This is a genomic window from Pseudomonas sp. R5(2019) (assembly GCF_009905435.1).
GTDB lineage: Bacteria > Pseudomonadota > Gammaproteobacteria > Pseudomonadales > Pseudomonadaceae > Aquipseudomonas.
On the sequence record NZ_JAAAMT010000019.1, the window covers coordinates 1 to 93531 of the forward strand.

101 protein-coding genes, 4 tRNA genes, 1 rRNA gene and 6 pseudogenes are annotated in these 93531 nt (G+C 59.5%); 32 read left to right on the top strand and 80 right to left on the bottom strand.

Annotated elements, in window-relative coordinates; all coding sequences use genetic code 11:
• Both GUY40_RS14205 and GUY40_RS28320 read left to right on the top strand, forming a co-directional pair.
• Nucleotides 1–260: pseudogene (locus GUY40_RS14205) on the top strand (IS630 family transposase); the annotation flags it as partial.
• Between the two features lie 56 nt (nt 261–316).
• A pseudogene (locus GUY40_RS28320) lies at nt 317–561 on the top strand (integrase); the annotation flags it as partial.
• A 13-nt stretch (nt 562–574) separates the two neighbouring features.
• Here GUY40_RS28320 and GUY40_RS14210 read toward each other — a convergent pair.
• Nucleotides 575–778, bottom strand: a pseudogene (locus tag GUY40_RS14210) (flavin reductase family protein); the annotation flags it as partial.
• Nucleotides 779–976: 198 nt separating this feature from the next.
• Here GUY40_RS14210 and GUY40_RS14215 point away from each other — a divergent pair.
• A pseudogene (locus GUY40_RS14215) lies at nt 977–1402 on the top strand (aldehyde dehydrogenase family protein); the annotation flags it as partial.
• Nucleotides 1403–1603: 201 nt separating this feature from the next.
• Nucleotides 1604–3181 carry an amidase gene (locus tag GUY40_RS14220; protein WP_256675749.1) on the top strand — a complete coding sequence of 526 codons (1578 nt, stop codon included), beginning with the start codon at nt 1604–1606 and terminating at the stop codon, nt 3179–3181.
• Nucleotides 3182–3484: 303 nt separating this feature from the next.
• On the opposite strand, the gene dmpG is transcribed toward GUY40_RS14220, so the two are convergent.
• From dmpG to GUY40_RS14235, 3 genes are read right to left on the bottom strand one after another with little or no spacing between them, the layout of a single operon-like run.
• On the bottom strand, nt 3485–4507 hold the full coding sequence (gene dmpG / locus GUY40_RS14225; RefSeq protein WP_166569577.1) for a 4-hydroxy-2-oxovalerate aldolase: 1023 nt from the start codon (nt 4505–4507) through the stop codon (nt 3485–3487).
• A gap of 11 nt (nt 4508–4518) precedes the next feature.
• Nucleotides 4519–5457: an acetaldehyde dehydrogenase (acetylating) gene (locus tag GUY40_RS14230; protein WP_166569578.1), complete on the bottom strand. Its 939-nt coding sequence runs from the start codon at nt 5455–5457 to the stop codon at nt 4519–4521.
• Between the two features lie 42 nt (nt 5458–5499).
• Nucleotides 5500–6807, bottom strand: a complete 1308-nt coding sequence (locus tag GUY40_RS14235; RefSeq protein ID WP_166569579.1) for an MFS transporter — start codon at nt 6805–6807, stop codon at nt 5500–5502.
• Nucleotides 6808–7006: 199 nt separating this feature from the next.
• On the opposite strand from GUY40_RS14235, the gene GUY40_RS14240 reads away from it, so the two are divergent.
• The 8 genes and pseudogenes from GUY40_RS14240 to GUY40_RS28325 all read left to right on the top strand — a co-directional run.
• Nucleotides 7007–8746 (top strand): IlvD/Edd family dehydratase, encoded by a 1740-nt coding sequence (locus tag GUY40_RS14240; protein ID WP_166569580.1) that lies wholly within the window; start codon nt 7007–7009, stop codon nt 8744–8746.
• Nucleotides 8747–8904: 158 nt separating this feature from the next.
• Nucleotides 8905–9627, top strand: a complete 723-nt coding sequence (locus GUY40_RS14245; RefSeq protein WP_166569581.1) for a FadR/GntR family transcriptional regulator — start codon at nt 8905–8907, stop codon at nt 9625–9627.
• 58 nt (nt 9628–9685) lie between these two features.
• Nucleotides 9686–11104 carry an FAD-binding oxidoreductase gene (locus GUY40_RS14250; protein ID WP_166569582.1) on the top strand — a complete coding sequence of 473 codons (1419 nt, stop codon included), beginning with the start codon at nt 9686–9688 and terminating at the stop codon, nt 11102–11104.
• Between the two features lie 72 nt (nt 11105–11176).
• Nucleotides 11177–11416: a type II toxin-antitoxin system RelB/DinJ family antitoxin gene (locus GUY40_RS14255; RefSeq protein WP_166569583.1), complete on the top strand. Its 240-nt coding sequence runs from the start codon at nt 11177–11179 to the stop codon at nt 11414–11416.
• On the top strand, nt 11406–11705 hold the full coding sequence (locus tag GUY40_RS14260; protein WP_166569584.1) for a type II toxin-antitoxin system RelE/ParE family toxin: 300 nt from the start codon (nt 11406–11408) through the stop codon (nt 11703–11705). Before GUY40_RS14255 ends, GUY40_RS14260 begins: the two co-directional genes overlap by 11 nt.
• Nucleotides 11706–11749: 44 nt before the next feature.
• Complete coding sequence (locus GUY40_RS14265; protein ID WP_166569585.1) at nt 11750–12685, top strand: LysR family transcriptional regulator; 936 nt, start codon at nt 11750–11752, stop codon at nt 12683–12685.
• Nucleotides 12686–12764: 79 nt separating this feature from the next.
• Nucleotides 12765–14003: a diaminopimelate decarboxylase gene (gene lysA, locus GUY40_RS14270; protein ID WP_166569586.1), complete on the top strand. Its 1239-nt coding sequence runs from the start codon at nt 12765–12767 to the stop codon at nt 14001–14003.
• 584 nt (nt 14004–14587) lie between these two features.
• A pseudogene (locus tag GUY40_RS28325) lies at nt 14588–14989 on the top strand (HPP family protein); the annotation flags it as partial.
• 193 nt (nt 14990–15182) lie between these two features.
• Here the strand turns inward: GUY40_RS28325 and GUY40_RS14275 are convergent.
• Nucleotides 15183–16046, bottom strand: coding sequence for a LysR family transcriptional regulator (locus GUY40_RS14275; protein WP_166569587.1), 864 nt, complete (start codon nt 16044–16046; stop codon nt 15183–15185).
• A gap of 131 nt (nt 16047–16177) precedes the next feature.
• On the opposite strand from GUY40_RS14275, the gene GUY40_RS14280 reads away from it, so the two are divergent.
• The 3 genes from GUY40_RS14280 (at nt 16178) to dxs (ending at nt 19305) form a co-directional block, all read left to right on the top strand.
• Nucleotides 16178–16420 (top strand): exodeoxyribonuclease VII small subunit, encoded by a 243-nt coding sequence (locus GUY40_RS14280; RefSeq protein ID WP_166569588.1) that lies wholly within the window; start codon nt 16178–16180, stop codon nt 16418–16420.
• The gene (ispA, locus tag GUY40_RS14285; RefSeq protein ID WP_166569589.1) at nt 16417–17304 is read left to right on the top strand and encodes a (2E,6E)-farnesyl diphosphate synthase; all 888 of its coding nucleotides are present in this window, start codon (nt 16417–16419) and stop codon (nt 17302–17304) included. The genes GUY40_RS14280 and ispA overlap by 4 nt, the downstream gene beginning before the upstream one ends.
• A 108-nt stretch (nt 17305–17412) precedes the next feature.
• Nucleotides 17413–19305 carry a 1-deoxy-D-xylulose-5-phosphate synthase gene (gene dxs / locus GUY40_RS14290; protein WP_166569590.1) on the top strand — a complete coding sequence of 631 codons (1893 nt, stop codon included), beginning with the start codon at nt 17413–17415 and terminating at the stop codon, nt 19303–19305.
• Between the two features lie 162 nt (nt 19306–19467).
• On the opposite strand, the gene GUY40_RS28330 is transcribed toward dxs, so the two are convergent.
• From GUY40_RS28330 to nrdR, 13 genes and pseudogenes are all read right to left on the bottom strand, one after another.
• A complete protein-coding gene (locus GUY40_RS28330) occupies nt 19468–19596 on the bottom strand; it encodes a hypothetical protein (RefSeq protein ID WP_256675750.1) in 129 nt (42 codons plus the stop codon).
• A gap of 62 nt (nt 19597–19658) precedes the next feature.
• Nucleotides 19659–19730 (bottom strand): annotated as a pseudogene (locus GUY40_RS28790) (hypothetical protein); the annotation flags it as partial.
• An 18-nt stretch (nt 19731–19748) separates the two neighbouring features.
• On the bottom strand, nt 19749–20168 hold the full coding sequence (locus GUY40_RS14295) for an MFS transporter (RefSeq protein WP_166569591.1): 420 nt from the start codon (nt 20166–20168) through the stop codon (nt 19749–19751).
• Nucleotides 20165–20782 carry a GTP cyclohydrolase II gene (ribA, locus tag GUY40_RS14300; protein ID WP_166569592.1) on the bottom strand — a complete coding sequence of 206 codons (618 nt, stop codon included), beginning with the start codon at nt 20780–20782 and terminating at the stop codon, nt 20165–20167. The genes GUY40_RS14295 and ribA overlap by 4 nt, the downstream gene beginning before the upstream one ends.
• A 105-nt stretch (nt 20783–20887) precedes the next feature.
• Nucleotides 20888–21607, bottom strand: a complete 720-nt coding sequence (locus tag GUY40_RS14305; protein ID WP_256675754.1) for an ABC transporter substrate-binding protein — start codon at nt 21605–21607, stop codon at nt 20888–20890.
• 43 nt (nt 21608–21650) lie between these two features.
• Entirely contained in the window at nt 21651–22154 is a 504-nt protein-coding gene (locus tag GUY40_RS14310; RefSeq protein WP_166569594.1) for a phosphatidylglycerophosphatase A, read from the bottom strand.
• A complete protein-coding gene (thiL, locus tag GUY40_RS14315; protein ID WP_166569595.1) occupies nt 22151–23116 on the bottom strand; it encodes a thiamine-phosphate kinase in 966 nt (321 codons plus the stop codon). Before thiL ends, GUY40_RS14310 begins: the two co-directional genes overlap by 4 nt.
• 18 nt (nt 23117–23134) lie before the next feature.
• Entirely contained in the window at nt 23135–23635 is a 501-nt protein-coding gene (nusB, locus tag GUY40_RS14320; protein ID WP_166569596.1) for a transcription antitermination factor NusB, read from the bottom strand.
• Complete coding sequence (ribE, locus tag GUY40_RS14325; RefSeq protein WP_065759168.1) at nt 23632–24108, bottom strand: 6,7-dimethyl-8-ribityllumazine synthase; 477 nt, start codon at nt 24106–24108, stop codon at nt 23632–23634. The genes nusB and ribE overlap by 4 nt, the downstream gene beginning before the upstream one ends.
• Nucleotides 24109–24197: 89 nt before the next feature.
• Nucleotides 24198–25289 carry a bifunctional 3,4-dihydroxy-2-butanone-4-phosphate synthase/GTP cyclohydrolase II gene (gene ribBA / locus GUY40_RS14330; protein ID WP_166569597.1) on the bottom strand — a complete coding sequence of 364 codons (1092 nt, stop codon included), beginning with the start codon at nt 25287–25289 and terminating at the stop codon, nt 24198–24200.
• Between the two features lie 16 nt (nt 25290–25305).
• The gene (locus tag GUY40_RS14335; protein WP_166569598.1) at nt 25306–25968 is read right to left on the bottom strand and encodes a riboflavin synthase; all 663 of its coding nucleotides are present in this window, start codon (nt 25966–25968) and stop codon (nt 25306–25308) included.
• 45 nt (nt 25969–26013) lie between these two features.
• Nucleotides 26014–27147 carry a bifunctional diaminohydroxyphosphoribosylaminopyrimidine deaminase/5-amino-6-(5-phosphoribosylamino)uracil reductase RibD gene (gene ribD / locus GUY40_RS14340; protein ID WP_166569599.1) on the bottom strand — a complete coding sequence of 378 codons (1134 nt, stop codon included), beginning with the start codon at nt 27145–27147 and terminating at the stop codon, nt 26014–26016.
• Nucleotides 27148–27149: 2 nt separating this feature from the next.
• A complete protein-coding gene (nrdR, locus tag GUY40_RS14345; protein ID WP_166569600.1) occupies nt 27150–27614 on the bottom strand; it encodes a transcriptional regulator NrdR in 465 nt (154 codons plus the stop codon).
• Nucleotides 27615–27722: 108 nt separating this feature from the next.
• Here nrdR and GUY40_RS14350 point away from each other — a divergent pair, with 108 nt between their 5' ends.
• The 3 genes from GUY40_RS14350 (at nt 27723) to trxA (ending at nt 29764) form a co-directional block, all read left to right on the top strand.
• The gene (locus GUY40_RS14350) at nt 27723–28169 is read left to right on the top strand and encodes a YbaY family lipoprotein (RefSeq protein WP_166569601.1); all 447 of its coding nucleotides are present in this window, start codon (nt 27723–27725) and stop codon (nt 28167–28169) included.
• Nucleotides 28169–28822, top strand: a complete 654-nt coding sequence (locus GUY40_RS14355) for a methyltransferase (protein ID WP_166569602.1) — start codon at nt 28169–28171, stop codon at nt 28820–28822. The genes GUY40_RS14350 and GUY40_RS14355 overlap by 1 nt, the downstream gene beginning before the upstream one ends.
• A gap of 69 nt (nt 28823–28891) precedes the next feature.
• Nucleotides 28892–29764, top strand: a complete 873-nt coding sequence (gene trxA / locus GUY40_RS14360; RefSeq protein ID WP_166569603.1) for a thioredoxin — start codon at nt 28892–28894, stop codon at nt 29762–29764.
• A 118-nt stretch (nt 29765–29882) separates the two neighbouring features.
• Here trxA and GUY40_RS14365 read toward each other — a convergent pair whose 3' ends face one another.
• Nucleotides 29883–30239 carry a hypothetical protein gene (locus tag GUY40_RS14365; RefSeq protein WP_166569604.1) on the bottom strand — a complete coding sequence of 119 codons (357 nt, stop codon included), beginning with the start codon at nt 30237–30239 and terminating at the stop codon, nt 29883–29885.
• A 128-nt stretch (nt 30240–30367) separates the two neighbouring features.
• Here GUY40_RS14365 and GUY40_RS14370 point away from each other — a divergent pair, with 128 nt between their 5' ends.
• The 5 genes from GUY40_RS14370 to GUY40_RS14390 all read left to right on the top strand — a co-directional run bounded on the left by GUY40_RS14370 (nt 30368) and on the right by GUY40_RS14390 (nt 34290).
• On the top strand, nt 30368–30919 hold the full coding sequence (locus GUY40_RS14370; protein WP_166569605.1) for a DUF2796 domain-containing protein: 552 nt from the start codon (nt 30368–30370) through the stop codon (nt 30917–30919).
• Nucleotides 30920–30936: 17 nt separating this feature from the next.
• Nucleotides 30937–31656: an ABC transporter ATP-binding protein gene (locus GUY40_RS14375; RefSeq protein WP_166569606.1), complete on the top strand. Its 720-nt coding sequence runs from the start codon at nt 30937–30939 to the stop codon at nt 31654–31656.
• A complete protein-coding gene (locus tag GUY40_RS14380) occupies nt 31656–32921 on the top strand; it encodes an ABC transporter permease (RefSeq protein ID WP_166569607.1) in 1266 nt (421 codons plus the stop codon). The genes GUY40_RS14375 and GUY40_RS14380 overlap by 1 nt, the downstream gene beginning before the upstream one ends.
• A gap of 11 nt (nt 32922–32932) precedes the next feature.
• A complete protein-coding gene (locus GUY40_RS14385; RefSeq protein ID WP_256675751.1) occupies nt 32933–33451 on the top strand; it encodes a DUF3299 domain-containing protein in 519 nt (172 codons plus the stop codon).
• Between the two features lie 140 nt (nt 33452–33591).
• The gene (locus GUY40_RS14390) at nt 33592–34290 is read left to right on the top strand and encodes an OmpW family protein (RefSeq protein WP_166569609.1); all 699 of its coding nucleotides are present in this window, start codon (nt 33592–33594) and stop codon (nt 34288–34290) included.
• Between the two features lie 50 nt (nt 34291–34340).
• Here GUY40_RS14390 and GUY40_RS14395 read toward each other — a convergent pair whose 3' ends face one another.
• The 8 genes from GUY40_RS14395 to glcC all read right to left on the bottom strand — a co-directional run bounded on the left by GUY40_RS14395 (nt 34341) and on the right by glcC (nt 42390).
• Entirely contained in the window at nt 34341–35270 is a 930-nt protein-coding gene (locus tag GUY40_RS14395) for an NAD-dependent epimerase/dehydratase family protein (protein ID WP_166569610.1), read from the bottom strand.
• Complete coding sequence (locus GUY40_RS14400; RefSeq protein WP_166569611.1) at nt 35263–36147, bottom strand: sugar nucleotide-binding protein; 885 nt, start codon at nt 36145–36147, stop codon at nt 35263–35265. The genes GUY40_RS14395 and GUY40_RS14400 overlap by 8 nt, the downstream gene beginning before the upstream one ends.
• Before the next feature lie 354 nt (nt 36148–36501).
• Nucleotides 36502–37824, bottom strand: a complete 1323-nt coding sequence (locus GUY40_RS14405) for an MFS transporter (protein WP_166569612.1) — start codon at nt 37822–37824, stop codon at nt 36502–36504.
• A 93-nt stretch (nt 37825–37917) separates the two neighbouring features.
• Nucleotides 37918–38442 (bottom strand): gamma carbonic anhydrase family protein, encoded by a 525-nt coding sequence (locus GUY40_RS14410; RefSeq protein WP_166569613.1) that lies wholly within the window; start codon nt 38440–38442, stop codon nt 37918–37920.
• Between the two features lie 29 nt (nt 38443–38471).
• Nucleotides 38472–39656 carry a CaiB/BaiF CoA-transferase family protein gene (locus tag GUY40_RS14415; protein ID WP_166569614.1) on the bottom strand — a complete coding sequence of 395 codons (1185 nt, stop codon included), beginning with the start codon at nt 39654–39656 and terminating at the stop codon, nt 38472–38474.
• A gap of 19 nt (nt 39657–39675) precedes the next feature.
• Nucleotides 39676–40596, bottom strand: a complete 921-nt coding sequence (locus GUY40_RS14420) for a hydroxymethylglutaryl-CoA lyase (RefSeq protein WP_166569615.1) — start codon at nt 40594–40596, stop codon at nt 39676–39678.
• 64 nt (nt 40597–40660) lie between these two features.
• Nucleotides 40661–41617 carry a LysR substrate-binding domain-containing protein gene (locus tag GUY40_RS14425; protein WP_166569616.1) on the bottom strand — a complete coding sequence of 319 codons (957 nt, stop codon included), beginning with the start codon at nt 41615–41617 and terminating at the stop codon, nt 40661–40663.
• Complete coding sequence (gene glcC / locus GUY40_RS14430) at nt 41617–42390, bottom strand: transcriptional regulator GlcC (protein ID WP_166569617.1); 774 nt, start codon at nt 42388–42390, stop codon at nt 41617–41619. The genes GUY40_RS14425 and glcC overlap by 1 nt, the downstream gene beginning before the upstream one ends.
• 238 nt (nt 42391–42628) lie before the next feature.
• On the opposite strand from glcC, the gene glcD reads away from it, so the two are divergent.
• From glcD to GUY40_RS14470, 8 genes are all read left to right on the top strand, one after another.
• Nucleotides 42629–44128 carry a glycolate oxidase subunit GlcD gene (glcD, locus tag GUY40_RS14435; RefSeq protein WP_166569650.1) on the top strand — a complete coding sequence of 500 codons (1500 nt, stop codon included), beginning with the start codon at nt 42629–42631 and terminating at the stop codon, nt 44126–44128.
• Nucleotides 44128–45183 (top strand): glycolate oxidase subunit GlcE, encoded by a 1056-nt coding sequence (glcE, locus tag GUY40_RS14440; protein WP_166569618.1) that lies wholly within the window; start codon nt 44128–44130, stop codon nt 45181–45183. Before glcD ends, glcE begins: the two co-directional genes overlap by 1 nt.
• Nucleotides 45184–45192: 9 nt before the next feature.
• Nucleotides 45193–46419: a glycolate oxidase subunit GlcF gene (gene glcF, locus GUY40_RS14445; protein ID WP_166569619.1), complete on the top strand. Its 1227-nt coding sequence runs from the start codon at nt 45193–45195 to the stop codon at nt 46417–46419.
• A 21-nt stretch (nt 46420–46440) separates the two neighbouring features.
• Nucleotides 46441–46845 carry a heme-binding protein gene (locus GUY40_RS14450; RefSeq protein WP_166569620.1) on the top strand — a complete coding sequence of 135 codons (405 nt, stop codon included), beginning with the start codon at nt 46441–46443 and terminating at the stop codon, nt 46843–46845.
• A gap of 31 nt (nt 46846–46876) precedes the next feature.
• Nucleotides 46877–49048, top strand: coding sequence for a malate synthase G (locus tag GUY40_RS14455; protein WP_166569621.1), 2172 nt, complete (start codon nt 46877–46879; stop codon nt 49046–49048).
• Nucleotides 49049–49510: 462 nt separating this feature from the next.
• Complete coding sequence (locus tag GUY40_RS14460) at nt 49511–49846, top strand: DUF6124 family protein (protein WP_166569622.1); 336 nt, start codon at nt 49511–49513, stop codon at nt 49844–49846.
• Nucleotides 49847–50032: 186 nt separating this feature from the next.
• Nucleotides 50033–50827, top strand: coding sequence for a TSUP family transporter (locus tag GUY40_RS14465; protein ID WP_166569623.1), 795 nt, complete (start codon nt 50033–50035; stop codon nt 50825–50827).
• 13 nt (nt 50828–50840) lie between these two features.
• On the top strand, nt 50841–51671 hold the full coding sequence (locus tag GUY40_RS14470) for an alpha/beta hydrolase (protein WP_178117825.1): 831 nt from the start codon (nt 50841–50843) through the stop codon (nt 51669–51671).
• Between the two features lie 70 nt (nt 51672–51741).
• On the opposite strand, the gene GUY40_RS14475 is transcribed toward GUY40_RS14470, so the two are convergent.
• Together GUY40_RS14475 and GUY40_RS14480 are read right to left on the bottom strand one after the other, a co-directional pair.
• Nucleotides 51742–52260 (bottom strand): single-stranded DNA-binding protein, encoded by a 519-nt coding sequence (locus GUY40_RS14475; protein ID WP_166569624.1) that lies wholly within the window; start codon nt 52258–52260, stop codon nt 51742–51744.
• A 9-nt stretch (nt 52261–52269) separates the two neighbouring features.
• Nucleotides 52270–53664 (bottom strand): MFS transporter, encoded by a 1395-nt coding sequence (locus tag GUY40_RS14480; RefSeq protein WP_166569625.1) that lies wholly within the window; start codon nt 53662–53664, stop codon nt 52270–52272.
• Nucleotides 53665–53793: 129 nt separating this feature from the next.
• Between GUY40_RS14480 and uvrA the strand changes: the two genes are divergently transcribed.
• Nucleotides 53794–56628: an excinuclease ABC subunit UvrA gene (uvrA, locus tag GUY40_RS14485; RefSeq protein WP_166569626.1), complete on the top strand. Its 2835-nt coding sequence runs from the start codon at nt 53794–53796 to the stop codon at nt 56626–56628.
• Between the two features lie 68 nt (nt 56629–56696).
• Here uvrA and bfr read toward each other — a convergent pair whose 3' ends face one another.
• The 51 genes from bfr to rrf form a co-directional block, all read right to left on the bottom strand.
• Nucleotides 56697–57161, bottom strand: coding sequence for a bacterioferritin (gene bfr, locus GUY40_RS14490; RefSeq protein ID WP_166569627.1), 465 nt, complete (start codon nt 57159–57161; stop codon nt 56697–56699).
• Nucleotides 57162–57327: 166 nt separating this feature from the next.
• Complete coding sequence (locus GUY40_RS14495; RefSeq protein ID WP_166569628.1) at nt 57328–58776, bottom strand: catalase; 1449 nt, start codon at nt 58774–58776, stop codon at nt 57328–57330.
• Nucleotides 58777–58951: 175 nt separating this feature from the next.
• Complete coding sequence (rplQ, locus tag GUY40_RS14500) at nt 58952–59338, bottom strand: 50S ribosomal protein L17 (RefSeq protein ID WP_166569629.1); 387 nt, start codon at nt 59336–59338, stop codon at nt 58952–58954.
• Between the two features lie 42 nt (nt 59339–59380).
• Complete coding sequence (gene rpoA / locus GUY40_RS14505) at nt 59381–60382, bottom strand: DNA-directed RNA polymerase subunit alpha (RefSeq protein ID WP_003176403.1); 1002 nt, start codon at nt 60380–60382, stop codon at nt 59381–59383.
• A gap of 22 nt (nt 60383–60404) precedes the next feature.
• Nucleotides 60405–61025, bottom strand: coding sequence for a 30S ribosomal protein S4 (gene rpsD, locus GUY40_RS14510; protein WP_166569630.1), 621 nt, complete (start codon nt 61023–61025; stop codon nt 60405–60407).
• 15 nt (nt 61026–61040) lie between these two features.
• Nucleotides 61041–61430: a 30S ribosomal protein S11 gene (gene rpsK, locus GUY40_RS14515; RefSeq protein WP_002555466.1), complete on the bottom strand. Its 390-nt coding sequence runs from the start codon at nt 61428–61430 to the stop codon at nt 61041–61043.
• Nucleotides 61431–61460: 30 nt separating this feature from the next.
• On the bottom strand, nt 61461–61817 hold the full coding sequence (rpsM, locus tag GUY40_RS14520) for a 30S ribosomal protein S13 (protein ID WP_095159996.1): 357 nt from the start codon (nt 61815–61817) through the stop codon (nt 61461–61463).
• A gap of 131 nt (nt 61818–61948) precedes the next feature.
• The gene (rpmJ, locus tag GUY40_RS14525) at nt 61949–62065 is read right to left on the bottom strand and encodes a 50S ribosomal protein L36 (RefSeq protein ID WP_002555468.1); all 117 of its coding nucleotides are present in this window, start codon (nt 62063–62065) and stop codon (nt 61949–61951) included.
• 28 nt (nt 62066–62093) lie between these two features.
• Nucleotides 62094–63425, bottom strand: a complete 1332-nt coding sequence (gene secY / locus GUY40_RS14530; protein ID WP_166569631.1) for a preprotein translocase subunit SecY — start codon at nt 63423–63425, stop codon at nt 62094–62096.
• Nucleotides 63426–63860 carry a 50S ribosomal protein L15 gene (gene rplO / locus GUY40_RS14535; protein ID WP_007924183.1) on the bottom strand — a complete coding sequence of 145 codons (435 nt, stop codon included), beginning with the start codon at nt 63858–63860 and terminating at the stop codon, nt 63426–63428.
• A gap of 3 nt (nt 63861–63863) precedes the next feature.
• A complete protein-coding gene (rpmD, locus tag GUY40_RS14540; RefSeq protein ID WP_010220317.1) occupies nt 63864–64040 on the bottom strand; it encodes a 50S ribosomal protein L30 in 177 nt (58 codons plus the stop codon).
• A gap of 2 nt (nt 64041–64042) precedes the next feature.
• Nucleotides 64043–64543, bottom strand: a complete 501-nt coding sequence (rpsE, locus tag GUY40_RS14545; RefSeq protein WP_166569632.1) for a 30S ribosomal protein S5 — start codon at nt 64541–64543, stop codon at nt 64043–64045.
• A gap of 3 nt (nt 64544–64546) precedes the next feature.
• Nucleotides 64547–64897, bottom strand: coding sequence for a 50S ribosomal protein L18 (gene rplR / locus GUY40_RS14550; protein ID WP_166569633.1), 351 nt, complete (start codon nt 64895–64897; stop codon nt 64547–64549).
• 10 nt (nt 64898–64907) lie between these two features.
• Entirely contained in the window at nt 64908–65441 is a 534-nt protein-coding gene (rplF, locus tag GUY40_RS14555; protein ID WP_043861928.1) for a 50S ribosomal protein L6, read from the bottom strand.
• A 12-nt stretch (nt 65442–65453) separates the two neighbouring features.
• Complete coding sequence (gene rpsH / locus GUY40_RS14560; RefSeq protein ID WP_166569634.1) at nt 65454–65846, bottom strand: 30S ribosomal protein S8; 393 nt, start codon at nt 65844–65846, stop codon at nt 65454–65456.
• 210 nt (nt 65847–66056) lie between these two features.
• Nucleotides 66057–66362 (bottom strand): 30S ribosomal protein S14, encoded by a 306-nt coding sequence (gene rpsN, locus GUY40_RS14565; RefSeq protein ID WP_166363239.1) that lies wholly within the window; start codon nt 66360–66362, stop codon nt 66057–66059.
• A gap of 13 nt (nt 66363–66375) precedes the next feature.
• On the bottom strand, nt 66376–66915 hold the full coding sequence (gene rplE / locus GUY40_RS14570; RefSeq protein ID WP_166569635.1) for a 50S ribosomal protein L5: 540 nt from the start codon (nt 66913–66915) through the stop codon (nt 66376–66378).
• A gap of 20 nt (nt 66916–66935) precedes the next feature.
• Nucleotides 66936–67250: a 50S ribosomal protein L24 gene (gene rplX / locus GUY40_RS14575; RefSeq protein WP_008374158.1), complete on the bottom strand. Its 315-nt coding sequence runs from the start codon at nt 67248–67250 to the stop codon at nt 66936–66938.
• 11 nt (nt 67251–67261) lie between these two features.
• Complete coding sequence (gene rplN / locus GUY40_RS14580; RefSeq protein ID WP_002555479.1) at nt 67262–67630, bottom strand: 50S ribosomal protein L14; 369 nt, start codon at nt 67628–67630, stop codon at nt 67262–67264.
• Nucleotides 67631–67653: 23 nt separating this feature from the next.
• A complete protein-coding gene (gene rpsQ, locus GUY40_RS14585) occupies nt 67654–67920 on the bottom strand; it encodes a 30S ribosomal protein S17 (RefSeq protein ID WP_008374160.1) in 267 nt (88 codons plus the stop codon).
• Nucleotides 67921–67922: 2 nt separating this feature from the next.
• Complete coding sequence (rpmC, locus tag GUY40_RS14590) at nt 67923–68114, bottom strand: 50S ribosomal protein L29 (RefSeq protein WP_002555481.1); 192 nt, start codon at nt 68112–68114, stop codon at nt 67923–67925.
• A complete protein-coding gene (rplP, locus tag GUY40_RS14595) occupies nt 68114–68527 on the bottom strand; it encodes a 50S ribosomal protein L16 (protein WP_003255479.1) in 414 nt (137 codons plus the stop codon). The genes rpmC and rplP overlap by 1 nt, the downstream gene beginning before the upstream one ends.
• 12 nt (nt 68528–68539) lie before the next feature.
• On the bottom strand, nt 68540–69226 hold the full coding sequence (rpsC, locus tag GUY40_RS14600) for a 30S ribosomal protein S3 (protein ID WP_010220308.1): 687 nt from the start codon (nt 69224–69226) through the stop codon (nt 68540–68542).
• 13 nt (nt 69227–69239) lie between these two features.
• Entirely contained in the window at nt 69240–69572 is a 333-nt protein-coding gene (gene rplV / locus GUY40_RS14605; protein WP_003103908.1) for a 50S ribosomal protein L22, read from the bottom strand.
• A gap of 11 nt (nt 69573–69583) precedes the next feature.
• Nucleotides 69584–69859 carry a 30S ribosomal protein S19 gene (rpsS, locus tag GUY40_RS14610; protein ID WP_002555486.1) on the bottom strand — a complete coding sequence of 92 codons (276 nt, stop codon included), beginning with the start codon at nt 69857–69859 and terminating at the stop codon, nt 69584–69586.
• Between the two features lie 16 nt (nt 69860–69875).
• A complete protein-coding gene (gene rplB / locus GUY40_RS14615; RefSeq protein WP_166569636.1) occupies nt 69876–70700 on the bottom strand; it encodes a 50S ribosomal protein L2 in 825 nt (274 codons plus the stop codon).
• Nucleotides 70701–70714: 14 nt separating this feature from the next.
• Nucleotides 70715–71014 carry a 50S ribosomal protein L23 gene (gene rplW, locus GUY40_RS14620; protein WP_002555488.1) on the bottom strand — a complete coding sequence of 100 codons (300 nt, stop codon included), beginning with the start codon at nt 71012–71014 and terminating at the stop codon, nt 70715–70717.
• Complete coding sequence (gene rplD, locus GUY40_RS14625; RefSeq protein ID WP_166569637.1) at nt 71011–71613, bottom strand: 50S ribosomal protein L4; 603 nt, start codon at nt 71611–71613, stop codon at nt 71011–71013. Before rplD ends, rplW begins: the two co-directional genes overlap by 4 nt.
• 12 nt (nt 71614–71625) lie before the next feature.
• Entirely contained in the window at nt 71626–72261 is a 636-nt protein-coding gene (rplC, locus tag GUY40_RS14630; protein ID WP_166569638.1) for a 50S ribosomal protein L3, read from the bottom strand.
• An 81-nt stretch (nt 72262–72342) separates the two neighbouring features.
• Nucleotides 72343–72654, bottom strand: coding sequence for a 30S ribosomal protein S10 (gene rpsJ, locus GUY40_RS14635; RefSeq protein WP_003186070.1), 312 nt, complete (start codon nt 72652–72654; stop codon nt 72343–72345).
• 141 nt (nt 72655–72795) lie between these two features.
• Nucleotides 72796–73989, bottom strand: a complete 1194-nt coding sequence (gene tuf, locus GUY40_RS14640; protein ID WP_166569639.1) for an elongation factor Tu — start codon at nt 73987–73989, stop codon at nt 72796–72798.
• A 30-nt stretch (nt 73990–74019) separates the two neighbouring features.
• Nucleotides 74020–76149 carry an elongation factor G gene (fusA, locus tag GUY40_RS14645; protein ID WP_166569640.1) on the bottom strand — a complete coding sequence of 710 codons (2130 nt, stop codon included), beginning with the start codon at nt 76147–76149 and terminating at the stop codon, nt 74020–74022.
• 30 nt (nt 76150–76179) lie between these two features.
• A complete protein-coding gene (gene rpsG / locus GUY40_RS14650) occupies nt 76180–76650 on the bottom strand; it encodes a 30S ribosomal protein S7 (RefSeq protein ID WP_003186074.1) in 471 nt (156 codons plus the stop codon).
• A gap of 121 nt (nt 76651–76771) precedes the next feature.
• On the bottom strand, nt 76772–77143 hold the full coding sequence (gene rpsL, locus GUY40_RS14655) for a 30S ribosomal protein S12 (RefSeq protein ID WP_003186084.1): 372 nt from the start codon (nt 77141–77143) through the stop codon (nt 76772–76774).
• 203 nt (nt 77144–77346) lie between these two features.
• Nucleotides 77347–81546: a DNA-directed RNA polymerase subunit beta' gene (gene rpoC, locus GUY40_RS14660; RefSeq protein WP_166569641.1), complete on the bottom strand. Its 4200-nt coding sequence runs from the start codon at nt 81544–81546 to the stop codon at nt 77347–77349.
• 65 nt (nt 81547–81611) lie between these two features.
• Nucleotides 81612–85685, bottom strand: a complete 4074-nt coding sequence (gene rpoB / locus GUY40_RS14665) for a DNA-directed RNA polymerase subunit beta (RefSeq protein WP_166569642.1) — start codon at nt 85683–85685, stop codon at nt 81612–81614.
• A gap of 221 nt (nt 85686–85906) precedes the next feature.
• Nucleotides 85907–86272 (bottom strand): 50S ribosomal protein L7/L12, encoded by a 366-nt coding sequence (gene rplL / locus GUY40_RS14670; RefSeq protein WP_018925654.1) that lies wholly within the window; start codon nt 86270–86272, stop codon nt 85907–85909.
• 79 nt (nt 86273–86351) lie between these two features.
• Nucleotides 86352–86852, bottom strand: a complete 501-nt coding sequence (rplJ, locus tag GUY40_RS14675; protein ID WP_166569643.1) for a 50S ribosomal protein L10 — start codon at nt 86850–86852, stop codon at nt 86352–86354.
• Between the two features lie 200 nt (nt 86853–87052).
• Complete coding sequence (gene rplA, locus GUY40_RS14680) at nt 87053–87748, bottom strand: 50S ribosomal protein L1 (protein WP_166569644.1); 696 nt, start codon at nt 87746–87748, stop codon at nt 87053–87055.
• Entirely contained in the window at nt 87749–88180 is a 432-nt protein-coding gene (gene rplK / locus GUY40_RS14685; protein WP_028944937.1) for a 50S ribosomal protein L11, read from the bottom strand.
• Nucleotides 88181–88294: 114 nt separating this feature from the next.
• Entirely contained in the window at nt 88295–88828 is a 534-nt protein-coding gene (nusG, locus tag GUY40_RS14690; RefSeq protein ID WP_010443972.1) for a transcription termination/antitermination protein NusG, read from the bottom strand.
• Between the two features lie 9 nt (nt 88829–88837).
• The gene (gene secE, locus GUY40_RS14695) at nt 88838–89206 is read right to left on the bottom strand and encodes a preprotein translocase subunit SecE (RefSeq protein ID WP_166569645.1); all 369 of its coding nucleotides are present in this window, start codon (nt 89204–89206) and stop codon (nt 88838–88840) included.
• A 45-nt stretch (nt 89207–89251) separates the two neighbouring features.
• Nucleotides 89252–89327 (bottom strand) — tRNA-Trp (locus tag GUY40_RS14700).
• Nucleotides 89328–89381: 54 nt separating this feature from the next.
• Complete coding sequence (gene tuf, locus GUY40_RS14705; protein WP_166569639.1) at nt 89382–90575, bottom strand: elongation factor Tu; 1194 nt, start codon at nt 90573–90575, stop codon at nt 89382–89384.
• Nucleotides 90576–90659: 84 nt separating this feature from the next.
• Nucleotides 90660–90735, bottom strand: a tRNA-Thr gene (locus GUY40_RS14710).
• A 27-nt stretch (nt 90736–90762) separates the two neighbouring features.
• Nucleotides 90763–90836 (bottom strand) — tRNA-Gly (locus GUY40_RS14715).
• Nucleotides 90837–90859: 23 nt separating this feature from the next.
• Nucleotides 90860–90944: transfer RNA gene (locus GUY40_RS14720), tRNA-Tyr, on the bottom strand.
• Between the two features lie 144 nt (nt 90945–91088).
• A complete protein-coding gene (locus GUY40_RS14725) occupies nt 91089–91532 on the bottom strand; it encodes a hypothetical protein (RefSeq protein WP_166569646.1) in 444 nt (147 codons plus the stop codon).
• Nucleotides 91533–91539: 7 nt separating this feature from the next.
• The gene (locus GUY40_RS14730; protein ID WP_166569647.1) at nt 91540–92289 is read right to left on the bottom strand and encodes a pantothenate kinase; all 750 of its coding nucleotides are present in this window, start codon (nt 92287–92289) and stop codon (nt 91540–91542) included.
• Nucleotides 92279–93235: a bifunctional biotin--[acetyl-CoA-carboxylase] ligase/biotin operon repressor BirA gene (gene birA / locus GUY40_RS14735; protein ID WP_166569648.1), complete on the bottom strand. Its 957-nt coding sequence runs from the start codon at nt 93233–93235 to the stop codon at nt 92279–92281. The genes GUY40_RS14730 and birA overlap by 11 nt, the downstream gene beginning before the upstream one ends.
• Nucleotides 93236–93413: 178 nt before the next feature.
• Nucleotides 93414–93529 (bottom strand): 5S ribosomal RNA (gene rrf, locus GUY40_RS14740).
• Nucleotides 93530–93531: the final 2 nt, after the last annotated feature.

A 93531-nucleotide genomic window follows, 5' to 3' on the forward strand; every position in this document is an offset into this window, starting at 1 on the left:
CGTTTCAAACTGCACTTCACGCCGACCAGTGCTTCGTGGCTGAACGCCGTGGAAGGCTGGTTCGCGCAGCTGGAAAGGCGAGCACTGTATCGGGGTGTATTCACCAGCGTGGCCGAACTGAAAGTGGCTATTCGTCAATTTATCGAGGCCCACAATGACCTTTCGGCTAAGCCCTTCAAGTGGAACAAGACGGCTGAATCCATCATCAGTTCTGTAAACAAAGCAAAGCTGGGGGCGATAAAAATAAGTTATTGAATTAACCGCTCAGGACACTAGATCAAGGGTTTCAGCCTGTTTTTTGTTCCTGTGACTTCTTTTAGGGAAACTTTCAGCAGATGAAATCGAGACCAAGCAGATCCTCAAAACTTTGCAACCTACCTGGTCGACGAAAGCACGTACGACGGATGAAGTTCGAGGTCAGATTGAGCAGATTATGGATGCCGCTAAATCGAGAGGGCTGCGGGTCGGTGAAAATCCGGCTCACTGGCGCGGTCATCTGGAAACTTACTCAGCCGCAATGAGAAGAAGAAAGCCCGCAAGCGTATTCACCACCCGGCCCTCGCTTGCCGGCCCTGGTAAAGACCGGCAAGCTGCGGGCGTTCTTGGCCAGGCTCCAGAGCACCATCGGCGGGTTGAGCGAATCCGAGTTGAAGCTGTTGACGGTGATGCCGATCGGCGAGCCGTCTTCAACCTGGGTGGTGATGACGGTCACCCCGGTGGTGAAGGTACCGAGCGCGGTACGGAAGGCCTGGGAATCGAAGCTGCAGTGTACCGCCATGATTTGGCCTCATGGACTGGATTTTCGTGATGCCCATATTCCCGCCCCGAATGCCGCCAACATCGTCTTAACGGACTGACGAAAATGCCCGGGCATCGTCCAATCGGATGAGGCGTCAAGGCCGCTTGGCGGGCTAGCCTTGCAAGCCATCAGGTGATGGCGTTGCCTGCCTGTCACGTACCTCAGGAGGGGTCAGCTATGCCTTCAGCAGCGTCAACCGTCGCGCAACTCTCGGCGTTACTGACGGACCAGAAAGCCGCGTTCATCGCCGCCGGCGCCGTCAGTGCCCAGGTGCATCGGGCCCGCATCCAGCGCGTGATCGAGCTGTTGGTCACCCACCACCGTGCCCTGGCGCAGGCCATGGACGACGATTTCGGCGGTCGGCCCCTGGGCTTTTCCCTGATGAACGACGTGCCTGGATCGCTGGCCTCGCTCAAGGACGCCCGCGACCATCTCGAAGGCTGGATGCAGGATGAGGCGCGTCAACCGTTCTCTCCCTACGACCAGCTCGGGGCCAAGGCCTGAGTCATGTATCCGCCCAAGGGCACCGTGGGTATTCTCGGCACCTGGAATGCGCCGCTGTACACCTTGCTCAGCCCTCTGGGTTATGCATCGCCCGCTGGCCTTGTATTACTTCGCGAGGACGCCGTCGAGCAGCGCCATGTGCTGGAAGCACAGTCTCTCCGGCGGCGTCGCCGGGAGTGGGGAGTATTGCCACCCTACGGCGAACACTTCCTGCCCGCTACGGAGGCGATGATCACGGCCGACTGAGCCGTACCGCTCGGATGTCTGTCCCCAATAACAATATTCACGAGAGAACAACCCTTGGAAAAGACCGTCCTGCCTCCCGTCACCACCCCTGAGCCCTCGACGGGCTGGGCCCGCCGCGACGTCCTCAAGGCCAGCGCACTGACCCTCGGCGTCGGCCTGCTCGGCCGTTTTGCCGATGCCAAGGCGGCCGGCATCAGCGCCAGCGACTATGCGGGCATGGACGCCTGGGACATGGCCCATGCCGTGCGCGCCGGCGAATTGAGCGGCGAAGATCTGCTGGCGGCGGCCATGGCCCGCTGCGATGCGCTGAACCCGAAAGTCAACGCCGTGGTCATGCGTCACGACGACTATGCGCGAGCGTTGCTGGCCGCTCGACGGGCGGCGGGCGACGCGGCCAAGGGGCCGCTGGCCGGGGTGCCAATCCTGCTCAAGGACCTCAACACCTTCCTGCAAGGCACCACCACCACCCAGGGCAGCCGACTGTTCAAGGATGCCCCGCCGGCCGCTCAAACCAGTACCCTGATCGCCCGTTACCAGGCGGCCGGTGCTGTGCCGTTTGGCAAGACCGCAGCGCCCGAGTTCGGCCTGACCACTACCACCGAATCCAAACTCTGGGGTCAGACGCGCAACCCGTGGAACCTGGCCATGAGTGCCGGCGGTTCTTCTGGCGGCGCCGCATCAGCCGTGGCCGCGGGTATCCTACCCGTGGCCCATGCCACCGACGGTGGCGGTTCGATTCGTATTCCGGCCTCCTATTGCGGGGTCATCGGCCTCAAGCCCAGCCGCTATCGCACGCCGAGCGGGCCGGGCCGTTTCGAGGGCTGGTTCGGTGCCAGCGTCGGCAACGTGGTGGCACGCAGTGTGCGCGACACGGCGCTGTTTCTCGATGCCGGTCAAGGGCATGAGCCGGGCAGCCCGTACTGGCTGCAACCACTGTCGCGGCCCTATATCGAAGAAATCGGTCGCGAGCCGGGCAAGTTGCGAGTGGCGCTGGTGCGCCAGTCGCTGACCGGCTCACCGCTGGACCCGGCCGTAGCCAAGGTGCTGGAAGACACCATCAAATTGCTTTCCGCCCAAGGCCATGAAATCGAAGAGCTGCGCCTGCCGATCGACCCGCAGCAACTGTTCGGTGCCCACGGCGCCGTGACCGGCACGGCGTTGCTGAGCATGGTTCATGAACGTGAACAGGCCTTTGGCCGGGTCGCCACCGCGGACGACCTGGAGAACATCACCCGTGAAGTTCTGACGCGCGCTTCCAAGGTGACGGGGGAGGGGCTGTTTCGCTCCCGGCACTCCTTCGAAACCATTAGCGCGGCCATGGAGCAGCAGTTCGAGCGTTTCGACGTGATCCTCTCGCCGGTCACCGCCAACCTTACGCCGGCCCTGGGCGAGTTGTCCCTCGACCAGCCCTGGGAAAGCTACGCCCACCGCGCCATGGGCAGCGCCGCGTTCACGGTGCTGGCCAACGTCAGCGGCCAGCCGGCGATTTCGCTGCCATTGGGCATGAGCGACAACGGTTTGCCAGTGGGCATGATGTTTACCGCCCGTATTGGTGGTGAAGATGTGCTGCTGCGTTTGGCTGCGCAGCTTGAGAAGGTCAAGCCTTGGGCGGGGCGACGCGCGCTGGTGTGAAAGGAGGGCGTCAGGGAGGGCACCGTTTTTTTGTGGGGGGTGGGCGTGCAAAGTTTGGAGAATCTGGAGGAGTTGAAACCTTGGCTTTATGAGTGACGCAGCTCACAAATGCTGAGCGGGGAATGTGGGAGTAGTGCTTGCCGGGACGCCAGACCGTCGGTCTCAAGCTATGTCGTCAATAGCCGCGTCTACCCGGCGAATTTTCTATCAATTTCGCCGGCCTCATCGCTAGCAAGCTCTGCTCCCACAGGCGTACGGCTCAGCTTCGGGGACCATTCAACATCTGCAGCCCTGTGCGAACCGTCACCCTTGCTTGAGCAAATCCAGCGCCACATCCACAATCATGTCTTCCTGCCCGCCGACCATCCTGCGCTTGCCCAGTTCGACCAGGATATCCACCGTCTTCAACCCGTACTTGGCCGCCGCCAGTTCCGAGTGACGCAGGAAGCTTGAGTAAACCCCCGCATACCCCAGCGCCAGCGATTCGCGATCGACCCGCACCGGGCGGTCTTGCAGCGGGCGGACGAGGTCATCGGCCGCGTCCATCAGGGTGTACAGGTCGGTGCCGTGGTTCCAGCCCAGCCGTTCAGCGGCCGCGATGAAGACTTCCAGCGGCGCGTTGCCGGCACCGGCGCCCATGCCGGCGAGGCTGGCGTCGATGCGGTCGCAGCCCTCTTCGACCGCGGTGATCGAGTTGGCCACACCCAGTGACAGGTTGTGGTGGGCGTGCATGCCGGTTTCGGTTTCGGGCTTGAGCACGGCCTTGAACGCGCGGAAGCGGTCACGCACGTCCTGCATGTTCATCGCGCCACCGGAGTCGGCCATGTAGACGCAGGTGGCGCCGTAGCTTTCCATCCGTTTTGCCTGTCGGGCCAGTTCGTCCGGCGCGATCATGTGGCTCATCATCAGGAAGCCGACCGTGTCCATGCCCAGCTCCCGGGCGAACTCGATGTGCTGTTTGGAGACGTCGGCTTCGGTGCAGTGGGTCGCCACCCGGACCACTCGGGCGCCAGCGTCGTATGCGGCCTTGAGGTCGTGGACGGTGCCAATGCCAGGCAACAGCAAGGTGGTGATTTTCGCGTGGCTGATCACGTCCGCCACGGCTTCGATCCACTCAAGGTCGGTGTGGGCGGCAAAGCCGTAGTTGAAGCTCGAGCCCTGCAGGCCGTCGCCGTGGGCCACTTCGATGCTGTCGACTTTGGCCTTGTCCAGCGCCCGGGCGATGTCCTGGACGTTCTTGATCGAATACTGGTGGCGCACCGCGTGGCTACCATCGCGCAGGGTCACGTCGGAGATGTAGAGCTTCTTGGCGGGATTGAAAGTCATGACGGGTTTCCTCAGGCGTTCAGCATCGACTGGGCCATGCGCTCGGCGGTGGCCAGCGCAGCCGAGGTCATGATGTCGAGGTTGCCGGCATAGGCCGGCAGGTAGTGGGCGGCGCCTTCGACTTCGAGAAAGATCGACGTCTTGAGCCCGGAAAATTGACCGAGCCCGGGAATCGTCAGCGGTGCGTCGGCGGGGATGACGTCGAACTGCACGGTTTGCTTGAGTCGGTAGCCCGGCACATAGGCCTGGACCGCCGCGGCCATTTCAACGACCGAGGCCTCCACCAACGCCTGGTCAGCCGCCTCCGACAGCACGAATACCGTGTCGCGCATCATCGGCGGTGGCTCGGCCGGGTTCATGACGATGATGGCTTTGCCCTTGCTCGCCCCACCGATCACTTCGATGGCTTTGGAGGTGGTTTCGGTGAATTCGTCGATGTTGGCCCGGGTGCCGGGGCCCGCGGATTTACTGGCGATCGAGGCGACGATTTCGGCGTAGTGGACCTTGGCCACGCGGGACACCGCCGCCACCATCGGGATGGTCGCCTGGCCGCCGCAGGTGACCATGTTGACGTTCAATTGGTCGAGGTTCTGCTCCAGGTTCACCACCGGCACGCAGTACGGGCCAATCGCAGCCGGGGTCAGGTCGATCAGGCGAATGCCCGGCTTCACCGAGCGCAGGTACGCATCATTGCGCACATGGGCACCGGCGCTGGTGGCGTCGAAGACAAAATCGATCTCGTCGAACACCGGCAGCCGGGTCAGCCCTTCGATCCCCTCATGAGTCACCGCGACGCCCAGGCGTGCAGCGCGGGCCAGGCCATCGGAGGCCGGGTCGATACCGACCATCGCGCCCATTTCCAGGTACTGGGCGTTGCGCAGCACTTTAATCATCAGGTCCGTGCCGATATTGCCCGGGCCGACGATGGCGACTTTCAGCTTTTTAGTCATGCAAATGCTCCAGAACGGCAGGCGTCCATGCCCGCCCGAGGGTCAGGACGCCTGGCGCAGCGCGGTGGCGCGGGCAGTCGAGGCTTTCTTTTCAAGCTGGGTGTAAACGATCCAGGTCAGCAGTACGCCGCTGAGCATGACAATGGAGAGGAAGTACAAGCCCGACGACAGGGTGCCGGTGTATTCCTTCAAGGCGCCGATGCCGAAGGGGCCGATGTAGCCACCCAGGTTGCCGAACGAGTTGATCAGCGCAATGCCCGCCGCCGCCGTGGCACCGGACAAGAACCGCCCCGGCAGTACCCAGAAAATGGCGGTGACCGAGAACAGGCTGAAGGCGGTCAGGCACAGCGCCGCCATCTGCAGGCTTGGCACGGTCAGCCAGGCACTGAGGAACAGGCCAACGGCGCCGAGGATGTACAACACGGTAAGGTGCCCGTAGCGATCATTGAGTCGGTCGGAGCTGCGCGGAATCAGCAACAGGCCGATGACGCCGAACACATACGGAATCGCCGAGATGAAACCGGTGGTCAGGTCGCTGCCACCGAACTGGTGAACCAGTGTCGGCAACCACAGGCCCAAGCCATAGGTGCTCAGGGTGCTGGGCAGGTACAGTAGCGCCAGAATCAGTACACGGCGATCGGTCAGCGCCCGCAGCGGGTTGGTGTGTTCAGTCTGGCCGTATTCCTTACGGTCTTTTTCCAGCTCGCCGAGCAGCCACTCGCGGTCGGCGACGGCCAGCCAACGGGCATCCTTGGGGGTATTCGGCAGGATCTTGAGGGTCGGCCAGGCCAGCAGAATCGCCGGCACACCGATGATCATGAACAGCCACTGCCAACCCGCCAGCCCCCACACGCCATTCATCCCCAACAGCCAGCCGGCCAAGGGCCCGGTGACCATCAGCGCGATGGGTTGGGAGAGGATGAAGAAGCCCAGCACCTTGCCGCGATTGCGAACCGGGAACCAGCGGGTGATGTAGTACAGCACCCCCGGGAAGAACCCGGCTTCCGCCGCACCCAGCAAAAAGCGCATGACATAGAAGCTGTAAGGCCCCTGGACAAAGGCCATGCCGACGGTGATCGCGCCCCAGGTGATGAGGATGCGCGCGAACCAGCGACGGGCGCCGAAGCGCTCCAGCATCAGGTTGCTCGGCACTTCGAAGATGAAATAGCCGATGAAGAACAGCCCGGCACCAAAGCCGTACGCCATGTCGCTGAGGCCGATATCGGCATTCATGTGCAATTTGGCGAAGCCCACCGCAGAGCGGTCGATGAAGGCAACCAGATACAGCAGGATCAGGAAGGGAATCAACCTGACCGTGAGCGTGCGAATGATCCGAGCTTCCGGATTCATAGTCTTCTCCAAATTGTTTTTGTTATGGAAAGTGTTGGCCCAGCCGCTTGGGGAAGGGCATGCATCCACCCGCCTCGACCAAGTGAGGCAAACGATATAGCAATACTATTTAGCAAGCAACTCTTTCAAAATGGCTTTCCATGGGATAGATTCACGCCACAAACCCGATATTAGTCATACAATAAGAGTTGACCGCGCCATGACTGAGAAAAAAACCACGCTTCGTTCCGCCCAATGGTTCGGTACGGCTGACAAGAACGGTTTCATGTACCGCAGCTGGATGAAGAACCAAGGTATTCCGGATCATGAATTCCAGGGCAAACCGATCATCGGCATCTGCAACACCTGGTCCGAATTGACGCCCTGCAACGCGCATTTCCGCAAAATTGCCGAGCACGTAAAGAAAGGCGTACTGGAAGCCGGCGGCTTTCCGGTCGAGTTCCCGGTGTTCTCCAGCGGCGAATCCAACCTGCGCCCAACCGCCATGCTGACCCGCAACCTGGCCAGCATGGACGTGGAAGAAGCCATTCGTGGCAACCCGGTGGATGCCGTAGTGCTGCTGACCGGCTGCGACAAAACCACGCCAGCCTTGTTGATGGGCGCCGCCAGCTGCGACGTGCCGGCCATTGTCGTGACCGGCGGGCCGATGCTCAATGGCAAGCACAAAGGCAAGGACATCGGCTCCGGCACGGTGGTCTGGCAAATGCACGAAGCCTATAAAGGCGGGCAGATCAGCCTCGACGAATTCCTCTCCGCCGAAGCTGGCATGTCGCGCTCGGCGGGCACTTGCAACACCATGGGCACCGCCTCGACCATGGCCTGCATGGCCGAAGCGCTGGGCACTTCGTTGCCGCACAACGCCGCGATCCCGGCGGTCGATTCGCGCCGCTATGTGCTCGCTCACCTGTCCGGCATGCGCATTGTCGACATGGTCCATGAAGACCTGCGGCTGTCGAAAATCCTCACCAAGCAAGCCTTCGAAAACGCCATCAAGATCAACGCCGCCATCGGTGGCTCGACCAACGCCGTGATCCACCTCAAGGCCATCGCCGGGCGCATTGGCGTCGAGCTCGATCTGGAAGACTGGACCCGCGTCGGCCGCGGTACGCCGACCATCGTCGACATGCAGCCGTCCGGGCGCTTTTTGATGGAGGAGTTCTACTATGCCGGCGGGCTGCCAGCGGTCATCCGCCGCCTCGGCGAAGCCGGTCTTCTGCCCAACCCCGACGCGCTGACCGCCAACGGCCAGAGCCTCTGGAAAAACTGCCAGGCCTCGCCGCAGTACAACGATGAAGTGATTCGCCAGATCGATAACCCGCTGGTGGCCGACGGCGGCCTGTGCATTCTGCGTGGCAACCTGTCGCCACGCGGCGCGGTGGTCAAACCGTCTGCCGCGACGCCTGAGCTGATGCAGCATCGTGGCCGCGCGGTGGTTTTCGAAAACTTCGACGACTACAAGGCGCGCATCGCCGACCCGGACCTGGACGTCGATGAAACCTGCGTGCTGGTCTTGAAAAACGCCGGGCCCAAGGGTTACCCGGGCATGGCCGAAGTGGGCAACATGGGCCTGCCGCCCAAAGTGCTGGCCAAGGGCGTCACCGACATGGTGCGCATTTCCGATGCCCGCATGAGCGGCACCGCGTACGGCACCGTGGTCCTGCACGTTGCACCGGAAGCTGCGGCTGGCGGCCCATTGGCAGCCGTGCGCAACGGCGACTTCATCGAGCTGGACTGTGCCGGCGGTCGCCTGCACCTGGATATCAGCGATGAAGAATTGCAAGCGCGCCTCAGCGACCTGAAGCCGGACACCAGCGCAAATATCTTCTCCAGCGGTTACAGCCGACTCTACGTCGACCACGTTCTGCAAGCGGACGAAGGCTGCGACTTTGACTTTTTGGTCGGTTGCCGTGGTTCAGAGGTGCCGCGTCACTCCCACTGATCCTTTGTGCCCGGTCCGACGAAAAACGTCGGATCCTGGCCTATACCCTGGCCTTCAAGTAATCGTAACCGAGGTGTTCGGGAGGTTTTCCATGACGCTGAATCAAGCACATAGCGATGCTATGATGCACGGCATTTCGCCAGAGCCACGCCGCCCCCATGGACTACCAGACTCCCAAGCCACGCAAGAGCATGCACGCCCAGATCGTTCAGGAACTGGGCATGCATATCGTCTCCGGGCGCTTCAAGCCGGAAGAGAAGCTGCCGCTGGAATCGACCCTGTGCGAGGAGTACAAGGTCAGTCGGCCGGTGCTGCGCGAGGCCACCCGAGTGTTGAGCGCCAAGGGCCTGGTGTATTCCAAGCCACGGGTCGGCACCGTGGTGCGGCCACGCGCGGAATGGCATTTGCTGGACCCGGATGTGCTGTTCTGGCTGATGCAGACCACGCCCCACAGCGAATTTTTCAACACCCTGGCGGGCGTGCGGCGGATCCTCGAACCGGAAATCGCCGCCATGGCCGCGACCACCGCCACCGATGCGGATGTCGCTGTGATCGAAGAGGCCTACCTGCGCATGGAGGCCGCTCGCACCAACAAGGAACGCGTGCAACCGGACCTGGACTTCCACCGGGCGATTGCCGACGCCACCCACAACGACCTGCTCGCGTACATGTGCAAGATGCTGTCGCTGCCGCTGCGCGAATCCATCACCGTCACCGACCAACGCCCCAACACCCCGCAGCTCAGCCTGCCGCGGCACAAGGCAATCCTTACCGCGATCAAAAACCGCGACGCCCTCGGCGCGCGGCATGCCTCGCTGGTGCAACTCGAAGACACCCGTGTCGCCCTCGATACCGTGATGAATGTCCTGACCCCGCTGTAACTGGCCGGGCCGGGGTCGCGGTCGCGCCGGGCGACTGGACTTTCCCATGGAGCCTGTCATGACCTCATCACGCCCTCTGCTGCACACCTTCCTCGACGCCATGAGCGACCTGCTCGGCGACCGCTTCAGCACCGCCCACGCGGTCCGCGAGCACCACGGCCGCGACGAATCGCTTTACGACCCGGTGCTGCCGGACGCAGTGGCCTACGCCCACAGTGTCGATGAAATCAGCGCCATCCTCGGCCTCTGCCACGCCCATCGCGTGCCGGTCATTCCCTACGGCAGCGGCTCCTCGCTGGAGGGCCATCTGCTCGCGGTGCATGGCGGCATCAGCCTGGACGTCAGCGCCATGGTCCAAGTGGTGTCCTTCCAGCCGGAAGACATGAGCATCACTGTCCAGCCGGGTATCACACGCAAAGCATTGAACGACTACCTTCGCGCCAGCGGGCTGTTTTTCCCCATCGACCCCGGCGCCGATGCCAGCATCGGCGGCATGTGCGCCACCCGCGCCTCCGGTACCAACGCCGTGCGCTACGGCACCATGCGGGAAAATGTCCTGGGCCTTACCGCCGTTCTCATCGACGGTCAGGTCCTGCACACCGGCTCACGGGCGAAGAAATCCTCGGCCGGCTACGACCTCACACGGCTCCTGATCGGCAGTGAAGGCACGCTGGGCGTCATCAGCGAGGTCACCCTCAAACTTCACCCTCAACCGGAAGCCATCAGCGCTGCCGTGTGCAGCTTCGGCTCGGTGCAAAGTGCCGTCCAGACAGTTATCGAAACCATTCAGATGGGTATCCCCGTTGCCCGCGCCGAACTGGTCGATGCCTTGGCCATCCAGGCCCTGAACCGCCATTTCAAACTGGCCCTGCACGAATCGCCGACCCTGTTCCTCGAATTTCACGGCAACGCCGCCAGCGTGGCCGAACAGGCCGAAACCGTTCAGGGCCTGGCTGATGGCAATGGCGGCACCGGCTTCCAGTGGGCCACCCAACAGGAAGAACGCAACCGCCTGTGGAGCGCTCGCCACAATGCGCTGTTCGCCTTTCTGCAACTCAAGCCCGGCTGCCGCGCACTTTCGACCGACGTCTGCGTGCCGCTGTCAAAACTCGCCGAATGCGTGGTCGGGGCCGAGGCCGACCTGCGCCAGTCCTACCTGCCCGCGCCGATCTTCGGCCACGTCGGCGACGGCAACTTCCACGTCTGCCTGCTGCTCGATCCCGACAACCCCGAAGAGCTGGTCGAAGCCGAACGCCTTAACCACGCCATCGTCCAGCGCGCACTGCAGGCCGGCGGCACCTGCACCGGCGAGCACGGCGTCGGCCTGCACAAAATCGACTTTCTGGTGCAAGAGCACGGCCAGGTCGCCATCGACACCATGCGCGCGATCAAGCAGGCGCTGGACCCGCATGGGTTGATGAATCCGGGGAAGATCTTTCGTCGACTCGACTCATCTCAGACATTCGGTAACGCATAAAGTCGGTCAGCGCTTGCTGAACAACTGCGCAAGCGCTACCGTGATTACAAACGTCATTACAGGTAACCGGCCATGGCCTCCATCAATATTCGAATTGACGATGAACTGAAGCAGCGTTCATTTGCCGAGCTGGAAAAGTTGGGGGTCACGCCGTCCGAGCTGTTGCGGCAGACGCTTCAATATGTCGCTGACCGGGGAAAGCTGCCTTTTAAACCGATGTTACTGAGCGATGAAGACCAGGAGCTTCTGGCCGTAGTTGCTGATCGACTTGCGTCGCCACAACGGGTCAAGGTTAGCCTGGATGACCTATAGCCTTGAGTTTGATCGACGGGCTTTAAAAGAATGGCAAAAACTGGGTGACACCTTACGCCAGCAGTTCAAAAAAAAACTGGCAGAGGTACTTGAGAATCCGCGAGTCGAAGCAAATCGAGTTCGTCATCTCCCTGACTGCTACAAACTCAAGTTACGCAGCGCTGGCTACCGCTTGATCTACCAGGTTCTGGACAAGGAAGTGATTGTATTTGTGGTCGCCATCGGCAAACGCGAACGGGAAGCTACCTATGAGGATGCTCACCTTCGTGTCGCACCTCGAAAAAGTTAACGCCTTGCGCCTATTTTCCAACGCATGAAACCAATCAAAACCCCATGATCAGCCTGCGCCACATCGAAGTCTTCCGCGCCGTCATGACCACCGGCAGCGTCACCGGCGCAGCGCAGTTCCTGCACACCAGCCAGCCGACCATCAGCCGCGAACTCGCCCGCCTTGAATACCTGATCGGCTTCGAGCTGTTCAAGCGCGAGCGCGGGCGGCTGCACCCGACGGCGCGGGCGGTGATGTTGTTTGAGGAGGTGGGGCGGGCGTATACCGGGCTGGATCGGCTGGTGGCGTTTGCCGGTAATCTGGGGGATTTCGCCGAGGGGCAGTTTTCCATTGCCTGCCTGCCGGCTTTTTCCCAGTCGTTGTTGCCGTCGGCCTGCCAGGCGTTTTCGCAGGTGAATCCGAATATCAGCATCGTGGTGGCCGCCTTCGACTCGCCGCACCTTGAAGAGCAGCTCAGTGCGCAGCGTCATGATATCGGCCTGACCGAGCAGGATGAGGCGCCTCGGGGCACGGAGTTGCAACCGCTGTTGAGTGTCGATGAGGTCTGCGTGTTGCCCGACGGGCATCCGCTATTGGCGCAGGAGCGGCTATCGGTGGAGGCATTTCAGGATCAGGCGTTTGTCAGCCTGGCCGCCGATGACAGCTATCGCCGACAGATCGATCAGATTTTTCGTGCAGCGGGTGTGAACCGGCGCATGCGCATCGAAACGCATAACGCAGTGTCGGTCTGTTCGATGGTGCAGGCGGGGCTGGGGATTGCGATCATCAACCCGGTCACGGCGCTGACCTTTCTCAATCAGGGCCTGCAGATTCGCCCTCTGGCGTTTTCGCTGCCGTTCAAGGTGAATCGGGTGCAGCCGTTGTATCGCCCTGCTACGCCTTTGCGTGAGGTGTTTCTTCAAGTACTGAACAGCGAGATCGCCGGCATCATCAAGCGGCTCTCGGCACTGGGCGTTCAAGCTCATATCAGAAATGAATGAGCCACCCAATTACAGGTATTTTTCTTGATCGAAAGCTTCTGTCACTGTGGCGACCTTGCTCAATTGCGGAGTTGCCCAGATGCATCAATTCACCGTCGCTCGCCTGCAACAGGTAGCCAAACAGCACCCGACCCCGTTCTGGGTGTATGACGCCGAGTGCATCCGCGCCCGTATCGCGCAATTGCGTTCATTCGACACCGTGCGTTTCGCCCAGAAAGCCTGTTCCAACCTGCACATCCTGCGCCTGATGCGCGAGCAAGGCGTGAAGATCGATGCGGTATCCCACGGTGAAATCGTCCGTGCACTGGCTGCCGGTTACAGCTGTGCGAACGATCCGTCGGACATCGTCTTCACCGCCGACCTGATCGATGCCACGACGCTGGCTGCTGTGCACGAGCATCAGATTCCGGTCAATGCCGGTTCCATCGACATGCTGCGTCAGTTGGGTCGTGCGTCCAAGGGCCACCCGGTCTGGCTGCGAATCAACCCGGGCTTTGGCCACGGCCACAGCAACAAGACCAACACCGGCGGCGAGCACAGCAAGCACGGCATCTGGCATGCCGACCTGCCTGAAGCCTTGGCCGTGATTCGGGAGCAAGGCCTGCGCCTGGTGGGCCTGCATATGCACATCGGCTCGGGCGTCGATTACGCGCACCTGGCCCAGGTGGGCGAGGCGATGCTTGCACAGGTGAAGATCGTCAAGGCGGCCGGCATGGACATGACCTCCGTTTCTGCCGGCGGCGGCCTGTCGATCCCTTACCGCGAGGGCGACAGCGAAGTCGACACTGCGCACTACTTTCAGCTGTGGGACGCAACCCGCAAGCAAGCCGAAGACATCATCGGCCACGCGCTGGAGCTGGAACTGGAACCCGGGCGTTTCCTGGTCGCCCAAGCCGGTTGCCTGGTCAGTGAAGTGCGCGCCACCAAACAGGCTGGCAAGAACCACTTTGTGTTGATCGATGCTGGCTTCAATGAGCTGATGCGCCCGTCGATGTACGGCAGTTACCACCGCATCAGCCTGCTGGCCGAGAATGCCGGCCAGCGCGATGTGGTCGACAGCGTGGTGGCTGGGCCGCTGTGCGAGTCGGGGGACGTGTTTACCCAGGGCGAAGGTGGCTTGGTACTGCCGCGCTCGTTGCCTCAGGTCGAGGTGGGGGAGTTGCTGGTGATTCATGACACTGGGGCTTATGGCGCATCGATGTCGTCCAACTACAACAGCCGGCCGTTGATTGCCGAGGTGCTGTTGGACGGTGACAAGGATGTGCTGATTCGCCGGGCGCAGCGGATTGAGGAGTTGTTGGCGCTGGAAGCGGTTTAAAGCCTGGCCTCCAACATTTGATTTGTGGGGGGCAGTGCTGGCCTCATCGCTAGCAAGCTCTGCCACACCCATCTCCAGTCCTGCCGAAATTGCGCGTGGTGCTTTTGATCTAGATGTAGGAGCCGGGCTTGCCCGCGATGGCATCACCCCGGTGTGCCAGAAATACCGTGGCGCCTGCATCGCGAGCAAGCTCGGCTCCTACATCAAAAAATTGCAGTCAACCATAGAATCTCCCACAGGGGTACGACTCGGCTTCTGGGAGTGCCACACGCTTTAACTGCACTATTTTTGCTGCAAAACTGCATTTTTTTGCATTTGCGCCAACATCGTCGCTTCTTCAGACTCTCAGCGCTTACCACGCCGCTTGCACCCAGCGGCACGGTTTCCTTTCCACGGACGGAACGCCTTGAGTGCCGCCCTATGGTGCGCAGCCCGGCTGACTTCAGCTGGCTTTCTTTATAGAGATGCGATTACCGACGATGATTCGCTCAATCACACAGTACCTCAAACAGTTCTCGCCCCCTGCCCTGCATATCCCCGCCCGCGAAAGCCTGCGCGCGTCCCTGGGCGCCCTGCTCGGGTTGATGCTCGCCAGCCTCCTGTGCACGGCTTATTTTGGCAGCTCGGTCACACTGCACCTGCTCGGCCCGCTGGCGGCTTCGGCAGTGCTGTTGTTCGCCGTGCACTCCGGTGCCTTGGCCCAGCCCTGGTCGATTGTCGGCAGTTACCTGGTCGCCACCGTGGTGGCATTGCTGATGGCTCATTTCTTTGGCCGATCGCTGCCGGTAGCCTGCGCAGCCGTCGGCCTTTCGCTCCTGATCATGTGCCCGCTGCGCTGCCTGCATCCGCCGGGAGGTGCCGTGGCGATGTGCCTGATGCTGAGCGATTCGACCCTGTCGGGCATGGGCGCCTGGGTGCTTGAGCCCGTGATGCTGAACGCGGGCAGCCTGTTGGCCGTGGCGCTGGTGTACAACAACATGACCGGCGTGCGTTACCCCAAGGCACATGGCCCGGCACCGGCCAGTGCTCCCGTGCCTGCCAGCGGCATCACCGATGAGGACATGGATCACGCCCTGGACGAGATCGGCGAATTTGTGGACATCACCCGCGAAGACCTGGAAGCGATCATCCTCGCCACCGAGAAACACGCCGCCCGCCGTCGCCTGGCCGAACTTGAGGTCAGATCAGCGGGCTCCAGCGCTGCGACCAGTCCCGGTCGCCCCGTACGACCTCGCGCAACACCGCGAAAGCCTGCTGCAAAATCGGAGTATCCCGTTCACGGGAATAAACGAGATAAATCGGGTAGCTGAATTCCGGCGTGCGCGGCACGCGCTCGAGCACGCCGCTGTCCAGGTAGCTTTGCACGACCCGGGTGCGGAAATAGCCCGAGCCGCCGTGCTCCAGGATGTATTGCAAGGCCAGCGGGCCAAGGTTGAAACCGACCGCGGCCTTGGCTCGGTCCGGCATTGCGGCGTCGTGGCGACGGCGAAAGTCGTCGCCCCAGTCGATATAAACGTAAGGCTCGGGCTGGGCAACCGAGCGGATCATCACCAGTTTCTCTTCCAGCACTTGCTCGACCTGCAGCCCCGGCCAGTACACCGGCTCGTAGACCAGCGCGGCGTCCAATCGGCCTTGTTCCAGCAGCCGCAATAAAATCTCACAATCGTGAATCTCGGTGCGCAAGCCATGGGACGGGATCTGTTCACGCAAGGCCTGCACCCAACTGAGCATCACCGGGTTGCACAGGCTGGCCTCGCCGCCGATATGCAACAAATTGCTATAACCTTCCGGCAGTGGCAGGTCGCGGCGCGCGGCCTCCCAGGTCTGCAGCAGTTGGTTGGCGTAAACGACGAACGCCTCGCCATCGGCCGTCAAGCGTGCGCCGGCGCGGTTGCGGACGAATAACTGGCAGCCCAGGTGGCCTTCGAGTTTCTGCACCCGGGCGCTGATGGCGGTCTGGGTGACGTGGAGTTTGTCCGCCGCCGCCACCAGGCTGCCGCAACGGACAATTTCCAGAAAAGTTCGAGCCAGGTCGAGGTCCATGGGAACACCCGCAACTAAAGGTGGCCTATTGTAGGGAAAATACCGCGCCCGGGGTGCTTCCTGCCGATTTGCCCCTGTGCCCTGGCTCTGCTAGTGTCGCGCCCGTTAAAAACCTCACCGAGATCGCCACCATGGCCCGAAAAAAAACCTCCGTTGATTTTGAGCAGTCCCTCGCGGAACTGCAGACGCTGGTCGAGCGCCTGGAAAACGGCGAACTGTCGCTGGAGGATTCGCTGACCGCGTTCGAGCAAGGCATCCGCCTGACCCGCGACTGCCAGGGCGCCCTGGCCCAGGCCGAACAGAAGGTCCAGCAACTGCTGGAGCGCGATGGCGAACTGACGCAAGAACCGTTCGACCCGGAACCCGCGCAATGATCACCAGCTACCAAGCCCAATGCCAGGCGCGCGTCGATGCCGCCCTGGAGCAGCTGTTCGTCGCCCCTTCGGCAGAACTCACCCGCCTGTACGAGGCCATGCGCTACAGCGTCATGAACGGCGGCAAGCGGGTACGCCCGCTGCTGGCCTATGCGGCCTGCGAAGCCTTGGGTGTGGACGCTGCACAAGCCAACGGCGCCGCCTGCGCGGTGGAATTGATCCACGCCTATTCGCTGGTCCATGACGACCTGCCGGCCATGGACGACGATGACCTGCGCCGCGGCCAGCCGACCACACACAAGGCCTTCGACGAAGCCTGCGCGATCCTGGCCGGCGACGGCCTGCAAAGCCTGGCCTTTACCGCCCTGCTCGACCCGCGCCTGAGCAGCCAGAGCGACAGCACGCGGCTGGCGATGGTGCAAACCCTGGCGCTGGCCGCGGGCCCGGCCGGGATGGTCGGCGGGCAAGCCATCGATCTGGGCTCGGTCGGCAAGAAGCTCGACCAGACCGCCCTGGCGTTCATGCACCGGCACAAGACCGGCGCACTGATCGAAGCCAGCGTCACCCTCGGCGCCCTGGCCAGCGAACGTGCCGAACCTGCGCAGCTGCAGGCCCTGCAGACCTACGCCAAGGCCATCGGCCTGGCTTTCCAGGTGCAGGACGATATTCTCGATGTCGAAAGCGATACTGCGACCCTGGGCAAACGCCAAGGCGCCGATATCGCTCGCGACAAGCCGACCTACCCCGCCCTGCTGGGTCTGGAGGCGGCCAAGGCTTACGCCCTTGAGCTGCGCGACCAGGCCTTGGATGCCCTGCGACCCTTTGACGCAGCCGCCGAACCACTGCGCGACCTGGCTCGCTATATCGTCGCTCGCCGCAGTTGATTCGCCGGTTCAGCGCCGGCGTCCTACGCCATGGTTACACCTGCGCGTGGGCAGTTGGCGCTGCTTAAGGTAAACTTCCGCCACTTCAAACCTATAACGATTCGCCTGATGCCCACGACGTTTCAAGAGATTCCCCGCGAACGCCCGATCACTCCGTTGCTCGACCGCGCCGACACTCCTGCCGGCCTGCGCCGTCTGGGTGAGGCGGAGCTGGACACCCTGGCCGACGAACTGCGCCAGGAGTTGCTCTATACGGTCGGCCAGACCGGCGGACACTTCGGTGCCGGCCTGGGTGTGATCGAGCTGACGATCGCGCTTCACTACGTCTTCGACACGCCGGATGACCGGCTGGTGTGGGACGTCGGTCATCAGGCCTATCCGCACAAGATCCTCACCGGTCGGCGCGAGGCCATGGGCAGCCTGCGCCAGAAGGACGGCATTGCCGCCTTCCCGCGCCGCTCCGAGAGCGAGTACGACACCTTTGGCGTCGGCCACTCCAGCACCTCGATCAGCGCTGCACTGGGCATGGCTATCGCCGCCCGCCTGCAGAACAGACCACGCAAGTCGATCGCCGTGATCGGCGACGGCGCGCTCACCGCCGGCATGGCCTTCGAGGCGCTGAACCACGCGCCGGAAGTCAACGCCGACATGCTGGTGATCCTGAACGACAACGACATGTCGATCTCGCGCAACGTCGGCGGACTGTCCAACTACCTGGCCAAGATCCTTTCCAGCCGCACCTACGCCAGCATGCGCGAGGGCAGCAAAAAGGTCCTCTCGCGCCTGCCCGGCGCCTGGGAAATCGCCCGCCGCACTGAAGAGTATGCCAAGGGCATGCTGGTGCCCGGCACCCTGTTCGAAGAGCTGGGCTGGAACTACATCGGCCCGATCGACGGCCACGACCTGCCAACCCTGATCGCCACCCTACGCAACATGCGCGACCTCAAGGGCCCGCAGTTTCTGCACGTGGTGACCAAAAAGGGCAAGGGCTTCGCCCCGGCTGAAGTCGACCCGATCGGCTACCACGCCATCACCAAGCTCGAACCTGTCGATGCCCCGGCTGCCGCGCCGAAGAAGTCCGGCGGGCCGAAGTATTCCGCGGTGTTCGGCCAATGGCTATGCGACATGGCCGCTGCCGATGAGCGCCTGGTCGGGATTACCCCGGCGATGAAAGAAGGCTCCGACCTGGTGGCGTTCAGCGAACGCTTCCCGTCACGCTACTTCGACGTTGCGATCGCCGAGCAGCACGCCGTGACCCTGGCAGCGGGCATGGCCTGCGAAGGCGCCAAGCCGGTCGTGGCGATCTACTCCACCTTCCTGCAGCGCGCCTACGATCAGTTGATCCATGACGTCGCCGTGCAAAACCTCGATGTGCTGTTCGCCATCGACCGCGCCGGCCTGGTCGGCGAAGACGGCCCGACCCATGCGGGTAGCTTCGACCTGTCGTTCCTGCGCTGCATTCCAGGCATGCTGGTCATGACCCCGAGTGACGAAAACGAACTGCGCATGATGCTCAGTACCGGTCACCTGTACGAAGGCCCGGCGGCTGTTCGCTACCCACGCGGCACCGGCCCGAACGCGCCGATCAGCAAAGACCTCGAACCACTGGAAATCGGCAAGGGTGTCATCCGCCGCCAAGGCCGGAAAACCGCCATTCTGGTCTTCGGCGTGCAACTGGCTGAAGCCTTGAAGGTGGGCGAGATCCTCGATGCGACAGTCGTCGACATGCGCTTCGTCAAGCCGCTGGACGAAGCCCTGGTGCGGGAACTGGCCGCCAGCCACGAGCTGCTGGTCACCGTCGAAGAGAACACCGTGATGGGGGGTGCCGGCGCTGCCGTCAGCGAATTCCTCGCCCAGGCCAACCTGCTCAAGCCGATCCTGCACCTGGGGCTGCCCGATATCTACGTCGAGCATGCCAAACCTGCGCAAATGCTCGCCGAATGCGGCCTGGATGCCGCTGGCATCGAAGCGGCGATTCGCCAGCGCCTGGCTGATCTCTAGGGCCGCCGCTCCCATAATCCACGCTCAGCATCTGTGTAAGGGCTGTTGTGGGAGCAAAGCTTGCTCGCGATGCAGACGACTCGGTGTATCTGGCTCACTGTGTTGAAGCTATCGCGAGCAAGCTTTGCTCACACAGATGTACGCCGCCGGACATGCCACAGGTCAGCGATCAGGCACCATCAGTGCACACAGCGTGGCCACCGCTGACAGCATCTGTGCGCCGGGCCTTTCCAGGCCTTTATCCGGCACCACCAGCAGCTGCTCATCTTGCACCGCTCGCAGCGCCAACACTCCCCCGGCGTCATCAGCAACAGGTCCGGGCGCAAGGCAATCAAGCGCTCCATGTCTACCTACCCGTAACGCCCCACCGAAGGCAGCGAAGCCAAGGCAGCCGGGCGCTCACCCGCATCCAGCACGCCCAGCAGCCAGCAGCCAGCAGCGCATCACCCGAGTTGACGCGGAATACGGTAGAGGTAAAGCAGCACGACGCTGGAGAACGCCAGCAGTATCAGCGGCACCGCTTCCAGGCCGACGAATACCGCCAGGGCAGCCACCCAGGCGGGCAGCGCAGCGTAAAGAAAGGCAAGGCGGCGAACCCGCGCCAGTTCGATCCAGGCGCCCGGTTCTTCAGGGGTATCGAGCGCCTTCTGGGTCGCGATCAACGCGCGCTTGTAGGCACCGAAACGTGGAAGGCTGAGAAACATCGAGGCGATGCCGGCAATAAAGAACGGCATCGCCAAAATGGGCAGGATGGGCTCGCCTTGGCCAAACGCCCAGTTGAATACCAGCAAAGGCGCCAGCGCGACCACCAGGTGTTGCCACCAGGAAACGGCCAGCCGCCGACGCACTTGCAGGCGGGTCACGCCGACCCGACCTCACCCTGGTGCTCATTGCCCATCATGTGGCCGAGCTTGCCGGCCTTGGTGGCCAGGTAGTGTTTGTTGTGCGGGTTGTGACCCGTGTGCAGCGGCACGCGCTCGGCAATGGTGATGCCCATGCTGGTCATGGCCTTGACCTTGCGCGGGTTGTTGGTCATCAGTCGCAGCGACTGCACGCCCAGGTGCTCGAGCATCGGCAGGCACATGGCGTAGTCACGCTGGTCGGCAGCAAAGCCCAGGCGCTCGTTGGCCTCGACAGTATCAGCGCCACCGTCTTGCAGCTCGTATGCGCGGATCTTGTTCAACAGGCCAATACCGCGGCCTTCCTGACGCAGGTACAGCAATACGCCACGACCTTCGCGGGCGATGGCCTGCAAGGCCGCCTCAAGCTGGGAACCGCAATCACAACGCTGGCTGAACAGCGCATCGCCGGTCAGGCACTCGGAATGCAGGCGGCCCAGTACGGGCTGGCCATCGGCCACGTCACCCAGGCTGAGCACGACGTGCTCGCGGCCAGTGGCTTCGTCGAGAAAACCATGCATGGTGAATCGGGCAAAGGGGGTGGGCAGCTGAGAAGCGGCAACGAAGACGACGGGCACCGTGTGCTCCTGATCTGAACTGAAAAATGACAGGTGGGCATTGTAACAGCAGCGTGGTGTACACGCTTAGGCTGAATTGTTGGCAATACCTATCGGAAAGTTGGATTACTTTTTCGCCGAAACCTCGACGTTATCGAAGGGATACGGCTGCTCCCAACGCGCGAATATCTTGCGCAGCTGCCCGCTTTGCACCAGCGATTCCATGCGCTTGTCGAAGATCGCCATCAGCTCGCGACCACGCGCGGTGTTGGCGAACGCCAGGTACAGGGGCAGCTCGGCGATATGGGTCATGCGAAATTTGCTCGGGTCGCTGGAATGCTCGACCACATATTCGACTTCAGTCTGGGCGTCGATATAAAAGTCAGTGCGATCATGCTCAAGCATCGAGGCGATGCCGGTGCGCCGCTGCACTTCGTCGAAACGGCTGACATTGGGCAGGTACTTCTCGTACCCGTAACCCCGCACCCAGGAGAGCCGATGGTTGCCCACTGTTTCGAGTGTTGGCACGACCTTGCTGGTCAAGCCCAGTGCGTAGATATGATCGACATCGAAATGCCAGCGAGGATAAAGATTATCGGCATTTTCATTCTGATAGGAGCCCACCCAGGCATCGGCCTCATCTTTCTTGACCAACCCGACTGCGCGGAAATACGGAGCGCTGCGGATCTTTACGGCAACACCGGCCGGCTGGAAGACTTCGCGCAATACGTCCCAGGCCAGGCCCGTGCCGTCAGCGTTGGTGTAGTCCAACCACTCCTCGCTCGCCAGCCTGACTTGCGTCGGCTGCCCACCGGGCTCTGCCGCCCACGCACCTGCACACAGCATCCAGAGCAGCGCTATCCATCGCCATCCACGCATTCCTTTCTCCTTAGGTGACACCCCACACCAGCAACTGCATGGTCAGCCAGGCAAAGACACCGGCCAGCACATCGTCGAGCATGATACCGACCCCACCGTGCACATGGCGATCGATCCAGCGGATCGGCCACGGCTTGAGAATATCGAAAAACCGGAAGGCAACGAAGCCCGCCAACAACCAATACCAGCCTTCAGGCACCAGCCACAAGGTGATCCACATGCCGACCATTTCGTCCCAGACGATGCCTTCATGGTCGTGAACGCGCAGATCATCGGCGACCTTGCCGCACAGCCAGAAGCCGAACAGCATGGTGATGCCCAGCATCAGCCAGTAGCCCCAGTCGGGGAGCATCTGCCAAAGCGGCACAAACGGCAAGGCAACCAGCGAGCCCCAAGTGCCCGGGGCCTTTGGCAGGGTTCCAGAACCGAAGCCAAAGGCCAGAAAATGCCAGGGATTGCGCCAGACCGTAGGCGGTACGTTCTCGGCCGGAACCTGGTTGGGGTGATCGGTCACGGTGACTCCCGAAAATGTTGATAACCCCGGGTAGCCGGGGTGATGTCCTGTCCTTGTGCGTCAACCAGCGTCACACCCTGCCCCTCAAGCACCTGGCCCACCACCGTGATCGGCCAGCCCGCGGCGAGCAGGCCCGGGAGCTGGGCCGGCGGCAAGGTGAAGGCCAACACATAGTCATCGCCACCGGCCAGGGCGGCTTGCTGCGCGCCGGCAACACCGAGGAAACCTCGCAAGGCGGATGACAGCGGGACCTTGTCGAGCTCGACCTGCAAGGCAACCTGAGACGCGCGGGAAATATGCCCGCAGTCGGCCAGCAAGCCATCGGAGATGTCCAGCGCCGCGCTGGCCTTGCCACGCAAGGCGATGCCGAGCGACAGCTGTGGCGAAGGCGACCAGTAATGCGCGAGCAGCGGCTCGGCCAGCTCAGGTTCGGCCGCGCGTTCACCGAGCACCAGCGGCAGCGCACCGGCGGCATTGCCCAGATCGCCGCCGACGCAAAGCAGATCACCCACTTTCGCGCCGGAACGGGTCAATGCCTGACCGCTCGGCACACGACCGAACACCGTTACGGTCAGGCTCAATGGGCCGCGCGTAGTGTCACCGCCGATCAGGCTCAGCCGGCAGTGTTGGGCCATGCGGTTCAAACCGCTGGCGTAGGCCTGCAGCCAATCGGCTTCAACCGTCGGCAAGGTCAGGGCAAGGGTAAAACCGACGGGCGTGGCGCCCATGGCGGCAAGGTCGCTGGCGGCAACGGCAAGGGAGCGCTGGCCCAGCAGAAAAGGGTCGCTGATGGCGGGAAAATGCACCCCGGCCACCAGGGTGTCGGTCGAAATGGCCAGCTGTTCGCCAGCCGCTACCGACAGCAAGGCGCAGTCATCGCCGATCCCCAGCGCCACGCCTTCGCCCGCTTGCGCACAAGGCGCCGCGGCGAAGTAGTGTCGGATCAGCTCAAACTCGCCCATGGGGTACAAGCGCCAGGATCAGCGCTTGAAAGCCTTCACTTCGGCGTCACGCAGACGCGGTGCCAGCTTGTCCAGAACCCCGTTGACGAACTTGTGGCCGTCGGTGGATCCGTAAACCTTGGCAAGCTCGATACCTTCGTTGATCACCACGCGGTACGGTACGTCCAGACGGGCCATCAACTCCCAGGTGGACAGACGCAACACGGCCAGTTCGACCGGGTCGAGTTCTTCGAGGGCAAGGTCCATGCAAGGCTTGAGTGCTTCGTCGATTTCGGCCTTTTTCGACGGAACCCCGTGGAGGATCTCGCGGAAATAAGCACCATCGACATCGCTGAAATCGTTATCGACCCGAAACTGCGCTTCGATCTCGTTCAGCGAGTGCTTGGCCATGTGCCATTGATACAGAGCCTGGGTCGCGAGCTGACGGGCTTCGCGACGCTTGGCGCTCTTCGAGGGCTTGCCAGCATCCGCAGGTTTTGGATCGCGCGGGTTGAAACGATCGCTTTCGTCGCTAATCACTTGGCCTCCAACTGCGCCAGCAGGCTGACCATTTCCAGAGCGGACAGGGCAGCTTCAGCACCTTTGTTGCCGGCCTTGGTGCCGGAACGCTCGATGGCCTGTTCGATCGAGTCGACAGTCAGGACGCCGAAGGAGACCGGTACACCGAACTCCATGGACACCTGGGCCAGGCCTTTGGTGCACTCACCTGCCACGTATTCGAAATGCGGCGTACCACCACGGATGACTGCACCCAGGGCGATGATCGCGGCGTATTCGCTTTGTTGAGCGACTTTCTGTGCAACCAGCGGAATCTCGAAGGCGCCAGGGGCACGGATGATGGTGATGTCGCTTTCGCTCACACCGTGGCGAACCAGGGCGTCAACGGCACCGCTCACCAGGCTTTCGACGACGAAGCTGTTGAAGCGGCCAACCACCAAAGCATAGCGACCTTTGGGGGCAATGAAGGTACCTTCGATGGTCTTCAGGGTCATTGGGGCAATCTCATCTTAAAGAGCCAGGCCGCTTCAAGGCGGCCTGTAAGGGTCTGGGTCACGAGTTCAGGTCAGTAAACTGCCTGCCTTCATTCAGAGGGCACGTATTCTACAACTTCCAGATCGAATCCGGATATCGCATTGAACTTCATTGGCGAACTCATCAGGCGCATTTTGCGTACGCCCAGGTCGCGAAGAATCTGCGAACCGGCACCGACGATGCTGTAGGTGGTCGGGGTTTTGCTGGTGACGGCCTCTGCGGTTTCGCGAATATGCGCCAGCAATACGTCGCCATCGAGCGGGTGGCCCAGCAACAGCACCACACCGCTGCCAGCCTCGGCCACGGCGCTCATGGCGGCGCGCAGGCTCCAGCGGCCGGGCTGCTTGACCATCAGCAGGTCGCGCAGCGGGTCCATATTGTGAACTCGGACCAGGGTCGGTTTATCGCCGCAAATGGTGCCCAGGGTCAGTGCCATGTGCACATCGCCTTCGACCGAATCGCGGTAGGTAACCAGGTTGAATTGGCCCAGCTCGCTGTCCAGCGGCTGCTCGGCAATCCGCTGAACGGTACGCTCATGAATCATCCGGTAGTGGATCAGGTCGGCGATGGTGCCGATCTTGATGTTGTGCTCGGCGGCGAAGGTTTCCAGTTCTGCGCGACGGGACATGGTGCCGTCGTCATTCATCACTTCGCAGATCACGCCGCTGGGCTCGAAACCGGCCATGCGTGCCAGGTCGCAAGCGGCTTCGGTGTGCCCGGCACGGGCCAGGGTACCGCCGGCCTGGGCCATCAGCGGGAAGATATGGCCCGGGCTGACAATGTCTTCAGCCTTGGCATCTCGGGCAGCGGCGGCCTGTACGGTGCGCGCGCGGTCAGCCGCCGAAATGCCGGTGGTGACGCCTTCGGCCGCTTCGATCGAGACGGTGAACTTGGTGCCAAAGCCCGAGCCGTTGCGTGGCGCCATCAACGGCAGCTTGAGCAGCTCGCAGCGCTCGCGGGTCATGGGCATGCAGATCAAGCCACGAGCGTGCTTGGCCATGAAGTTGATGTGTTCCGCCTTGCAGCATTCGGCGGCCATGATCAGGTCGCCTTCGTTCTCGCGGTCTTCGTCATCCATCAGGATGACCATCTTGCCTTGGCGAATGTCTTCGACCAGTTCTTCGATGCTGTTGAGCGCCACGCGGCACCCCCTTTCTTCAGGACTTCAGGTAGCCGTTGGCGGCCAGGAAACTTTCGGTAATGCCACCCTTGGCAGGCTCGGCGGCCTTGTCACCGAGCAGCAGGCGCTCCAGGTAACGGGCCAGCAGGTCGACTTCCAGGTTGACGCGACGACCCGGGCGGTAGTCAGCCATGATGGTTTCGGCCAGGGTGTGCGGAACGATGGTCAGTTCGAACTCGGCGCCATCGACGGCGTTCACGGTCAGGCTGGTGCCATCAACGGTGATCGAGCCTTTGTGCGCAATATACTTGGCCAACTCTTTCGGGGCCCGTACGCGGAACTGGATGGCGCGGGCGTTATCACTGCGCGACACGACTTCACCGACGCCGTCGACATGGCCGCTGACCAGATGGCCGCCCAGGCGGGTGGTCGGGGTCAGGGCTTTTTCCAGGTTGACCGGGCTGCCGCTCTTGAGGTCGTCGAAGGCGGTGCAGTCCAGGGTTTCGCGGCTGACGTCAGCCCAGAAGCCGTCGCCTGGCAGTTCAACGGCAGTCAGGCAGACCCCATTGACGGCGATGCTGTCGCCCAGTTTCACGTCGGCGAGGTCGAGCTTGCCGGTTTCGACATACACGCGTACGTCGCCGCCCTTGGGCGTCAGGGAGCGGATGCTGCCGATGGATTCGATGATGCCGGTAAACATGAGTCCTCCTCGAGAACAAGGCTGGCGCTGAGCGCAAGCCACCAATTATACGCTGACTGATGGCACCGGAATGGCAGTGACTCTCCAGTCATCGCCCACCGCGCGCATTTCTGTGATTTTCAACGCTGGCGCATCACGCATCTGCGCCAGCGGCCAGTCCAGCAAGGGCCGTGCGCTGGAGCCGAGAAACTTGCCAGCCACGAACAACTGGAATTCATCCACCAGCCCTTGCGCGGCAAAAGCCCCCGCCAGGCGCGGGCCGGCTTCCACCAGCAATTCGTTGACGCCGCGCCGCCCCAGTTCGGCCAGCAGGCCGGGCAGGTCTACCTGACCGTCCGCGCCGGGCATCGCCAGCACCTCAATGCCAGCGGCCTGGTAGCGGCTGGCGTGCTCGTTCGAGCAGGTCACCACCAGGGCCGGGCCGGCCTGATAGAACGCGCAATCGAGGGGAAGGCGCAAGCGGCCGTCAATCAGCACGCGCAGTGGCGGGCGAGCGACAGCCAAGGCCGTCGCTTCGCTGTCCAGGCCCAGCTCATCGGCGCGCACCGTCATCCGGGCGTTGTCGGCAATAACACTTTCAGCGCTGGTCAGGACCACGCTGGAGCGTGCGCGCAGGCGCTGTACGGCCGAACGGGCTGCGGGGCCAGTGATCCACTGGCTTTCTCCGCTGGCCATCGCCGTGCGGCCATCCAGGCTCATCGCCAGTTTGACCCGAACAAACGGCAGGCCCCGCTCCATGCGCTTGATGAAGCCGACATTCAGCGCCCGCGCCTCGCTCTCGAGCACCCCGCTGCTGACCTCGATGCCGGCCGCTGCCAGACGCGCCAGGCCACTGCCGGCCACTTGCGGGTTAGGGTCCTGCATGGCCGCGACCATGCGCCCTACACCAGCCTTGACCAGCGCATCGGCACAGGGCGGCGTGCGCCCGTGGTGGCTGCACGGTTCGAGCGTCACATACGCGGTGGCGCCCCGGGCGCGCTCACCGGCCTGGCGCAGGGCGTGCACTTCAGCGTGTGGCTCGCCGGCACGCACATGCCAGCCTTCGCCGACGATCTGGCCATTTTGAACAATCACGCAGCCCACCCGTGGGTTGGGGTGGGTCGAATACAGCCCCTTGCGCGCCAGTTCCAGCGCACGCGCCATGTAATGAGCGTCGAGCACCGCTTGCTCTGTGGACATGTTCACTCTTTAGCCGGCTCGCGGGCCAGTCGGTCAATTTCTTCGCGAAATTCATCAAGGTCCTGGAAGCGCCGGTAGACCGAGGCGAAGCGGATATACGCCACTTCGTCGAGCTTTTGCAGCTCCGTCATCACCAGCTCGCCGACGACCAGCGATTTGACTTCCCGCTCGCCGGTGGCGCGCAGCTTGTGCTTGATATGGGCCAGCGCCGCTTCCAGGCGCTCTACACTGACAGGGCGTTTTTCCAGCGCGCGCTGCATGCCGGCGCGCAGTTTTTCTTCGTCGAACGGCTGACGGCTGCCGTCTTGCTTGATCAGGCGCGGCAACACCAGCTCAGCGGTTTCGAACGTGGTAAAGCGCTCGCCGCAGGCGACGCATTCACGGCGACGGCGCACTTGCTCGCCCTCGGCGACCAGTCGCGAGTCGATGACCTTGGTGTCGTTGGCACCGCAGAAGGGACAGTGCATGGTGGCAGGCAACAAAAAAAGGGAGGGCCATGGTAGCGCATCCCACTGGCAAGACAAGTCAAAGGGGTTACCATCGGCGCAGGAATTATTCCCCCGCAGGAGACATCAATGTCATTTCGAGCACTCGTTTTGCTCGGGCTCGCCAGCCTGCTTGCTGCATGCAGCAGCGATGCGCCCAAACCGGATCAGAGCAAACCCGTGGTCCAGGCAACGGCCAAGGTCCCGACCTACGCCCCCCTGCCCGCCTATCAGCGGGAACTGAGTGGCACCCTGCTGGGTATACCGGCCGGTGCGCAAGTCGAGTTGGCGCTGCTGGTCATCGATGATCGCAGCCGCCCGCAAAAACTATTGGCCAGCAGCACCCTCGACGGCACCAATCAGCCGCTGCCGTTCCAGCTGCGCTTCAACCCGGAAGCCTTCCCGGCCGGGGCAAGGGTTGAGCTGCGCGGGCGCGCCAGCCAGTCGGGCCAGCTGATTCTGCACCTGCCGGCCGTGCGCATCGTCCAGGCCATTACCCAGGCCCTCGGCCCGTTGCGTCTGGAGAATGCACCTTAATGCCTTTGACGCGTTTGCAGTCGGCCTTGAGCACCTTGCTGGGCGATGCCCGGCTTGTGGTCAGCGAACTTCCTGATTGCCCTCTGAAGCTGTGGCTGATCGATGCGCAGAACATGGACCGCGCCTTCAGCCCGGAAGAAACCCGCCGGATTCTCGAAGAGCCACCTTATTGGAGCTTCTGCTGGGCCAGTGGCCTGGCGCTGGCGCGGTTTCTGGCCGAACAGCCGCACTGGGTCGCCGGCAAGCGTGTACTGGATTTCGGCAGTGGCTCCGGAATCGCCGCCATTGCCGCCGCCAAGGCCGGTGCTCTGGAAGTAGTGGCCTGCGACCTTGACCCGTTGGCCCTGGCTGCCTGCCGGGCCAATGCCGAACTCAATGGCGTTGAACTCACCTATTCGGCGGACTTCTTCGGCGAAGCGGATCGTTTCGACCTGATCCTGGTGGCGGACGTGCTCTATGATCGCGCCAATCTGCCATTGCTGGACCACTTCCTCAGTCGCGGCCGGCAGGCGCTGGTAGCCGATTCGCGGGTGCGCGACTTCCAGCACCCGCTCTACCAACGCCTGGGCAACCTTCAAGCCCTGACCCTGCCTGACCTGATGGAGCCAGAGGAGTTTCGCAGCGTCAGCCTGTACCACGCCGCCCGCGCCTGAGCCCAGCCCTTCCGGGCAGCCGCGCGAGCCTTTATAGTTGAACGCATTCACGCATTATCGAGAGTCGCGATGAGTCAAGACACGCCGTACATTTTCGACGCCACCACCGCCAACTTCGATCAGGCAGTGATCGCCAATTCCTTCCACAAGCCGGTGCTGGTGGATTTCTGGGCCGAATGGTGCGCGCCCTGCAAGGCGCTGATGCCACTGCTGCAGAAAATCGCCGAGGAATACCAGGGCGAGCTGCTGCTGGCCAAGGTCAACTGCGATATCGAGCAAGACATCGTCGGCCGCTTCGGCATCCGCAGCCTGCCGACCGTCGTGCTGTTCAAGGACGGCCAGCCGATCGACGGCTTTGCCGGTGCGCAACCGGAATCGGCCATTCGCACCCTGCTCGAGCCGCATGTACAGATGCCGCCACCGCCGGCCGCCGACCCGCTGGAGCAGGCTCAGGCCCTGTTCGAAGACGGCCGTATCGGCGACGCCGAAGCCACACTGAAAGTGCTGCTGGGCGAAGACAACACCAATGCCAAGGCGCTGATCCTCTATGCCCGCTGCCTGGCCGAGCGTGGCGAACTGACGGAAGCCAAGACCGTGCTGGACGCGGTCAAGGGCGACGACCACAAGGCCGCGCTGGCCGCTGCGAAGGCGCAACTGACTTTCCTGGGCCAGGCGGCGACCCTGCCGGATGCCGCCGACCTGAAGGCGCGCCTGGCGAAAGATCCGCAGGACGATGAGGCGGTGTATCAGCTTTCGATTCAGCAACTGGCTCGTCAGCAGTACGAAGCAGCGCTGGATGCCTTGTTGAAACTGTTTGTGCGCAATCGGGGTTACGAAGGCGGGTTGCCGCACAAGACCTTGCTGCAGGTGTTCGAGTTGCTGGGCAACGATCACCCGCTGGTGACCACTTACCGCCGCAAGCTCTTCGCCGCCCTCTATTAATCACCAAGCGCAGTTTGCTTTGATTTTGGGTAGGAGCCGAGCTTGCTCGCGATGAAATCACCGCGGTGACTCAGACAAACCGCGTCGACTTCATCGCCGGCAAGCCGTGCTCCTACAGTCAGTCGATCCACCGATACACCGGTGCATCCGCCCCGCTCTCAACCTTTACCTGCGCACTGTGACGCAAGCGCACCAGCAGGCGTTTGCCGGCTGCGGTATTGCCCGCCAACCCTTCCAGCTGTTCCAACAACTCCGGGCCACTGATCGCCCCGCTGCCGCGCAGAATCTGCTGCGCCGACTCCCACAGAGCGTCGGTCTGCCCCGACGGGGTCGGCACGGTTGTCGGGCTTGCCGCCGCCACCGGCGCCTGAACCTGCGCCCCCAGATGAGCGCTGAGCTGCGCCCAATCGGCCTGGTCCAGCTCCAGCGTCAGGTCTACCGGCAGGCTGCCCACGGTTCCACGAATTCGCAACATGCTCTGCATCCTCTCGATCGACTGCCTGCATGCTCCCATGCGCATGACTGCTCGCCAAGCACAGTGGCATTGGCGCAATAAAGTTGTTATAACATTGCGCTTTATTTTCCCCGCTCCGGAGACTCTCCATGCGCCGCCTGTTGCTCGCCCTGCCGTTTGCCTTGCTGCCCCTGGCCGTTGCTCATGCCCATGAAGACGACCATGGCCATGAACACGGCAGCCTGGGCGCCCACGAACACAGCGTTGCACGCATCAATGCAGCGCTGGACGGACAAACCCTGGAGCTGGAGCTGGAAAGCCCGGCAATGAACCTGGTGGGCTTCGAGCATGCCGCTTCCAGCCCGGCCGACAAGGCCAAGGTTGCCAAGGCGCGCAAACTGCTGGAACAACCGGTGGCCCTGTTCAACCTGCCCAAAGCCGCCAACTGCACCGTCGCCAGCCAGAAGCTGGAAAGCCCGCTGTTCGGCGACAAGCCAGCGGCCGATCATGACGACGATCACAGCGAAATCCATGCGCACTATCAATTCAGCTGCAGCACGCCTGCTGCCCTGAAGTCGCTGGACCTTGCGCAGCTGTTCAAGGCCTTTCCGGCCACCCAGAAAATCCAGGTACAGTTGATCGGCCCCAACGGCCAGAAAGGCGTGGATGCCACTCCCGCCGCCGCCACCCTGAATTTCTGAGCACACAGCCCCGCCCTATGAACCAAGCACTTATCGAACTCTGCGATCTCGGCTTCGCCTGGCCCGGCCAGGCGCCGCTGCTGGACATCCCGGCGTTTCGTCTGGAGCGTGGCGAAACCTTGTTTCTCAAGGGTCCCAGCGGCAGTGGCAAGACCACACTATTGGGCCTCTTGGGCGGCGTGCAGAAGGCCGACCGTGGCAGCGTGCGCCTGCTCGGCCAGGAACTGAGCGCGCTGTCACAAGCGGCGCGCGACCGCTTCCGGGTCGATCACACCGGCTATATCTTTCAGCAGTTCAACCTGCTGCCATTTCTCTCGGTGCGGGAAAACGTCGAGCTGCCGTGCCGCTTTTCCGGGCTGCGCGCCAGCCGCGCCGAACAGCGCCACGGCAGCATCGACCAGGCCGCGGCCACCCTGCTCGCGCACCTGGGCTTGAAGGACCCGGCCTTGCTTGCACGCCGCGCCGACACCCTGTCGATCGGCCAGCAGCAACGGGTCGCCGCTGCCCGGGCGCTGATCGGGCAACCGGAACTGGTGATCGCCGACGAACCCACCTCGGCGCTCGATGCCGACGCCCGCGAAGCCTTTATCCGCCTGCTGTTCAATGAATGCCGCGAAGCCGGCGCGAGCCTGCTGTTCGTCAGCCATGACCAGAGCCTCGCGCCGCTGTTCGATCGTCACCTGTCGTTGTCCGACGTCAACCGGGCCGCCCGACCTGCCTGCGATGTGGAGGCCTGATGTACCTGTTTCGCCTGGCCTTGGCCAGCCTCGCCAACCGCCGCTTTACCGCCTTTCTGACCGCCTTCGCGATTGCCTTGTCGGTGTGCCTGCTGCTGGCTGTCGAACGGGTTCGAACCGAGGCACGGGCCAGTTTTGCCAGCACCATCAGTGGTACCGACCTGATTGTCGGCGCTCGCTCCGGCTCGGTGAACCTGCTGCTGTATTCGGTGTTCCGGATCGGCAATGCCACCAATAATATCCGCTGGGACAGCTTCGAGCAGTTCGCTGCCAACCCGAAAGTGAAATGGGCCATCCCGATTTCCCTCGGTGACTCGCACCGGGGTTACCGAGTGATGGGCACCAATGCCAGCTATTTCGAGCATTACCAGTACGGTCGCCAGCAACACCTGGAACTGGCCCAGGGCCGTGAGTTCCAGAACGACCCGTTCGAAGTGGTGCTGGGCGCGGAAGTCGCGCAAGCCTTGCATTACAAGCTGGGCGACAAGCTGGTACTGGCCCACGGCGTCGCCGCGATCAGCCTGGTCAAACACGAAGACAAGCCGTTCACCGTCGTTGGCGTGCTCAAACGCACCGGCACGCCGGTAGACCGGACGCTGCACATCAGCCTGGGCGGCATGCAAGCCATTCACATCGACTGGCACAGCGGTGTACCAGCTCGCGGCGTCGGCCGGGTCAGCGCCGATCAGGCGCGCAACATGGACCTCGCGCCTCAGGCCATCACCGCCTTCATGCTTGGCCTGAACAGCAAGATCTCGACCTTTGCCCTGCAACGCGAGATCAATGAATTTCGCGGCGAGCCGCTGCTGGCGATCCTGCCAGGCGTAGCCTTGCAGGAGCTCTGGAGCTTGATGGGCACGGCCGAAAAAGCCTTGTTCGTGGTGTCTTTGTTCGTGGTGCTGACCGGTTTGATCGGCATGCTCACGGCCATTCTCACCAGCCTCAATGAACGCCGACGGGAAATGGCCATCCTGCGCTCGGTTGGCGCGCGCCCTTGGCATATTGCAAGCCTGCTGATCCTGGAAGCCTTCTCGCTGGCGCTGGCGGGCATCCTGGCGGGGCTTGCGCTGCTTTACCTTGGCATTGCCCTGGCGCAGGGCTATGTGCAGTCCAATTACGGCTTGTATCTGCCGCTGGATCTGCCCAGCCGCTATGAATGGACATTGCTGGGCATTATTCTGGCCGCTGCCGTGCTGATGGGCAGCGTGCCAGCATGGCGTGCCTATCGCCAGTCGCTGGCCGACGGTTTGTCGATTCACTTATGAAGGGTTCGGGAATGAAGGGTGTGTGGCTGGCAATGCTGTTTCTGGTCAACGCGCAAGCGTTCGCGGCCGAGCCGCGCGAGATCAAATGGGAACAGATGATCCCGCCCGATGCGCCGGCGATCAAACCGCAGCTGGCGCCGATTCATGATATGTCGCAGTTGAGCGACGCACTGGCTGCCGAATCCGCCCCCGCCGCCCGCCAGCAATCGCCGGCCGCCCCGGTAGTGAAGGCGCTCGATGGCCAGCAGATCAAGTTGCCGGGCTATATCGTGCCGTTGGAGGTCAGTGACGAAGGTCGTACCACCGAGTTTTTGCTGGTGCCTTACTACGGCGCCTGCATTCATGTGCCGCCACCACCCTCCAATCAGGTCGTCCACGTATTCAGCGAGATCGGCATCAAGATCGAGGAGTTGTATCAGCCCTACTGGATCGAGGGGCCGATGCAGGTCAAGGCATCGAGCAGCGAACTGGCGGATGCCGGTTATCAGATGGAAGCCGAGAAGATCTACGCCTACGAGTTGACGCAGTAATTCGCCTGTTTGTGCGCTTCATTGACTCGGATCAATGAAGCGCACTGCCCCCGACCCGCGTCCTTGAGCTGGGTCAAAAGCCGCGTGCCAGACGCTCCTTACCATTGGACCATGCTTTTTTAACGTCCTTTGGAGCCCCCATGAACACGTCCCTGCTCGGCGCCTCGCTGATTGCCTTGGCGCTCGCCTCCCCTATGGCCATTGCACACCAGGCCGGGGATTTCATCATCCGTGCCGGCGCAGCCACCACCGCCCCCAATGAAGACAGCGGTGAGCTGGAACTGGACGGGGCAAAGATCTCAGGCACCAAGGCGACCCTGGACAGCGACACACAACTGGGCCTGGCCTTCGCCTACATGGTCACTGACCATTTGGGTATCGAACTGCTGGCCGCCACGCCGTTCCAACACACGGTCGGTGTACGCGGTATCAGCAATGCCACGGGCATTGCCGGCCTGGATGGCGAGCTGGCCGACGTCAAGCAACTGCCGCCGACCCTGTCGCTGCAGTATTACCCGCTGGCGCCCACCTCAAAGTTCCAGCCCTACGCCGGCATCGGCGTCAACTACTCGCTGTTCTATGACGAAGAATTGAGCCGTGAGCGCAAGGACCAGGGCTTCAGCAACCTGAAGCTGAAGAATTCGCTGGGCGTTGCCGGACAACTGGGCTTTGACTACATGCTGACCGACAACATGCTGGTGAATGCTTCGGTCTGGTATGTGGATATCGATACCGAAGCGACGGTGGACGGCCCGACGGCGCTGGGTGTTGGCCGGACCAGGGTCGACGTGGATGTCGACCCGTGGGTGTATATGGTCGGTGTGGGTTACACGTTCTGAATTAGGCTAAAAATCATTCGCGGGCTTACCCGCGAATAGGCCTCCCAATCTCAGCGGCCCAGAAGCCGAGCCAAGCCTTCCACCATCGGCGTCGACTCAGGGAAGTCGAACCGATCCAGCAACCGGGTGTTATTGGCCCGCGAGTGGCGAATATCACCGGAACGCGCCGCCGCATGGGTAATCGCCGGCAGCCCGCCGAGCACTTTTTCCAATGCCTCCAGCAGCTGATTCAGCGACGTGGCCTGATTCAGGCCGACATTCACCGCGCCCTCCTCAACCTCTGGTTTTTCCAGCGCCTGCACCAGCACCTGCACCAGATCGCCCACGTACACAAAATCCCGCGTCTGCTCGCCATCGCCGAACACGGTGATTGGTTGCCCTTTCTGCGCGCGCTCACTGAAGATGCTGATCACGCCGGAGTATGGCGAGGAGGGATCCTGGCGCGGGCCGAAGATATTGAAGAAGCGAAAGATTGCCGGCTCCAGGCCATGCTGGCGACGGTAAAAGTCCAGGTACTGCTCACTGGCCAATTTGTCGACGGCATAAGGCGTCAGCGGCGCTTTCGGGACATTTTCATCAATGGACTGGCCTTCGCCATTGTTGCCATACACGGCAGCACTGGAGGCGAACACCACACGTTTGATACCCGCCAGGCGCATGGCCTCGCAAACATTCAAGGTGCCGATGAAATTGCTCTGGTGGGTCTTGACCGGATCTTCGACCGAAGCCTGCACCGAAGCCACCGCCGCCAGGTGGACCACCGCCCGGCATCCACTGGCCGCACGGGCCACCAGCGCCGCATCGGCCACATCGCCTTCGATCAACTCGATCCTGGGGTTATCCAGCGGCAGGTTGCGGGCTTTGCCGGTGGACAAGTCATCGAGCACACGCACGGCGTAGCCCTTGGCAAGCAGGGCATCGGTCAGGTGCGAGCCAATGAAGCCGGCACCGCCGGTAATCAGAACAGGAGAGTCAACCATGACGATAGAACCGGTCCAGTAGGGTCGGCAGGCCGGCGCGCCAGGCACGCGGCTTGATGCCGAACGTGTGCAGAATTTTCTTGCAGGCCAACACGGCATGCTGGGGCTCTTCGGCAGCATCGGGCCGGGCCGCATGGGCCTGAGCGGTAGGCGCCTCGACGGCCAGCTGGCGCAAATTGGCGGCCTCGCTAAGGATAGCCTGCCCCAGCGCCAGCGGTGTGGTCGCTTCATTACCGGCGTAGTGATAGGTACCCCAGAGTGGCGCGGCACAATCGAGTTGCTTGAGGACCGAGATGATCACCCGGGCGGCATCGTCCACCGGGGTCGGGTTGCCGCGCCGGTCGTCGGCCATCAGCAATTCCCCGGCCTGCTCGGCCTTGGCCAGAAAGCGCCCGAGCACACCGTCGACGCTGTCGTCGAGCAACCAGCCAAAGCGCAGTAATACGTGCTGAGGACAGGTCGCACGCACGCTCTGCTCCATGCGCCAGAGCGCCTGACCGCGCAGGCCCAGAGGCACCGGCTCATCTTTTTCACTGTAGGCAGTGGCGCGCGAGCCATCAAAGACGCGGTAGCTGGAGGGCTGAATCAGGATGATTTCGTGGTGCTGGCAAAGCTCGGCCAGGCGCTCGACCGAGCGCTCCTGCACCGTCAGCCGCGTTGGCGGTACGCTTTCGGCCTGAAACCAGTCGTAGTAATAGGCCAGATTGACCAATGCATCGGGCCGGGTGTCGTCCAGCAGCTGGGTGAGGCTGGCGGCATCCCAGCCGTTTTCCGGAGGGCGCGGGGCGAGAAAACCGATGTCTTCCTCAGCCCCAAGGCGAATCAGCGCTTGCCCAAGGGCATTTCCTCCGCCCAACAGCATAAGGCGCATTCGCATAGCGTCGCAGGTCCCGTCAGGTTGAAAGACAAAGAAATCATTTTGCGGCTTCCTGCGGGCGAAGTCCAACCACCCTGCGCTGGGGGAGGCTGACTTGTAGGAGCTGGGCTTGCCCGCGATGGCTTCAACGCGGTATGCCTGACATACCGCATCGCTTGCATCGCGGGCAAGCCCCAATGCCAGTCAGTTAAGGCATTGAACGACACAAACCCTGTGGGAGCGGATTTATCCGCGAATGAAAACACCGCGGTTTATCAGGCATTGCGCGGCGCCTACATTCGCGGATAAATCCGCTCCCACATGCTCTGCGCCTTAACTGACCGGCATTGGGGCAAGCCCAGCTCCTACACAGGCTCAAGCCACCTTGGGATTACGCACATAACGCGCAATCACGAACGAACACAGCAACAGTATCGGCACGATCGATAGCATACCCATGTAGGAAATACCCGTCAGATCATTGATATAGCCGACCATCACCGGTGCCACCATACCGCTGAGCTGACCAAGGGAGTTGATGGCTGCCGTGCCGCTGGCAATCGCAATCCCGGAGAATGTCGACTGCGGGATCGTCCAGAAGATCGGTATGGCGATAAACGACCCGGCCGTTGCCAGAGTCAGCGCCAGCATCATGATCACCGGGCTTTGGGAGAACAGGCACGCCAGCAGATAACCGACTGCCGCGGCGAGCATGCACATCAACAAATACGACTTGCGGTCGCCGGACCGGTCCGAGCGGCGCGTCAGGATGATCATGCCGATGCAGGCGATCACGTATGGCAGGGAGGTCAGGATTCCCACGTAGGTGAGGTCCTTGACCCCGGACTGCTCGATCAGGTGCGGCATCCAGAAGTTCAGGCCGTAGGCCGCCAGCTTGACGCAGAAGTAGATACAGGCAAACAGCGCCACTTCGCGGGTCAGCAGCACGCGCCACAAGGAGGTATGCGCTGGCGGCACTTTCTTGCGGTCGTGCTCCAGGTTCGCTTCCAGCAGGGCCTTCTCTTCGCTCGACAACCACTTGGCTGACTGGATATCACGGTCCAGCTTCCACAGCACCGCCAGCCCCAACAACACGCACGGCAAGCCCGAGAGCAGAAACAGCCAGTGCCAGCCGGCCAGGCCCAGCACGCCATTCATTTTCGCCAGCACCAGACCAGCCGCCGGGGCCCCGATGGCGCCCGCCAGCGGCACAGCGAGAAACCAAAGACCGTTGATGCGCGCCAGGTACTTCTTGGGAAACCAACAGGCCAGATAGAACAGAATCGCCGGGCCAAAGCCGGCCTCCATGACCCCGACCAGAAAGCGCAAAAAGTACAGGGTGTACTGGTTGTAGGCGAACATCAGGGCCGCTGTCGCCAGCCCCCAGGAAATCATGATCCGGCAAATCCAGTTCGGCGCACCGTATTTCTTCAGGCCTATCGCGCTCGGCACTTCGAATATCACATAACCGATAAAGAACATGCTCGCGGCAAGCCCGTAGGCGGCATCGCTGAGCCCCAGTTCGGACTGCATTTGCGCCTTGGCGAAGCTGATATTGATCCGGTCGAAGTAGGAAAACAGAAAACAGATAATGGCCAGCGGAACGATGCGCCAGGCCACCCGCCGGTACAGCAGCAGTTCCTTGAGCTTTGCATCTTCCTGCTCGGCATCGGCAAGACGTTCGGTGATTGCCACCATGGTGTTTCTCCAGTTCTTGTAATTGTTGGAGACGGTCGGCGCTGGGGCGCCTTCGATCGTTGCAGTGGCCGGGCTAGCGGCCACTGTTGTTCTTCAATCCAGCCTGACCAGCCCGCGCTTGTAGACCTGCGCCCGCTCGACGTACTCGGCGGCATTGGCGTGCATGCGCGCGATGGCGGCTTCATCCAGCTCGCGCAATACCTTGGCGGGCACGCCGACAATCAGCGAGTGGTCCGGGAAAACCTTGCCCTCGGTCACCACCGCACCGGCGCCCACCAGGCAGTTCTTGCCGATGACCGCGCCATTGAGGATGACCGCCTGTATGCCGATCAGCGCGCCGTCGCCGATGCTGCAGCCATGCAGCATCGCCTGGTGGCCGACGGTCACGTTGGCACCGATGCGCAGCGGGTAGCCGGGATCGGTGTGCAGTACCGCGCCTTCCTGGATATTGCTGCCGACGCCGACGTCGATCACTTCGTTGTCACCGCGCAGCACCGCTTGGGGCCAGACGCTGACGCCGTCGTGCAGCACCACCTTGCCGATCACGGTCGCGTCGCTGGCGACAAAGGCGCTGGCGTGGATATCTGGAGCACTGTCGTCGATCTGGTAAATAGCCATGAAAATTCTCTTCCCAGGAATGAACCGGCTCAGTCGTCGGTACGGAACACGCCGGCAGCGCGCAACTCTTCGATCTGTGCTTCGCTGTAACCCAGCCCCCGCATGACCTGGCGGGTGTGCTCGCCGATGCGCGGGATCGAACGGCGCGCCTGCAGACGATCACCGTCCAGCGACAACGGCAGCAGCGGCATATCGGTGTGCGAGCCGTCTTCCAGCTCCAGCTGGGCCAGGCCACCGCTTTCGATCAAATGAGGATCGTCGAACAGCTCTTCGGGACGGCGAATCGGCGCAAATGGAATGCCGTTGGCTTCCAGCTGCACGGCCAGGGCCTGGGCATCCATGCTGGCGAAGACTTCAGCCAGGTGCGCCAGTAGGCGCGGGCGCTGCAGGACGCGGTCGTTGTTGGTCGCAAGGGTCGGGTCGGCCAGCAGTCCCGGTTGGTCGAGCAACCGGCACAAGGTGCTCCACTGCCCTTCCCCGGTCGCGGCGACGAACATCTGCTCGTTGCCGGCGAACTGGAACACGTCATAAATGGCCCAGGCGCTGATACGGTTGGGCATGGGCGCTGCCGCTTCGCCAGTCACCACGTATTGCTGCATGTGCTGGGCCGCGAGCAACACGCAGTTTTCGTACAGCGCGCTTTGCACCTCTTTGCCACAGCCTGTGCGGTGACGCTCATTGAGCGCCGCGAGCACACCAATGGCGCCGAACATGCCGCCCATGATGTCGTTGACCGAGCTGCCTGCACGCAACGGCCGCCCCACCGGGCCCGTCATGTAGGCCAACCCCGCCATCATCTGCACCACTTCATCCAGCGCCAGGCGTTTGTCGTACGGGCCGCTGAGAAACCCCTTGTGGGAGGCATACACAAGCTTCGGGTTACGCTGGCGCAGGCTGTCGTAGTCCATGCCCAACGCCTTCATCCGACCGGGCTTGAAGTTCTCGATAAACACGTCGGCGCGGTCGATCAACTCCAGCACTGCAGCGCGGCCCAGCGGGTCATCCAGATCTACCGCGATGCTTTGTTTATTGCGATTGAAGGTGCGAAAGAAACCGGCGCCAGCACCCAGCAGGCGGCGAGTGCCGTCGCCGCGGGTCGGTTCGACCTTGATTACTTCGGCACCCAGGTCACCCAGGATCATGCCGCAGGTGGGGCCCATGACCATGTGGGATATTTCGACGACGCGAATGCCGTCCAGAGGCAGTTTCGACATGCTGGTGTCTCCATTGGATTCAGCGGGCGGGCGGGTAATTGAGCGGCAGGCCGGCACGGGCGATGTAGCCGTACAGCGGGTCATCGGGCAGCGACTGCTTGAGCACGTCGCGCACGGCAATCAGCTTTTCAAGGTCAATGCCGGTTTCATAACCCGAGCCGTTGAGCATGAACACCAGGTCTTCGGTGACCGTGTTGCCAGAGGCACCCGGCGCGAACGGGCAACCACCCAATCCCGCCAACGAGGCGTCCAGTTCACGAATCCCTAGCTGGGCCGCCACCAGGCTGTTGGCCAGCGCCAGCCCGCGAGTATCGTGGAAGTGCGCGGCCTGCAGTTTGTCACCGGCGATGGCTTGCACCGCCTTGAGGGTCTGCGCCACCTGGCCCGGCGTGGCATAGCCGGTGGTGTCCCCCAAGGAAATCAAATCGCAACCGGCTTCCAGCACCTGGCGGCTCAGCTCGCACAGGTCTTCCAGCGGCACATGGCCCTGGCGCGTGCAACCGAAAGCGACCGACATCCCGGCCACCATCCGGACCTTGCTGTTGCCGCTTTGGTGGCGCAGCTCACACATGCGGGCGAATTCTTCGACCATCTCCATCGGGGTGCGGCGCACGTTCGCCAGGCTGTGGGCCGGGCTGACCGAAATCGGCGCGATGATTCGATGAGCGCCAGCAGCCAGGGCGTTTTCCACTCCGCGCAGATTCGGTGCCAGTACCGTCACCACAAGGTCGGGACAGGTCAGGGCGTGGGCGACCACGGCGGCAGCATCGGCCATCTGCGGCAGCAGCTTGGCCGGCACGAACGAGGCGACTTCCATATGCCGAATGCCGGCCGCATAGGCGGCGTCGATCCAGCGTTGCTTGTCGGCGGTGGGCATGATGCTGTGCAGGCTTTGCAGGCCGTCACGCAGGCCCACTTCGTTGATGATTATTGTTGTCATGAGTGGCTCTCAGGCTGTGATGCATGGGCTTAGCCTAGAGAGCCCCCTTCAATGGGAAAAGACGTCATTCACGGCTGCATCCATCGCCATCGGAGATGGATAGAGCGGCTTGATTGGCGCCAGCCCGCACCGGAACGCGCGCCAACAGATGATTGAGCAGGCGCCGGGCCGACAATGACAACGAATCGACATCGCGCACGCAGATAACAAATTGCCCCTTGGCCCAATCGTCCAGCAACGGGATGACCCGCAGCCCGAACAGATCGGTATAGCGACTGACCGCCTCCTGGGGGAAGATCACCAGCCCCAGCCCGGCCTGGACCAGCCGGTTGGCGGCATCGAATGACGACACATAGCTGCGAAAGCGCAGCTCCCGCCCCTGCTCTCGGGCAACGCGCTGCATAAAGCCATTGAGGGTGGCGAAGGCCGAAAGCCCCAGGTGTTCGTAATCCAGCGTCTCGGCGAAGCGGATGCAGTCGAGGTCGGCCAAGGGGTGCTTGTGGTTGACCACGACGGCCAGTTGATCGGTGCGGTAGGGAATAAATTCCAGATCGCCTACCGCCATCGATTGCCGGCAGATCCCGAGGTCGGCATTGCCCTCGGCGACACCACGCACCACGTCGGGGCTGAAGCGCTCTTCGATATCGACCTGGATGTTCTCGTTAGCCAGCAGAAACTCGGACAAATCCTCGGGCAAAAATTCCATGATCGACGAGATATTGGCCAGGACCCGCACATGCCCGCGCGCCCCTTCGGCGTACTCGCTCAACTCACCCTGCAAGCGCTCCATGCTGCGCATTAACTGCCGGGCGTGGCGCAACAGGGCCTGGCCGGCGGGTGTGGGTTCGACCCCGCGCTTGCTGCGAATCAACAAGGGTGTGCCAATCGCCGCTTCGATATCGGCAATGCGCTTGCTGATCGCCGAAGGCGCGATGAACTCCCGCTCACTGGCGCGAGTGATGGTGCCTTCCTCGCAGACAGCGATGAAGTGCCGAAGCGAAACCGGGTCTATCTGCCACATCAGCTCCATCCCTCCAATCGCAGCGTGGCGCGGACCAGCCGCTGCTCTTCCTGCTCGATGTCCTTGAGGCTGTCGCGAATGCCATGGATGTGGCTGCGCGCCGCCCGCTCGGCCTGCTCTGGCAAGCGCTCAATCACCGCGTGATACAGCTTCGAGTGCTGGCGGTCCAGCTGCTTCATGCTCAGCGGCCGGTGGTAGAGGTTATTGACCGACGCGAACACGGTGCTGAGCATCAAGTCGGTCAGCGATTGCAATGTGTGGACCAGCACCGGGTTATGCGAGGCTTCGCAAATCGCCAGGTGGAAGGCGTGGTCCAGCCGGGCGTGCTCCTGCGAATCCAGCCCCTTGGGTGACTCATGGGCTACAAGCATTTCTTCGTAACGCCGGCGGATCATCACAAAGTCCGCCTGGGTACCGCGCAATGCCGCCAGACGCGCAGACTCGCCTTCCAGCAGCGCGCGCACTTCGAGCAAGTCATACAAGGTACGCGGTTGCGAGCTGAACAGGTGCATCAGCGGGCTGGCATCCCGGTGGCCGGACAACTGCGCCACAAACGAGCCGCGCCCTTGGCTGGTTTCGATGATACCGCGCCCGCGCAATACCCGCAGGCCTTCGCGCAGGGCCGAGCGGGAGATGCCCAGCTTGTCGCACAAGCGCCGCTCGGAGGGCAGCGCCTGACCGACCTTGAGCACGCCGTCGACAATCAATTGCTCAATGCGCTCGGCCACCACATCGGCCAGTTGGCGCCGTTCCTTACCCACTTCCAGAGCCATGCCAATCTCCTTTCAACTGGTAGGACCAGCCTGTAAACGGTCAGCCTCTGTCGGCTCAATCCGTCCCCAAGCATAGGATTACGCTGCATTTGCTGGAATAGCCAATGTCGGTCTTTACTTAAAAACTGGTAGGACCAGTGATAAGAGCATTGGACGCCGGGCAAATCCCGGGCGGATGATCGGGGAAACGATGGCCGGCATGACCGGCGCCTATAACGACAAGAACATCGAGCCTGCCATGAACATTCTCTACGACGAACGCGTCGACGGCGCGCTGCCAAAGGTGGACAAAGCGGCGCTGCTGGCACGGCTGCAACAGGCCTTGCCCGACCTCGACGTTCTGCACCTTGAGGAAGACCTCAAGCCGTACGAGTGCGACGGCCTTTCGGCCTACCGCACCACCCCGATGATGGTGGTGCTGCCCGAGCGCATCGAGCAGGTCGAAACCTTGCTCAAGCTGTGCCATGAACAGCGCATTCCGGTGGTTGCGCGGGGTGCCGGCACCGGGCTGTCGGGCGGCGCCTTACCGCTGGAGCAAGGCATCTTGTTGGTCATGGCTCGCTTCAATCGCATTCTGGAAGTGAACCCGGCCGGGCGTTTTGCCAGGGTTCAGCCCGGGGTGCGCAACCTGGCGATTTCCCAGGCAGCCGCGCCTTTCGAGTTGTATTACGCCCCTGACCCGTCCTCGCAAATTGCCTGCTCCATCGGTGGCAACGTCGCCGAAAATGCCGGTGGCGTGCACTGCCTCAAATACGGGCTGACGGTGCACAACCTGCTCAAGCTCGACGTCCTCACCGTCGAAGGTGAAGCCATGACCCTGGGCAGCGACGCACTCGACAGCCCAGGCTTTGACCTGCTGGCGCTGTTCACCGGCTCCGAGGGCATGCTCGGGATCGTCACCGAAGTAACCGTCAAACTCTTGCCCAAACCGCAGGTGGCCAAGGTGCTGCTGGCCAGCTTCGACTCGGTGGAAAAAGCCGGTCGCGCCGTAGGCGACATCATCGCCGCCGGCATCATCCCCGGCGGCCTGGAGATGATGGATAACCTCGCCATCCGCGCCGCGGAAGACTTTATCCATGCTGGCTACCCGGTCGACGCCGAGGCGATTCTGCTCTGCGAACTGGACGGTGTTGAAGCCGACGTGCACGACGATTGCGAATGCGTGCGCGAGGTGCTCGAAAAGGCCGGCGCCACCGAAGTGCGCCAGGCCCGCGACGAGGCCGAACGCGTGCGCTTCTGGGCCGGGCGCAAGAATGCCTTCCCGGCAGTCGGTCGTCTGTCTCCCGATTACTACTGCATGGACGGCACCATCCCGCGTCGGGAATTGCCGGGCGTGCTGCGCGGCATTTCCGAGTTGTCTGCCGAATACGGCCTGCGGGTGGCCAACGTCTTTCATGCCGGCGACGGCAATATGCACCCGCTGATTCTGTTCGACGCCAACCAACCAGGCGAGCTGGACCGGGCGGAAGCGCTGGGCGGCAAGATCCTCGAATTATGCGTGGCGGTGGGTGGCAGCATTACCGGTGAGCATGGCGTGGGGCGGGAGAAGATCAACCAGATGTGCGCTCAGTTCAGCAGCGATGAGCTGACGCTGTTCCACGCGGTCAAAGCCGCGTTCGATCCGGGCGGCCTGCTCAACCCCGGCAAGAACATCCCCACCCTGCACCGCTGCGCCGAGTTCGGCGCCATGCATGTGCACATGGGCAAGCTGCCCTTCCCGGAACTGGAGCGATTCTGATGAAATCGACTGATTGCGACGGCAGCGCCGAGCTGCTCGACCAGGTCTGCGCCGCCATCGAACAGCGCACGCCGCTGCGCATCCAGGGCAGCAACAGCAAGGCGTATCTGGGGCGCCAGATCGAAGGGCAACCGCTCGATACCCGCATCCATCGCGGCATCGTCAGCTATGACCCGACCGAACTGGTGGTCACTGTCCGCGCCGGCACACCGCTGGCCGAGCTTGAGCAAACCCTGGCCGAACAGGGCCAGTTTCTCGCCTGCGAACCTCCACACATGGGCCCGCAAGCCACCGCCGGCGGCATGGTCGCCGCCGGTTTGTCCGGGCCACGGCGGCCCTGGTCGGGCTCGGTGCGCGACTTTGTGCTGGGCACGCGGGTCATCACCGGCCACGGCAAACACCTGCGCTTCGGCGGTGAAGTCATGAAAAACGTCGCCGGTTATGACCTCTCGCGCTTGCTCGCCGGTAGCCTGGGTTGCCTCGGGGTGTTGACCGAGGTCTCACTCAAAGTACTGCCGCGCCCTCGCGCCAGCGCGAGTTTGTGCCTGCAGATGAGCCGCGACCACGCACTGGCCAGGCTCGCCGAATGGGGCCAGCAACCGGTGCCGATCAGCGCCGCCTGCCATGACGGCGAACGCCTTTACTTGCGCCTGGAAGGGGGTGAAGGGTCGGTCAATGCCACCCGTGATCGCATAGGCGGTGAGCACCTGGAGCCCAATTTCTGGCAGGACTTGCGTGAACAACGCCTGTCATTTTTCAAGTCTTCAGAGCCGCTGTGGCGCCTGTCGTTGCCCCAAAACACCCCGGCGCTCGACCTGCCGGGCCAACAGTTGATCGACTGGGGCGGCGCCCAGCGCTGGCTGGCTTCCAGCGCCGACCCCGCCACGATTCGCCAATGCGCCGCCCAGGCCGGTGGCCATGCCACCTGCATGAGCGCCAGCGATGAACCCTTTGCGCCCTTGAGCGCCCCGCTGCTGCGCTACCATCGCCAGCTCAAGGCGCAACTGGACCCGCACGGGATCTTCAACCCCGGGCGTATGTACGCACACTTCTGAGGCCGCGCCATGCAAACCCATCTGAGTGATCAGGCCCGCGCGCTGCCGCGTGGCGAAGAAGCCGAACGTATCCTGCGCACGTGCGTGCATTGCGGCTTCTGCAATGCCACCTGCCCGACCTACCAACTGCTCGGCGATGAACTCGACGGCCCGCGTGGTCGCATCTACCTGATCAAGCAAGTACTCGAAGGCGCTGAGCCCAGTGCCCACACCCTGGAGCATCTGGACCGTTGCCTGACCTGCCGCAATTGCGAAACCACCTGCCCGTCCGGGGTCGACTATCACAACCTGCTGGACATCGGCCGGGAAGTCATCGAGCAGCGCGTCCCGCGCTCATTTGGCGAACGCAGTTTACGCGCCGGTCTGCGAGCGGTCGTGCCGCATGCGGGGCTGTTCAAGGCACTGGTCAACAGCGGTGAAATGCTTCGCCCACTGCTGCCGGAGGCGCTGCGGGCCAAGCTGCCGCGGCAGATTCGCACGGCACGTCCACGCCCGCAGTCACAGCATCAACAACGCGTGCTGATGCTTGAAGGTTGCGTACAACCGGGCCTGTCGCCGAACACCAATGCGGCGGCGGCACGGGTGCTCGATCGTCTGGGCATCAGCGTTGAACCGGCACGCGAGGCCGGTTGCTGCGGCGCCGTGGACTATCACCTGAACGCCCAGCACACCGGCCTGAATCGTGCCCGGCGCAATATCGACGCCTGGTGGCCAGCCATTGAAGCCGGTGCCCAGGCGATTGTGCAAACCGCCAGCGGCTGTGGCGCCTTCATCAAGGATTACGGTCACTTGCTGGCCGATGACCCGCTGTATGCCGCCAAGGCAAAGCGCGTCAGCGAGCTGACCAAGGACCTGGTCGAAGTGCTGCGCGATGCACCGCTGGAAACCCTCGGTGTGCACAGCGATTTGCGCCTGGCGTTCCATTGCCCGTGCACCTTGCAGCACGCCCAGAAACTCGGCGGCGCCGTCGAAGGCGTGCTGACTCGGCTGGGCTTTCACCTGACCGCCGTCCCCGATGCGCACCTGTGCTGCGGCTCAGCCGGCACCTATTCGATCACCCAACCGGCGTTGTCCCGACAGCTGCGCGACAACAAGCTCAACGCGCTGGAAAGCGGCAAGCCGCAAGTCATCGCCACCGCCAACATCGGTTGCCAGAGCCATCTTGATGGCGCCGGCCGCACCCAGGTTCGACACTGGATCGAGCTGGTCGATGAAGCCATGGATCACCCCCTTTAAATCGGATACCCAGGAATCGCCATGTACACCAAAGCCGTGCTCAGCCATACCGATGTAGCTTCCATTCTGACCGCCGCCCGCGCCGAAGCCGATCGCAACCAATGGGCCGTCAGCATTGCTGTGGTCGACGACGGCGGCCACCCGCTGGCGCTGGAGCGGCTGGATGGCTGTGCGCCGATCAGCGCCTACATCGCCATCGAAAAAGCCCGCTCCGCCGCGCTCGGTCGACGCGAATCCAAAGGTTATGAAGACATGGTCAACGGTGGGCGCACAGCCTTTCTGTCTGCGCCGCTGCTGACCAGCCTCGAAGGTGGCGTACCGGTGCTGGTCGATGGCCAGGTGGTCGCGGCCGTCGGCGTCTCGGGCGTCAAGGCCGAGCAGGATGCGCAGGTAGCCAAGGCCGGCATCGCCGCCCTGAGCGTTTGAACTGAACACCGTTATTGAATTGGAGACCGCCATGGGCACCCGTACTTCCCGCCAGCGCCTGCAGATTGCAGAGAACCTCGTACGTTTTATCGAAGACGAAGCCTTGCCCGGCACAGGCCTTGCGCCGGATGCGTTCTGGCAAGGGTTCGACGCGCTGGTCCACGACCTGGCCCCGAAGAACCGCACCCTGCTGGCCGAGCGCGACCGCCTGCAACGGGAGCTCGATGGCTGGCACCGCGCCAATCCGGGGCCGGTGCGTGACATGGCCGCCTACAAAAGCTTTCTTGAACAGATCGGCTACTTGCTGCCGGTACCGGAGCAGGTGCAGGCCACTACCACCCACGTTGACCGCGAGCTGGCCGTCCAGGCCGGCCCGCAGCTCGTGGTGCCGATGTCCAACCCGCGCTACGCGCTGAATGCGGCGAACGCCCGCTGGGGTTCGCTGTATGACGCGTTGTACGGCACGGATGCCATCGCTGAAGAGGTCGGCGCCGAGAAAGGCCAGGGCTATAACCCAGAGCGTGGCGCCAGGGTCATCGCCTTTGCCCGCGCCTTCCTCGATCAGGCCGCGCCGCTGGCCAAAGGCTCTCATGCGCAGGCCAGCGCCTATCGCGTGGTCGATGGTCAGCTTCAGGTCACCTTGGTTGATGGCCAGAGCGGCCTGCGCGATCCCGCCCAGTTTGTCGGCCATCGCGGCAACGGCGCGACGCCCGAAGCCGTGCTGTTGCGCAATCATGGCCTGCACTTCGAAATCCAGATCGACCCCAATCATCCGATCGGCCGTACAGACGCTGCCGGGGTCAAGGACGTCCTGCTCGAAGCGGCGCTGAGCACCATCCTCGACTGCGAGGACTCGGTGGCGGCCGTGGATGCCGATGACAAGGTACAGGTCTACCGCAACTGGCTCGGCCTGATGAAGGGCGACCTGACTGAACAAGTGAGCAAGGGCGACAAAACCATCACCCGCCGCCTGAACCCGGACCGCGACTACACCGCCGCCGACGGATCGACCCAGAGCCTGCCGGGGCGTTCGCTGATGTTTGTACGAAACGTCGGCCACTTGATGACCAACCCCGCCATCCTCGACGGCGACGGCCAGGAAATCCCCGAAGGCATCCTCGATGCCGTGGTCACCACCCTCGGCTCACTGCACGACCAGACCCAGCGCCGCAACTCGCGCCAAGGCTCGATCTACATCGTCAAACCGAAGATGCACGGCCCGGCCGAAGTCGCCTTCGCCAACGAACTGTTCGGCCGCGTCGAAGACCTCCTCAAGCTGCCACGCCACACCCTGAAGATGGGCATCATGGACGAGGAGCGGCGCACCAGCATCAACCTCAAGGCCTGCATAGCGGCAGCTTCGGCGCGGGTCGCGTTTATCAACACCGGGTTCCTCGACCGCACCGGCGATGAAATCCACAGCGCCATGGAAGCCGGCCCCATGCTGCGCAAGGGCGACATGAAAGGCACGCCCTGGATCGCTGCCTATGAGCGCAACAACGTCTTGGTCGGCCTCGCCTGCGGTCTGCGCGGGCGCGCGCAAATCGGCAAAGGCATGTGGGCGATTCCGGACCAGATGGCCGCCATGCTCGAACAGAAAGTCGCCCACCCCAAGGCCGGCGCCAACACCGCCTGGGTACCGTCGCCAACCGCGGCGACCCTGCATGCGCTGCACTATCACCAGGTCGATGTGCCTGCCGTACAGGCAGAACTTGAATGCATCGACCTGGCCGCCGAGCGCGACGCCTTGCTCAATGGCCTGCTGACCATACCGGTGGCCTCGGCGCCGAACTGGAGTGCTTCGGCCATCACCGAGGAAATCGACAACAACGCCCAAGGCCTGCTTGGCTACGTGGTGCGCTGGGTCGAACAAGGCATCGGCTGCTCCAAGGTGCCGGACATTCACGACGTCGGCCTGATGGAAGACCGCGCCACTTTGCGTATCTCCAGCCAGCACCTGTCCAACTGGCTGCGCCATGGCGTCATCAGCCGCGACCAGGTACTGGACACCTTGAAGCGCATGGCGGCGGTTGTGGATAAGCAGAATGCCGGGGATACGCAGTACACGCCGATGGCCGCAGACTTCGACAAGTCCGTTGCCTTCCAGGCGGCTTGCGCGCTGGTGTTCCAGGGTTGTGAGCAGCCGAGCGGGTATACCGAGCCATTGCTGCACAGATTCCGACTGGCCTACAAGTCGGCCTAATCATTCGTAACGCCGCAATTTCGGCAGAAATGAAGATCGGTGTGGGAACCAAGCTTGCTCGCGATACAGGCGCCGCGGTGAATCTGACATACCGCAGTGTGTTCATCGCGAGCAAGCTTGGCTCCCACGCCGATCTCCACACATACCCAATCTGCGCGAGGTATGAAATTGTTTGAAACCATGTTCGCAGGTTTGCTGTAGGACGCTTCTGATTCATACTCCGCGCCCCGCCAAGCGGTTGCGCCTGTCCATGCCCCTCCCTACTCTTGGTCCGTCGTTGACACTCAACGACCGGATGTCGCAGTCCGAGGCATAACGCAACGCTCCATGTTTCATGGCGGCTGTGCGTGGGGCACCTTCGGGTGCGCCGGTTTCCATGCCCCGGTCTGCGAACCCGCGTACAGCTGCCACCCAATCGTTTCGCAGCGAACGGTGCCAGCTCAACCGGCAAGGAGCTCCATCATGAAAAAGATCGTACCCGATCCACCCGCCTTCGAATTGCTCGGCACCCGCACCGCCAGCACAGATTTCGGCGCCACAGACGTCAACTGCAAACCCTTCTTCAACGTCAATGCCGGCATCTGCGGCGAAGATGCGCTGATTCACGCGACCCTTCTCCTCGACTGCGCTGAAGCCGCCGGCTGGGACGCCGTGGATCACCTGACCAAGAACAACCGCAAGATGGTGCTTGGCATGATTCAGAAAGTTGAAATGGGGCGGGCGTTGATTAATGCGTTGCTGAAGGGGGTTGAGGTCGCTCGAGTCAGCAAAGCAGAGCCGAAAGCGAGTCCCGTGTAAGAAGTTGCTCGCAAGCAAACTTGCGCTCCGGAGGTAGCCTACAACCGGAACGGAAATGCCTGACTATTGTGCGAATGGGTTGCGGCGCTTAATTGTCGTAACCCTCGCAACAGGCAAGAAAGTGTCTGGCGGCACGGTTTCAATCTTGACGAGGTGAATCATCAACTCACTATCAAGAGAAGCCTCATGCCAGAAGTCGATTTGGTACTAATTCTGATGCTTGCCTGTGTTGCGCTGCTGGCTGGCTTCTTCGACGCCATCGCAGGCGGCGGTGGCCTGATCACCCTTCCCGCGCTGATGATTGCAGGCATCGACCCTGTCACGGCAATCGCCACCAACAAGGTTCAAGCAGCCTCTGCCTCGGTGTCCGCTACAGCAGCGTTCGCCAAAAAAGGAATGATCGAATGGCGCAGCGGATTGCCGATGGCTCTAACGGCTTTCATAGGTGGGGCAGCAGGCGCTCTCGCTTTGAGCTCAGTCCCCAAGGGGTGGTTGCAGGCTTTGGCACCCGTACTGCTCATACTCGTTGCCGCCTACTTTGCGTTCAGTCCCAAGCTTGATAATGAACAACGACGAGCTCGATTCTCGGCAAGCATCTTCTGTATAACGCTCGTCCCCTTGATTGCCTTTTACGACGGCGTGTTTGGCCCGGGTACTGGCTCGTTTTTCATGGTCGCGTTTGTTGTACTGATGGGCCAGGGTCTATTGCGCGCCGTCTCTAACAGCAAACTCCTGAATGCCTCCAGCAATTTGGGGGCGCTGGTTGTGTTCTCCATGACCGGAGCCATTATTGTCCCGATCGCCTTGGCCATGGCCGTAGCTGCAGTCGTTGGCGCACAACTCGGAGCCCGCTGTGCGCTACGCTACGGCCAGCGACTTATTAAACCGCTGCTCGTTAGTGTTTGCTGCTTGATGGCTGGCAAATTGTTGATCACTCCAGATAACCCCCTGAATCAGTTCCTCCGCCACTATTTTTCTTGAATCAGGAGTTATTTTGACCGGACGCCCACAACACCAGCATCTCTGGCAATTCAACGAGCCGTGTCAGGGAACGGAGGGGTTTATCACCCAGCACTTCGGTGAATACACTTTGGAAGGCAGAGTACTCGGCATCGAACACCAGCAGCTTCCCAGCGTTTTCGTCATAGCCGGCGCACGGTCGGACTATACAAAGCTCAATCCTCTGCTCTACCGACTACAAGCACGCGGTATCGCATCATTGACGGGCAATCTATCCGGGCACAGCGACTGCGCAATGCTAAAGCCAAGCCCAACGACATTGAACGCCAATCTGCGCGAGGCCGAACGGTTCCATAATCTTCACAAGGACACTCTCAACATAATCATTGGCCATAGCCTCGGTGGGGCACTGGCGCTGAAGCTGGCCGCCAGGTATTCGACCTCAACACAAAAGCTGATACTTATTTGCCCAGCAATTTACGCCGACTCCGCCTATCCCGTTGAATTCGGCCCTGGATTCAAGCATTTGATCAGTCAGCCTTACAGCTTCCTCTTCAGCGATACCTTTGAGTTTCTACGCACCTTCGAGGGGAGGGTGTTATTGATTATGGGTCAGTACGACGGGCTGGAGGGGGCGGCACACGGCCAAAAACCAGGTACAAGTGCAGGGTTGATTTCTCTCGACGGAGCCGTCCGCTACAGCCCGATTCCCAAAGAAGTTATCGATAAGATAAAGCAGTCCGCCCGCCATCTAATATCAATAACCTTGCCTGGTTGCGACCACTACATCGCCGCTCACCTGCGGGCTAATCCCGTGATAGCCGAACACCTTGCCGATGAAGTTTTTGCTTTTATCAACAACTGATTCCAAGCCATAAAAAAAGCGCCACCCCCGAGGGAGTGGCGCTTCTGCGTGTTACTGATGATTCCCGAAATCAGAACGGGATATCGTCATCAAAGCTGTCGAAATCAGGAGCCGGCTGCGGCGCTTGCTGCTGAGGCGCTGGGGCCTGGCGCTGTGGCGCTTGTTGCGGACGCGGGGCCGATTGACGAGGGGCCTGCTGGTTGTAGTTGTTGCCACCCTGCGGCTGGGAGCCGTCCTGGTTCTGCGGACGGCCGCCGAGCAGCTGCATGGTGCCTTGCATGTCGACGATGATTTCAGTGGTGTAGCGCTTGATGCCGTCTTTTTCCCACTCGCGGGTCTGCAGCTTGCCTTCGATGTACACCTGCGAACCCTTGCGCAGGTATTCGCCGGCGATCTCGGCAACCTTGCCGAACATCGATACGCGGTGCCACTCGGTGCGCTCGACCTTCTGGCCGGTCTGCTTGTCAGTCCACTGCTCGCTGGTGGCCAGGCTGAGGTTGGTCACTGCGTTACCGTTAGGCAGGTAACGTACTTCAGGATCCTGACCGCAAGTGCCGACCAATATGACTTTGTTAACCCCACGGGCCATAACGTTCTCCTAGGCTTCGCACGTCTCGGATGCCGGATTGACCAGGCGTTCCAGGGACGAGCGATCCAAAATTTCAGTATCCAATTTGATATAGATGGCGGCTTCGTCTGCCACCACTACCGCATCTGTTACACCCGGCACGGCGCGTAGGCGCTCGGTCAGGCCTGCTTCACGTATCGCCTCAGGCGATAACGGCATGCGCAGGCTCGTCACATACGGAGGTTCGCGCATAGTAACAGCTATGGCCAGCCATAGGGCACAGAGCCCCGCGCAGCCGATGAACACCACGCTCAAACCACCGTGCTGGAACAGCCAGCCGCCGAGAATCCCGCCCATGGCTGCGCCCAGAAACTGGCTGGTCGAGTACACGCCCATGGCCGTGCCCTTGCCACCCGCTGGCGAAACCTTGCTGATCAGGGAAGGCAGCGACGCCTCCAGCAAGTTGAACGCGGTAAAGAAGATCACCGTGCCGATCACCAGGGCCTGCAAGCTGTCGCCGAACTTCCAGAAAAACAGCTCGGTCACCATCAACACGCCGACCGCACCGAGTAGAACGCGCTTCATCTTGCGCTTCCTTTCGCCGTAAATGATGAACGGAATCATCCCGAAAAAAGAAACCAGCAAAGCGGTGAGGTACACCCACCAATGCTGCTCTTTCGGCAACCCGGCGCGCTCGACCAGGGCCAGCGGCAAAGCGACGAAACTGGCCATCAGGATGGCGTGCAGCACAAAGATACCGACATCCAGACGCAGCAAGTCTGGATGGCGCAAGGTTGCGCCCAAGGCTTGCTTGGCGACCCCGGACTCGCGGTGCTGCAAAGGGCCACCCGAGCGCGGCACGACAAAGGCGACCAGGCCAATGCCCAGCACCGCCATGGCGGCCGTCGCCAGGAACAGGCCCGAAAGCCCGAAAGCACGCGTCAGCAAGGGGCCGGTCACCATCGCCACGGCAAACGAAAGGCCGATGCTCATGCCGATCATGGCCATGGCCTTGGTCCGATGCTGCTCGCGGGTCAGGTCCGAAAGCAAGGCCATCACGGCGGCGGAAATCGCCCCCGCACCTTGCAGGATACGTCCGGCGATCACACCCCAGATCGAGTCGGCGTTGGCGGCCAGTACGCTGCCCAGGGCAAAGATGATCAGCCCTGCATAAATCACCGGGCGCCGGCCGATACGGTCGGAAAGGATGCCGAATGGAATCTGCAGACAGGCCTGGGTCAGACCGTAGGCGCCGATGGCCAGGCCAATCAGTACCGGCGTGGCGCCGGCCAGGTCCATGCCATAGGTGGCCAGAACCGGCAGCACCATGAACATGCCCAGCATACGAAAGGCGAACACCAGGGCCAGACCGCCTGCTGCGCGGGTCTCGCTGCCACTCATGCGGTCGCTGTGGGGATCGTGCATGGAAAAACCTCATGTGAACCGGCGGCGATTCTACCAGTCCCATCGATTAACGGCATATACGTGACGCTTTGCCGCGTACAAGCCTTGCGCCGTATACTCACGCGTTTATGCCCGCCAAGCGAGGCCGCAGTGGACAAGATCCTGATTCGTGGGGCGCGAACCCACAACCTGAAGAATATCGACCTCACCCTGCCCCGGGATAAATTAATTGTCATCACCGGGCTTTCGGGCTCAGGCAAGTCCTCCCTGGCCTTTGACACGCTGTATGCCGAGGGCCAGCGACGCTACGTCGAATCGCTGTCGGCCTACGCCCGCCAGTTCCTGTCGATAATGGAAAAGCCCGACGTCGACACCATCGAAGGCTTGTCGCCAGCGATTTCCATCGAACAGAAATCGACGTCTCATAACCCGCGCTCGACCGTCGGCACCATCACCGAGATCTACGACTACCTGCGCCTGCTCTATGCGCGGGTCGGCACGCCGCGCTGCCCCGATCACGATATTCCGCTCGAAGCCCAGACCGTAAGCCAGATGGTCGACCTGGTGCTGGCACAGCCCGAAGGCAGCAAGCTGATGCTGCTGGCGCCGGTGATCCGCGAGCGCAAGGGCGAGCATTTGGCGGTGTTCGATGAGCTGCGCGCTCAAGGCTTCGTGCGCGCCCGTATCAACGGCAAGCTGCACGAGCTCGATGAACTGCCCAAGCTGGACAAGCAAAAGAAGCACACCATCGAAGTTGTGGTCGATCGCTTCAAGGTCCGCAGCGATTTGCAGCAGCGTCTGGCGGAGTCCTTCGAGACCGCGCTGAAGCTGGCCGATGGCATCGCGCTGGTAGCCGCGATGGACGACGAACCGCTCGAAGAGATGATCTTTTCGGCGCGTTTTGCCTGCCCAATCTGCGGCCACGCGATCAGCGAGCTGGAACCCAAACTTTTTTCGTTCAACAATCCGGCGGGTGCTTGCCCGACCTGCGACGGCCTGGGCGTCAAACAGTTCTTCGATATCAAGCGCCTGGTCAATGGCGAGCTGACCCTCGCCGAAGGCGCCATTCGCGGCTGGGACCGGCGCAACGTTTATTATTTCCAGATGTTGGGCTCGCTGGCGTCGCATTACGACTTCAGCCTTGAGGTGCCTTTCAAGGATCTGCCCGCCGATCAGCAGAAAGTCCTTCTGCAGGGCAGCGGCAGCAAGAACGTTGATTTCCGCTACCTGAACGACCGTGGCGATATCGTCAAGCGCTCTCACCCGTTCGAGGGCATCGTGCCGAACCTGGAGCGGCGCTACCGCGAAACCGAATCAGCCACTGTGCGCGAGGAGCTGGCGAAGTTTTTGAGCACACAGCACTGCCCTGATTGCCGCGGCACGCGATTGCGTCGTGAAGCACGGCATGTCTGGGTCGGGGAAAAAACCCTACCTGCGGTGACCGGCCTTCCCATTGGTGATGCTTCCGATTATTTCGGCGGGCTGAAACTGACGGGCCGACGCGGCGAAATTGCTGACAAGATTCTCAAGGAAATCTGTGAGCGCCTGCAGTTCCTGGTAAACGTCGGGCTTGATTATCTGACGCTCGATCGCAGCGCCGACACATTGTCCGGTGGTGAAGCCCAGCGGATCCGCTTGGCCAGCCAGATCGGCGCAGGCCTCGTCGGTGTCATGTACATCCTCGATGAGCCCTCGATTGGCCTGCACCAGCGCGATAACGACCGCCTGCTGGCGACCCTCAATCACCTGCGTGACATCGGCAACACCGTGATCGTGGTCGAGCATGACGAAGACGCCATTCGCATGGCTGACTATGTGGTCGACATCGGCCCTGGCGCAGGCGTGCACGGCGGCCAGATTGTGGCTGAAGGGACACCGGCAGAGGTCATGGCGCACCCTGACTCGCTGACGGGTAAATACTTGTCCGGCCGAGTGAAGATCAATGTGCCGGCCAAGCGCACCCCGCGTAACAAAAAACTGTCGCTGTCGCTCAAAGGCGCTCGCGGCAACAACTTGCGCAACGTTGACCTCGAGATCCCGATCGGCCTGCTCACCTGTGTGACGGGGGTTTCCGGCTCCGGTAAATCGACGCTGATCAACAATACCCTGTTTCCATTGAGCGCCACCGCGCTCAATGGCGCCACGACCCTTGAAGCCGCTGCTCACGATAGCTGCGATGGTTTGCAGCATCTGGACAAAGTGGTGGATATCGATCAGAGCCCCATCGGGCGAACCCCGCGCTCCAACCCGGCCACCTATACCGGGCTGTTTACCCCGATTCGCGAGCTATTCGCTGGCGTGCCGGAATCACGTTCGCGTGGTTACGGGCCTGGGCGCTTCTCGTTCAACGTCAAGGGCGGCCGCTGTGAAGCCTGCCAGGGCGACGGCCTGATCAAAGTCGAGATGCACTTCCTGCCCGATATCTACGTGCCCTGTGACGTGTGCAAGAGCAAGCGTTACAACCGCGAGACGCTGGAGATCAAGTACAAGGGCAAGACCATCCACGAAGTGCTGGAGATGACCATCGAAGAAGCGCGTGAGTTTTTCGATGCCGTGCCGGCGCTGGCGCGCAAGCTGCAAACGTTGATGGATGTGGGGTTGTCGTATATCAAACTGGGCCAATCGGCGACCACCCTGTCCGGTGGTGAGGCGCAGCGCGTGAAGCTGTCTCGCGAGCTGTCCAAGCGTGACACCGGCAAGACCCTGTACATCCTTGATGAGCCAACCACCGGCTTGCACTTCGCGGATATCCAGCAACTGCTGGATGTGTTGCACCGACTGCGCGACCACGGCAACACGGTGGTGGTGATCGAGCACAATCTGGATGTGATCAAGACCGCCGACTGGCTGGTGGACCTTGGCCCTGAGGGCGGCTCCAAAGGCGGTCAGATCATCGCTTGCGGCACGCCCGAGGAAGTCTGCGAGATGAAGCAGTCCTATACAGGGCACTACCTCAAGCCGCTACTGCTACGCGACCGCGCATAGGGCGATTCTGGCGACACAAAAAACCTCTGTCATTCGCATGGCAGAGGTTTTTTATACGGCGCTGCAGATCAGAACTGCGATTGCAGGTAATTCTGCAAGCCGATGGACTTGATCAGACCTTGCTGCTGTTCCAGCCAGTAAGTGTGGTCTTCCTCGGTATCGGCCAGTTGTGCACGTAGAATCTCGCGGCTGACATAGTCTTTGTGCAGCTCGCACAGCTCGATGCCCTTGCACAGCGCGGCGCGTACTTTGTATTCCAGGCGCAGATCGCTGGCCAGCATCTCCGGCACGGTGGTACCGACGTCCAGATCATCAGGACGCATGCGCGGGGTGCCTTCGAGCATCAGAATACGGCGCATCAGGGCATCGGCGTGCTGCGCCTCTTCTTCCATCTCGTGATTGATGCGCTCGTAGAGCTTGGTAAAGCCCCAATCTTCGTACATACGCGAGTGAATGAAATATTGGTCACGCGCTGCCAGCTCGCCCGTGAGCAACGTGTTGAGATAGTCGATAACGTCCGGGTGACCTTGCATCGCCCTGCTTCTCCCTGCTTGAAAGTTAATAGTTTGAACCAAGCTGACCGGAAGGTCACTCGCCACGAGAGAAAAACAGGTAGAAAAGTGAAGAAAAGCGGGTAAATGGTAGGCAATTGTATTGAAAAACCGCCCAAATGAGGGCGGTTCTTCTTATCACTTCGACTCAGACCAATTGAACGCCCAACGCCTTGGCAACACCTTCGCCGTAGGCCCGGTCGGCCTTGAGGAAATGTTGTAATTGGCGCTGCACGACATCACTGGAAACACCCGCCATGGCGCCAGCGATGTTGCTGACCAACAGCGCTTGCTGATCGGCATTCATCAGACGGAACAACGCTCCAGCGTGGCTGTAGTAATCGGTGTCCTCGCGATGATCATAACGATCGGCTGCGCCACTGAGGGACAATGCCGGCTCAGCGTACTGAGGTGCTTGCTTGGGCGCCTCTGCATAGCTGTTTGGCTCATAGTTAGGAGCCGCACCGCCGTTGGCCCCAAACGCCATGGAACCATCACGCTGGTAAGTATTGACCGGGCTGCGCGGGGCATTGACCGGCAGCTGCTGATGGTTGGTTCCGACGCGATAGCGGTGAGCATCGGCATAGGCGAAAACCCGGCCTTGCAGCATGCGGTCTGGCGACAGGCCAACACCTGGGACCATATTGCTCGGGCCAAACGCCGCTTGTTCAACCTCGGAAAAATAGTTGAGCGGATTGCGATTGAGCTCAAGCTCGCCAATTTCAATCAGCGGGAACTCTTTCTGCGACCAGGTTTTGGTCACATCGAACGGGTTCTCATGGCGTGAAGCCGCTTGCGCCTCGGTCATGATCTGGACGCAAACGCTCCACTTTGGAAAGTCGCCTCGTTCGATAGCACCGAAGAGGTCGCGTTGTGCGTAGTCAGGGTCGGTACCCGCGATGCGAGCGGCGTCAGCCGGCGCCAGGTTCTTGATTCCTTGCTTGGTCTTGTAGTGCCATTTAACCCAGTGACGCTCACCCTGAGCGTTAATCACGCTGTAGGCATGGCTGCCAAAGCCGTGCATATGGCGGTAGCCGTCCGGAATCCCGCGGTCGGAAAACAGGATGGTGACCTGGTGCAGCGCCTCAGGAGAGTGCGACCAGAAATCCCACATCATCTGGGCGCTTTTCAGGTTGCTTTGCGGCAGGCGCTTCTGGGTATGGATAAAGTCCGGGAACTTGAGCGGATCGCGGATGAAGAACACCGGCGTGTTATTACCCACGATGTCCCAGTTACCTTCCTCGGTGTAGAACTTGATCGCGAAACCACGCGGATCTCGCTCGGTGTCTGCCGAGCCGCGTTCGCCACCGACGGTGGAGAACCGAATGAAGATCGGAGTTTGTTTACCCACCGCGTCAAAGAGCTTGGCGCTACTGTACTGAGCAAAATCGCGGGTTAGGGTGAACGTACCGTATGCCCCCGAGCCCTTGGCGTGCACGCGGCGCTCAGGGATGTTCTCGCGGTTGAAGTGGGCTAACTTCTCAATCAGATGAAAATCATCCAGCAACAGAGGGCCACGCGGCCCGGCTGAACGGGAGTTCTGGTTATCGGCGACGGGTGCGCCGCTAGCGGTGGTCAGTGTTTTATTCTGGCTCATGTAGTGTCTTCCTCAGTCAGGCTTGATCTGTCGGCTGATCGGCCGTGAGTGAGTATTGACGCCAAACGTGACACTCGCCAAATTCATTGAGTGACTTGGATCAATAGATTTTTACTAAACATGTGAAAACAAAAAACCGGGCACAAGGCCCGGTTCTTTGTACAGACTGTTCGTCTTACTCAGCAGCTTCTACTACGCCACCGACAGGACGATCGACCAGCTCGACGTACGCCATAGGCGCGTTGTCGCCAGCGCGGAAACCGCACTTCAGGATACGCAGGTAGCCGCCTTGACGGGTGGCATAGCGCTTGCCCAGATCGTTGAACAGCTTGCCGACGATTTCTTTCGAACGGGTACGATCGAAAGCCAAACGACGGTTAGCAACGCTGTCTTCCTTGGCCAGAGTGATCAGCGGCTCGGCAACGCGGCGCAGTTCTTTGGCTTTCGGCAGGGTAGTTTTGATCAGCTCGTGCTCGAACAGCGACACCGCCATGTTCTGGAACATGGCCTTGCGGTGAGAGCTGGTACGGCTCAGGTGACGTCCACTTTTACGATGACGCATGGTTCATTCCTTACCAAACACTACGTTCGGTGATTACGACGATCAGGCAGTCGCCTTGTCGTCCTTCTTAAGACTTGCAGGCGGCCAGTTGTCGAGGCGCATGCCGAGGGACAGACCGCGGGAGGCCAGAACGTCCTTGATTTCAGTCAAGGATTTCTTGCCCAGGTTCGGAGTCTTCAACAGTTCTACTTCGGTACGCTGAATCAGGTCGCCGATGTAGTAAATGTTTTCCGCCTTAAGGCAGTTAGCCGAACGTACAGTCAGTTCCAGATCGTCAACCGGGCGAAGCAGGATCGGGTCGATCTCATCTTCTTGCTCGATTACCACTGGTTCGCTGTCACCTTTGAGGTCGACGAACGCAGCCAACTGCTGTTGCAGAATGGTTGCTGCACGACGGATAGCCTCTTCAGGATCCAGAGTACCGTTGGTTTCCAGATCAATTACCAGCTTGTCCAGGTTGGTACGCTGTTCGACACGGGCGTTTTCCACCACGTATGCGATACGGCGAACCGGGCTGAACGAAGAGTCGAGCTGCAAGCGACCAATGCTGCGGCTCTCGTCTTCATCGCTCTGACGCGAATCGGCCGGCTCATAACCACGACCACGAGCTACGGTGAGCTTCATGTTCAAGGCGCCGTTAGACGCCAGGTTAGCGATTACGTGATCGGGATTAACGATCTCGACATCATGATCCAGCTGAATATCGGCAGCGGTAACCACCCCCGAACCCTTCTTCGACAAGGTCAGCGTAACTTCGTCACGACCGTGCAGTTTGATAGCCAGGCCCTTCAGGTTCAACAGGATTTCAATGACGTCTTCCTGTACACCTTCGATTGCGCTGTACTCGTGGAGTACACCGTCAATCTCGGCCTCGACTACTGCACAGCCAGGCATGGAGGACAACAGGATGCGGCGCAGCGCGTTGCCCAGGGTATGGCCGAAACCACGCTCGAGAGGCTCGAGCGTAATTTTAGCGCGGGTTGGACTGACGACCTGCACATCAATGTGGCGGGGCGTCAGGAACTCATTTACCGAAATCTGCATGGATGCACCTATTTTCTAGCCCTTACTTGGAGTAGAGCTCGACAATCAGGCTTTCGTTGATGTCAGCAGACAGGTCGCCGCGAGCCGGAACGTTCTTGAAAACGCCGGATTTTTTCGCAGTGTCCACATCTACCCACTCAACGCGGCCACGCTGGGCGCACAGTTCAAGGGCTTGAACAATGCGCAGCTGGTTCTGCGATTTCTCGCGAACTGCGACCACGTCACCCGGACGAACTTGGTAGGACGGAACGTTTACAGTCTTGCCGTTAACGCTGATCGCTTTGTGCGAAACCAGCTGACGGGATTCAGCACGAGTAGCGCCGAAGCCCATACGATAAACGACGTTGTCCAGACGGCATTCGAGCAGTTGCAGCAGGTTCTCACCGGTAGCGCCTTTCTTGCCGGCAGCTTCCTTGTAGTAACCGCTGAACTGACGCTCGAGAACGCCATAAATACGACGGACCTTCTGCTTTTCACGCAGTTGGGTGCCGTAGTCGGACTGACGACCACGACGCTGGCCGTGGATACCTGGGGCTGCTTCGATGTTGCACTTCGATTCCAGAGCGCGAACGCCGCTCTTCAGGAACAGATCAGTGCCTTCACGACGAGACAGTTTGCATTTTGGACCAATGTAACGTGCCATTTATCTGTCTCCTGATTACACGCGACGCTTCTTCGGCGGACGGCACCCGTTATGCGGGATTGGCGTCACGTCGGTGATGCTGGCGATCTTATAGCCACAGCCGTTCAGAGCACGAACAGCGGACTCACGACCTGGACCTGGACCCTTGACGTTTACGTCGAGGTTCTTCAGACCATATTCCAGCGCAGCTTGACCAGCACGTTCAGCAGCTACTTGAGCAGCGAACGGGGTGGACTTACGCGAACCGCGGAAACCCGAACCGCCGGAGGTAGCCCAGGACAGCGCGTTACCTTGACGATCGGTAATGGTCACGATGGTGTTGTTGAAAGACGCGTGGATGTGGGCGATGCCATCAACCACTGTCTTTTTGACTTTTTTACGAGGACGAGCAGCAGGTTTTGCCATGTCTAAATTCCTGTCGATTCGCTGGTGCGATTACTTGCGGATCGGCTTACGCGGACCTTTACGGGTACGCGCGTTGGTCTTGGTACGCTGACCGCGTACTGGAAGACCCCGACGATGACGCAGACCGCGGTAGCAGCCCAGGTCCATCAACCGCTTGATTTTCATGTTGATGTCGCGACGCAGGTCACCTTCGGTGGTGAACTTCGCAACTTCGCTACGCAGCTGTTCAATCTGCTCGTCGCTCAGATCCTTGATCTTTGCGGCTGGGTTGACCCCAGTGTCTGCACAGATTTTCTGTGCAGTGGTGCGACCAACACCGTAGATGTAGGTCAGCGAGATAACAGTGTGCTTGTTATCTGGAATGTTAACGCCTGCAATACGGGCCATTCAGTGGGACTCCAATTGACAGCTACCTACGCCCCGGAAGCCAAGAAATAGGGCGCGAGATAATATCGCTGTAATAACAAATAATCAACCCAGCAGCGCACTAGCTGCTGGGCTTGAAGCGCAGATCACAATCAGCCTTGGCGCTGCTTATGACGTGGTTCCGCGCTGCAAATTACTCGAACGACACCTTCGCGGCGAATAATTTTGCAGTTACGGCACAGCTTTTTCACCGATGCACGAACTTTCATCACCAACTCCTCGAACCTTAAGGGTCTCTCAGCGCAGCAAACCGCTGCCGCCGTAGCCTTTCAGGTTGGCTTTCTTCATCAGGGATTCGTACTGGTGCGAAACGAGGTGCGATTGTACTTGGGACATGAAGTCCATCACAACCACTACCACAATCAGCAACGAGGTCCCGCCAAGGTAGAACGGAACGTTTGCCGCAACCACCAGGAACTGGGGCAGCAGGCACACGGCCGTCATATAAAGAGCACCGAACATGGTCAAGCGGGTCAGAACGCCATCAATGTAGCGCGCCGACTGCTCACCTGGACGGATGCCCGGAATAAAGGCACCGGACTTCTTCAGGTTTTCCGCTACGTCTTTCGGATTGAACATCAACGCCGTATAGAAGAAGCAGAAGAAAATAATCCCTGCACTAAACAGCAGAATATTCAACGGCTGACCAGGAGCGATCGACTGCGAGATGTCCTGCAACCAGCCCATACCTTCAGACTGACCAAACCAGGCACCCAACGAAGCCGGGAACAGCAAAATGCTGCTCGCGAAAATAGCAGGAATAACACCGGCCATATTCACTTTCAGCGGCAGGTGGCTCGTCTGCGCAGCAAAAACCTTGCGGCCCTGCTGACGCTTGGCATAGTGAACGGCGATACGACGCTGACCACGCTCGATGAAGACCACGAAACCGATAATCGCTACTGCCAGCAGACCGATGGCGACCAAGGCAAAAATGTTGATATCGCCCTGACGTGCAGACTCGAAAGACTGCCCAATCGCTCTCGGAAGACCGGCGACGATACCTGCGAAAATCAACATCGAGATACCGTTGCCTACACCGCGCTCTGTGATCTGCTCACCCAGCCACATCATGAACATCGCACCCGCCACAAAGGTGGAGACCGCAACGAAATGGAAGCCAAAGTCAGCAGAAAAAGCAACGCCCTGACCGGCCAAGCCAATGGACATGCCAATCGCTTGAACCAGGGCCAGGACGACGGTGCCGTAGCGGGTGTACTGGCTAATCTTGCGACGGCCAGCCTCACCTTCCTTCTTCAACTGTTCCAGCTGCGGGCTGACAGCGGTCATGAGCTGCATGATGATCGACGCCGAAATGTACGGCATGATCCCCAGTGCAAAAATACTCATCCGCTCCAGCGCGCCGCCGGAAAACATGTTGAACAAGCTAAGAATGGTCCCCTCATTCTGCCGAAACAGGTCCGCGAGCCGATCCGGGTTGATACCTGGAACTGGGATATGCGCACCGATCCGATAGACGATAATCGCCAGGAACAGGAAACGCAGACGAGCCCAGAGTTCGGACATCCCGCCCTTGCCTAGCGCTGAGAGAGCACCTTGCTTAGCCATTTATTCCTCGAACTTGCCGCCAGCTGCTTCGATAGCCGCACGCGCACCTTTGGTGGCTGCGATACCCTTGATGGTGACCGCGCGAGTAACCTCACCGGACAGCATGATTTTCACGCGCTGTACGTTTTGGTTGATCACGTTGGCATCCTTCAGGGATTGCACGGTGACGATGTCGCCTTCCACTTTGGCCAGCTCGGACAGACGCACTTCTGCGCGATCCATGGCTTTCAGCGAAACGAAACCGAATTTCGGCAGACGACGGTGCAGCGGCTGTTGACCGCCTTCAAAGCCTGGAGCAATGGTGCCACCGGAGCGGGAAGTCTGACCTTTGTGACCACGGCCACCAGTCTTACCCAAACCACTACCGATACCACGGCCCGGACGATGCTTCTCGCGACGGGAACCCGGCGCTGGACTCAGATCATTGAGTTTCATCGATTAACCCTCGACGCGCAGCATGTAGTAAGCCTTGTTGATCATCCCGCGATTCTCGGGAGTATCCAGGACTTCTACAGTGTGACCGATGCGGCGCAGACCCAGACCCTTAACGCACAGCTTGTGGTTAGGGAGACGGCCGGCGGTGCTTTTGATCAGCGTTACTTTAACGGTAGCCATGATCAACGGATCTCCTCAACGCTCTTGCCGCGCTTGGCAGCAATGGACGACGGGGATTGCATGGTTTTCAGACCCTTGAAAGTGGCGTGTACCACGTTCACTGGGTTGGTCGAACCGTAGCATTTAGCCAGTACGTTCTGAACGCCAGCCACTTCCAGCACTGCGCGCATAGCGCCGCCAGCGATGATACCGGTACCTTCAGAAGCAGGCTGCATGTAAACCTTGGAAGCGCCGTGGGCGGATTTCAGGGCGTACTGCAGGGTGGTACCGTTAAGGTCCACTTGAATCATGTTGCGGCGAGCAGCTTCCATGGCTTTCTGGATCGCAGCAGGTACTTCGCGCGATTTGCCACGGCCGAAGCCAACACGACCTTTACCATCACCAACCACGGTCAACGCGGTGAAAGTGAAGATACGGCCGCCTTTAACGGTTTTAGCTACGCGGTTAACTTGAACCAGCTTCTCGATGTAGCCTTCGTCGCGCTTTTGGTCGTTATTTGACATAACTTAGAACTCCAGCCCAGCTTCACGAGCAGCATCAGCCAGCGCTTTAACGCGGCCGTGGTACTTGAAGCCAGAGCGGTCGAAAGCCACCTGCGAGACGCCAGCGGCTTTCGCACGCGTAGCGACCAGCTGGCCAACCTTAGTGGCCGCGTCGATGTTGCCAGTGGCACCATCACGCAGTTCTTTGTCCAAAGTCGAGGCGCTTGCCAGGACTTTGCTGCCGTCGGCCGAAATGACCTGGGCATAGATGTGCTGCGAGGAGCGGAACACGCAGAGACGCACGGCTTCGAGCTCGTGCATTTTCAGGCGTGCTTTGCGAGCGCGACGCAGTCGAGTAACTTTTTTGTCGGTCATTTGCTATGCCCTACTTCTTCTTGGCTTCTTTACGACGGACGACTTCGTCCGCGTAACGCACACCCTTACCTTTGTAAGGCTCTGGTGGACGGAAATCGCGGATTTCAGCGGCCACTTGACCCACCAGCTGCTTGTCGATGCCCTTGATCAGGATATCGGTCTGGCTAGGAGTCTCAGCGGTGATGCCTTCCGGCAGTTCGTAGTCCACTGGGTGCGAGAAGCCGAGAGCCAGGTTCAGCACTGTGCCTTTTGCTTGTGCCTTGTAACCAACACCGACCAGCTGGAGCTTGCGCTCGAAGCCTTGGCTTACGCCCTGGACCATGTTGTTTACCAACGCACGAGTGGTACCGGCCATTGCACGAGTCTGTTGATCGCCATTGCGAGCAGCGAAACGCAGCTCACCAGCTTCTTCAACGACTTCAACGGACGAGTGAACATTCAGTTCGAGAGTGCCCTTGGCACCCTTCACCGAAAGCTGTTGGCCGACGAATTTGACTTCGACACCAGCCGGCAGCTTTACGGGGTTCTTAGCGACGCGAGACATGCTTATCCCCCCTTAGAACACTGTGCAAAGAACTTCGCCGCCGACACCGGCAGCGCGCGCAGCACGATCAGTCATCACACCTTTGTTGGTGGAGACGATAGACACACCGAGACCGCCACGAACTTTCGGCAGATCTTCGACGGACTTGTACTGACGCAGGCCTGGACGACTTACGCGCTTGACTTCTTCGATAACCGGACGGCCTTCGAAGTATTTCAGCTCGATGGAAAGGGAAGGCTTGGCCTCACCACTTACCTGATAACCCGCGATATAACCTTCGTCCTTGAGAACTTTGGCTACAGCCACCTTCAGCGTGGAAGACGGCATGCTTACGACGGACTTTTCAGCCATCTGGGCATTACGGATTCGAGTTAGCATGTCCGCTAACGGGTCCTGCATACTCATGGGCTAGACGCTCCTGATACAAAAAAAATGAGCCTTGCGGCTACTACGTCGCCGAGACAATTCCGAGCAAAAAACCCGGGCTCAGGCGAGCCGGTCATTCTAGACACACCCCAGAAATGAATCAAGCCCCGAAAGGGGCTTGATTCATACTCAAGGTCACCGGTGGTCGGCTGGATTACTCCCCCGCCACCCCGACTTGGGCCGTGTTGCTTACCAGCTGGCTTTAACCAGACCTGGTACGTCACCACGCATTGCAGCTTCACGCAGTTTGTTACGGCCGAGGCCGAACTTGCGGTAAACGCCGTGCGGACGACCAGTGATGCGGCAGCGGTTACGCATGCGCGAAGCGCTTGCGTCACGTGGCTGCTTCTGCAGAGCTACGGAAGCTTCCCAACGCGCTTCTGGACTTGCGTTCAGATCAACGATGATAGCTTTCAGCTCAGCACGCTTCTTGGCGTACTTGGCAACGGTGAGCTGACGCTTCAGCTCACGGTTTTTCATGCTCTTCTTGGCCATTTTCCTACTCCAATCAGTTGCGGAACGGGAATTTGAAAGCGCGCAGCAGTGCGCGACCTTCGTCATCCGTCCGAGCAGTGGTGGTCAGGGTAATGTCCAGACCGCGGAGAGCATCGATCTTGTCGTAATCAATTTCCGGGAAAATGATCTGCTCTTTCACGCCCATGCTGTAGTTGCCACGACCATCGAAGGACTTGGCATTCAGGCCGCGGAAGTCGCGGACCCGAGGCAGGGAGATCGCCAGCAGGCGGTCCAGGAACTCGTACATACGATCGCGGCGCAGAGTAACTTTAACGCCGATCGGCCAGCCCTCACGGACCTTGAAGCCCGCGATGGATTTCCGAGCGAAAGTTACAACGGCTTTTTGACCGGTGATCTTTTCGATGTCGGCAACTGCGTGCTCGATGACTTTCTTGTCGCCGATCGCTTCGCCCAGACCCATGTTCAGGGTGATTTTGGTAACGCGCGGAACTTCCATCACGTTGGCCAGCTTAAGTTCTTCCTTAAGCTTCGGCGCGATTTCCTTCCGGTAAATCTCTTTCAGTCGTGCCATGGTCTTCTACCTAGCAGTGTTCAAGCATCAACCGCTTTTTGGGTCGACTTGAAGACACGAATTTTTTTGCCTTCTTCTACTTTGAAACCAACGCGGTCAGCCTTGTTGGTTTCGCCGTTGAAAATGGCGACGTTGGAAGCGTGCAGTGGCGCTTCTTTTTCGACGATACCGCCTTGTACGCCCGACATAGGGTTAGGCTTGGTATGGCGCTTCACCAGGTTGATCCCACCAACGACCAGACGGTCGTCAGCGAGCACCTTCAGCACCTTACCGCGCTTGCCTTTGTCTTTGCCGGCGATCACGATGATCTCGTCGTCACGACGAATCTTTTGCATGTCGGATCTCCTTACAGCACTTCTGGGGCAAGCGAGACGATCTTCATGAACTTCTCAGTACGAAGTTCACGGGTCACTGGCCCAAAGATACGGGTGCCGATCGGCTCTTGCTTGTTGTTCAAAAGAACAGCAGCGTTGCCATCAAAGCGGATAATGGAGCCGTCAGCACGACGGACACCGTGGCGAGTGCGGACTACAACAGCAGTCATCACTTGACCTTTCTTTACCTTACCGCGAGGAATTGCTTCCTTGACGGTTACCTTGATGATGTCACCGATGCCGGCGTAACGGCGGTGAGAACCGCCGAGCACCTTGATGCACATGACGCGACGAGCGCCGCTGTTATCGGCCACATCGAGCATGGATTGAGTCTGAATCATAAAATTTCTCCGACCCCTAGCCCTTAGACTTCAACAGCGCGTTCGAGAACTTCAACCAGTGCCCAGGACTTGGTCTTGGCCAGCGGACGGGTCTCGCGGATGGAGACCTTGTCGCCGATATGGCACTGATTGGTTTCGTCGTGCGCGTGCAGCTTAGTCGAACGCTTAACGTATTTACCGTAGATCGGGTGCTTTACGCGACGCTCGATCAGTACGGTGATGGTCTTGTCCATCTTGTCGCTGACAACACGGCCAGTCAGCGTACGGACGGTTTTTTCGGCTTCAGCCATGATTACTTACCTGCCTGCTGGTTGAGCACAGTTTTCACGCGAGCGATGTCACGCTTCACTTGCGAGAGCAGGTGAGACTGCCCCAACTGGCCAGTTGCTTTCTGCATACGCAGATTGAACTGGTCGCGCAGCAAGCCGAGCAGTTGCTCGTTCAGTTGCTGTGCTGATTTCTCACGAAGTTCATTCGCTTTCATCACATCACCGTCCGCTTAACAAAGGAGGTGGCGAGAGGCAACTTTGCAGCTGCCAAGGCGAAAGCCTCACGCGCCAGCTCTTCAGAAACACCCTCGATCTCGTACAGGACTTTGCCTGGCTGGATCTGGGCAACCCAGTACTCAACGGAACCTTTACCTTTACCCATCCGCACTTCGAGAGGCTTCTTGGAGATCGGCTTGTCCGGGAATACACGGATCCAGATTTTACCGCCACGCTTCACGTGACGGGTCAGAGCACGACGTGCCGACTCAATCTGGCGGGCGGTGAGACGACCGCGGGCAACAGCTTTCAAGGCGAATTCGCCGAAGCTGACTTTGCTACCGCGCAGTGCCAGACCACGGTTGTGGCCAGTCATCTGCTTGCGGAACTTCGTACGCTTAGGTTGCAACATTTGGCGTACCCCTTACTTAGCAGCTTTTTTACGAGGCGCTGGTGCTTGTGGTTTCAGTTCTTCTTGGCGACCACCAATTACTTCGCCTTTGAAGATCCAAACCTTCACACCGATCACACCGTAAGTGGTGTGAGCTTCGTAGGTGGCATAGTCGATATCGGCACGCAGGGTGTGCAGCGGCACACGACCTTCGCGATACCATTCAGTACGTGCGATTTCAGCACCGCCGAGACGACCGCTCACTTGGATTTTGATGCCTTTGGCACCAATGCGCATGGCGTTCTGTACAGCGCGCTTCATAGCGCGACGGAACATTACGCGACGCTCCAGCTGCTGAGCTACGCTCTGCGCAACCAACATACCGTCGAGTTCCGGCTTGCGGATCTCTTCGATATTGATGTGCACAGGCACACCCATTTGTTTGGTCAGGTCCTGACGCAGTTTCTCAACATCTTCACCTTTCTTCCCGATAACGATACCTGGACGAGCGGTGTGGATGGTGATGCGTGCAGTTTGAGCCGGACGATGGATATCGATACGGCTAACGGACGCGCTTTTTAGTTTGTCTTGGAGGTACTCACGCACATTCAGATCTGCGAGCAAATAGTCCGCATAAGTCCGACCGTCTGCGTACCAGACGGAGGTGTGCTCCTTGACGATTCCCAGGCGAATGCCAGTGGGATGTACTTTCTGACCCATCTGATCGACTCCGTTACTTGTCCGCAACCTTGACAGTGATATGGCAAGACCGCTTGACGATGCGATCAGCGCGGCCTTTGGCACGCGGCATGATACGCTTCAGCGAACGCCCTTCGTTGACGAAAACGGTGGAGACCTTCAGGTCATCAACGTCTGCGCCTTCGTTATGCTCGGCGTTGGCTACGGCCGACTCGAGGACTTTCTTCATGATTTCAGCGGCTTTCTTGCTGCTGAAGGCCAACAGGTTGAGCGCTTCGCCCACCTTCTTCCCGCGGATCTGGTCGGCGACCAAGCGGGCTTTCTGGGCGGAGATGCGAGCGCCCGACAACTTAGCGGCTACTTCCATTTCCTTACCCCTTAACGCTTGGCTTTCTTGTCAGCCACGTGCCCGCGGTAGGTGCGGGTACCGGCAAACTCGCCCAGTTTATGGCCGACCATGTCTTCGTTCACGAGAACTGGGACGTGTTGGCGACCGTTGTGTACCGCGATGGTCAAACCGACCATTTGTGGCAGGATCATGGAACGACGCGACCAGGTCTTAACTGGTTTGCGATCGTTCTTCTCCGCCGCCACTTCGATCTTCTTCAGTAGGTGAAGATCAATAAAAGGACCTTTTTTCAGAGAACGTGGCACTGTCGTATCCCTCTATTTACTTGCGACGACGGACGATCATTTTGTCGGTACGCTTATTACCACGAGTCTTCGCGCCCTTAGTCGGGAAGCCCCATGGCGATACCGGATGACGACCACCGGAGGTACGACCTTCACCACCACCATGCGGGTGGTCAACCGGGTTCATGGCAACACCACGAACGGTTGGGCGAACGCCACGCCAGCGTTTGGCACCAGCTTTACCCAGCGAACGCAGGCTGTGCTCGGAGTTCGAGACTTCACCCAGGGTCGCACGGCATTCAGCCAGGACTTTACGCATTTCACCAGAGCGCAGACGCAGGGTCACGTAGACACCTTCGCGAGCGACCAGCTGAGCCGAAGCACCAGCGGAACGAGCGATTTGTGCACCTTTGCCTGGCTTCAGTTCGATGCCGTGAACGGTGCTACCCACTGGGATGTTGCGCAGTTGCAGGGAGTTGCCCGGCTTGATTGGAGCCAGAGCACCTGCGATCAGCTGGTCGCCAGCACTCACGCCTTTAGGGGCGATGATGTAGCGGCGCTCGCCGTCTGCGTAGCACAGCAGTGCGATGTGAGCAGTACGGTTTGGATCGTATTCGATACGCTCGACAGTGGCAGAGATGCCATCTTTGTCGTTGCGACGGAAGTCGACCATACGGTAATGCTGCTTATGACCACCACCAACGTGACGAGTAGTGATACGGCCATTGTTGTTACGACCACCAGACTTCGATTTTTTCTCGAGCAGCGGTGCGTGAGGAGCGCCTTTGTGCAGCTCCTGGTTGACCACCTTGACCACAAAACGGCGGCCAGGGGAAGTCGGTTTGCATTTAACGATTGCCATGATGCACCCCTTCCTTACTCAGCACTGCTGCTGAAATCGAGATCTTGGCCTGGCTGAAGGGAGATAACTGCCTTCTTCCAGTCATTACGCTTGCCCAGACCGCGAGCAGTGCGCTTGCTCTTACCCAGAACGTTCAGGGTAGTGACGCGCTCTACTTTCACGCTGAACAGGCTTTCGACGGCCTTCTTGATTTCCAGCTTGGTTGCGTCAGTAGCAACCTTGAAAACGAACTGGCCTTTCTTGTCAGCCAGAACCGTGGCCTTCTCGGAAACGTGCGGGCCAAGTAGAACTTTAAATACGCGTTCCTGGTTCATCCCAGCAGCTCCTCGAATTTCTTCACGGCCGACACAGTGATCAACACTTTGTCGTATGCGATCAGACTAACTGGATCGGAACCCTGTACATCACGGACATCAACGTGCGGCAGGTTACGAGCAGCCAGGTACAGGTTCTGATCAACAGAATCAGACACGATCAGAACGTCGGTCAGACCCATGCCATTCAGCTTGTTCAGCAGGTCTTTGGTTTTTGGCGCTTCAACAGCGAAGTCCTGAACCACGACCAGACGATCGGTACGCACCAGTTCAGCAAGGATGGAGCGCAGTGCTGCGCGATACATCTTCTTGTTGAGCTTCTGCGAGTGATCTTGTGGACGAGCTGCGAAGGTGGTACCGCCGCCACGCCAGATTGGGCTACGGATGGTACCAGCACGAGCACGGCCAGTACCCTTCTGACGCCATGGGCGCTTGCCGCCACCGGAAACGTCGGAACGGGTCTTTTGCTGCTTGCTACCCTGACGGCCGCCAGCCATGTAGGCCACGACTGCTTGGTGAACCAGCGTCTCGTTGAATTCGCCGCCGAAAGTCAGTTCGGAAACTTCGATCGCTTGAGCGTCATTTACATTTAATTGCATTTCAGCTTCCCCTTAACCGCGAGCCTTGGCTGCCGGACGCACAACCAGATCGCCGCCAGTAGCACCAGGAACGGCACCCTTGACGAGCAGCAGATTGCGTTCAGCGTCGACGCGCACAACTTCCAAGGACTGAACGGTCACGCGCTCTGCGCCCATATGACCGGACATTTTTTTGCCCTTGAATACACGACCAGGAGTCTGGCACTGGCCGATAGAGCCAGGGACGCGGTGGGAAACGGAGTTACCGTGGGTGTTGTCTTGACCGCGGAAGTTCCAACGCTTGATGGTACCGGCAAAGCCTTTACCCTTGGACTGACCGGTAACGTCTACCAGTTGGCCTGCAGCGAAGATTTCTGCATTGATCAAGTCGCCAGCCTGGTACTCGCCTTCTTCAAGGCGGAATTCCCAGACACCGCGACCAGCGGCAACGCTCGCTTTAGCGAAGTGGCCTGCTTGAGCAGCAGTCACACGCGAAGCACGACGCTCACCTACAGTGACTTGCACTGCACGATAGCCATCGGTTTCTTCAGTTTTGAACTGGGTGACGCGATTCGGCTCGATCTCAATGACCGTGACCGGAATGGAGACACCTTCTTCGGTGAAAATACGGGTCATACCGCATTTACGACCGACTACACCAATAGTCATGTTGTAAACCTCATGAGTGTACGGGGCTTTCACCCGCTATGGCCGCCCATTTCAGAGCGTTACACGACTAAGACCCAAGTCTTAGCCGAGGCTGATCTGCACTTCCACACCGGCCGCAAGATCAAGCTTCATAAGAGCATCAACGGTTTTATCCGTTGGCTGGACGATGTCCAGAACGCGCTTATGAGTACGGATCTCGTACTGGTCACGCGCGTCTTTGTTGACGTGCGGGGAGACCAGAACGGTGAACCGCTCTTTACGGGTAGGCAGTGGAATTGGACCACGCACTTGAGCACCAGTACGTTTCGCGGTTTCCACGATTTCCTGGGTGGATTGGTCGATCAGGCGATGGTCAAAAGCCTTCAACCTGATACGGATTTGCTGATTTTGCATTGGATTTCAGACTCCAGGCTGCTATTCCCACCGGACGCACTACGCCCGTTAAAAGGAGGCGTGATTCTATAGACGCCCCTATTGGGTGTCAACCCAATAAAAAAGCCCCCGCTGAGCGGGGGCTTTTCAAATCAATCGAAATTACTCGATGATTTTGGCTACGACGCCAGCGCCGACGGTACGACCGCCTTCACGGATAGCGAAACGCAGACCGTCTTCCATTGCGATGGTCTTGATCAGGGTGACAACCATTTTGATGTTGTCGCCTGGCATTACCATCTCAACGCCTTCTGGCAGCTCGCAGTTGCCAGTTACGTCGGTAGTACGGAAGTAGAACTGTGGACGGTAGCCTTTGAAGAACGGAGTGTGACGACCGCCTTCTTCCTTGCTCAGAACGTACACTTCAGCTTCGAACTTGGTGTGCGGCTTGACCGAACCTGGCTTGACCAGAACCTGGCCACGCTCAACGTCGTCACGCTTGGTACCACGCAGCAGAACACCGCAGTTCTCGCCCGCACGGCCTTCGTCCAGCAGCTTGCGGAACATTTCAACGCCGGTGCAGGTGGTGACGGTGGTGTCACGCAGACCAACGATTTCCAGCGGATCCTGAACCTTGACGATACCGCGCTCGATACGACCGGTAACTACAGTACCGCGACCGGAGATCGAGAATACGTCTTCGATTGGCATCAGGAATGGCTTGTCGATCAGACGAACTGGCTCAGGGATGTAGGTATCCAGAGTTTCAACCAGTTTACGAACGGCAGTGGTGCCCATTTCGTTGTCGTCCAGACCGTCCAGCGCCATACGAGCCGAACCGATGATGATTGGAGTGTCATCACCCGGGAAGTCGTAGGTGCTCAGCAGGTCGCGAACTTCCATCTCAACCAGTTCCAGCAGCTCAGCGTCGTCTACCAGGTCAGCCTTGTTCAGGAAGACCACGATGTACGGAACGCCAACCTGACGGGACAGCAGGATGTGCTCACGGGTTTGTGGCATCGGACCATCAGCGGCCGAGCAAACCAGGATCGCGCCGTCCATCTGGGCAGCACCGGTGATCATGTTCTTCACGTAGTCAGCGTGACCTGGGCAGTCAACGTGAGCGTAGTGACGAATGGTCGAGTTGTACTCAACGTGCGCGGTGTTGATGGTGATACCGCGAGCTTTCTCTTCTGGGGCGCTGTCGATCTTGTCGAAGTCAACACGAGCCGAACCGAAAACTTCGGAGCAAACGCGAGTCAGAGCAGCAGTCAGAGTGGTTTTACCATGGTCAACGTGACCGATGGTGCCAACGTTGACGTGCGGTAGGGAACGATCAAATTTTTCTTTAGCCACGACAGTGAACCTCTTGCCTAAAGGGCTGGATTAGCCTTGTTTTTTAACGAGAGCTTCGACGATATTCGACGGAGCTTCGGAGTATTTGGAGAATTCCATGGAGTAGCTCGCGCGACCCTGAGACATGGAACGAACGTCGGTCGCATAACCGAACATTTCACCCAGCGGTACTTCAGCACGGATAACCTTGCCGGAGACCGAGTCTTCCATACCTTGGATCAGACCACGACGACGGTTCAGGTCACCCATCACGTCACCCATGTAGTCCTCTGGGGTTACTACTTCAACCTTCATGATCGGCTCAAGCACAACACCGCCGCCCTTCTGGGCCAGTTGCTTGGTCGCCATGGAGGCTGCCACTTTAAACGCCATCTCATTGGAGTCGACGTCGTGGTAGGAACCGTCAAACACGGTTGCCTTCAGGCCGATCAGCGGATAGCCGGCGACAACGCCGTTCTTCATCTGCTCTTCGATGCCCTTCTGGATCGCTGGGATGTATTCCTTCGGAACCACACCACCAACTACCTCGTTGAGGAAGACCAGACCCTCCTGACCTTCATCAGCCGGAGCAAAGCGAATCCAGCAGTGACCGAACTGACCACGACCACCGGACTGACGAACGAACTTGCCTTCGATTTCGCAGTTTTTGGTGATTTTTTCGCGGTAGGAAACCTGTGGCTTACCGATGTTGGCTTCGACGTTGAACTCACGGCGCATCCGGTCAACCAGGATGTCCAGGTGCAACTCGCCCATGCCGGAGATGATCGTTTGACCAGTCTCTTCATCAGTCTTGACGCGGAACGACGGGTCTTCCTGGGCCAGCTTGCCCAGAGCGATACCCATCTTCTCCTGGTCAGCCTTGGTTTTCGGCTCTACAGCTACCGAAATTACCGGCTCAGGGAAGTCCATACGCTCAAGGATGATCGGCTTGTCGGCGTTGCACAGAGTGTCACCGGTGGTGACGTCCTTCATGCCGATCAGCGCAGCGATGTCGCCTGCCAGTACTTCTTTGATCTCTTCACGCTGGTTGGCGTGCATCTGCACCATACGACCAACGCGCTCTTTCTTGCCCTTGACCGAGTTGATCACCGAGTCGCCGGACTGCAGCATACCCGAGTAAACGCGGACGAAGGTCAGAGTACCAACGAACGGGTCGGTGGCAATCTTGAACGCCAGAGCCGAGAACGGTTCTTTGTCATCTGCATGACGCTCGTCGTAATCCGACTCGACCAGCTCTTCCTTGGATTTCTCGATGAGATCCGGATGAATACCCTTGATCGCAGGGATCTCGGTCGGAGCAGGCAGGAAGTCGATAACGGCGTCGAGAACCAGGGGAACACCCTTGTTCTTGAACGACGAACCACAGACAGCCGGAACGATCTCGCTGGCCAGGGTGCGCGCACGCAGACCGGCTTTGATTTCGTCGACGGTCAGCTCACCGCCTTCAAGGTACTTGTTCATCAGCTCTTCGCTGGCTTCAGCAGCGGCTTCGACCATATTGGCGCGCCACTCTTCAGCCAACTCCAGCATATCGGCAGGAATTTCTTCCTCGCGATAGGTAGTACCTTTATCGTCATCGTTCCAATAGATAGCCTTCATCTTGATCAGATCAACCTGACCCTGGAAGTTATCTTCGGAACCGATTGCCAGCTGAACAGGAACCGGGGTGTGACCCAGACGGTTCTTGATCTGACCGACAACGCGCAGGAAGTTTGCGCCAGCACGGTCCATCTTGTTCACGTAAACAACACGTGGAACGCCGTACTTGTTGGCTTGACGCCATACGGTTTCGGACTGCGGCTCAACACCGGAAGTACCGCAGAACACAACGACAGCACCGTCGAGTACGCGCAGCGAACGCTCTACTTCAATGGTGAAGTCTACGTGGCCTGGGGTATCGATGACGTTGACGCGGTAGTTGTCGAACTGACCGCGCGAACCTTTCCAGAAGGTCGTTACAGCAGCGGAGGTGATGGTAATACCACGCTCCTGCTCCTGAACCATCCAGTCGGTAGTCGCCGCACCGTCATGCACCTCACCCATCTTGTGGCTGAGACCTGTGTAGAACAGGATCCGCTCGGTAGTAGTGGTTTTGCCCGCATCAACGTGCGCGCAAATACCAATGTTACGGTAGCGGTTAATCGGAGTAGTACGAGCCATAAAGCCCTCGCAAATTGAGTGACGCTAAAATTAGAAGCGGTAGTGCGAGAAAGCCTTGTTGGCTTCAGCCATACGGTGCACGTCTTCACGCTTCTTGACTGCAGCACCCTTGCCTTCGGCAGCGTCCAGCAGTTCGCCAGCCAGGCGCAGAGCCATGGACTTCTCGCCGCGCTTGCGGGCGAAGTCTACCAACCAGCGCATTGCCAGCGCGTTACGACGGGACGGACGAACTTCGACCGGAACCTGGTAAGTGGCACCACCAACACGGCGCGACTTAACTTCGACCAGCGGAGCGATGGCGTCGAGAGCTTTCTCGAAGATCTCCAGGGGATCGCTGTTCTTGCGTTCTTTGACCTTGTCCAGCGCACCGTAAACGATACGCTCGGCAACGGCCTTCTTGCCGCTTTCCATCACGTGGTTCATGAACTTGGCGAGGATTTGGCTTCCGTATTTCGGATCGTCCAGAATCTCACGCTTGGCTGCTACACGACGTCTTGGCATTGATAAGCCCTCAAACGGTCTTCAGGTTAGCCCGGGACAGTGAACCGCAAAGGGTGCGTGCCCGACCTTACTCTTATCGACTCAATAAAATGAATAACTGCAAATTGCTGCAAACGGCCGATTACTTCGGACGCTTGGTACCGTACTTCGAACGACCCTGGTTACGGCCTTTAACGCCGGAGGTATCCAGAGAGCCGCGAACGGTGTGGTAACGAACACCTGGCAAGTCTTTTACACGACCGCCGCGGATCAGTACCACGCTGTGCTCTTGCAGGTTGTGGCCTTCACCACCGATGTACGAGGAAACCTCGAAACCGTTGGTCAGACGCACACGGCATACTTTACGCAGTGCCGAGTTAGGTTTTTTCGGCGTGGTGGTGTACACACGGGTGCACACGCCACGACGTTGCGGGCAGTTCTGCAGCGCAGGAACGTCGGATTTCTCGACGATACGCTTACGCGGCTGACGTACCAGCTGGTTGATAGTTGCCATCTACTAGCTCCACTGTTGTCTTGCGACGCTATTGTCTTACAAGAAAAGCAAAATGGCAGGACGAAGTCCCACCAAATTTAGGGGTACAAGAGTCTAAAGAGGATCTTGCCCCCAGTCAAGGCAAGGCCCCGGCCTGCCCTCCCCGATCATCGGCAACAAATTATGTCGCCGATGCTCGAGAAGGACTTGCCAGGGCCCTACTCTCAATTGCCGCTGGAGTTCAGCGCTTCAGTCAGTGCGGCTTCCACCTCACTGGCGCTGACACGCAGCGGTTTGTCTGCATCACGGCGACGCTTGCGCTCGCTGTGGTATGCCAGACCGGTACCGGCAGGGATCAGACGACCCACGACCACGTTTTCTTTCAGTCCACGCAGGTAATCGCGCTTGCCGGTTACTGCCGCCTCGGTCAGAACTCGAGTGGTCTCCTGGAAGGAGGCCGCCGAGATGAACGATTCGGTCGACAACGACGCCTTGGTGATACCCAGCAGGACGCGAGTGTACTTGGAGATGAACTTGTCGTCCGCGCTCAGGCGCTCGTTCTCGACCAGTACATGCGTCAACTCCATCTGGTCGCCCTTGATGAAGCTGGAATCGCCCGACTCGGAGATCTCGACCTTACGCAGCATCTGACGCAGGATGGTCTCGATGTGCTTGTCGTTGATCTTCACGCCTTGCAGACGGTAAACGTCCTGGATCTCGTTGACGATGTACTTGGCCAGCGCACTGACACCCAGCAAACGCAGAATGTCGTGTGGATCGCTCGGGCCGTCGGAGATAACTTCGCCGCGGTTTACCTGTTCGCCCTCGAAGACGTTCAGGTGACGCCACTTCGGAATCAGCTCTTCGTACGGATCGCTGCCATCGTTCGGGGTAATGACCAGACGGCGCTTGCCTTTGGTCTCTTTACCGAACGCGATGGTGCCGCTGACTTCAGCCAGAATCGAGGCTTCTTTCGGACGACGCGCCTCGAACAAGTCGGCAACGCGTGGTAGACCACCGGTGATGTCACGGGTTTTCGACGTTTCTTGCGGAATACGCGCAATAACGTCACCCACGCCGATTTGAGCACCGTCAGCCACACCAACCAAGGCGTTGGCTGGCAGGAAGTACTGAGCCGGTACGTCGGTACCTGGCAGCAGCAGATCCTTGCCATCGACACCCACCATCTTGATGGCCGGGCGAATTTCTTTGCCCGCAGCAGGACGGTCTTTCGGATCCAGTACTTCGATGTTGGTCAAACCAGTCAATTCGTCAGTCTGACGTTTGATGGTAATACCTTCTTCCATGCCCACGAAGGTCACGGTACCTTTCATCTCGGTGACGATTGGGTGAGTGTGCGGATCCCACTTGGCCACGATGGCACCAGCGTCGACCTTGTCGCCTTCCTTCACCGAAATCACTGCACCGTAAGGCAGTTTGTAACGCTCGCGCTCACGACCGAAATCGTCGGCAATCGCCAACTCACCGGAACGCGATACCGCAACCAGGTTACCGTCAGCACGGACGACTTGCTTCAGGTTGTGCAGGCGGACAGTACCGCCATTCTTGACCTGAACGCTGTCGGCCGCCGAGGTCCGGCTTGCCGCACCACCGATGTGGAACGTACGCATGGTCAGCTGGGTACCCGGCTCACCGATCGACTGTGCAGCGATAACACCGACAGCTTCACCGATGTTCACCTGGTGACCGCGAGCCAGGTCACGGCCGTAGCACTTGGCGCAGATACCGTAGCGAGTTTCGCAGCTGATCGGCGAACGCACGATAACTTCGTCGATGCTGTTCAGCTCGATGAACTCAACCCACTTCTCGTCAACCAGAGTACCGGCAGGAACGATGACGTCATCGGTGCCTGGCTTGAATACGTCACGAGCGATAACACGGCCCAGTACGCGCTCACCCAGCGGCTCTACAACGTCGCCGCCTTCGATGTGCGGAGTCATCAGCAGACCGTGTTCGGTACCGCAGTCAACCTCAGTCACAACCAGGTCTTGCGCCACGTCTACCAGACGACGAGTCAGGTAACCGGAGTTAGCGGTTTTCAACGCGGTATCCGCAAGACCCTTACGAGCACCGTGAGTCGAGATGAAGTACTGCAGTACGCTCAGACCTTCACGGAAGTTCGCGGTGATCGGCGTCTCGATGATCGAGCCGTCCGGCTTGGCCATCAGACCACGCATACCCGCCAGCTGACGAATCTGAGCGGCCGAACCCCGGGCACCGGAGTCAGCCATCATGTACATGGAGTTGAAGGACTCCTGATCGACTTCGTCGCCATTGCGGTCGATGACCTTCTCTTTCGAGAGGTTGGCCATCATCGCCTTGGACACTTCGTCGTTCGCCTTGGACCAAAGGTCGATTACCTTGTTGTACTTCTCGCCCTGGGTTACCAGGCCGGAAGCGTACTGGCTTTCGATCTCTTTCACTTCGTCGGTAGCAGTACCGATGATGCGAGCTTTTTCATCAGGGATGACGAAGTCGTTAACACCGATGGAAACGCCGGAGATGGTCGAATAAGCAAAACCGGTGTACATCAGCTGGTCAGCGAAAATAACGGTCTCTTTCAGACCAACCACGCGGTAGCACTGGTTGATCAGCTTGGAGATCGCCTTTTTCTTCATCGGCTGGTTGACCACGTCGTAGGAAAGACCTGGTGGCACAACCTGGAACAACAGTGCACGACCGACAGTGGTGTCGACGATACGGGTGTTCTTGACACTGCCGCCGTCACGATCGTTCACGGTTTCGTTGATACGAACCTTGATCTTGGCGTGCAGCGCAGCTTCGCCGGCGCGGAATACGCGGTCGACTTCCTGCAGGTCAGCGAACACTCGACCTTCGCCCTTGGCGTTGATCGCTTCACGGGTCATGTAGTACAGACCCAATACAACGTCCTGCGACGGAACGATGATTGGCTCACCGTTGGCTGGCGACAAAATGTTGTTGGTCGACATCATCAGCGCACGCGCTTCCAGCTGGGCTTCCAGCGTCAGCGGCACGTGAACGGCCATTTGGTCACCGTCGAAGTCGGCGTTATAAGCCGCACAGACCAGAGGGTGCAGCTGGATAGCCTTACCTTCGATCAGTACTGGCTCAAACGCCTGGATACCCAGACGGTGAAGGGTCGGCGCACGGTTGAGCAGTACGGGGTGTTCGCGAATCACTTCAGCGAGAACGTCCCACACTTCTGGCAGCTCGCGCTCGACCATCTTCTTGGCAGCTTTGATGGTGGTTGCCAGACCACGCATTTCCAGCTTGCCGAAAATGAATGGCTTGAACAGCTCGAGAGCCATTTTCTTCGGCAGACCGCACTGGTGCAGACGCAGGGTCGGACCTACGGTAATTACCGAACGACCCGAGTAGTCAACACGCTTACCGAGCAAGTTCTGACGGAAACGACCCTGTTTACCCTTGATCATGTCAGCCAGGGATTTCAGAGGACGCTTGTTCGAACCGGTAATGGCGCGACCGCGACGACCGTTGTCGAGCAGTGCATCGACCGCTTCCTGCAGCATGCGCTTTTCGTTGCGCACGATGATGTCCGGCGCGGACAGATCGAGCAGGCGCTTCAGACGGTTGTTACGGTTGATCACCCGACGATACAGATCGTTCAGGTCGGAAGTCGCGAAGCGACCGCCATCCAGCGGCACCAATGGACGCAGATCTGGCGGCAGAACCGGCAGAACGGTCAGGACCATCCACTCAGGCAGGTTGCCCGAGCCTTGGAAGGCTTCCATCAGTTTCAGACGCTTGGACAGCTTCTTGATCTTGGTTTCCGAGTTGGTCTGCGGAATTTCTTCGCGCAGGCGACCGATCTCGTGCTCCAGGTCGATAGCGTGCAGCAGCTCACGGACAGCCTCGGCACCCATGCGGGCATCGAAGTCATCACCGAACTCTTCCAGCGCTTCGAAGTACTGCTCGTCGTTCAGCAACTGACCTTTTTCCAGCGTGGTCATGCCCGGATCGATAACGACATAGCTCTCGAAGTAGAGAACGCGTTCGATATCACGCAGGGTCATGTCCATCAGCAGGCCGATACGCGACGGCAGCGATTTCAGGAACCAGATGTGGGCAACTGGAGAGGCCAGTTCGATGTGAGCCATACGCTCACGACGGACTTTGGCCAGGGCGACTTCAACGCCGCACTTTTCACAGATAACGCCACGGTGCTTCAGGCGCTTGTACTTACCGCACAGGCACTCGTAGTCCTTGACTGGGCCAAAGATCTTGGCGCAGAACAGACCGTCACGCTCAGGCTTGAACGTACGGTAGTTGATGGTTTCCGGTTTTTTAACTTCACCGAACGACCACGAACGGATCATCTCAGGCGATGCCAACCCGATACGGATGGCGTCGAACTCTTCGACTTGACCCTGGTTTTTCAGCAAATTCAGTAGGTCTTTCAAGGCCTTTCCTCCTGGCGGAGCAGGGAGCGGGCTTGTTCAGCCACGCTCCCGATTCGCGTCACGTGTTATTCGGTTTCCAGATCGATATCGATACCGAGCGAACGAATCTCTTTGATCAACACGTTGAAGGACTCGGGCATGCCCGGCTCCATACGGTGATCGCCGTCCACGATGTTCTTGTACATCTTGGTCCGACCGTTCACGTCGTCCGACTTCACTGTGAGCATCTCTTGCAGGGTGTATGCCGCGCCGTATGCTTCCAGCGCCCACACTTCCATCTCCCCGAAACGCTGACCACCGAACTGCGCCTTACCACCCAGCGGCTGCTGGGTAACCAGGCTATAAGAACCAGTGGAACGCGCGTGCATCTTGTCGTCCACCAAGTGGTTCAGCTTGAGCATGTACATGTAACCAACGGTCACTGGACGCTCGAACTTGTTACCGGTGCGGCCGTCGAACAGCTGCATCTGACCGCTTTCTGGCATGTCCGCCAGTTTCAGCATGGCCTTGATTTCGCTCTCTTTGGCGCCGTCGAAAACTGGGGTGGCCATCGGCACACCGCCTTTGAGGTTCTTCGCCAAGTCCAGGATTTCCTGGTCGGTGAAGTCCTCCAGACTTTCCTGACGACCACCGATCTCGTTGTAGATCTCGGTGAGGAACTTGCGCAACTCGATGACTTTACGCTGCTCTTCGAGCATGCGGTTGATCTTCTCGCCCAAGCCCTTGGCCGCCAGGCCCAGGTGGGTTTCGAGGATCTGACCAACGTTCATACGCGATGGTACACCCAGTGGGTTGAGTACCACGTCCACTGGCGTACCGTTGGCGTCGTGCGGCATGTCTTCGACCGGCATGATCACGGAGACCACACCTTTGTTACCGTGACGACCGGCCATCTTGTCGCCCGGCTGGATGCGACGACGGATTGCCAGGTAAACCTTGACGATTTTCAGCACGCCTGGAGCCAGGTCATCACCTTGCTGCAGCTTGCGCTTCTTGTCTTCGAACTTGTCGTCCAGCAGGCGGCGGCGGTCAACGATGTACGCCTGAGCTTTTTCGAGCTGCTCGTTCAGAGCGTCTTCAGCCATGCGCAGCTTGAACCACTGACCATGCTCGAGGCCGTCCAGCACTTCGTTGGTGATCTCGGTACCTTTTTTCAGGCCCGCACCACCTTCGACGATTTGGCCAACCAGAGCAGAACGCAGACGCTCGAAGGTCGCACCTTCGACAATACGGAACTCTTCGTTCAGATCCTTGCGGATCTCGTCGAGTTGCATCTTCTCGATCGACAGAGCACGGCTATCACGCTCAACGCCGTCACGAGTGAAGACCTGTACGTCGATGACGGTACCTTTGGTGCCAGTTGGCACGCGCAGGGAGGTGTCTTTAACGTCGCTGGCCTTCTCACCGAAGATTGCGCGCAGCAGCTTCTCTTCTGGTGTCAGTTGAGTCTCGCCTTTTGGCGTGACTTTACCGACCAGAATGTCGCCAGCGCCCACCTCGGCACCTACGTAAACGATACCGGCTTCGTCCAGCTTGTTCAGTGCAGCTTCACCCACGTTCGGGATGTCCGCAGTGATCTCTTCCGGGCCAAGCTTGGTGTCACGAGCCACACAGGTCAGTTCCTGAATGTGGATCGTGGTGAAACGGTCTTCCTGAACAACGCGCTCGGACAGGCAGATGGAGTCTTCGAAGTTGAAGCCGTTCCACGCCATGAATGCGATGCGCATGTTCTGACCCAGAGCCAGCTCACCCATATCGGTGGACGGACCATCGGCCATGATGTCGCTACGCTGAACGCGATCACCTTTGTTAACCAGCGGACGCTGGTTGATGCAGGTGTTCTGGTTCGAGCGGGTGTATTTGGTCAGGTTGTAGATGTCGACACCGGCTTCGCCTGGCTCTACTTCGTCATCAGCAACACGAACCACGATACGGCTGGCGTCGACGGAATCGATCACACCACCACGGCGAGCAACGACGCAAACGCCGGAGTCGCGAGCCACGTTACGCTCCATACCGGTACCCACCAGCGGCTTGTCAGCACGCAGGGTAGGAACAGCTTGACGCTGCATGTTCGAACCCATCAACGCACGGTTGGCGTCGTCGTGCTCGAGGAACGGAATCAGCGAGGCTGCGACCGAAACTACCTGCTTCGGCGAAACGTCCATCAAGGTAACGTCTTCCGGCGCCTTGACGGTGAATTCGTTCAGGTGACGAACCGCTACCAGCTCATCGACCAGCTGATTTTTTTCGTTCATTGCGGCCGAAGCCTGTGCAATGACGTGATCCGCTTCTTCGATAGCCGAAAGGAACACGATCTCGTCGGTAACCAGCGCATCTTTCACAACGCGGTACGGGCTCTCGAGGAAACCGTACTGGTTGGTGCGCGCATAGGCCGCCAGGGAGTTGATCAGACCGATGTTCGGACCTTCCGGCGTTTCAATTGGGCATACACGACCGTAGTGAGTCGGGTGTACGTCACGAACTTCGAAGCCTGCGCGCTCACGAGTCAGACCACCAGGGCCGAGTGCAGAGACACGACGCTTGTGAGTGATTTCGGACAGCGGGTTGTTCTGGTCCATGAACTGAGACAGCTGGCTGGAACCGAAGAACTCTTTGACCGCTGCAGCGACTGGCTTGGCGTTGATCAGATCCTGAGGCATCAGGCCTTCGCTTTCTGCCATCGACAGACGCTCTTTGACCGCACGCTCAACACGCACAAGGCCAACGCGGAACTGGTTCTCTGCCATCTCGCCAACGCAACGTACGCGACGGTTACCCAGGTGGTCGATGTCATCGACGATCCCTTTGCCGTTACGGATGTCGACCAGCGTCTTCAGAACTTCGACGATGTCTTCCTTGCTCAGCACGCCCGAACCTTCGATTTCGGTACGACCGATACGACGGTTGAACTTCATCCGGCCGACCGCAGACAGGTCATAACGCTCAGGACTGAAGAACAGGTTGTTGAACAGGGTTTCAGCAGCATCCTTGGTTGGCGGCTCGCCAGGACGCATCATGCGATAGATCTCGACCAGCGCTTCCAATTGGTTGCTGGTGGAGTCGATTTTCAGGGTATCCGAAATGAACGGACCGCAATCGATATCGTTGGTGTACAGCGTTTCGATGCGAACGACCTGGGCCTTGGCAATCTTGACCAGGACCTCAGTGCTCAGCTCGGTGTTGCACTCAGCCAGGATTTCACCGGTGGCAGGGTGCACGATAGCTTTGGCAGTGGTACGACCCAGCACGTATTCCAGAGGAACTGCCAGCTCTTTGACACCGGCTTTTTCCAACTGGTTGATGTGACGAGCGGTAATACGACGACCCTGCTCAACGATGACTTTGCCAGCGCCGTCATGGATGTCCATGACGGCGATTTCGCCACGCAGGCGCTGAGGCACCAGCTCCAGGCTGAGCGTTTCGCCCTGAACGTGGAATACGTTGGTGGTGTAGAAGGCGTCGAGCACTTCTTCAGTGCTGTAACCCAGCGCACGCAGCAGCACGGAGGCCGGCAGCTTACGACGGCGGTCGATACGGACGAATACGCAGTCTTTCGGGTCGAACTCAAAGTCCAGCCACGAGCCACGGTAAGGAATCACGCGAGCCGAGTACAGCAGTTTGCCCGAGCTGTGAGTCTTGCCACGGTCGTGGTCGAAGAATACACCCGGCGAACGGTGCAGCTGGGAAACGATGACACGCTCGGTACCGTTGATTACGAAGGTACCGTTCTCGGTCATCAGTGGGATTTCTCCCATGTAGACTTCTTGCTCTTTAATGTCCTTGATCGCTTTGTTCGACGACTCTTTGTCGAAAATGATCAAGCGGACTTTTACCCGCAGAGGTACGGCGTAGGTCACGCCACGCAGGACACATTCCTTGACGTCGAATGCCGGTTCACCCAGACGATAGCCAACGTACTCCAGGGCAGCATTGCCGGAGTAGCTGATGATCGGGAAAACCGATTTGAAGGCCGCATGCAGGCCCACGTCGCGGAACTGATCTTTGGTCGCCCCCGCCTGCAAGAATTCACGATACGAATCCAGCTGGATGGCCAGGAGGTAAGGCACATCCATGACGTCCGGCAACTTGCTAAAGTCCTTGCGGATACGTTTTTTCTCAGTGTATGAGTAAGCCATCAGCGTTCCCCAGCTTGGTCACCTGCTTGTTTGGCTTCTCCCGACGGGAGTAGCCAGAAAATCTGCAAGCCCCTTGGCTTGCTCCACCGCATCGGGTGGGTACTGCTCGCGCTACAGGGGTCGACCTGGTCGACCGCCTATAACGGAAAAAGGCCGGTGGCATGAGCCACCAGCCATCAGCCGTTTGCTTTACGCTCAGGCTGGAGACGCAAAGTCGATGCTTACTTGAGCTCGACTTTGGCGCCTGCTTCTTCCAGAGCTGCTTTGGCTTTGTCAGCTGCGTCTTTGGCAACAGCTTCCAGAACCATGGCAGGAGCGCCGTCAACAACAGCCTTGGCTTCTTTCAGGCCCAGACCGGTCAGCTCACGTACTGCCTTGATCACGTTAACTTTCTTCTCGCCAGCTTCGGTCAGCATGACGTTGAATTCAGTTTGTTCTTCAACAACGGCAGCGGCAGCAGCTGGGCCAGCAGCGGCAACAGCAGCGGTAACGCCGAAGGTTTCTTCCATTGCTTTGATCAGCTCAACAACTTCCAGAACGGTTTTCTGGCCGATTGCTTCGATGATTTGCTCGTTAGTCAGAGACATGACTTTAAATCCTGTATTGGGGTGACAGCCTACGCAGCCATCAAATTAAACATATGATTTTGAAAGAGTTTACGATGCCTTAGGCAGCGGAAGCTTCTTTCTGGTCGCGAATGGCCGCCAGAGTACGAGCCAGCTTGCTGGTAGCGCCTTGGATCACGCTCATCAGCTTCGCAATAGCTTCGTCGCGAGTTGGCAGCGAAGCCAACACGTCGATCTCGTTTGCTGCGAGGTACTTGCCCTCAAACGCAGCTGCCTTGATCTCGAACTTGTCCTGACCCTTGGCGAACTCTTTGAAAATACGAGCAGCAGCGCCCGGATGTTCCTTGGAGAATGCAATCAGGGTCGGGCCTTTGAACACGTCGTTGAGAACCGAATACTCGGTGCCTTCAACAGCGCGCTTGAGCAGGGTGTTACGTACGACACGTACGTATACGCCAGCTTCGCGGGCCTCTTTACGGAGTCCGGTCATAGCGCCTACAGTCACGCCACGGGCATCAGCCACGACAGCGGACAGAGCGCCTTTGGCAGCCTCGTTGACTTCAGCGACGATGGCCTTCTTGTCTTCGAGTTTAATTGCCACGGGTTTAACTCCTGCTTGTTACCGTTTCATCCCCCCGAAGGCGGATGTCGTTTTGGTGTCTGATTCGGTAAGGAACCGGGAGCACCATCTGCGTAGGCTTTAAGGTTTAAGACTTTCGCCGCCTACGGTCTTGGATAGCCCCCGCCAGGCAGGGACCCCAATTTTTCCAATTGGCGCAATTTCTTGCGCCAACGGTTGTCTTACGCGTTCAGCGAGCTCTGGTCGATAACCAGACCTGGGCCCATAGTGGTGCTCAGGGTAACGCGCTTGACGTAGATACCTTTCGAAGAAGCTGGCTTGATACGCTTCAGATCAGCGATCAGGGCTTCAACGTTTTCCTGCAGCTTGACAGCGTCGAAACCGACTTTGCCAACGGAGGTGTGGATGATACCGTTTTTGTCTGTACGGTAACGAACCTGACCAGCCTTGGCGTTTTTAACCGCGGTGGCTACATCTGGAGTTACGGTACCGACTTTAGGGTTAGGCATCAGGCCGCGAGGACCCAGAACCTGACCCAGCTGACCTACAACACGCATGGCATCAGGCGATGCGATAACGACGTCATAGTTCAGGTCGCCGCCTTTCATTTCGGCAGCCAGATCGTCCATACCAACGCGATCAGCGCCAGCAGCCAGAGCAGCTTCAGCAGCTGGGCCCTGGGTGAAGACAGCAACACGTACAGTCTTGCCAGTACCGTGTGGCAGCACAGTAGCGCTACGTACGACCTGGTCAGATTTACGTGGGTCAACACCGAGGTTAACAGCAACGTCTACAGACTCGCTGAACTTGACGGTGGACAGTTCGGTCAGCAGCGCAGCAGCTTCAACGAAGTTGTAAGCCTTGCCAGCTTCGATTTTCGAAGCGATAGCCTTTTGGCGCTTGGTCAGCTTAGCCATTTACACACCCTCCACGTTGAGGCCCATGCTGCGAGCAGAACCGGCGATGGTACGCACGGCTGCTTCCATGTCAGCGGCAGTCAGATCAGCATTTTTGGTTTTTGCGATCTCTTCCAGCTGAGCACGAGTCACAGTGCCAACCTTAACGGTGTTCGGACGTGCAGAACCGCTGGTCAGACCAGCTGCTTTCTTCAACAGAACCGAAGCCGGGGTGCTCTTGGTTTCAAAAGTGAAGCTACGGTCACTGTAAACAGTGATGATCACTGGAGTCGGCAGACCGGCTTCTTGACCCTGAGTACGGGCGTTGAAGGCCTTGCAGAATTCCATGATGTTCACACCGTGCTGACCCAGTGCTGGACCAACGGGTGGGCTAGGGTTGGCCTGGCCGGCCTTTACTTGCAGCTTGATGTAAGCCTGAATCTTCTTAGCCATGAGCTACTCCAATATCGGGTACGAACGCCAGATGGCTCCCCGGTTACTTGCGTTTTATCCCGAGACGACAAAACCCCGCAGCACAGGGCTGCGGGGTGTGGGATGCTCGCTCAGCTAGACCTTTTCGACCTGACTGAACTCAAGCTCTACCGGAGTAGAGCGACCGAAAATAAGCACGGCAACTTGAATGCGGCTCTTCTCGTAGTTAACTTCTTCGACAGTGCCGTTAAAATCAGCGAACGGGCCATCAGTGACTCGTACGACTTCACCTGGCTCGAACAAGGTTTTCGGCTTCGGCTTGTCGCTACCGTCAGCCACGCGACGAAGGATAGCTTCCGCTTCCTTATCGGTGATCGGTGCAGGCTTGTCGGCAGTTCCGCCAATGAAACCCATCACCCGAGGAGTATCCTTGACCAAGTGCCAAGTACCCTCATTCATGTCCATCTGAACCAGCACATAGCCTGGAAAGAACTTACGCTCGCTTTTGCGCTTCTGGCCATTACGCATCTCTACCACTTCTTCGGTAGGGACCAGAATTTCGCCAAAACCGTCTTCCATGCCAGCCAGCTTTACGCGCTCAATCAGAGAGCGCATTACATGCTTCTCGTAACCCGAGTAAGCATGCACAACGTACCAACGCTTAGCCACGGGACACCCTTAGCCAACAATCAAGGAAACAAGCCAACCCAGCAGGGAATCAAGCCCCCACAGGAGCAACGCCATCACCAGCACAACCGCAACAACAATCAGGGTGGTCTGGGTGGTTTCCTGGCGAGTCGGCCAAACGACTTTACGAATCTCGGTGCGAGCTTCCTTCGCCAGCGTAAAGAACGACTTACCCTTGGCAGTCTGCAAAGCCACGAACGCAGCAACAGCTGCAATAACGAGCAATGCCAATACGCGATACAGAATCGGGGATGCGGAATAGTAATGATTACCGACTACGCCGACAACCACCAACGCGACCACAAGCAGCCACTTGAGCAAATCAAAGCGAGAATCTTGGGCTTCGGCCTTGGGAGTCATCTAGGAGGATCCTGTGAAAAGAAAGCCAGACACACCGAGTGAATCTGGCAGGTCAGGAGGGAATCGAACCCCCAACCTACGGTTTTGGAGACCGTCGCTCTGCCAATTGAGCTACTGACCTAAAACTTGAATCAGGCCGACCATTATGCCGGCCCGAAGAAGGCATTTCAACTACTTATTCAATAATCTTTGCTACGACGCCAGCGCCGACGGTACGACCGCCTTCACGGATAGCGAAACGCAGACCGTCTTCCATTGCGATGGTCTTGATCAGGGTGACAACCATTTTGATGTTGTCGCCTGGCATTACCATCTCAACGCCTTCTGGCAGCTCGCAGTTGCCAGTTACGTCGGTAGTACGGAAGTAGAACTGTGGACGGTAGCCTTTGAAGAACGGAGTGTGACGACCGCCTTCTTCCTTGCTCAGAACGTACACTTCAGCTTCGAACTTGGTGTGCGGCTTGACCGAACCTGGCTTGACCAGAACCTGGCCACGCTCAACGTCGTCACGCTTGGTACCACGCAGCAGAACACCGCAGTTCTCGCCCGCACGGCCTTCGTCCAGCAGCTTGCGGAACATTTCAACGCCGGTGCAGGTGGTGACGGTGGTGTCACGCAGACCAACGATTTCCAGCGGATCCTGAACCTTGACGATACCGCGCTCGATACGACCGGTAACTACAGTACCGCGACCGGAGATCGAGAATACGTCTTCGATTGGCATCAGGAATGGCTTGTCGATCAGACGAACTGGCTCAGGGATGTAGGTATCCAGAGTTTCAACCAGTTTACGAACGGCAGTGGTGCCCATTTCGTTGTCGTCCAGACCGTCCAGCGCCATACGAGCCGAACCGATGATGATTGGAGTGTCATCACCCGGGAAGTCGTAGGTGCTCAGCAGGTCGCGAACTTCCATCTCAACCAGTTCCAGCAGCTCAGCGTCGTCTACCAGGTCAGCCTTGTTCAGGAAGACCACGATGTACGGAACGCCAACCTGACGGGACAGCAGGATGTGCTCACGGGTTTGTGGCATCGGACCATCAGCGGCCGAGCAAACCAGGATCGCGCCGTCCATCTGGGCAGCACCGGTGATCATGTTCTTCACGTAGTCAGCGTGACCTGGGCAGTCAACGTGAGCGTAGTGACGAATGGTCGAGTTGTACTCAACGTGCGCGGTGTTGATGGTGATACCGCGAGCTTTCTCTTCTGGGGCGCTGTCGATCTTGTCGAAGTCAACACGAGCCGAACCGAAAACTTCGGAGCAAACGCGAGTCAGAGCAGCAGTCAGAGTGGTTTTACCATGGTCAACGTGACCGATGGTGCCAACGTTGACATGAGGTAGGGAACGATCAAATTTTTCCTTAGCCATCAATAGCACTCCCCGCAGAAGAATTAAACAAACGTCACTAACCATTAAAACAAAGGCAGATATTTTCATATCTGCCTTTATATATGGAGCTCTTGAGCGGATTTGAACCGCTGACCTCACCCTTACCAAGGGTGTGCTCTACCAACTGAGCTACAAGAGCGATACATCTTTGCAAAAACAGCAAACTTGGAGCGGGTAGCGGGAATCGAACCCGCATCATCAGCTTGGAAGGCTGAGGTTCTACCACTAAACTATACCCGCGGAGCTTGCAGCTCTCGCTAAATTGGTGGAGGGGGAAGGATTCGAACCTTCGAAGTCGTAGACGTCAGATTTACAGTCTGATCCCTTTGGCCGCTCGGGAACCCCTCCTAAGCGTGGGCGGCATTTTCAACTCTTGCCGCCTTCCTGTCAAGCTTTTTCTCATTAAAATCTTGAGGTTAGCTAATTTGACAGTCGCTTCACAGTTCGTTGTCTTCGACATCTCCCTGTTCAGCGGGCGCCATTCTATGCAAACTATTCGAAGGATGCAACACCCTCGCACAACATTATTTTATGTTTTAACTCTTTGAAATCCCGAGAAAGATTCCTGAGCATCGCCTCGTCCAGCGAATCGCGATTTTGCTCCGAAATACGCACCCAAAAACCTGGGTTATCCATGATCTTTCCTACCGGCTTTGCAGTGATATCCAGCGAAAGCAACCTCTGCTCCAAGGCCTCCATGCGCTCAAGAGCACTCACGCCGCCGACAAACAAACATTCTGCAGGTTTTGCAGAGGAGGCCTGCGACACCTCACTCGCCCCCTCGCGAGCAGACTCGCTTAGAAGCTGAATCCCTTGTCGATTACCCTTGTAAAGCGAAAGCGGCATCACTTCCTTGGCCTTGAGTGGCGCCTCTTGCTGATGCCATACGTAATAGAAAGCGTTCAGCACTACCAGCAGCAGAAATAACCAGCGCATAGATACCTCAAGACAGGGGGCACGCCATGGCGAGGCCGATAAACACCAGATCGGACACTACACGAGCCTGAGGCACTAACTCTTGCACGAGATCCGCATCACCCCCGGTCAGGAACAACTCATAGTCATGCCCCCAAAGAGAACGGGCATGCTCGACCTGGGTCAATACAAACCCACGCAGCATTAACGTACATCCGCGCTCGACAGCCTCAACGGTGGAGCGCCCCGGCTGAAGACTCACGTGGGCTTTCTGCGCAGACGCATCATCGTAGCGAATTCGCCGCGTATGGGTTCTTAGCTGATTCCTCATCAGAGGCATACCAGGACAAATGAATCCCCCCAGGTGCTCTCCGTCTGCCGCAACGAAATCAGACGTTGCAGCGGTCCCTAAATCGATAACGACGCAGGCTCTCCCGGCCAGATGATACGCACCCAGTACCGCGAGCCATCGATCCAGACCCAATCGCTCGTACTCGCCATAGCCATTACGCACACCGGCCATCTCTCGAGCCGGCTTTGCACAGACGATTGGAATAGCGAAGGCCTCTGCGAGCACCTGCACGAGCCTGGACGTTTCTTCCTCTGTCCTGACGCTGACGAGCCGACACCGCTCAAGACGGAGCTCGCACAGACTGTGCAATGCAGTCACCAACGCCTGATCGGAGTCGACAATTCCACCGGCCACTACTTTATTGCCACCAGAGGACAAGACCCGCCATTTAATGAAGCTGTTCCCGCAGTCGAGCTCAAGAATCATCACGCAACCTCAAACTGAGCTCTCCACCACTGAAGTGCTTTTCAACGTTTCCTACCTGCAGTCGCAAGGCGCCCTGCTGGTCAATCCCGAGCACAACACCATCAACTTGCTGCGCACCTGCGATCAGAGAGACTTGCCGCCCCTGCCACAAATGACAACGCTCCCACTCCGGCTGAATAGCTGCAAAGCCTGAGTCGCGATGCCGCGCCAGATACGCCTGCAGTTTGGCATTCAATAGGCCGACCAGAAGATTTCGATCCACAGACCTACCAGTCTCCAACTGGATCGATGTCCAATCTTGATCAACCTCATCGGCCGTACGCATATTGGCGTTTATGCCAACGCCGAGAACCACATGACACACATCCGCCGGATCACCAACAAGCTCAAGCAGTATCCCTGCGATCTTGCGTTTACCGACCAACACATCATTTGGCCATTTTAATCCAGCTTCGGCTATACCGAGCTCTCGCAAGGCCTGCAATACCGCAAGACCCACAACCAGACTCAACCCTTCCAGCTGTCGCATTCCGCCATCTATACGCAATACCAGGCTGTAGTAGAGGTTTTCGCCAAACGGGCTGACCCACTTGCGCCCTCGACGACCACGGCCAGCCGTCTGCCGTTCAGCCAGCACCATAAATGGCGCCGGTTGCCCACGCTCAATCGCACGAAGCGCTTCTGCGTTCGTGGAATCAATAGAGTCGAATACCATCGCCGACCAGGAAGCCGAATCTCTGGAAGCAATGAGCTGCTCATCCAGCAGTACTAATGGTGCAGCCAATTGATAGCCACGGCCGCGCACCTTGTGGATTTTCAGGTTCAGCTCGGTTTCCAGGTGTTGCAACTGCTTCCACACCGCGCTGCGGCTAATACCCAGGGCGACACCAAGTGCCTGGCCGGAATGAAAGCGGCCATCCTTGAGGAGTTTCAACAACGTCAGCATGCGAGCCTCGCATCACAATGAGGGAGGCATAATAGCCATGCAGTGAGCTGTTGCATAGAAAACCCCGGCAGCCAGGAACACAGCAAAGCAGCGGAAGCGCTGAGATACGACCGCCGAATTTATTCGGGAAAAGACAAAACCCCTACCTGCGTACGCAGATAGGGGTTTCGGAATTTAATCTTGACGATGACCTACTCTCACATGGGGAAACCCCACACTACCATCGGCGATGCATCGTTTCACTGCTGAGTTCGGGATGGGATCAGGTGGTTCCAATGCTCTATGGTCGTCAAGAA

Excerpts from the sequence above, each read along its gene's own strand:
- dmpG (WP_166569577.1), bottom strand. The coding sequence starts at position 4,507 with ATGACTTTCAATCCCGCCAAGAAGCTCTACATCTCCGACGTGACCCTG.
- GUY40_RS14230 (WP_166569578.1), bottom strand. The coding sequence starts at position 5,457 with ATGACTAAAAAGCTGAAAGTCGCCATCGTCGGCCCGGGCAATATCGGC.
- GUY40_RS14235 (WP_166569579.1), bottom strand. The coding sequence starts at position 6,807 with ATGAATCCGGAAGCTCGGATCATTCGCACGCTCACGGTCAGGTTGATT.
- GUY40_RS14240 (WP_166569580.1), top strand. The coding sequence starts at position 7,007 with ATGACTGAGAAAAAAACCACGCTTCGTTCCGCCCAATGGTTCGGTACG.
- GUY40_RS14245 (WP_166569581.1), top strand. The coding sequence starts at position 8,905 with ATGGACTACCAGACTCCCAAGCCACGCAAGAGCATGCACGCCCAGATC.
- GUY40_RS14250 (WP_166569582.1), top strand. The coding sequence starts at position 9,686 with ATGACCTCATCACGCCCTCTGCTGCACACCTTCCTCGACGCCATGAGC.
- GUY40_RS14255 (WP_166569583.1), top strand. The coding sequence starts at position 11,177 with ATGGCCTCCATCAATATTCGAATTGACGATGAACTGAAGCAGCGTTCA.
- GUY40_RS14260 (WP_166569584.1), top strand. The coding sequence starts at position 11,406 with ATGACCTATAGCCTTGAGTTTGATCGACGGGCTTTAAAAGAATGGCAA.
- GUY40_RS14265 (WP_166569585.1), top strand. The coding sequence starts at position 11,750 with ATGATCAGCCTGCGCCACATCGAAGTCTTCCGCGCCGTCATGACCACC.
- lysA (WP_166569586.1), top strand. The coding sequence starts at position 12,765 with ATGCATCAATTCACCGTCGCTCGCCTGCAACAGGTAGCCAAACAGCAC.
- GUY40_RS14275 (WP_166569587.1), bottom strand. The coding sequence starts at position 16,046 with ATGGACCTCGACCTGGCTCGAACTTTTCTGGAAATTGTCCGTTGCGGC.
- GUY40_RS14280 (WP_166569588.1), top strand. The coding sequence starts at position 16,178 with ATGGCCCGAAAAAAAACCTCCGTTGATTTTGAGCAGTCCCTCGCGGAA.
- ispA (WP_166569589.1), top strand. The coding sequence starts at position 16,417 with ATGATCACCAGCTACCAAGCCCAATGCCAGGCGCGCGTCGATGCCGCC.
- dxs (WP_166569590.1), top strand. The coding sequence starts at position 17,413 with ATGCCCACGACGTTTCAAGAGATTCCCCGCGAACGCCCGATCACTCCG.
- GUY40_RS14305 (WP_256675754.1), bottom strand. The coding sequence starts at position 21,607 with ATGCTGTGTGCAGGTGCGTGGGCGGCAGAGCCCGGTGGGCAGCCGACG.
- thiL (WP_166569595.1), bottom strand. The coding sequence starts at position 23,116 with ATGGGCGAGTTTGAGCTGATCCGACACTACTTCGCCGCGGCGCCTTGT.
- ribE (WP_065759168.1), bottom strand. The coding sequence starts at position 24,108 with ATGACCCTGAAGACCATCGAAGGTACCTTCATTGCCCCCAAAGGTCGC.
- GUY40_RS14335 (WP_166569598.1), bottom strand. The coding sequence starts at position 25,968 with ATGTTTACCGGCATCATCGAATCCATCGGCAGCATCCGCTCCCTGACG.
- ribD (WP_166569599.1), bottom strand. The coding sequence starts at position 27,147 with ATGTCCACAGAGCAAGCGGTGCTCGACGCTCATTACATGGCGCGTGCG.
- nrdR (WP_166569600.1), bottom strand. The coding sequence starts at position 27,614 with ATGCACTGTCCCTTCTGCGGTGCCAACGACACCAAGGTCATCGACTCG.
- GUY40_RS14350 (WP_166569601.1), top strand. The coding sequence starts at position 27,723 with ATGTCATTTCGAGCACTCGTTTTGCTCGGGCTCGCCAGCCTGCTTGCT.
- GUY40_RS14355 (WP_166569602.1), top strand. The coding sequence starts at position 28,169 with ATGCCTTTGACGCGTTTGCAGTCGGCCTTGAGCACCTTGCTGGGCGAT.
- trxA (WP_166569603.1), top strand. The coding sequence starts at position 28,892 with ATGAGTCAAGACACGCCGTACATTTTCGACGCCACCACCGCCAACTTC.
- GUY40_RS14365 (WP_166569604.1), bottom strand. The coding sequence starts at position 30,239 with ATGTTGCGAATTCGTGGAACCGTGGGCAGCCTGCCGGTAGACCTGACG.
- GUY40_RS14370 (WP_166569605.1), top strand. The coding sequence starts at position 30,368 with ATGCGCCGCCTGTTGCTCGCCCTGCCGTTTGCCTTGCTGCCCCTGGCC.
- GUY40_RS14375 (WP_166569606.1), top strand. The coding sequence starts at position 30,937 with ATGAACCAAGCACTTATCGAACTCTGCGATCTCGGCTTCGCCTGGCCC.
- GUY40_RS14380 (WP_166569607.1), top strand. The coding sequence starts at position 31,656 with ATGTACCTGTTTCGCCTGGCCTTGGCCAGCCTCGCCAACCGCCGCTTT.
- GUY40_RS14385 (WP_256675751.1), top strand. The coding sequence starts at position 32,933 with ATGAAGGGTGTGTGGCTGGCAATGCTGTTTCTGGTCAACGCGCAAGCG.
- GUY40_RS14390 (WP_166569609.1), top strand. The coding sequence starts at position 33,592 with ATGAACACGTCCCTGCTCGGCGCCTCGCTGATTGCCTTGGCGCTCGCC.
- GUY40_RS14395 (WP_166569610.1), bottom strand. The coding sequence starts at position 35,270 with ATGGTTGACTCTCCTGTTCTGATTACCGGCGGTGCCGGCTTCATTGGC.
- GUY40_RS14400 (WP_166569611.1), bottom strand. The coding sequence starts at position 36,147 with ATGCGAATGCGCCTTATGCTGTTGGGCGGAGGAAATGCCCTTGGGCAA.
- GUY40_RS14405 (WP_166569612.1), bottom strand. The coding sequence starts at position 37,824 with ATGGTGGCAATCACCGAACGTCTTGCCGATGCCGAGCAGGAAGATGCA.
- GUY40_RS14410 (WP_166569613.1), bottom strand. The coding sequence starts at position 38,442 with ATGGCTATTTACCAGATCGACGACAGTGCTCCAGATATCCACGCCAGC.
- GUY40_RS14415 (WP_166569614.1), bottom strand. The coding sequence starts at position 39,656 with ATGTCGAAACTGCCTCTGGACGGCATTCGCGTCGTCGAAATATCCCAC.
- GUY40_RS14420 (WP_166569615.1), bottom strand. The coding sequence starts at position 40,596 with ATGACAACAATAATCATCAACGAAGTGGGCCTGCGTGACGGCCTGCAA.
- GUY40_RS14425 (WP_166569616.1), bottom strand. The coding sequence starts at position 41,617 with ATGTGGCAGATAGACCCGGTTTCGCTTCGGCACTTCATCGCTGTCTGC.
- glcC (WP_166569617.1), bottom strand. The coding sequence starts at position 42,390 with ATGGCTCTGGAAGTGGGTAAGGAACGGCGCCAACTGGCCGATGTGGTG.
- glcD (WP_166569650.1), top strand. The coding sequence starts at position 42,629 with ATGAACATTCTCTACGACGAACGCGTCGACGGCGCGCTGCCAAAGGTG.
- glcE (WP_166569618.1), top strand. The coding sequence starts at position 44,128 with ATGAAATCGACTGATTGCGACGGCAGCGCCGAGCTGCTCGACCAGGTC.
- glcF (WP_166569619.1), top strand. The coding sequence starts at position 45,193 with ATGCAAACCCATCTGAGTGATCAGGCCCGCGCGCTGCCGCGTGGCGAA.
- GUY40_RS14450 (WP_166569620.1), top strand. The coding sequence starts at position 46,441 with ATGTACACCAAAGCCGTGCTCAGCCATACCGATGTAGCTTCCATTCTG.
- GUY40_RS14455 (WP_166569621.1), top strand. The coding sequence starts at position 46,877 with ATGGGCACCCGTACTTCCCGCCAGCGCCTGCAGATTGCAGAGAACCTC.
- GUY40_RS14460 (WP_166569622.1), top strand. The coding sequence starts at position 49,511 with ATGAAAAAGATCGTACCCGATCCACCCGCCTTCGAATTGCTCGGCACC.
- GUY40_RS14465 (WP_166569623.1), top strand. The coding sequence starts at position 50,033 with ATGCCAGAAGTCGATTTGGTACTAATTCTGATGCTTGCCTGTGTTGCG.
- GUY40_RS14475 (WP_166569624.1), bottom strand. The coding sequence starts at position 52,260 with ATGGCCCGTGGGGTTAACAAAGTCATATTGGTCGGCACTTGCGGTCAG.
- GUY40_RS14480 (WP_166569625.1), bottom strand. The coding sequence starts at position 53,664 with ATGCACGATCCCCACAGCGACCGCATGAGTGGCAGCGAGACCCGCGCA.
- bfr (WP_166569627.1), bottom strand. The coding sequence starts at position 57,161 with ATGCAAGGTCACCCGGACGTTATCGACTATCTCAACACGTTGCTCACG.
- GUY40_RS14495 (WP_166569628.1), bottom strand. The coding sequence starts at position 58,776 with ATGAGCCAGAATAAAACACTGACCACCGCTAGCGGCGCACCCGTCGCC.
- rplQ (WP_166569629.1), bottom strand. The coding sequence starts at position 59,338 with ATGCGTCATCGTAAAAGTGGACGTCACCTGAGCCGTACCAGCTCTCAC.
- rpoA (WP_003176403.1), bottom strand. The coding sequence starts at position 60,382 with ATGCAGATTTCGGTAAATGAGTTCCTGACGCCCCGCCACATTGATGTG.
- rpsD (WP_166569630.1), bottom strand. The coding sequence starts at position 61,025 with ATGGCACGTTACATTGGTCCAAAATGCAAACTGTCTCGTCGTGAAGGC.
- rpsK (WP_002555466.1), bottom strand. The coding sequence starts at position 61,430 with ATGGCAAAACCTGCTGCTCGTCCTCGTAAAAAAGTCAAAAAGACAGTG.
- rpsM (WP_095159996.1), bottom strand. The coding sequence starts at position 61,817 with ATGGCCCGTATTGCAGGCGTTAACATTCCAGATAACAAGCACACTGTT.
- rpmJ (WP_002555468.1), bottom strand. The coding sequence starts at position 62,065 with ATGAAAGTTCGTGCATCGGTGAAAAAGCTGTGCCGTAACTGCAAAATT.
- secY (WP_166569631.1), bottom strand. The coding sequence starts at position 63,425 with ATGGCTAAGCAAGGTGCTCTCTCAGCGCTAGGCAAGGGCGGGATGTCC.
- rplO (WP_007924183.1), bottom strand. The coding sequence starts at position 63,860 with ATGAAACTCAATGATCTGAGTCCAGCGCCGGGTTCCCGTCGCGAGAAG.
- rpmD (WP_010220317.1), bottom strand. The coding sequence starts at position 64,040 with ATGGCTACCGTTAAAGTAACGCTGATCAAAAGCACCGCCGGCCGTCTC.
- rpsE (WP_166569632.1), bottom strand. The coding sequence starts at position 64,543 with ATGTCAAATAACGACCAAAAGCGCGACGAAGGCTACATCGAGAAGCTG.
- rplR (WP_166569633.1), bottom strand. The coding sequence starts at position 64,897 with ATGACCGACAAAAAAGTTACTCGACTGCGTCGCGCTCGCAAAGCACGC.
- rplF (WP_043861928.1), bottom strand. The coding sequence starts at position 65,441 with ATGTCTCGCGTCGCTAAGAACCCCGTAAAGCTGCCGGCTGGTGTCGAA.
- rpsH (WP_166569634.1), bottom strand. The coding sequence starts at position 65,846 with ATGAGTATGCAGGACCCGTTAGCGGACATGCTAACTCGAATCCGTAAT.
- rpsN (WP_166363239.1), bottom strand. The coding sequence starts at position 66,362 with ATGGCCAAGAAGAGCATGAAAAACCGTGAGCTGAAGCGTCAGCTCACC.
- rplE (WP_166569635.1), bottom strand. The coding sequence starts at position 66,915 with ATGGCACGACTGAAAGAGATTTACCGGAAGGAAATCGCGCCGAAGCTT.
- rplX (WP_008374158.1), bottom strand. The coding sequence starts at position 67,250 with ATGCAAAAGATTCGTCGTGACGACGAGATCATCGTGATCGCCGGCAAA.
- rplN (WP_002555479.1), bottom strand. The coding sequence starts at position 67,630 with ATGATTCAGACTCAATCCATGCTCGATGTGGCCGATAACAGCGGCGCT.
- rpsQ (WP_008374160.1), bottom strand. The coding sequence starts at position 67,920 with ATGGCTGAAGCCGAAAAAACCGTCCGTACGCTGACTGGCCGTGTTGTC.
- rpmC (WP_002555481.1), bottom strand. The coding sequence starts at position 68,114 with ATGAAAGCGAATGAACTTCGTGAGAAATCAGCACAGCAACTGAACGAG.
- rplP (WP_003255479.1), bottom strand. The coding sequence starts at position 68,527 with ATGTTGCAACCTAAGCGTACGAAGTTCCGCAAGCAGATGACTGGCCAC.
- rpsC (WP_010220308.1), bottom strand. The coding sequence starts at position 69,226 with ATGGGTCAGAAAGTACATCCCACTGGCATTCGCCTGGGAATCGTCAAG.
- rplV (WP_003103908.1), bottom strand. The coding sequence starts at position 69,572 with ATGGAAGTAGCCGCTAAGTTGTCGGGCGCTCGCATCTCCGCCCAGAAA.
- rplB (WP_166569636.1), bottom strand. The coding sequence starts at position 70,700 with ATGGCAATCGTTAAATGCAAACCGACTTCCCCTGGCCGCCGTTTTGTG.
- rplW (WP_002555488.1), bottom strand. The coding sequence starts at position 71,014 with ATGAACCAGGAACGCGTATTTAAAGTTCTACTTGGCCCGCACGTTTCC.
- rplD (WP_166569637.1), bottom strand. The coding sequence starts at position 71,613 with ATGCAATTAAATGTAAATGACGCTCAAGCGATCGAAGTTTCCGAACTG.
- rplC (WP_166569638.1), bottom strand. The coding sequence starts at position 72,261 with ATGACTATTGGTGTAGTCGGTCGTAAATGCGGTATGACCCGTATTTTC.
- rpsJ (WP_003186070.1), bottom strand. The coding sequence starts at position 72,654 with ATGCAAAATCAGCAAATCCGTATCAGGTTGAAGGCTTTTGACCATCGC.
- fusA (WP_166569640.1), bottom strand. The coding sequence starts at position 76,149 with ATGGCTCGTACTACTCCGATTAACCGCTACCGTAACATTGGTATTTGC.
- rpsG (WP_003186074.1), bottom strand. The coding sequence starts at position 76,650 with ATGCCAAGACGTCGTGTAGCAGCCAAGCGTGAGATTCTGGACGATCCG.
- rpsL (WP_003186084.1), bottom strand. The coding sequence starts at position 77,143 with ATGGCAACTATCAACCAGCTGGTACGTCAGCCGCGTAAGCGTATCGTC.
- rpoB (WP_166569642.1), bottom strand. The coding sequence starts at position 85,685 with ATGGCTTACTCATACACTGAGAAAAAACGTATCCGCAAGGACTTTAGC.
- rplL (WP_018925654.1), bottom strand. The coding sequence starts at position 86,272 with ATGTCTCTGACTAACGAGCAAATCATCGAAGCAATCGGCCAGAAAACC.
- rplA (WP_166569644.1), bottom strand. The coding sequence starts at position 87,748 with ATGGCTAAGCTGACCAAGCGCCAAAAGGCTATCGCTTCGAAAATCGAA.
- rplK (WP_028944937.1), bottom strand. The coding sequence starts at position 88,180 with ATGGCTAAGAAGATTCAGGCTTACATCAAGCTGCAAGTAAAGGCCGGC.
- secE (WP_166569645.1), bottom strand. The coding sequence starts at position 89,206 with ATGACTCCCAAGGCCGAAGCCCAAGATTCTCGCTTTGATTTGCTCAAG.
- tuf (WP_166569639.1), bottom strand. The coding sequence starts at position 90,575 with ATGGCTAAGGAAAAATTTGATCGTTCCCTACCTCATGTCAACGTTGGC.
- GUY40_RS14725 (WP_166569646.1), bottom strand. The coding sequence starts at position 91,532 with ATGCGCTGGTTATTTCTGCTGCTGGTAGTGCTGAACGCTTTCTATTAC.
- GUY40_RS14730 (WP_166569647.1), bottom strand. The coding sequence starts at position 92,289 with ATGATTCTTGAGCTCGACTGCGGGAACAGCTTCATTAAATGGCGGGTC.
- birA (WP_166569648.1), bottom strand. The coding sequence starts at position 93,235 with ATGCTGACGTTGTTGAAACTCCTCAAGGATGGCCGCTTTCATTCCGGC.